Annotated in this window: 104 protein-coding genes (1 of these 104 cut by a window edge); 34 read left to right on the top strand and 70 right to left on the bottom strand. The window is 33.1% G+C overall.

Annotation, left to right across the window (positions count from 1 at the left end):
- The 5 genes from ABW637_RS16595 (at position 1) to ABW637_RS16575 (ending at position 4,612) form a co-directional block, all read left to right on the top strand.
- Positions 1-573 (top strand): hypothetical protein, encoded by a 573-nt coding sequence (locus ABW637_RS16595; RefSeq protein ID WP_367585843.1) that lies wholly within the window; start codon positions 1-3, stop codon positions 571-573.
- Positions 574-918: 345 nt separating this feature from the next.
- Positions 919-2,106 carry a hypothetical protein gene (locus tag ABW637_RS16590; RefSeq protein WP_367585842.1) on the top strand — a complete coding sequence of 396 codons (1,188 nt, stop codon included), beginning with the start codon at positions 919-921 and terminating at the stop codon, positions 2,104-2,106.
- Between the two features lie 82 nt (positions 2,107-2,188).
- Complete coding sequence (locus tag ABW637_RS16585) at positions 2,189-2,881, top strand: protein-L-isoaspartate(D-aspartate) O-methyltransferase (protein WP_367585841.1); 693 nt, start codon at positions 2,189-2,191, stop codon at positions 2,879-2,881.
- A gap of 86 nt (positions 2,882-2,967) precedes the next feature.
- The gene (locus ABW637_RS16580) at positions 2,968-3,546 is read left to right on the top strand and encodes a TetR/AcrR family transcriptional regulator (RefSeq protein WP_367585840.1); all 579 of its coding nucleotides are present in this window, start codon (positions 2,968-2,970) and stop codon (positions 3,544-3,546) included.
- 25 nt (positions 3,547-3,571) lie between these two features.
- A complete protein-coding gene (locus ABW637_RS16575) occupies positions 3,572-4,612 on the top strand; it encodes an alkane 1-monooxygenase (protein WP_367585839.1) in 1,041 nt (346 codons plus the stop codon).
- Between the two features lie 11 nt (positions 4,613-4,623).
- On the opposite strand, the gene ABW637_RS16570 is transcribed toward ABW637_RS16575, so the two are convergent.
- On the bottom strand, positions 4,624-5,910 hold the full coding sequence (locus ABW637_RS16570; protein WP_367585904.1) for an APC family permease: 1,287 nt from the start codon (positions 5,908-5,910) through the stop codon (positions 4,624-4,626).
- A gap of 351 nt (positions 5,911-6,261) precedes the next feature.
- Here ABW637_RS16570 and ABW637_RS16565 point away from each other — a divergent pair, with 351 nt between their 5' ends.
- Positions 6,262-9,801, top strand: a complete 3,540-nt coding sequence (locus ABW637_RS16565) for a coiled-coil domain-containing protein (RefSeq protein ID WP_367585838.1) — start codon at positions 6,262-6,264, stop codon at positions 9,799-9,801.
- A 143-nt stretch (positions 9,802-9,944) separates the two neighbouring features.
- Positions 9,945-10,877: a hypothetical protein gene (locus ABW637_RS16560; RefSeq protein WP_367585837.1), complete on the top strand. Its 933-nt coding sequence runs from the start codon at positions 9,945-9,947 to the stop codon at positions 10,875-10,877.
- Between the two features lie 168 nt (positions 10,878-11,045).
- Here ABW637_RS16560 and ABW637_RS16555 read toward each other — a convergent pair whose 3' ends face one another.
- The 10 genes from ABW637_RS16555 to ABW637_RS16510 form a co-directional block, all read right to left on the bottom strand.
- Positions 11,046-11,465 (bottom strand): hypothetical protein, encoded by a 420-nt coding sequence (locus tag ABW637_RS16555; RefSeq protein WP_367585836.1) that lies wholly within the window; start codon positions 11,463-11,465, stop codon positions 11,046-11,048.
- Between the two features lie 43 nt (positions 11,466-11,508).
- Positions 11,509-12,426 (bottom strand): DUF5777 family beta-barrel protein, encoded by a 918-nt coding sequence (locus ABW637_RS16550; protein WP_367585835.1) that lies wholly within the window; start codon positions 12,424-12,426, stop codon positions 11,509-11,511.
- 1 nt (position 12,427) lies between these two features.
- Positions 12,428-12,970 carry a YceI family protein gene (locus tag ABW637_RS16545; protein WP_367585834.1) on the bottom strand — a complete coding sequence of 181 codons (543 nt, stop codon included), beginning with the start codon at positions 12,968-12,970 and terminating at the stop codon, positions 12,428-12,430.
- Between the two features lie 88 nt (positions 12,971-13,058).
- Entirely contained in the window at positions 13,059-13,481 is a 423-nt protein-coding gene (locus ABW637_RS16540) for an OB-fold protein (protein WP_367585833.1), read from the bottom strand.
- 10 nt (positions 13,482-13,491) lie between these two features.
- Entirely contained in the window at positions 13,492-13,845 is a 354-nt protein-coding gene (locus ABW637_RS16535) for a c-type cytochrome (protein WP_367585832.1), read from the bottom strand.
- Between the two features lie 152 nt (positions 13,846-13,997).
- On the bottom strand, positions 13,998-14,849 hold the full coding sequence (locus ABW637_RS16530) for a hypothetical protein (RefSeq protein ID WP_367585831.1): 852 nt from the start codon (positions 14,847-14,849) through the stop codon (positions 13,998-14,000).
- Between the two features lie 616 nt (positions 14,850-15,465).
- Positions 15,466-16,188 carry a hypothetical protein gene (locus tag ABW637_RS16525; protein WP_367585830.1) on the bottom strand — a complete coding sequence of 241 codons (723 nt, stop codon included), beginning with the start codon at positions 16,186-16,188 and terminating at the stop codon, positions 15,466-15,468.
- Between the two features lie 30 nt (positions 16,189-16,218).
- A complete protein-coding gene (locus ABW637_RS16520) occupies positions 16,219-16,935 on the bottom strand; it encodes a hypothetical protein (RefSeq protein WP_367585829.1) in 717 nt (238 codons plus the stop codon).
- A gap of 23 nt (positions 16,936-16,958) precedes the next feature.
- Positions 16,959-17,651: a hypothetical protein gene (locus ABW637_RS16515; protein WP_367585828.1), complete on the bottom strand. Its 693-nt coding sequence runs from the start codon at positions 17,649-17,651 to the stop codon at positions 16,959-16,961.
- Between the two features lie 465 nt (positions 17,652-18,116).
- Entirely contained in the window at positions 18,117-19,220 is a 1,104-nt protein-coding gene (locus ABW637_RS16510) for a LytR/AlgR family response regulator transcription factor (RefSeq protein ID WP_367585827.1), read from the bottom strand.
- Between the two features lie 457 nt (positions 19,221-19,677).
- Between ABW637_RS16510 and ABW637_RS16505 the strand changes: the two genes are divergently transcribed.
- The 4 genes from ABW637_RS16505 to ABW637_RS16490 all read left to right on the top strand — a co-directional run bounded on the left by ABW637_RS16505 (position 19,678) and on the right by ABW637_RS16490 (position 22,138).
- On the top strand, positions 19,678-20,115 hold the full coding sequence (locus ABW637_RS16505) for an OB-fold protein (protein ID WP_367585826.1): 438 nt from the start codon (positions 19,678-19,680) through the stop codon (positions 20,113-20,115).
- Positions 20,108-20,656, top strand: a complete 549-nt coding sequence (locus ABW637_RS16500) for a YceI family protein (RefSeq protein WP_367585825.1) — start codon at positions 20,108-20,110, stop codon at positions 20,654-20,656. The genes ABW637_RS16505 and ABW637_RS16500 overlap by 8 nt, the downstream gene beginning before the upstream one ends.
- On the top strand, positions 20,646-21,554 hold the full coding sequence (locus ABW637_RS16495; RefSeq protein WP_367585824.1) for a DUF5777 family beta-barrel protein: 909 nt from the start codon (positions 20,646-20,648) through the stop codon (positions 21,552-21,554). The genes ABW637_RS16500 and ABW637_RS16495 overlap by 11 nt, the downstream gene beginning before the upstream one ends.
- A 92-nt stretch (positions 21,555-21,646) precedes the next feature.
- Positions 21,647-22,138 (top strand): GTP-binding protein, encoded by a 492-nt coding sequence (locus ABW637_RS16490; protein ID WP_367585823.1) that lies wholly within the window; start codon positions 21,647-21,649, stop codon positions 22,136-22,138.
- Between the two features lie 44 nt (positions 22,139-22,182).
- Here the strand turns inward: ABW637_RS16490 and ABW637_RS16485 are convergent, their stop codons facing one another.
- The 9 genes from ABW637_RS16485 to ABW637_RS16445 form a co-directional block, all read right to left on the bottom strand.
- A complete protein-coding gene (locus ABW637_RS16485; RefSeq protein ID WP_367585822.1) occupies positions 22,183-23,856 on the bottom strand; it encodes an ABC transporter transmembrane domain-containing protein in 1,674 nt (557 codons plus the stop codon).
- 114 nt (positions 23,857-23,970) lie between these two features.
- A complete protein-coding gene (locus ABW637_RS16480) occupies positions 23,971-25,308 on the bottom strand; it encodes a DCC1-like thiol-disulfide oxidoreductase family protein (RefSeq protein WP_367585821.1) in 1,338 nt (445 codons plus the stop codon).
- Positions 25,305-25,766: a hypothetical protein gene (locus ABW637_RS16475; protein ID WP_367585820.1), complete on the bottom strand. Its 462-nt coding sequence runs from the start codon at positions 25,764-25,766 to the stop codon at positions 25,305-25,307. The genes ABW637_RS16480 and ABW637_RS16475 overlap by 4 nt, the downstream gene beginning before the upstream one ends.
- 44 nt (positions 25,767-25,810) lie before the next feature.
- A complete protein-coding gene (locus ABW637_RS16470; protein WP_367585819.1) occupies positions 25,811-26,854 on the bottom strand; it encodes a hypothetical protein in 1,044 nt (347 codons plus the stop codon).
- A 71-nt stretch (positions 26,855-26,925) separates the two neighbouring features.
- Positions 26,926-27,765, bottom strand: coding sequence for a DUF2490 domain-containing protein (locus ABW637_RS16465; RefSeq protein ID WP_367585818.1), 840 nt, complete (start codon positions 27,763-27,765; stop codon positions 26,926-26,928).
- Positions 27,766-27,887: 122 nt separating this feature from the next.
- A complete protein-coding gene (locus ABW637_RS16460; RefSeq protein WP_367585817.1) occupies positions 27,888-30,731 on the bottom strand; it encodes a CHAT domain-containing protein in 2,844 nt (947 codons plus the stop codon).
- 179 nt (positions 30,732-30,910) lie between these two features.
- Entirely contained in the window at positions 30,911-32,584 is a 1,674-nt protein-coding gene (locus tag ABW637_RS16455) for a S8 family serine peptidase (RefSeq protein WP_367585816.1), read from the bottom strand.
- Between the two features lie 3 nt (positions 32,585-32,587).
- Positions 32,588-33,274 carry a tetratricopeptide repeat protein gene (locus tag ABW637_RS16450; protein ID WP_367585815.1) on the bottom strand — a complete coding sequence of 229 codons (687 nt, stop codon included), beginning with the start codon at positions 33,272-33,274 and terminating at the stop codon, positions 32,588-32,590.
- Entirely contained in the window at positions 33,271-33,837 is a 567-nt protein-coding gene (locus ABW637_RS16445) for an RNA polymerase sigma factor (RefSeq protein WP_367585814.1), read from the bottom strand. Before ABW637_RS16445 ends, ABW637_RS16450 begins: the two co-directional genes overlap by 4 nt.
- A gap of 419 nt (positions 33,838-34,256) precedes the next feature.
- On the opposite strand from ABW637_RS16445, the gene ABW637_RS16440 reads away from it, so the two are divergent.
- From ABW637_RS16440 to ABW637_RS16415, 6 genes are all read left to right on the top strand, one after another.
- On the top strand, positions 34,257-35,048 hold the full coding sequence (locus tag ABW637_RS16440; RefSeq protein WP_367585813.1) for a universal stress protein: 792 nt from the start codon (positions 34,257-34,259) through the stop codon (positions 35,046-35,048).
- Positions 35,049-35,290: 242 nt separating this feature from the next.
- Positions 35,291-37,690 carry a glycoside hydrolase family 31 protein gene (locus tag ABW637_RS16435; RefSeq protein WP_367585812.1) on the top strand — a complete coding sequence of 800 codons (2,400 nt, stop codon included), beginning with the start codon at positions 35,291-35,293 and terminating at the stop codon, positions 37,688-37,690.
- 110 nt (positions 37,691-37,800) lie between these two features.
- Positions 37,801-40,329: a DUF2339 domain-containing protein gene (locus ABW637_RS16430; RefSeq protein ID WP_367585811.1), complete on the top strand. Its 2,529-nt coding sequence runs from the start codon at positions 37,801-37,803 to the stop codon at positions 40,327-40,329.
- Positions 40,313-41,548, top strand: coding sequence for a hypothetical protein (locus ABW637_RS16425; protein ID WP_367585810.1), 1,236 nt, complete (start codon positions 40,313-40,315; stop codon positions 41,546-41,548). Before ABW637_RS16430 ends, ABW637_RS16425 begins: the two co-directional genes overlap by 17 nt.
- A 102-nt stretch (positions 41,549-41,650) precedes the next feature.
- Positions 41,651-42,991: a DEAD/DEAH box helicase gene (locus ABW637_RS16420; RefSeq protein ID WP_367585809.1), complete on the top strand. Its 1,341-nt coding sequence runs from the start codon at positions 41,651-41,653 to the stop codon at positions 42,989-42,991.
- Between the two features lie 5 nt (positions 42,992-42,996).
- Entirely contained in the window at positions 42,997-44,307 is a 1,311-nt protein-coding gene (locus ABW637_RS16415) for a DEAD/DEAH box helicase (protein ID WP_367585808.1), read from the top strand.
- Positions 44,308-44,321: 14 nt separating this feature from the next.
- Here the strand turns inward: ABW637_RS16415 and ABW637_RS16410 are convergent, their stop codons facing one another.
- The 4 genes from ABW637_RS16410 to ABW637_RS16395 all read right to left on the bottom strand — a co-directional run bounded on the left by ABW637_RS16410 (position 44,322) and on the right by ABW637_RS16395 (position 49,603).
- Positions 44,322-45,068, bottom strand: a complete 747-nt coding sequence (locus ABW637_RS16410; RefSeq protein ID WP_367585807.1) for an acyl-CoA desaturase — start codon at positions 45,066-45,068, stop codon at positions 44,322-44,324.
- A gap of 53 nt (positions 45,069-45,121) precedes the next feature.
- The gene (locus ABW637_RS16405; RefSeq protein ID WP_367585806.1) at positions 45,122-45,718 is read right to left on the bottom strand and encodes a Crp/Fnr family transcriptional regulator; all 597 of its coding nucleotides are present in this window, start codon (positions 45,716-45,718) and stop codon (positions 45,122-45,124) included.
- Positions 45,719-45,846: 128 nt separating this feature from the next.
- On the bottom strand, positions 45,847-47,229 hold the full coding sequence (locus ABW637_RS16400; protein WP_367585805.1) for a DUF5995 family protein: 1,383 nt from the start codon (positions 47,227-47,229) through the stop codon (positions 45,847-45,849).
- Positions 47,230-47,356: 127 nt separating this feature from the next.
- Positions 47,357-49,603, bottom strand: coding sequence for an APC family permease (locus tag ABW637_RS16395; protein WP_367585804.1), 2,247 nt, complete (start codon positions 49,601-49,603; stop codon positions 47,357-47,359).
- 394 nt (positions 49,604-49,997) lie between these two features.
- Here ABW637_RS16395 and ABW637_RS16390 point away from each other — a divergent pair, with 394 nt between their 5' ends.
- A complete protein-coding gene (locus tag ABW637_RS16390) occupies positions 49,998-51,173 on the top strand; it encodes a MalY/PatB family protein (protein WP_367585803.1) in 1,176 nt (391 codons plus the stop codon).
- Between the two features lie 134 nt (positions 51,174-51,307).
- On the opposite strand, the gene ABW637_RS16385 is transcribed toward ABW637_RS16390, so the two are convergent.
- The 11 genes from ABW637_RS16385 to ABW637_RS16335 all read right to left on the bottom strand — a co-directional run bounded on the left by ABW637_RS16385 (position 51,308) and on the right by ABW637_RS16335 (position 57,244).
- On the bottom strand, positions 51,308-51,733 hold the full coding sequence (locus ABW637_RS16385; RefSeq protein ID WP_367585802.1) for a hypothetical protein: 426 nt from the start codon (positions 51,731-51,733) through the stop codon (positions 51,308-51,310).
- A gap of 631 nt (positions 51,734-52,364) precedes the next feature.
- Complete coding sequence (locus tag ABW637_RS16380) at positions 52,365-52,535, bottom strand: type II toxin-antitoxin system ParD family antitoxin (RefSeq protein WP_367585801.1); 171 nt, start codon at positions 52,533-52,535, stop codon at positions 52,365-52,367.
- A gap of 249 nt (positions 52,536-52,784) precedes the next feature.
- Complete coding sequence (locus tag ABW637_RS16375) at positions 52,785-53,030, bottom strand: hypothetical protein (RefSeq protein WP_367585800.1); 246 nt, start codon at positions 53,028-53,030, stop codon at positions 52,785-52,787.
- A 118-nt stretch (positions 53,031-53,148) separates the two neighbouring features.
- Complete coding sequence (locus ABW637_RS16370; RefSeq protein ID WP_367585799.1) at positions 53,149-54,225, bottom strand: LPO_1073/Vpar_1526 family protein; 1,077 nt, start codon at positions 54,223-54,225, stop codon at positions 53,149-53,151.
- Positions 54,212-54,457 (bottom strand): hypothetical protein, encoded by a 246-nt coding sequence (locus ABW637_RS16365; protein WP_367585798.1) that lies wholly within the window; start codon positions 54,455-54,457, stop codon positions 54,212-54,214. The genes ABW637_RS16370 and ABW637_RS16365 overlap by 14 nt, the downstream gene beginning before the upstream one ends.
- A 4-nt stretch (positions 54,458-54,461) precedes the next feature.
- Positions 54,462-54,704 carry a hypothetical protein gene (locus tag ABW637_RS16360; protein WP_367585797.1) on the bottom strand — a complete coding sequence of 81 codons (243 nt, stop codon included), beginning with the start codon at positions 54,702-54,704 and terminating at the stop codon, positions 54,462-54,464.
- 11 nt (positions 54,705-54,715) lie between these two features.
- Positions 54,716-55,072: a hypothetical protein gene (locus ABW637_RS16355; protein WP_367585796.1), complete on the bottom strand. Its 357-nt coding sequence runs from the start codon at positions 55,070-55,072 to the stop codon at positions 54,716-54,718.
- Between the two features lie 37 nt (positions 55,073-55,109).
- Positions 55,110-55,772 (bottom strand): hypothetical protein, encoded by a 663-nt coding sequence (locus ABW637_RS16350; RefSeq protein WP_367585795.1) that lies wholly within the window; start codon positions 55,770-55,772, stop codon positions 55,110-55,112.
- Positions 55,773-55,786: 14 nt separating this feature from the next.
- A complete protein-coding gene (locus ABW637_RS16345; protein ID WP_367585794.1) occupies positions 55,787-55,966 on the bottom strand; it encodes a hypothetical protein in 180 nt (59 codons plus the stop codon).
- Positions 55,967-55,993: 27 nt separating this feature from the next.
- Entirely contained in the window at positions 55,994-56,356 is a 363-nt protein-coding gene (locus ABW637_RS16340) for a hypothetical protein (RefSeq protein WP_367585793.1), read from the bottom strand.
- 54 nt (positions 56,357-56,410) lie between these two features.
- On the bottom strand, positions 56,411-57,244 hold the full coding sequence (locus ABW637_RS16335; protein ID WP_367585792.1) for a hypothetical protein: 834 nt from the start codon (positions 57,242-57,244) through the stop codon (positions 56,411-56,413).
- Between the two features lie 277 nt (positions 57,245-57,521).
- On the opposite strand from ABW637_RS16335, the gene ABW637_RS16330 reads away from it, so the two are divergent.
- A complete protein-coding gene (locus ABW637_RS16330) occupies positions 57,522-60,218 on the top strand; it encodes a DUF4365 domain-containing protein (RefSeq protein ID WP_367585791.1) in 2,697 nt (898 codons plus the stop codon).
- A 188-nt stretch (positions 60,219-60,406) separates the two neighbouring features.
- Here the strand turns inward: ABW637_RS16330 and ABW637_RS16325 are convergent, their stop codons facing one another.
- From ABW637_RS16325 to ABW637_RS16290, 8 genes are all read right to left on the bottom strand, one after another.
- On the bottom strand, positions 60,407-60,745 hold the full coding sequence (locus ABW637_RS16325) for a DUF4160 domain-containing protein (RefSeq protein WP_367585790.1): 339 nt from the start codon (positions 60,743-60,745) through the stop codon (positions 60,407-60,409).
- A gap of 48 nt (positions 60,746-60,793) precedes the next feature.
- Positions 60,794-61,075 (bottom strand): hypothetical protein, encoded by a 282-nt coding sequence (locus ABW637_RS16320; RefSeq protein WP_367585789.1) that lies wholly within the window; start codon positions 61,073-61,075, stop codon positions 60,794-60,796.
- A 26-nt stretch (positions 61,076-61,101) separates the two neighbouring features.
- Positions 61,102-61,275, bottom strand: coding sequence for a hypothetical protein (locus ABW637_RS16315; RefSeq protein WP_367585788.1), 174 nt, complete (start codon positions 61,273-61,275; stop codon positions 61,102-61,104).
- A gap of 66 nt (positions 61,276-61,341) precedes the next feature.
- A complete protein-coding gene (locus ABW637_RS16310; RefSeq protein ID WP_367585787.1) occupies positions 61,342-61,665 on the bottom strand; it encodes a hypothetical protein in 324 nt (107 codons plus the stop codon).
- 22 nt (positions 61,666-61,687) lie between these two features.
- Positions 61,688-62,770, bottom strand: coding sequence for a DUF6161 domain-containing protein (locus ABW637_RS16305; protein WP_367585786.1), 1,083 nt, complete (start codon positions 62,768-62,770; stop codon positions 61,688-61,690).
- A 216-nt stretch (positions 62,771-62,986) separates the two neighbouring features.
- The gene (locus ABW637_RS16300) at positions 62,987-63,655 is read right to left on the bottom strand and encodes a recombinase family protein (RefSeq protein WP_367585785.1); all 669 of its coding nucleotides are present in this window, start codon (positions 63,653-63,655) and stop codon (positions 62,987-62,989) included.
- Between the two features lie 302 nt (positions 63,656-63,957).
- Positions 63,958-64,248, bottom strand: coding sequence for a type II toxin-antitoxin system RelE/ParE family toxin (locus tag ABW637_RS16295; protein ID WP_367585784.1), 291 nt, complete (start codon positions 64,246-64,248; stop codon positions 63,958-63,960).
- Positions 64,235-64,492 carry a type II toxin-antitoxin system ParD family antitoxin gene (locus tag ABW637_RS16290; protein WP_367585783.1) on the bottom strand — a complete coding sequence of 86 codons (258 nt, stop codon included), beginning with the start codon at positions 64,490-64,492 and terminating at the stop codon, positions 64,235-64,237. Before ABW637_RS16290 ends, ABW637_RS16295 begins: the two co-directional genes overlap by 14 nt.
- 197 nt (positions 64,493-64,689) lie before the next feature.
- Between ABW637_RS16290 and ABW637_RS16285 the strand changes: the two genes are divergently transcribed.
- The 3 genes from ABW637_RS16285 (at position 64,690) to ABW637_RS16275 (ending at position 67,550) form a co-directional block, all read left to right on the top strand.
- Positions 64,690-65,007, top strand: a complete 318-nt coding sequence (locus ABW637_RS16285; RefSeq protein WP_367585782.1) for an ArsR/SmtB family transcription factor — start codon at positions 64,690-64,692, stop codon at positions 65,005-65,007.
- 108 nt (positions 65,008-65,115) lie between these two features.
- Positions 65,116-66,000 carry a phosphatase PAP2 family protein gene (locus ABW637_RS16280; protein ID WP_367585781.1) on the top strand — a complete coding sequence of 295 codons (885 nt, stop codon included), beginning with the start codon at positions 65,116-65,118 and terminating at the stop codon, positions 65,998-66,000.
- Between the two features lie 11 nt (positions 66,001-66,011).
- A complete protein-coding gene (locus ABW637_RS16275; RefSeq protein WP_367585780.1) occupies positions 66,012-67,550 on the top strand; it encodes a CRTAC1 family protein in 1,539 nt (512 codons plus the stop codon).
- Positions 67,551-67,838: 288 nt separating this feature from the next.
- Here ABW637_RS16275 and ABW637_RS16270 read toward each other — a convergent pair whose 3' ends face one another.
- The 4 genes from ABW637_RS16270 to ABW637_RS16255 form a co-directional block, all read right to left on the bottom strand.
- Positions 67,839-70,472 carry a TonB-dependent receptor gene (locus ABW637_RS16270; protein WP_367585779.1) on the bottom strand — a complete coding sequence of 878 codons (2,634 nt, stop codon included), beginning with the start codon at positions 70,470-70,472 and terminating at the stop codon, positions 67,839-67,841.
- Positions 70,469-71,389: a FecR family protein gene (locus ABW637_RS16265; protein ID WP_367585778.1), complete on the bottom strand. Its 921-nt coding sequence runs from the start codon at positions 71,387-71,389 to the stop codon at positions 70,469-70,471. The genes ABW637_RS16270 and ABW637_RS16265 overlap by 4 nt, the downstream gene beginning before the upstream one ends.
- Positions 71,390-71,392: 3 nt before the next feature.
- Positions 71,393-71,911 carry an RNA polymerase sigma factor gene (locus ABW637_RS16260; protein ID WP_367585777.1) on the bottom strand — a complete coding sequence of 173 codons (519 nt, stop codon included), beginning with the start codon at positions 71,909-71,911 and terminating at the stop codon, positions 71,393-71,395.
- Positions 71,912-72,095: 184 nt separating this feature from the next.
- Positions 72,096-72,647, bottom strand: a complete 552-nt coding sequence (locus tag ABW637_RS16255) for a DUF3575 domain-containing protein (protein WP_367585776.1) — start codon at positions 72,645-72,647, stop codon at positions 72,096-72,098.
- A gap of 252 nt (positions 72,648-72,899) precedes the next feature.
- Between ABW637_RS16255 and ABW637_RS16250 the strand changes: the two genes are divergently transcribed.
- Both ABW637_RS16250 and ABW637_RS16245 read left to right on the top strand, forming a co-directional pair.
- On the top strand, positions 72,900-73,409 hold the full coding sequence (locus ABW637_RS16250) for a hypothetical protein (RefSeq protein ID WP_367585775.1): 510 nt from the start codon (positions 72,900-72,902) through the stop codon (positions 73,407-73,409).
- An 88-nt stretch (positions 73,410-73,497) separates the two neighbouring features.
- Positions 73,498-74,904, top strand: coding sequence for a S41 family peptidase (locus tag ABW637_RS16245; RefSeq protein WP_367585774.1), 1,407 nt, complete (start codon positions 73,498-73,500; stop codon positions 74,902-74,904).
- 414 nt (positions 74,905-75,318) lie between these two features.
- On the opposite strand, the gene ABW637_RS16240 is transcribed toward ABW637_RS16245, so the two are convergent.
- Complete coding sequence (locus tag ABW637_RS16240) at positions 75,319-76,020, bottom strand: glycoside hydrolase family 78 protein (protein WP_367585773.1); 702 nt, start codon at positions 76,018-76,020, stop codon at positions 75,319-75,321.
- Positions 76,020-80,249: an FG-GAP-like repeat-containing protein gene (locus ABW637_RS16235; RefSeq protein ID WP_367585772.1), complete on the bottom strand. Its 4,230-nt coding sequence runs from the start codon at positions 80,247-80,249 to the stop codon at positions 76,020-76,022. The genes ABW637_RS16240 and ABW637_RS16235 overlap by 1 nt, the downstream gene beginning before the upstream one ends.
- Before the next feature lie 627 nt (positions 80,250-80,876).
- Between ABW637_RS16235 and ABW637_RS16230 the strand changes: the two genes are divergently transcribed.
- Positions 80,877-82,112, top strand: coding sequence for a serine hydrolase domain-containing protein (locus ABW637_RS16230; protein ID WP_367585771.1), 1,236 nt, complete (start codon positions 80,877-80,879; stop codon positions 82,110-82,112).
- A gap of 136 nt (positions 82,113-82,248) precedes the next feature.
- On the opposite strand, the gene ABW637_RS16225 is transcribed toward ABW637_RS16230, so the two are convergent.
- A complete protein-coding gene (locus tag ABW637_RS16225) occupies positions 82,249-83,406 on the bottom strand; it encodes a DUF7486 family protein (protein WP_367585770.1) in 1,158 nt (385 codons plus the stop codon).
- Between the two features lie 292 nt (positions 83,407-83,698).
- Between ABW637_RS16225 and ABW637_RS16220 the strand changes: the two genes are divergently transcribed.
- The gene (locus ABW637_RS16220; RefSeq protein ID WP_367585769.1) at positions 83,699-84,319 is read left to right on the top strand and encodes a DUF4386 domain-containing protein; all 621 of its coding nucleotides are present in this window, start codon (positions 83,699-83,701) and stop codon (positions 84,317-84,319) included.
- A 17-nt stretch (positions 84,320-84,336) separates the two neighbouring features.
- Here the strand turns inward: ABW637_RS16220 and ABW637_RS16215 are convergent, their stop codons facing one another.
- From ABW637_RS16215 to ABW637_RS16200, 4 genes are all read right to left on the bottom strand, one after another.
- Positions 84,337-85,230 carry a TolB-like translocation protein gene (locus tag ABW637_RS16215; RefSeq protein WP_367585768.1) on the bottom strand — a complete coding sequence of 298 codons (894 nt, stop codon included), beginning with the start codon at positions 85,228-85,230 and terminating at the stop codon, positions 84,337-84,339.
- 23 nt (positions 85,231-85,253) lie between these two features.
- Positions 85,254-86,450 (bottom strand): serine hydrolase domain-containing protein, encoded by a 1,197-nt coding sequence (locus ABW637_RS16210; RefSeq protein WP_367585767.1) that lies wholly within the window; start codon positions 86,448-86,450, stop codon positions 85,254-85,256.
- A gap of 77 nt (positions 86,451-86,527) precedes the next feature.
- Positions 86,528-87,409 carry a beta-propeller domain-containing protein gene (locus tag ABW637_RS16205; protein WP_367585766.1) on the bottom strand — a complete coding sequence of 294 codons (882 nt, stop codon included), beginning with the start codon at positions 87,407-87,409 and terminating at the stop codon, positions 86,528-86,530.
- Positions 87,410-87,422: 13 nt separating this feature from the next.
- Entirely contained in the window at positions 87,423-88,415 is a 993-nt protein-coding gene (locus tag ABW637_RS16200) for a hypothetical protein (RefSeq protein WP_367585765.1), read from the bottom strand.
- Between the two features lie 268 nt (positions 88,416-88,683).
- Between ABW637_RS16200 and ABW637_RS16195 the strand changes: the two genes are divergently transcribed.
- Both ABW637_RS16195 and ABW637_RS16190 read left to right on the top strand, forming a co-directional pair.
- Positions 88,684-90,270 carry a histidine kinase gene (locus tag ABW637_RS16195; RefSeq protein WP_367585764.1) on the top strand — a complete coding sequence of 529 codons (1,587 nt, stop codon included), beginning with the start codon at positions 88,684-88,686 and terminating at the stop codon, positions 90,268-90,270.
- A 4-nt stretch (positions 90,271-90,274) separates the two neighbouring features.
- On the top strand, positions 90,275-90,973 hold the full coding sequence (locus ABW637_RS16190; protein ID WP_367585763.1) for a LytR/AlgR family response regulator transcription factor: 699 nt from the start codon (positions 90,275-90,277) through the stop codon (positions 90,971-90,973).
- 244 nt (positions 90,974-91,217) lie between these two features.
- On the opposite strand, the gene ABW637_RS16185 is transcribed toward ABW637_RS16190, so the two are convergent.
- The 8 genes from ABW637_RS16185 to ABW637_RS16150 form a co-directional block, all read right to left on the bottom strand.
- Positions 91,218-92,510 carry a M20 metallopeptidase family protein gene (locus ABW637_RS16185; protein ID WP_367585762.1) on the bottom strand — a complete coding sequence of 431 codons (1,293 nt, stop codon included), beginning with the start codon at positions 92,508-92,510 and terminating at the stop codon, positions 91,218-91,220.
- A 112-nt stretch (positions 92,511-92,622) separates the two neighbouring features.
- Positions 92,623-93,378 carry a LytR/AlgR family response regulator transcription factor gene (locus tag ABW637_RS16180; RefSeq protein ID WP_367585761.1) on the bottom strand — a complete coding sequence of 252 codons (756 nt, stop codon included), beginning with the start codon at positions 93,376-93,378 and terminating at the stop codon, positions 92,623-92,625.
- Entirely contained in the window at positions 93,375-94,448 is a 1,074-nt protein-coding gene (locus ABW637_RS16175) for a sensor histidine kinase (RefSeq protein ID WP_367585760.1), read from the bottom strand. The genes ABW637_RS16180 and ABW637_RS16175 overlap by 4 nt, the downstream gene beginning before the upstream one ends.
- A 3-nt stretch (positions 94,449-94,451) precedes the next feature.
- Entirely contained in the window at positions 94,452-95,252 is an 801-nt protein-coding gene (locus tag ABW637_RS16170) for a hypothetical protein (protein ID WP_367585759.1), read from the bottom strand.
- 2 nt (positions 95,253-95,254) lie between these two features.
- Complete coding sequence (locus tag ABW637_RS16165) at positions 95,255-95,671, bottom strand: ABA4-like family protein (RefSeq protein WP_367585758.1); 417 nt, start codon at positions 95,669-95,671, stop codon at positions 95,255-95,257.
- A gap of 338 nt (positions 95,672-96,009) precedes the next feature.
- The gene (locus ABW637_RS16160) at positions 96,010-96,831 is read right to left on the bottom strand and encodes a GNAT family N-acetyltransferase (RefSeq protein WP_367585757.1); all 822 of its coding nucleotides are present in this window, start codon (positions 96,829-96,831) and stop codon (positions 96,010-96,012) included.
- A 122-nt stretch (positions 96,832-96,953) separates the two neighbouring features.
- Entirely contained in the window at positions 96,954-97,808 is an 855-nt protein-coding gene (locus ABW637_RS16155) for a LamG-like jellyroll fold domain-containing protein (RefSeq protein ID WP_367585756.1), read from the bottom strand.
- Between the two features lie 70 nt (positions 97,809-97,878).
- Entirely contained in the window at positions 97,879-98,595 is a 717-nt protein-coding gene (locus ABW637_RS16150) for an aspartate/glutamate racemase family protein (protein WP_367585755.1), read from the bottom strand.
- Positions 98,596-98,742: 147 nt separating this feature from the next.
- Between ABW637_RS16150 and ABW637_RS16145 the strand changes: the two genes are divergently transcribed.
- Positions 98,743-99,633: a LysR family transcriptional regulator gene (locus ABW637_RS16145; RefSeq protein ID WP_367585754.1), complete on the top strand. Its 891-nt coding sequence runs from the start codon at positions 98,743-98,745 to the stop codon at positions 99,631-99,633.
- Positions 99,634-99,774: 141 nt separating this feature from the next.
- On the opposite strand, the gene ABW637_RS16140 is transcribed toward ABW637_RS16145, so the two are convergent.
- Both ABW637_RS16140 and ABW637_RS16135 read right to left on the bottom strand, forming a co-directional pair.
- On the bottom strand, positions 99,775-102,267 hold the full coding sequence (locus tag ABW637_RS16140) for an ABC transporter permease (RefSeq protein ID WP_367585903.1): 2,493 nt from the start codon (positions 102,265-102,267) through the stop codon (positions 99,775-99,777).
- 47 nt (positions 102,268-102,314) lie between these two features.
- Entirely contained in the window at positions 102,315-103,004 is a 690-nt protein-coding gene (locus ABW637_RS16135) for an ABC transporter ATP-binding protein (RefSeq protein WP_367585753.1), read from the bottom strand.
- Between the two features lie 51 nt (positions 103,005-103,055).
- On the opposite strand from ABW637_RS16135, the gene ABW637_RS16130 reads away from it, so the two are divergent.
- Both ABW637_RS16130 and ABW637_RS16125 read left to right on the top strand, forming a co-directional pair.
- Positions 103,056-103,775: an arylesterase gene (locus tag ABW637_RS16130; protein WP_367585752.1), complete on the top strand. Its 720-nt coding sequence runs from the start codon at positions 103,056-103,058 to the stop codon at positions 103,773-103,775.
- Between the two features lie 214 nt (positions 103,776-103,989).
- Positions 103,990-104,433 carry a hypothetical protein gene (locus ABW637_RS16125; protein WP_367585751.1) on the top strand — a complete coding sequence of 148 codons (444 nt, stop codon included), beginning with the start codon at positions 103,990-103,992 and terminating at the stop codon, positions 104,431-104,433.
- Between the two features lie 86 nt (positions 104,434-104,519).
- On the opposite strand, the gene ABW637_RS16120 is transcribed toward ABW637_RS16125, so the two are convergent.
- A complete protein-coding gene (locus ABW637_RS16120; protein ID WP_367585750.1) occupies positions 104,520-105,191 on the bottom strand; it encodes a LytR/AlgR family response regulator transcription factor in 672 nt (223 codons plus the stop codon).
- Positions 105,192-105,200: 9 nt separating this feature from the next.
- Positions 105,201-106,226 (bottom strand): sensor histidine kinase, encoded by a 1,026-nt coding sequence (locus ABW637_RS16115; RefSeq protein WP_367585749.1) that lies wholly within the window; start codon positions 106,224-106,226, stop codon positions 105,201-105,203.
- 139 nt (positions 106,227-106,365) lie between these two features.
- On the opposite strand from ABW637_RS16115, the gene ABW637_RS16110 reads away from it, so the two are divergent.
- Together ABW637_RS16110 and ABW637_RS16105 are read left to right on the top strand one after the other, a co-directional pair.
- Positions 106,366-106,980, top strand: coding sequence for a hypothetical protein (locus tag ABW637_RS16110; RefSeq protein WP_367585748.1), 615 nt, complete (start codon positions 106,366-106,368; stop codon positions 106,978-106,980).
- Positions 106,980-108,026 (top strand): alpha/beta fold hydrolase, encoded by a 1,047-nt coding sequence (locus ABW637_RS16105; protein WP_367585747.1) that lies wholly within the window; start codon positions 106,980-106,982, stop codon positions 108,024-108,026. The genes ABW637_RS16110 and ABW637_RS16105 overlap by 1 nt, the downstream gene beginning before the upstream one ends.
- Before the next feature lie 61 nt (positions 108,027-108,087).
- On the opposite strand, the gene ABW637_RS16100 is transcribed toward ABW637_RS16105, so the two are convergent.
- From ABW637_RS16100 to ABW637_RS16090, 3 genes are all read right to left on the bottom strand, one after another.
- On the bottom strand, positions 108,088-109,005 hold the full coding sequence (locus ABW637_RS16100) for a helix-turn-helix domain-containing protein (protein WP_367585746.1): 918 nt from the start codon (positions 109,003-109,005) through the stop codon (positions 108,088-108,090).
- A 161-nt stretch (positions 109,006-109,166) separates the two neighbouring features.
- Positions 109,167-110,273: a type 1 glutamine amidotransferase domain-containing protein gene (locus tag ABW637_RS16095; protein WP_367585745.1), complete on the bottom strand. Its 1,107-nt coding sequence runs from the start codon at positions 110,271-110,273 to the stop codon at positions 109,167-109,169.
- 358 nt (positions 110,274-110,631) lie between these two features.
- Positions 110,632-112,830 (bottom strand): T9SS type A sorting domain-containing protein, encoded by a 2,199-nt coding sequence (locus tag ABW637_RS16090; protein WP_367585744.1) that lies wholly within the window; start codon positions 112,828-112,830, stop codon positions 110,632-110,634.
- Between the two features lie 392 nt (positions 112,831-113,222).
- Between ABW637_RS16090 and ABW637_RS16085 the strand changes: the two genes are divergently transcribed.
- Positions 113,223-114,122, top strand: coding sequence for an EamA family transporter (locus ABW637_RS16085; protein ID WP_367585743.1), 900 nt, complete (start codon positions 113,223-113,225; stop codon positions 114,120-114,122).
- A 13-nt stretch (positions 114,123-114,135) separates the two neighbouring features.
- Here ABW637_RS16085 and ABW637_RS16080 read toward each other — a convergent pair whose 3' ends face one another.
- Positions 114,136-115,343 carry the 3' portion of a sensor histidine kinase gene (locus ABW637_RS16080; protein ID WP_367585742.1) on the bottom strand. The gene runs 826 nt beyond the window's last position, so the window shows 1,208 of its 2,034 coding nt (coding positions 827-2,034); the start codon falls outside the window, past its right edge; it ends in the stop codon at positions 114,136-114,138.

Raw genomic sequence — 115,343 nt, 5'->3', positions numbered from 1 at the left:
TTGGAACATCAGGAAAAAGAACAGAGTAAAGTGTATACGCGTTATAACTTTTTTAATAAAACGTATTGCGTGTTTAGAGGAGCATCTTTGCGTGAAATCTCAAGACGAAAACCAAATTATCGTAGTGAGTCGGGGAGTACCTACTACTATACCAAACACGGAGTATATCGATTATCCAACCACTGGGGGCGAGCTGCAAAATGCCAATGGCGGCTAGTATCTGATTTCCCTGCAGAGATAGATGATTTACGCCTGGGCTATGCAGATTGGGTAGATTTTAGAGAAAATCTTGATCCCGATATTGATGCTTATTACATTTCTGTAGATTTTGATGCTAAAAAAGTGAGCTACATGCATAAAGACAACCCCAATTATGATCAGGTGGCGGTTTTACGCTCTGCCGATGCAACTCGTAAGCTTATCAAACAAATCAAAAACCTTCTCGAAACCCATAAATGGGCAAAATACTATGACTACGACGATCTTGAAGAATTTCGTGAAGAAGTTGTAACCCGGTTAATCAATAGTAATATCTCTTTAAATGAATTGAGAAGAGAGTTGGTGGATTATTAATAAATCATAATTTAAGCTACGACTAATATTTCACGTCCCTTTAAATACCTTTTATTGGGTATTCTTTCATGGTTTTATTTCAAATATATTCGTAATAATAATATTTCTCAAAATTGTTTTGCGGCTGGTATTATATCCTACAAGCTTTGGTCGGTTTGTTTAGGTATAGGGAAAGACCCCATTAAAAAGGGAGATAAGCCTCTTGAACATACCCTATAGTTTGTGTAATATAGCTGATTATTTTTTTGCCTCTAATTTAATTGATGCTTATGAAGTTGAATATTGTATGTAACAAGTACAATATAGGTTGTGAATAGAATTTTAATCAATTAAAAAATAGAAATCATGAAAATTTCCCTGTATTCTCGTGAGATCAAGATGTTATTACATCTAATCTCGATCTCAATATTTTCAATCCCCATCACCACGCATGTTTTAAGAATAGCATTAGATAAAGAATTCTGTATTGGAGAGTTGGCATTTGATTCTTCAGATAGCATGAAAGTAATTGTTTTAATCTTATTGATGATTAGCGTTAATATTATTTCGATAATGACCAATAAATTTCATAAACTATCCCTATTGGTTACAGGAATCTTCTTTTTTACAGTTACTTTAATTCAATTATTGGTGTTAAATGCCAAAGTGCCTATGATAGTATTGGGTTATCCCTGGGAAGGTGATATATCAATTTTTGAAGCCTACATGACCGGAATTTTCTGTTTAATTTTATTCGTATATGCATATCTCATTGAGGATAAAAAAGTAGAACAGAATAAAGAAGATAAAGTAAATATAGACAACAAAAAGGTTGAAGATATTAATGAAAAGAAAGACTTGGTAAATATAATGCCCGTAAAACAATCTATAATTTCATTTAATGGGATTGTTAAAAATTTTCTAGATACAATAGAAAAACTAGACAGGAGGCTCGTGTTTTTATTAGGTATAATATGCAGCTTAATACTTGCAATACCAATATGCCTTATACTGTATGAAGTAGCAGAATCTTTACTAATAGAATCGAAATATTTAAAGCCTAAAGAAATAAAACTACTGGCTTGGATTGGTGTTGTAGGTATGCAAGGTAGTATAATTAGTATGCTTTTAAGTTTTCGTAGATTCGATGAAGCGCAAAAAGAAATTAGTAAACTACAACTTTTTTTAAATGCATTGTTTAGACCATTTATAGGTTTGTCATTTGCTCATTTATCATATTTTATGCTTGAGTCTGGGTTGTTACAAAATGGATTAGAAGATGAGCTAGGTCATAAACTTAATGAAGCTGAAGAAGTAATTTTATTTTCTTTTAATTATCATGTATGTATAGCCTTTATAGCTGGATTTACCGAGAGAATTGCTAGAGTAATTCAGCCACTATCCACCAATGAACATAGAAACGAAGAGGGTATTGAAAAAGGTAAATCAATAAATGAAATAGAACAAAAAACAGATGTAATAAGGGATACAATAAACAATGAGGGAGAACAACCTGAAAATAGTAATGAAACGGATGGTATTGCTCTATTGTAAACCTATTATTTGATTACTAAATCATTGTTATACTGGTTGTTTTTTAAGATCTTTACATTATTGATTTTCAATACATTAAATAATGTACATACTTGTGTCTATATTAAGTTTCTTACTTTCGATCGGTTTTGGATATAGCCAAGATGCATATACAAAACAAAGAAAAAATATGGTACGGGATCAATTACAAGTTAGAGATATAGTCGATCGTACCACTTTGAATGCAATGCTTGCTGTTCCCAGACATCTTTTTGTACCCGAAAACGTAAAAAAGCATGCGTATGAAGATAGACCCTTATCTATTGGGAGGGGACAAACCATTTCGCAACCCTATATTGTGGCCTTTATGACCCAAGAGTTGAAACTAAAATCAGACGATAAAGTATTAGAAATAGGAACTGGTTCTGGCTACCAGGCAGCAGTGTTGGCCGAAATCGTAAAAGAAGTATATACGATTGAGATTGTTGAATTCTTGGGCAATACCGCAAAAAAACAGCTTGACGCACTAGGGTATCAGAATATAGAGGTGCGAATAGGAGATGGGTATCATGGCTGGAAAGAAGAAGCTCCTTTTGATGCTATTATAGTGACTGCCGGGATTGATACTATTCCACAACCATTGCTAGATCAATTGGCAGAAGGAGGGAGGATGATTATCCCTGCTGGACCCCGTAATGCCATGCAATTACTACTGGTTACAAAAAAGAATGGGAAAATAAAAACTCAAGAACGACTACCAGTACGATTTGTACCCTTTGTAAGGGGAAAGAATTAATTAAAACGATCATCAAGTTACCTCCTTGATTTAGTGCTAATTATTTTATATATTTGACTAATAAACAAAAATAGTCAAAAAATACAATGACTCCAACAAAACAACGATTGCTTACCACAGCTAGTAAAACGTTTAGCAAATACGGATTCTATAAAACATCTATGGATGAGATTGCGAAGTCTGCCAGAAAAGCAAAAGGATCTTTGTATTATCACTTTAATAGTAAAGAATTACTGTTTCGGGAAGTTGTATTGTCTGAGCTTATTGTTCTAAAAAAAGAGCTAATACTAATTTTTGAAGATCATAATGCTGATAGTAGGGATATTATAAGAGCGTATATGATTAAGCGCATGGAGGTTATGAATATCTCAACAAATTATCAGGAAACGCTACGTCCAGAGTTCTACGAATTTTATGAGTTTTTGAATGATGTGATTTTAGAGATGGATCAATGGGAAAAAGAACAAATCACAAAAATTTTAAATAGGGGGGTAGTCAAAGATGAACTTGAGCTTCCCGGAGATATCGAAGTGTATGCCGAAATGTTACTCATATTCCTTAAAGGTCTGGAAACCCCATTATTTTTAAAAGGGCAATATGAAAGACTGATAGCCAACTTTGATAATCTTATCGGAATACTGACAAAAGGTATTTCGAAAATATAACTGTCTAACGATAAAAATTTAAAAAATGAAAAGATTAAAATACCTTTTGGTGTATACATTGCCGATCACGGTGTATATTTCATTTAATACCGATGGCGCCATGACTTTTATTCCTTTTATTATATTCTTTGGTTTTGTACCGCTATTAGAATTATTCTTAAAACCAGATGCTTCTAATTTTGATAAGGAAACCGCCACTGCAGAAAAAAACAACCCCATTTATGATTGGGTGATGTACCTATCACTACCGGTACAATTAGGTATGTTGGTCTATTTTCTTTTTGTAATACAAGATACACCTTTTGGTACTGTAGAGTTTTTTGGACGAGTATCTGCTATGGGGCTAATGTGCGGAGTATTAGGAATTAATGTAGGTCATGAGCTAGGACATAGACATAGTAGAAAAGAACAATTAATCGGAGAAATCCTTCTGCTAACATCATTAGATACTCATTTTCTGCCTTATCATAATGGCGGGCATCATCGCGATGTGGCTACTCCTAACGATGCGGCTACAGCCAAAAGGAATCAGATATTATTTACTTTTTGGATTACATCTCACTTTGGAAGCTATTTTAAAGCATGGAAATTAGAGAACCAACGACTAAGCCACCAAGGTAAATCCCCTTTCTCTTTGCAAAATCGCATGGTAGTATATTCTTTTGCCAATATTGCGCTTCTATCTCTAATTTTATATTTCTTCGGGACCTATGTATTACTTGCCTTTATAGGTGCTGCCATACTTGGGATTATGCTGCTAGAAACCGTTAATTACATAGAGCATTATGGTCTTATGCGAAAGAAAACCGAGACCGGTACTTACGAACGAGTAAAACATCATCATTCATGGAATTCTGATCATCCCATAGGGCGTTTGTTATTGTTTAATCTTTCGAGACATTCTGATCATCATTACAATGGAAGCAAGAAATATGCAGTATTAAAATCGGTGCCTCAAAGTCCACAAATGCCAACCGGTTACCCGGGAATGATGGTATTAGCATTGTTTCAACCGCTATGGTTTATATTAATGAACAGGAAATTGAAGAGATTGGAGAACATCTAAATAAAACGAAGTCATTTAGGCCTACGCTTCTTTCTTCTGAAACAAATATAATCCACGATATAAGTTACTATTCCGATAGCCAGAATTGATAATCCTATTAATGATTCTCTTTGCTGCTCTAGTATTAGATACGTTAATATCCAGATACTGATGGCTAAAAATACAATTTGAGGTATCGGATAGATTGGACTTTTAAATCCAGAATAATCTTTTTTTCTTCGTACAAAAAAGAGCCCTGCGACAGTTACAGCAACAAAAAACTGAAGCATAAAACCACTATAGGTCAGAATTTGATCAAATGAACCTGTAAACACCATAATTATAGCAATAACAGCTTGCAATAGTATAGCGATCAAAGGAATACCTTTTTTATTCGTCGTTCTTAAAAAATGCCATAGTTTATAATCATCTGCAATCACTTTTGTCACTCTTGGACCTACCCACACCATAGCACTAATACTCGAAATCAGCATTACGGCAATCAAAATACTTATAATTTGCCCTCCTATATCCCCGAAGACTTGCCCAGCTACAATCTGACCAATTTCTATTTTTCCCGAAAGCTGTTCTAACGTTGCTTGTCTTAAAAATACAATTTGCAACAAAACATAGAGTAGACTAACTAATAAGGATCCGCCAATCAAGGCGATAGGAAGATTTCGTTGTACATCTTTTATTTCTTCAACGATATATGCTGCGGCATTCCAACCAGAATAAGAGTAGGTGACAAATATTAAGGATACCGCAAATGATGGCAACAAGATCTCTTCTTTCCAACCAGAACTCCAATCAAATGCTGTTGCTGTAGAAGGCACTAAAAAGCCTACTGCTATAAAGAAAAGAATAATTAAAACTTTGAAATAGGTAGTGGCGTTTTGAAATAAGCTACTTCTGCGTAAATCGAACATATGTATAACCGAAACTACTACAATTAGTAGTATAGCGGTTATTTTTGCATGTATTCCAATATAACGTTCGGTATAGGATCCTGCCGCCATTGCTGCAAGAGCAATAGGAGCAGCAAAACCAACGGTTAATGACACCCATCCAGAGAGATAACCTAATAGAGGACTATAGGTGACCGTCAAAAAGTGATACTCGCCTCCAGAACGTCGTAGCTTTGTGCCTAATTCGGCATAGGTGAGGGCTCCACTAATAGCGATAACAGCACCTATTACCCAAAGGAGCAATATGCTCCAGGTATTTTTTATATCCACCAGTTGAAACCCAAGACTGGTAAAAACACCGGTACCAATCATATTGGCAATAACTATTGCCGCTGCCGTTTTCCAGGATATTTTGTGTTTTGCGTTGATTTGTAATAGAAATGATTGATTGATTTTTTGAAAGTATCAAAAAAACTATGGTTAAGATTTAATTTTATCTTAAATGTTTGATTTTAAGATAAATATAGGAAAATACTAAAAAAGGGGTATTCACTTCTATAAAAAAGGGGAATAAGTCCCTTTTCTTTTGTTTAACAACACAGTACTTTTAGTTTTTGATATCTCTAGAGGCTTTAATGGTATTTATATAAAATATGTGAAAGTCTTTATTTCTTCACTACTAACTATTCATTAGCTAGTGCTATAATTGATTTGTTTTAATACAAATTACTTTATACCTATCTGTAAATACATAAAAACATCATGGAGAGTAAACTAAATTTTTTCCAAAAAATGTTTGGGCATAACAAACCTTCCCAACCTTCAGACAAAAGTATCCCTGGCAAAGAGAACAATGGGATCGAAAATACACTAACATATAAATCAAATTATATAACCCTTCCTAAAAGAGTAGAGATGTTAAAAGGCTCATATGCCTTAACAGGTAAAGCTCTTAAGAAATATAAACGACTAAAAAAAGGTAAAGCAAACACTCTTGTCTTAGATGTGAAGTCTGCTCAAAAACAAGGTATTCAGCGAAGAATATCTCAACTTTCCACGTCACATTCAAAAACAGTTAAACAATTAAAGGAAGTTGAACAAATTAGACAGATCATAGAGGAAACAAAGGAAGAATTTACATTCCTAAAAAAAAATCAAAAAATAGGTCAAGATACTTCGAAACTAGCCAAAAGATTAGTGGAAAAAATCCAGGATAGAATTGGTTATCGAACTATTAAAGAAGTAGGAGAATCAAATTCTGAAAAGGATAAATATTCAAATCAGCTAATAGAATCAATAAAAGAAAATACCTTAAGGAGCAGTATCGATGATTACAAGTTAAAGAATGGCGATAATAAAAGTAAAGATGAAAACAAATTTAATGAGGAAGATGTAAAATCATTAATTAGCATAATAAAAACAATAAGAGAGGATTCTAAAATAAACAAGCCGGAATTTTCTAAATCAAAAGAAAAGGAGCCTGTAGGAAAAGAAGAAAACCTTAAAATACGAACGTTAAAACTTAATATAACCGATGCTTTGGCTGAAAAAATTGAGATTAACTCTGGAAAACTCATTACTAAAACATTTGGGAATATTCGTAAATCATTTCAAATTAATACAAAATACATTTCTAAAAATTCTCAAGTAAAATGTGAGAAAGAAGCCAAACCTGTAGAGAAAGCTATAAATGATAAAAAAAAATCGCCTTTTGATTCTGATGTAAAAGGATATGAACAACTTCAGAGGTTATTAAATTATAATAGTCCAATAGATAATCCTTCAGTTAAAGATTTCAAAAGTTTGCAAATTGCATGGGAATCTATTTGGAGTGAGGCATCAAGTCAAGACGGTCCGACTTTTTTTGATGAAATACCCAATATTCCTGAAGAGATCATGAATATGTTACCTATGATTTCAGATAACGAATGGGCAAAATATGTGATTTGGTCGCATCAAATAGGGAGCACATGGAAAGTAATGCTAAATAATGCCTATCTCTATCGTATATATGAAATTTTTATACTCTTACTATCTGATAAGGTATTAAATCAAATAACAAAACTGGAAGAAGAAGTAAGGCAAATTGAGATAAATTCTGGACGTAGTGGTTTGCTTCGTGAAGTTGAAAGAATATATGTTCTCGGTCATAGTGGAAATAATGATTGGACAACTCAAAAACGTAATGATTATACAATCAACAAAAATCAAATTCTTGAAAGAGCTAAAGAGTTAATACAAAGATCAGGGGAGGAAATAAATGATAATGAAACCATACACTACTTAGAAAGCAGAGGTTACTCTTTTCCTATCTATGCTCCCGGACACGTCAATTATGGGTTAATGACTACCTATCGCCAAACATGGACTCCGTTACAGTGGCAAGTAGGTGAATTAGTAAAAACGATACCATTAACAGCAGGTGAAACCAGAAAATACAAGAAAAAAGTAAGACAGCTAAAAAAGCAATCTCGAAAAGAAGTTGAATCAAATTCTAGTCTCTCAAGCTTGCACGATCAATTTCAACGTGATGCAAAAGAAGAGATCATAGACCGTGCTTTTAATATAACTAGTTTTGAAGCTAATGCAAATGTTGGTGATGGGACTAATAATGCAAACGCTGCATTTAGAAATTCAAGTGAGAATGAATCGAAAGATACAAAAAACAATATTCGCGGAGCTACTTTAAAAGCCACTGAAGAGTTTAAACAAGAACATAAAATAGAGATCAACGAAGAAGAGAGTTATGAAACTGATTTTACTGATGAGGGAACAATTAAAAATCCTAATGATGAAATCACGGTTACTTATCTTTTTTATGAATTAGAACGTGCTTATGAAATAAAAGAACATTTGCATAGTATAGAATCTGTAATCTTAATTCCTAATGTGGTTCCGGCAAAACAGCAAATCACTTGGGAATGGATCAAAAAAAATCATTGGATATTAAAAAGAGTTGTACTGGATATAGACTTTATTAAACCAATAGAATGGGCAATGCTGGGAGAAGACGAAATAAATCATACTCAAAATGAATTGGAGAAAAAGTTAGTTGCATTAATGAAGTTAGTTAGTAAAATTGAAAGTAAACTCGAAAATCTCGGTGATGATACCACTAAAGCTCAGGCAGCTGCAGATCTTGCTTCTGATACCATTACTTCTCTTCTAAAGTCACAACATGAAGAAACATTATTAGATTTGGGAATTGAGCTTCTTTATGGTGATAAAGAAGCTCAAGAAATTGAAGATCAGGAATACTTAAAAGAAACCGCACTAGATAAACTCAATAAAATACAGGAAAGAATTGTAAGAGAAGAAGGTAAATTAGGACAAGCCCGGAATACATTGGATCGAGCTACAGACAACTATAATAGGGCATATGCCGAAGCCAAAAGAAAAATTAATAAGGTTGAAAATTTTATCACACATATCCAGGATAATATACTCTATTACATGCAAAAAATATGGTCTTATGAGTATAGCGAACAACGGTTTATGCGCCTATTTCCTCAAGAAGTTCCTTTTATTGAATATCCCGAAGATGACAAAGATATTTATATAAGACAGGTAAGGCCAACTAGTTTATCTGATATAATTAAAGAGGGAAGCACTGTTGAAGTTATATTACCAGAACCGGGGCTGCCCGTAAACAAAAAATTACACGAAGTTGCTGATCTTGATAACTTACTTGGTTTTAAAGGGAATTATATGATCTTTCCGCTTAAAATACAATCTTACATGACGGCATATATGGCTCAAAGTTATTTAAGTGGCGTACTGAAATCTTTTGAGGATAAAGAACCTCAATCTTTACCTGATTTTAATAACCTCATTACCGAAGCTGTTGGTTTTGAATATGAATCACCCTCAAACCAAGCGTTTAATCTTCAGGATCCGGATAGATATAGTGAATCAGTAAGGGATTTGGAGTTCGAAACAAGTGAGGCTTATAAAAATAATAAAGAGAGTTCTAATGGAGATATTAAAAAAAGAGAGCAATTAGAGGATTATTTAAAAAGAATGCAATGTCATAATACATCAGAACCAGAAACCATTGTAGTACCTACCGGAAGCCTTTATATAGAAGCATTACCAGGAAAAAAATCCATTCTCGAACCGTTTAAAGAAAAACATAGAAAACTAGATGTAAAGGATAAGAAGTTAGATTTGAAATTGAAAAAACTTGAAACTGAAAGAAGAGAAAAACTTTTAGAAGAGCCTAATTTGATGGATCCTGATATTGATAAACGAATAGAAATTTTTTCAAATGGGGTGCCGGTGAATAATAACATCAATCCGTAAAATTATTCATTATCAAAAGCCTAAAAGAGCTACTAACAAAATAAGCATTCAAAAATATCATGGTTTCTTCAAGTAAAATAAATCGTAGTCTTCGCAATAAGGAATTATTAGACAAGCAAAAGTCGGTGAATCACAAAAAAGGATTGTCATATAAGGTTTCTGGTGTTGAAAGAGGTTTGATAGTTCCAAAAAAAACTCAGAAAATTTCAAATCAAGACGATGCAATATGGGATTATGGCCAAATGGAACATCATATTGATGATTTGGATGTGATTGAATATAAACTAAATAACAAAGTTGTTTTTGACTTCCGTAAAGTTGTTTCAATTATTTTCCACAAAAGTAATTATAGTACTGGTAATACAGGAGAAGCATTAATTGAGTATATGCAACAATTAAAATATATAAAAAAAAAGAAATACTTATATATAAAAAATCCAAAAGGTAAAGGAGGGAAACCACCATATAATGGCGTGGGTTGGGAAGGTGATGATATTATCAAGCCATTATTAAATTTAAAAAGAGAACCAATAGGTAAAATAGGTCCGAAAAGAGTAAAAAAAGATGGAGTATGGAGAGGAAATTGGAGGGGCATTGCAAAAGGATATACTAATTGTAGTACAGCAATTTTAGAAGCGATTTCTGTTTTTTTTGGAGATGGTTATGGAGTTATAAATGGAGTTCATATTCAAGATAAGAAGTTTGAACTTTTTATGTCTACCTTTCAAGATAGAAATTGGATAGATTTATTTAAAACAAAATACCCTGAATTAGGTATGGAAGTTGATCATTACTTTAACGCAAAGCGCGGGGATATTTTGAGTACTGGTAACCATAGATTAATTATTACAGGTAAACCATATTTACATCTGAAAACAATAAAGAACAATAACAACAAAAAGACAATTATTCGAAAAGTTGCAGTTCCCGTAATTCATGCTTCTCCTCCAACCAATAATAAAAAAGCAGCCGTAAAAGAAGAAGTAAAATACTATAGTCTTTATAAAGCTAAAAAATTTAAAATTGGGAGGTTTTATGATTTTAGTATAGCTAGAAAGACAGCCAAATTACCATAACTTTGAAATCAACTTTTTATATAACTGAACAAAAAATATTATTAATTTCTTAGGCACTTTCAAACTGATTTACACTAAAAAGCCTCAATCATTGTGATCAAGGCTTTTTTTGGATACGAATAAGTATTTCACCAACATCTTCGTACTAATTTCTTATTGCGTATCAGGTCAAGGGGCAAAAGATCTTTGCATAGATATATGCCCTCCCAAAGTATTTGAAGGTGCTAAAAGTTCCTGGTAGTTATTGTGTAAATAATCAAACTCGGTATTTACCGTTACACACAATTCATTTTCAGAATTAAAAAAACGACTCCTAAGGCTTAGTTTTTGTTTAGTATTTATACTGTCAATAAATTCTAGATGTACAGAAAAATGCTGTGTAAACATCAAATGTTGTTGATAGATTAATTCTTCCTTACATTTCTGAAGCCCCATTTTTAAAGTGTCTACCTTATGTTTTGAATATCCTTTCTGAAATAAGAAGGTGTTGAATATGGACAAAGTATATGAATGATACGCAAAATCCTGCATGATCATAAAGTCATCCACATCTTCTCCTTTTACTTTATAATTCTGTCTAAACATCATAATTTCATTTTTTTATTGATAAGCCCTATTTAACCTCTTCTAACTACTGATCAGAATCTTGCACTTCTTTAAGCTTCTTCTTTTTATGTTTTCCGAATTGAAAAGCTCTTGAAATATTAAACCCTAAGTGTACATCACCTTCAAAAAAATCATCGGTTGACTCGGTAATAAAACTTTTTTCGATCATGGTAATCGAATTAGATAAAATGATCTGAAATACATGCCCTCCGGTTTCGATATCAATACCAAAGGCCAGAGAATTTTTAGCATCAATAGACTCTAAAGGATTTACCGTATAATGATATTCCCCGTTTACCGAAATCCTTTTGGTTAATTTTACTCTTCCTCCAATTCCAACTGCAAAAATACCATGAGGGTCATCATTAATTTTTACAGAGTTTCTGTGTATATAACTTGGCGTGATTTGTAATGAAAATCCCGGACTAAACTTTTTCGCGATTAATAATTGCGAAGTATAAAAGAGACGATCACTTTCACTTGGTTCATTACCCGGTTCGAAATCATCTACACTTCTATAAACAATACTTCCAAAGAGAGAAACGGCAAAAGGGAATGAATTTGGACCCGAACGCTGCTTTAAGAGTTTGTATTTAATGAAGCCATCATAGGCTTTCTCAAAGCTACTTCTACCAACACCAAGCATAAGATTGTCTGTTAGACCATACTCAAAAGCAAAACGAATATTTGATTGATCTAATCCATACAATTCATCAGGACCTAGATTTACTCTTCCGAAACGGTGAGATATCACAAATTCGAGGATGCCTTTTTTTCTATTTTCTATTGAATGCCCATTTAGTATTCTGGTACCTTTAAAGGTAGAAGTCACATAGTTTTTGGTTTGGGGTGTTTCCTTATCCAGGATATCAAAAAGATCATCCTGGGCTAGTATTTCTGTGTAAATACCAAATAAAGCGATTATTATTAAAAGATTTTTCATGTTACTTTTTATAAGGTTTGTGATCAAATGCAAAGCTTACTTCTATGACCTCTGCAATATTATTAATGACAACCGACGGAATTTTAATATCAAAATCGGCCACCTTTACAGGAAAACTTCCTTTTAACGATATATGCTCATCGGTTTTGATAAGTTTTGCCTGTATTTCTATGGTTTTGGCAACCCCATGAATAGTTAGGTTACCTTGTATAGTAACCACTTTTTCATCAGAACCAAGCGCATCAAAATTCAAGATTTTTCCTTTAAAAGTTGCTTTAGGATATTTATCTGATTCTACATAGTTTTCATTAAAATGCTCTTGCATTAATGATTTTTCGAACATGAATGACTTCATCAATATTGAGATAGCAAGAGCTCCTGTAGAGGTATCAATAATACTTAATACCTGATTATTGTCTGCTTTAATGTCTTCGACCGGAGAGGTTGAAAAAAAGGAAGTGTACCCTTGTTTTGTTAAGAATCTTTCTTGCCCGTTTGATGCAACAGCAAACAATAGACAGCAAAATACTATAAGTGGTTTCATTTTTATAAGTTTTCTTTATTGATAATTTGTTTTGTTTTTAAAAGGTCAAATGGTAACATTCATAGACACTCATTCTTTATAGAGGTAATTAATTAAGAATGACACATTTTACCAGAATTACATCCATTAGATAACCGGTGCAAATCCCTTTTATGATAACCGTTTGGCCGGTTTTTAAAGCCCCCATCTTTTTATTTTCTTTGATGTCTAAATGGCACATTACACTTCCAAATGAATCATCACTATTTAATGTGATAATTCCTTTTTCATTTGTTAAACTCTGTTCTGAAATGACCCCCGTTACTTGAATTATTTTTTCTAGATACTTAGCGTTAGCCTCGGTTTCATTATTCTGAAAATCATTCAACACTTTTGTAGCCTCTATAGAAAGGTTAGGTGCTTTTTCTGAAACATTGATGTGTGGTTTGTTAAACATTGTTACCGCTATAAAGACAACCGCCAGAACTACAATGAGTACAGAGTTGATGAGTATGATTCTTTTTCTAATCATAGAATTATTTTTAATTATTTAATGCTCCATTATCTATCCAACATCTAATTAGTTCGATTTCTTCATTGGTTAAAGATCCTCCCAATGGCATTCTTCTAGATACCACTTGTGTTCTTACTCTAGCAGCATTAGCATTTATTCCTTCAAAAGTTCTTAAATCTGGAGCTTGATTGCCTCCATGACATCGAATGCAATTAGTGTCTACAATGGGTTTAACATTAGCTGTAAATGAAATGTCGGTACTACATTCTTCGTTCCCGATTGGTAATGGAATTTCTTCTTCAACATTATTGTCACACGAAAAAAATGCAAGACTTATGACTATAAGTATGTATATGTGTTTAATTTTTGAGATTGTTTTCATGAGTATTTGATTAAGGTATAAGAGGAAGGAGCAAGCACGCCTTCCCCTTATGATCAACTAACTACTTAAATATGAAATTATATTAAACTGATTATTTAAATAAAATCTTCAATTTGCTTAATAACAGTATTTTGTAATTGCAAATATTAATTTTATAGAGCCGCTTCGGTATCGGTATTTGCAATTGGCCAAACACCCGGTGCAGGAAAATTGATTCCAAAATTATCTCCTCGTTCTACATCTTGTCCGAAGTAATACAATGGCCATCCTCTAAATGTTAATTGACTTCTACCAAAAACATCGATTGTACCAAAATCACTTGCATCAAGAATACTAGGAAGCTTATCAATATCGATATGAAATACTGGCCATACCGCATCATTTGAAAAATCTGCTGCCGTAAAGTTGTTCGTATCCTTAGTATCATTCTGGAAGGTATACAGTGTTCTTCCTGTATTTCCATTCACGATATAAAATGTAAGTTCATCACCCGGCGTATAATCACTTTTAAAGTTTACTGGGTTTCCTTCGGCATCTTTACCTACCAGTTGAGCTTCGGCATACATTAAAGAATAGTCTGGTTTTGCGATATACCAGTTATTACCAACTTTATCGCCATTAGTATCACCGGCAGCATTATCATTAGCAAAATAATATAAGGGCCATCCTTTGTATGTATTTTGTTTTTCACCATCATCTCTGGTAATCACACCAAAGTCTGATGCTAATAAACCTGTATCAAGTGTTAAATCGGCTGTATAAAATATAGGCCATGCAGCCTTACATCCACCTGCACATGCAGATTCTCCTTTGGTATCCCTGGAGAAGAAATAAAGAGACATTCCGTTAGCATCGGTAAGAATGCTTCCAAATGTTGCGTCTGTTGCTAATTGTACGGCATTGGCTACATCTACAGGAGGAGTAGGTTGTGGATCACTATCATCACTACTACAACTATAAAGTGAAGCAACTAAGGCGCATACTAAGAAAATTGACTTTTTCATTTTTTTGAGTTTTTAAGATTTATGAAGCAAATTACCGTCAATAGTGCCCTTAGAATCAAATTAATATGTGTGAGAGGGAAAAAATGGCGTTAAAAAGGAAAAAAAAGAGTTGAAAAAAATGGCGTTATATCCATTTATAACACTCAAGGATACTATTTTGTATTGGACAATGATCTTATCCTGAAAGTTTCTCCAAAGTAGCCGATGTTTTCGACAGCGTAGTTGATGATTTCGACAATGCAGCTGATGCTTTCGACAAGGTAGCTAAAGATTTCTCCAATGCAGCTGATGCTTTCGACAGCGTAGCTGAGGATTTCGACAGCGTAGCTGAGGATTTCTACAATGCAGCTGAGGATTTCTCCAATGTAGCTGATGTTTTCGACAGCGTAGCTGAAGATTTCTCCAATGCAGCTGATGATTTCCACAATGCAGCTGATGCTTTCGACAAGGTAGCTGATGTTTTCGACAAAAAGATTGATGTTTTAATAAGCGTTGGGTAAGATAGGAGAGAGCCAATTCTATTCTAACAAACTAAAAACAAAAAAATCCTGCTGGCCTCATTCGTAACCAACAGGATTTTGGGTATTGGGAAGATAAAAACCCCTTTTTATATTATTTAAAGTATCCCAACCCCAGGAATATTTTCTAATACAATAACATCTACTTCTCCAGCTATTGATAAATCATTATCACTATCGTTATTAACCCCATCGACATCAAAGGAGAATGAGAAAGTGAGATTATTTGTATCATCATTAAAATTGAAATTGGTAATGCTAAAATTAGATACAGGTGGTTCTATGCCTTGATTATCAAAAGTTCCATTTAATTGCAGTACCACCAGATCTTCAAAAATCATATTATATTCGTGGAGCTCAAATTCAAATTCGAATTCCTGAGCGTCGGTTCCCGGATTAATTACATTAAGTGTAATTCCGGCCGTAAATTCTTGAGAATCGTCATCCGGAGTATTTAGAAATCGTAATAGATTAAAGGTCATATCACCTGTTTCATTTATGGTAAATGAATTGAAATTGATAAGCGAATTCGCATCAATAGCAGTAAACGCTAAAGTTTTAGTGTCTGTAAATGCTTCGTTATTATCTTTTCTGGTTCCATTAAGAGTAAGATTGATACTTCCAAATTGAGTAAGTTCTTCAAAACCAACACCATCTTGCCCGTTAGCACCATCTGTTCCATCAATACCATCAATTCCATTAGCTCCATCTAAACCATTAGGTCCGGCTGCACCATCTTCACCTTCACAATTGACAAGAGATACCCCAAGAAAGCCAATCAAAAAGATTTTATATATCGTTTTAATATGTATATGTTTCATTTTTACGTTTATTTTATAGTTTTTAATGTATTATAATTCTTCTGCTGCTCCTTGTATTTCTCTTAATACAATCACATCTACTTCTCCGGACACGGATAGCTCGTTACCGGTAGTATTTCTATCGGCAGGTACATCTAGTGTAAAAGAAAATGTAAGTACATTCGTTTCGCTATTAAAATTGAAATCTGTAATATTAAGATTCTCTATATCTGCATCACTGCCTATAAATGTTGTTATATCAAGTATGGTTAGATCTTCTGAAATAACAGGGTATTGAAATATGGTAAAACGGAATTCGCTAAACTCTGGGGTGTCTGATTCGGGATTGGTGACTTGTAAACTAAACGTTGTACCAACGCTTTGGAATTCTTCGCCACCGGGAACACTTAGAAATCTTCCAAAGTCAAACTGTAGAGAAGACTCCTCAACAATAACTGAATTTGATTGTGGTAAAATTTCTGGAGATAAAGGTGTGAATCGAAATACATTGCTATCGGTAAAAGCAACATCATCTGGTCTTGTGCCTTCTAAGGTAAGCGTTATACTTCCAAATTGTGTAAGCTCTTCAAAACCTAATCCATCAGTTCCGTCTGTTCCGTTAACTCCATCAGTTCCATTAATGCCATTACTAGCATCTTGTCCTGCTGGTCCTATGTCACCATCTTCGACTTCGCAATTGGCAAATAACACCCCGAAGCAGCAAATAAAAATTGTTTTATATATGTTGATATGATTAAATCGTTTCATTATTTTTTGTTTTTTGTTATTGTTTAAAGTTCTATGTCATCTATATCTTCTACAACTATGACATCTACTTCTCCAGAAATTGTTAAATCATTACCCGTATCATTATTTGCTGCATCGACATTAAAAGAAAATGAAAATGTAACCGCATTGGTGTCATTATTAAAATTGAAATTGGTTATACTAAAATTTGTAACCCCAATTTGATCGTTATTAAAATCATCCCTAAAACCAAAGTAGGTGAGATCATCAAAAATCATTATGTAATCATCTACGAATACATCGAATTTAATGGTTTCATCAGCTTCTCCCGGGTTAGTAAGAACAAGGAAAATCTCTATTTCTGAACCTTGAAAATCGCCATCAGGTGCACTTAAAGTTCGTTCTATACTAAACTCTAAACTGTTTTCTTCAATTGCTACATTGTTAAAACTGTCAATATCTTCTACAGCGGTAAATTTAAATTCATCGGTCTTGGTAAAAGGAATATTATCGGGTCGTGTTCCCTCTAGCGTGAGCGTGATACTTCCAAATTTGGTGAGTTCATCAAAACCAACACCATTTTGACCATTGGTTCCATTTTGGCCATTGGTACCATCAACACCATCTACTCCGACAATACCATCTGCACCAGCAGGGCCGATATCACCGTCCTCACAATTGGTGGATAAAAGCCCCAATACACCAATTACAATTGTTCGTAAAAAAAAGTTTTTCATTGTTTTCATTTTAAAAATTAATTATTGTCTGAATGATGGCGCAAATAACCATAGATAAAGGCTAGCGAATGAAATTAAAATTCGTGAAAGGGAAAAAATGATCTTAAAAAGGAAAAAAAGGGATTGAAAATATCTTCATATTATCTAGAATAACGTGAGTACGACCTAACGATGTAAATGATCAAAAGCCGTCAATTCGAATGATTTTTTGAAACAAAGTGGAAAAAAACAGTATCGAGAATAGGTTTTTTATTAGAAAACCACTGTTCTCGATAGCTCTGCTGAGCCAGTCGAAGTACACTTCTCCTAAAGTCGAAGCACTCGAACGGACGTGATTTTAACATAGAAAACTCACGTTAGAATAAAAAATATGAGTAGCATAAAGACTCTTAGTAGCGTAGAGCACTTCTCGATCAAGAAAAAGAGATAAAAGCATCTAAAGGAAAATAGACTTTGTGCAGATAATTAAATATTAAGCCATTGCCTAAACTCGGCAGCTTTATTTTTACTTATCAGTATTTCGACATCGGCATCCTGAACCAAAATTTTAAGCTGGCTATTGCCATACTTTATTATTTTTTCTATACCTGTAATACTAATGATGAATTGTCGATTGGCTCTAAAAAACAGTGATGTATCCAAACTTGCATAAATATCGTCGAGACTATTGCTACTTGTTGTTCTTTTTCCATCAAAACAAACGACATAGGTGATTGTGTTTTCAGTATATATATATGCTATTTCATTAATTGAAATCGGGATTAATTCATTTCGCAGATAGGTGAGAATTCGTTTTTTACCAAAATCAGATTCAGATTCTGATTGTTCATCATTCGTTTCGTTTACTACTTTCTGTTGATAGGCAACAAGATCTGTATTCAGTTTTGAGAGATTCACTAATTCGCTCTCTAAACTTATATTTTTTTGCTCTAATTGCTTTTCATAGTAGCTTCCTATAATACGCACAGCAAAAAAGGAGGATAGAATAATTAATCCGCCCATTAAAGCAAATATGGTATAAAAACTAGTTTTAAGCTTTCTTGTTTGAGCCGATATTTTATCCAAATTTGCATGTGCAGCTACAATTAAATCAGAATCGTTTACAGGTGCGATGTATACAATCTCAGACTCGACACCAATGGTATCATTTTCTTTTTCTTTTTTGCGGTTCATTAGTAAATCGTATAGTTTATCAGAACTATTCTCTTCGCTTAACGATTCTAAAAGCAATTGATTAGAGTTTACTTTTTGTCCAACTTTTGTAATATCGGGGTGACAAACTTCTTTTCCAGACCAGTTAAACACACAAATAAAGGAAGCACCACTATGGGTGTTCTCGATTGTATTTTGAATATTACTTATTACCGTCTTTTTTTCAATACCACCTACTAATTGATTGCTTATTAGTTTGGCTATTTCATTGGCTTCACGCTTACTCGATTCTAATTGTACCTCAATCAGTTGATTTGCGCTTACTTTAATAAAATACTTTACACCAAGTGAAGCTATAATCAAAAAAATAACTGATATAGAAATGAAAGTCAAAAAGTATAGTTTATCTTTTCTCATGGAGCGGTTATAATGAATCTGTTATTTTCTAAACGTATTAAGTTTAGCATAATTTCGATAACGAAAACGAAAATAGCATATTTTTTTACTATTTCATTTAATCAAGAAATAATTGCAAATCATTTCAGTCGATTTTTTTCCTTTTTAAAGCTGCTTTTTCACGCTAGCAGACATTTATTCTAGTAAAATAGTATAATCATTGTTTATTTGTTCAAATAATAATTCAAAAAACATGAAACAATGAAACGATGTAAAAACAGTCTGCTTTTATACTTATTTTCAATTACTGTGGTTATAATAATGCTTCAAATTACGTTTTTAATAACAACCAATTAGTTAACCTATTTTAAAAATCACGCATTTACTATGTATACAGGTATTGTTTAAATTAAATTTTATAAATTCAAAAACTGTAGTTTTACAACTAACTAATAGAATGTTTTTTTCCAAAGCACATATGAATAGAAATAATAAAATCGTAACCTTCCTTTTTTGCCTACTATTAGTAGCAGGTCTTTACTTTTATTATGGTTTTTATAATCGTACATATGTTGATATTAACCATGCTGCTACCGAAATAAAAATTAGTTCTGGAGAGCTTACATCAACATATATACTTAATGAAGAAAGTGCAAATTCTATATATAGAGGTAAAGTTATTGAAGTGGAGGGTATTGTAAAAGAGATCTCTTTTTTAAATAATCGAAATACTGTATTATTGCATGGCGATGACAAATATTCTAGTGTGCTATGTGATATGCAATCCGATCAAATAGAAGAAGTCAAAAAACTGAAACGAGGTCAAAAAATAAAAATAAAGGGGATCTGTAAAGGGTTTCTTAAAGATGCGATATTATTAAACTGTATGCTGATTAACACACAAATCAATGAATAAAATTATTGTTCTGATATTTCTATTGACGAATTTTGCTGACTTTGGTGCAAAATCAGATCAAATTATAACTCGCCAAGGGCAAGCTTCTTTCTTTTCCTATACTTCTGTAGAGAATATAGAGGCAAAGAATAATCAGGTATTGAGTATAATAGACTTGTCAAAAAATAAAATTGCAGTGAGTATGCTTATGAATGCTTTTGTTTTTAAAAAAGCATTAATGCATGAGCATTTTAATGAAAGTTATATTGAGTCTGATCTATACCCAAAAGCTACTTTTGAAGGTGAGATTATTGATTTTGATCCATTAGCCACAGGAACACAGATTAAAATTATTAAAGGAGATCTTACTATCCATGGTATTACAAAAGAGGTAGACATAAAAACAACTATCGAAAACAACAATGGTAAATACCTACTGACTGGTGATTTTGAAGCAACGGTTAAAGATTTTGACATTAAAATTCCACCGATCTTAGCACCCAACATTGCTAAAACTATATCAATAACCTTTAGATTTGAATATCAGCCATATGAAAAATAAAACACATCTTTTGGTCTGCTTTTTTATAGTGATAGGATTTGGTATGCCTATCAATGCACAGGATTTATTAGATACACTAGACAAAGAATACCCCAATACGCCTCAATATGAATTTGCGACTTTTAAGGCTAGTCGAATTTCGATAGGGCACTCTATCGAAACTAGAAAAAAAGGAATACTAGAGATTCAGGCATTCAGTCGATTTTGGAACATTCCAAATTACAGAGGCCAAAGTTTTATAGCCGATAAACTTAGCACCAGGCTAGCATTAGAATACGGTATCTCTGACCGATTAACAATAGGAGCAGGAGGAACTACTTTAGATGGGGTTTTTGATGGGTTTATGAAATATAAACTCGTACGCCAAAGAAGTGATGGCAAAGGTTCTCCTTTAAGCATCACTCTTTTTCAGAATGGATCGTACCGAAGTAAACGCAATCGTCCTTTTCCCGATGTAAACAGATTTGATGAGTTTAGCGATAAATTAGCCTTTACCAGTCAATTGCTTATTGCTCGTAAATTTACACCACAATTTTCTATGCAAATTTCGCCCACATTTATACACAGAAGTTCGTCTGTTTTTGGCGAAGATCCAAATAATCAATTTGCAATAGGAGTAGGAGGGCGTTATAAGTTGGATGGACACGTATCTATCGTATCTGATTATTTTTATGTGATTAATCCTTTAGAATCAATAAATTCATACGATGCATTTTCATTGGGAGTTAATTGGGAACTAAGCGATGTGATGCTACAGTTTCAGTTAACCAATACCCGAGCTATGGTCGAGGATGCTTTCATCACGCAAACACCAAATAACTTCAACTTTAAAGATGGTAATTTTGTCTTTGGATTTAATGCCATTTTTGTTTTGCATCTTAGTCAAAAGAAGCCTTAAACTAATTTTGATTGAGTAGTTTTTATTTAAAACTGATAATAATCATTGATTACTATTGAAAATGAGATTAATATTGATACATAACCACACTTATGAAAATCTCAAAGGATATAGTTTTAAGACCTCGGTTTTTTCAAGATTTGAATATCCCTTCTGAAAAAGCACTTGATGCTTTCGAGAAAAAAAGTAAAACGTGTCTGGATTTTAAAGTAAGCCGTATAGATCACCATGTGTTTATACGTATTCCTAAAAAAGAGCAGCATTTCTGGTCACCACAATTACATCTCGAAATTTACGATACCGAAAAAACAACAATGCTCAAAGGTCTTTTTGGACCTAGTCCTACCGTTTGGACACTTTTTATGTTTTTACATTTTATAGTAGCTGGATTATTTACTACTGCCGGAATTTGGTTATATGTAAATATAAGTTTAGACAAACCCATTATATTTCCGATAGTATCCATGATTTCTCTTTTTATCGTATGGTTCGTCCTTTATTTTGCAGGTCGTTTAGGAAGAGAGGCTGGTAAAAAAGAAATGCATGCATTATATCAATTTATGGAAAACACATTGAATGTGTAATGTATTTCATATTTTCAATTACTTCATTTATAAACCTTGTTTTTTTATAAATAGTGTACTCTGTCAATATCAAACCCAGGCACTTTATGGTCATCTAATAAAATCAGAGTCTTTTGATCTGTGATATTTTTTAACAATTGTAGTAGTAATTTCTGAGTCTTTATATTAAGTTCTTTTAAAGGTTCTTCGAGAATCAAAATAGGTTTTTTGGTCAGTAAAGCCCTGCAATACATCAATATTTTTTGTTGCCCAGAAGTTAGATTACATGCCATATCACCAATTTTACTGTCTAATTGTAATTGATTTTGCACATCTTCATGCTGTTGTAAATGTTCTAATAGTAGCTCGGCTCTTTCTCTATTTTTGGTTTTTCGATTATATACAATAGCTTCATAGACATTTCTTCCATATAACGGAAAGTCCTTTGATACAACGGCAATACTTTTTCTGATTGTTTTTTCAGACAATTCATGACATGGATAGTTACCAAAGGCAATATACCCATTAGTGGGTGACATTAATTTGAGTAATAAGCGTATAAAAGTCGATTTTCCGGATCCCGATGTTCCTTGAAATAATGTTGTACTCTGTGGTGATATTGATAATCCAATATGTTTAAATACTGGTTTTGTAGTATTGGGGTACTTGAAACATACATCTTTAAATACTATTTCTTCTTGGTTCAATAGTAACTGTTCAAAAGGCAATTGATTTTCTTTAGGTAAACAAAAAATATCGATCAATTTACTAAAAGAGATATCTCCTAATTTCCAGACAATGCTCACACGCAAACTACGCCGAAGTACTGGAAGTATAGAGATAATTAATAAAATTAAAACGAGTAAAGAAGAACCTTGCAAACTTGTATTTATACTTTGTGCTGATGAGAATACATAAAACATAATAATTCCCAACATACTATACGTAATAGCAGGAATTATAGCTTGTAGCAAAGCTACGATTTTGGAATAACGTTTTCCGATATCATAAAGATCATCTGATCGTTTTTGGTATCTCTTTTCTTCAGGTTGATATTTATTAAATGCTTTTAAGGCCATAATCCCACGTAAACGCGTATTTACAAAGCTTAACATACCAGAACGTTTGTTTCTTCTTTCGAGAGAAATCTTGTACAATGCTTTATTGATACCCCAAAGTATAACTGATGAGACCAGAATACACCCCCCAATAATAATACCCAAATATGTATCAAAATATCCAATAGCTATAACTACAATACAAAGTAAAACCACATCTTGAGAAAAGCGGATCAATCCATTTTTCATATAGTTTTGTATGCTCTTTAGGTCTCCACTATACCGTAAAAGATATTTTCCGATACCTTTGTTGTCATAGATGCCAATAGCAATTTGTAACTGATTGGCAAAAAGTTGCTCTCGTAGCGTTTTACTAAAGCGTTCACCTACTAATCCAATCCCAAAACGATTTAGATATTCGAAAAGTAATCGTAATGTTACCAATGAAAAGAAAAAAACAAGAAATGAGTTAAAATCTGGAGCATCCATAAAGGGAATGAATTTAAATGCAGCCAATCGATGTGAAGAAAACCCAAAACTAAGTTCATAAAACTTACCGATACTAATCGGGATCAGAATAGTGAGTACATTGTAAAAAAGACCAGTAAGAAAGGTTAATACTACCAGAGTTACATTGCTAATAGCAAAAGTACTTATGATATTCCATTTAGTATATGACATGATATTTATTTAAAAAAAATGAGAATATGTATGAGGAAGGCCAAACCCCAAAAAAACATTCTAAAACCATTCTTGGGTATCGTTTGACCTACCTACTTACATAACAAATAGTATTTATGTGTCTAAAAATCTATATCGCTGATCGGGTTGTAGTAACACACATTGATTCTTCTTTCCAAACCACTTATAACGGTTTGCTGCAATAATAGTATAGATGTGATCCCTAAAGAATCTTGGAATAATAAGCAAACCTTTTGCCAAAGACCATGGATACTTTAGATCACTACAGATACGTAATATTGCATCACTCTTTTGATATACTACGCCATTTTCTATGAGCACAATAGATGAAAGATCCTGAAGCACATAATGTTTGTTTCCTAAGGCTATTCTTGCACTTTCTGATTGTAGAGATGCAAATAGATATAATGGATTTCGCTCTCTTTTGAGAATAAATTGAATCCAACCATTACATAAATTACAAACGCCATCAAACAGGATTATTGGTTTTGGGGTAATTTTGGACGTATCCTTTTTAAAAGAAGTTATGGCAGTCTCTTTAGTCGACGAAGTCCAAAGTTTTTCAAAATCAAAGAATGATAGAAAAATTAACCCGGTCATTTGATAGCGAAAACTTATACCCATGATAAAGAAGATTCCCCAGTGCATCATCCAGGTAAGTGTTGCCCAGATCATTCCCCACCTTCTTTTTACAAGAGCTAGTGGTGCTCCCAGCTCAAGGACAAAGGTTAAAATACCCATTCCAAGAAATAACCAGGTATGCTCAAATAAAAAGTCGAATAGGGGAGCGGCTTCAGAACCTAACATTTCTTTGCGTATGGCATCTACGGCTACTTGTGATCGCATAGCACTACCAGTAGCCCATTCCCAGGCAAGATCTCCTGAAAGTTTAGCAATGCCAGCTAATACATAGGATCCAACGGTAACCGCACAGATAAGTTGTATGGGCCATCCATACTGCCAATGTGCATTTGGTAATTTATAGCTCGTTTTTGGTTTTTTTGTTGCATCCCACGACCAAGCATCTGCCGAAGCCACTAATCCAAGTATGATAATGTGTATTATAAGTGCGTTTCGATTATGGTAAATCATGGACCATGAATTTCGATACGTAAAAAATAATAGTGCCACAACCGCAAATGCAGGTCCCGTATATTTAAATTTCCATCCTATAAGATAACCGATATTTAAGAGAATAACTCCTACACTTATCCACCAAAACAATTCTGAAGAGAGCGGTTGACTCATCCAACTTAATATTCCTATAGGTTCGAAGGCTTCAGTGTTTTTAGCCATTTTCTGCAGCATGCCAAAACGCGATAGTATATACCATAAACTAAATAAACCGGTAGCAATTCGTAACAATGCTAGTTGTTGCGGAGTCACTTTAATAAACCAGTGATCACGTATCTTTTCAAAGTATGTATTCATTGTTTTTCAATTTTATAGCAAGCCAATTTTCTTTCATGTACAGGAAGTGTATCTTGTTTAGAAAAGTATTTTTCTAAATGATAATACCCTTTAACTAATTCAATTCTTTCTAGTTTAGAATAAGGGTATCCTTTTTTTATGGCAACTCGTTCTGCAACCTCTTGTGTGATTACATCAGCCCTACCTGATCGCGCTGCCTTTCTGATTTGCCTTCGTACTTGATTAAAGCCTCCTGTACCTGCTATTTTGTATGATATCTTATAGCGATTTTGAGCTGAGTCATATCCAACAAAGTAGTATAGTCCATACGTTGCTTTTCGCTTTTTGGAAAACATAGGGTAATAGGATAATGGGAAACTATCTTTAGGTTTACTTGCCCAATTTTCTACTACAGGAGACAAAACCAATAGCATAATCAATACACTAATTAAGGTTGCTTGTTTTTGTGAATATATCATAATGATAAGTTTTTGTGTATTACCATTTTAGAAGAGTTATTTCTTTACACTGCAACATCAACATCTTGCGATAACAAATCAATCAAAATATCTGATTGTAGTAGTTTACTTAGTGTAAGAACTGGCGTTGAAATTAAGTTTTCAACTTCTGAAACTAAAAGAGGACTGCCAGTAAACAAACCTGCCAAAGCAAATAAACGATCACCAAAAATAGGGGACAATAACTGTACACCGCTATTTACCGCCAAACTATCACAACAAGATAAAATAACATGATCTATGGTTTCTGTAAATAAAGAGTCATATAAGAGTGCAAGTGTCTCTTTTTGATATAACCCATCGGCAACCTCGATAACCACATAATCTGGTTCTGTTTTCGCAACATCAGATAATAGTGCTTCGTATAGATCCATAATAGTTTCGGTACAACATAAGTAAGTAGAAGGGAACCCAAATTCTGAAAAATCACTTACAAAATCAGCTCCGCAATCGTATGCAAGCATCCTGTCTTTATTAAAAACAGTGCCGGTAAGCTTTATATACGCTACTTTGTATCCAGATGTTTTTAATCCTCTGCATAAATAAGCAGCAGTCGTTGTTTTACCACTATCCATACTAGAACCGATAGATAAAATCGTTTTAAAATTTCTTATTTTACTAGCATTGAATTTTACAGGTTTTCTGTTGTTATAGATGGTGTTAATCACTTTACCTTGGTTATTAGTAGCATATCCCACTAATCTTAGTTTAGTTGGACCTTTTAATTCTAACTTATAATACATAGATACTACAGTACCAGCTACACCACCTTTACCCAGTAAATCATATTCAGGTTGATACCCTTTTGACACATACCCTTCGAATTGATTACTAGCATAGCGATTACCAAATGCCAGCATGATTTTGTCTCCTTCAAAAATATAGCAGTTTCGGCCCTCGAAGTCTTGGATCGCATTTAAAGAACCAATGCTTACTACTTCAAAAATTGCTACATCTCCTGCAGCCGGTTGATGTGTTTTAATTATTTTTTGATCAACCTGATACTTTATTACGTTCTTACAGATGTTGGATCTCTTGATAGTTTTCATAAATAAATATTTAAATTGGTTTAAAATTAATTTCTGATCATTTTTATGATCTTAATATTGATTATGTTATTTTATATTGATGTCATTTTAGTGCTACGACGACGTTTTGAAACTTTACTTCCTATAGAGGTAAGCTTAGAAAATTTCTCTCTTAAATCAAGTTGATACGAGAATCGAAACATCACTACAGAAAAATTGCTAAACGCCCTTTTAACTCTACCATTTCTGGGATCCACTACATTGATTCTTCTATATTTATCACCAATGTTAAACTCTGTTTGTCTCATGTAACTTAGGCTAGCATTTGCTCTTTTAAAAGGTTTAAAACGGACTCCTAAAGTAATTCTGTGTGCATGGAGTCCGTTGGGAGATTGTTTCACGACTTTGTCGCCTAGTTCATCTCGATATTGAAATGGTTTCCCCGAAAGGTAATAATGCAATTCATTCGTGATGAACGGGGTTGTTTTAAGGGGTAAACCCCAGTTGCCACGATGAATACGTAGCCCATAACGCAAACGGTATTCGAATTTGCTTCTTTCGGGAAAATGCCATTCTGCTCTAAAGCTATTTGCAAGACGTAGTTTACCCAATCTAAAATCTTTTCTATAACGGCCCGTTATTCTATTTCTAGCCTCTTGATCAGGATCAAAAGGATCTGATGACCTTATATAACCAAGGCCGACTCGTGTTCTCTTATTTATTCTATAGGAAATATTCGCACTATTTTGTAGTGACGATAATTCAAATGGTTCTTGACGAAACAATAATAATTGACCAACTGTTAATCTCCATTCTTTGGTAAGCTTGGCCTGTGCACTATGTCCTGTCCATAATTTTAGATCTTCTTGTGCAATTGTGGTTTGAAGAAAGAAGAATAAGAATACTACGATTGTTGTTTTTAATTTAGTCACTGCAATAATATCTTAATAGTTAAACTTTTCTATGTATAGCTATAAGAGGGAAAAAGATAAAGTGTGACCAACTTTATCCTAAAAGATGTAAAAATTTTAAATACAGGATTTTAGCAAGTGTTTTAAATGTAAGAGTTTGACTTCTTAGGCCAGATTTTTGGAGTATAAAGTATAAAAAACACAAGCAATAAGACGCTACCAATTAGAATCCAAATCACTGGATTTGTAGGATCTTGTGCGGTACCAACTTCACCTAGAAGTATAAAATTTGCCCAGTAGTAAGGGTGTCTTTTGTTGGGTTCTATTTTTGAAAGATAATCTAATTTGGATTGGTGTAATGCAAGATCTATTGGTTTGTTCTCATGAACATATTCTAAAAATGAGGTGGTAATTGCCATAGAACTGGCTTCAGAAGCATTCCATAAGCTAGATAGAATATTATGAGCCCCACCTAAAAGAAAAGATTTACTCATACCCTGTACACCTTCGCCACTGTAGATTTTTCCGCTGGCAGAATGACAAGCACTTAGGAGTACTAAATCTGCGTGTAATCGATTTCCGTATAAATCTTGGGCAGAAAGTATAAAATCTTCTTGATGATCATCAAAAATAATGCAAGATCTTCCCGGATCATCGACATCAACCAAGCCGTGCAATGAAAGATGAATAATATCGGCATTAGGACTATGCCTTAAAAAGTTTTTTAAAGAAGCCTCTTTATCTATAAATGTTTTTCCGTCAAAAATAGCGGCGCCTCTCTTTATTTCTTCATGAGATAATGCAAGCTGCATAAGACTTTCGTTGCCAAAAAATTGCTTGCTCTCTTTTAATTTTTTATTTAATTGATTACTATATTTAGAACCAAAACCAATATAGTTTTGTAGCATAACGTCGTGATGTTCGCGAAATAACAAAGCTATAGAGTAGGAGTAGGAGATTGCATAATCCTCTACCACATATTTTTTAGTAGGATTATCACCATCGATTAAGGCTTCGAATGATAATTTATGCAATTGACCATCGGGTATGATACATAGTCGTTTTATATCTTGATCGATCTCTCTAAGACCCTTTTTTAAACACTTTTCATATATTATTTCAGAAATCTTTTGCGAAATCTTAGTAGTAGGATCATGACACTGGCTAATAAAATTTTCCAAAGCTGTTTTAATTTCTTGATTATAAGGTATACTAACAGGAAAAAAACTATTTCGGGTTAACCAAAAGGCATAAATCTTATTTTCTGAGACGAAATATTCGATCACGGCCATATCCTTTGGCAAGTCTTTTTGTATCTCTTTCAATTTAGGTGGACGAATAAACGCATATTTTTCTTTAAAATATGCTGGCTCTTTTTGTTCAATTTCTTTGAGATAGCTATCCAGAGCGTATTGCGCTTTGGTGTATGTTTGAAGAAGAGAATCTTGATCTTTGATAGCCGCTTCTGTTAGTAACGCTTGCTGAGCATGCATTTCTTCGCGTAAGGCTTTTTCTTTGTGTGCAACTTCTGGTGATACATTTGATTGAAAAGCATTGGCTTGGTTTAATTCATATTGTAATACAATAGCTTTTGTTTTTGAAGAAAAATAATACGCTTCTTCAAGGTAAAAACGGTCTCCGGTAATTCGATGAAGTGTTAAAGCATCCTCAACAGCTTTTCCGTAGTGCTCAAACTTTAGATTCAAAAAATCTAATTTAGATTGTTCAAATTGAAATGAAACCAAGCTACGATTGATTACAGAATCGATTTTATGCTTTGCAATAAGACCTTTTTTAAGAAATGCTATGTCACCCGAGGCTTCATACTTGGTCTTAAATATTTTTACTTTTAGTGCTATCAATCGAATTAAATGAGAATCATCCAGTGCTTTTGATTTCTTAATGATTGGTAATTGGTTTGCATCAAAACGACCAGCAGGAAGTATTATATTAAAAGCCTCGGTAAGATAAACACTGGCTTTGTCATGATCTCCTTTAGTAATTAATATATCACTAAGGTTTTCGTAGGCATGTACCAATGATTGTTCACTCTCTCCTTTTTGAACCATTATTCTTCTTAAACTAAGTGATTTTAAAAGGTTTTCTTCGGCAAGACTATATTTTTTTTCTTCTAATTGTATCATCGCGATTAACTCTAGTCCAATCGCATGATAATAAGGTTCTTTATCATTATCTAATAATGCAATGGCTTTTTGAGCCATTTGTTCTGCTTCTTTATATTCTTTTAATTCAAGGTGTGTAGTACCAGCATTTAGATATACCCATGCCAGGTTAAGTTTCGGGATTAAATCAGGGAACTTTTCATGTATACTAAGTGCATTCAAAAGTGATTCTTTTGCTTTTCCATATTGCTTAAAATTATTATTCATCACAATAAGATCATTTAATATTTCAAATTGTCTTACCTCGGTCTGCTGCTGTTGTTTGTATAAATTTATGGCATTTTTAAAGTATAATTCTGCCCGAAAAGCATCATTTATATTTTGATAAAACCTAGCTATACCCTGGTATTTCTTTGCTAATTTGGAGTTAGGATAGTGAGGATCGTTCTCGAAGATATAAAGTGCCTTATCAATATAAAGTTTGGCAGATTCCATATTGTTGAGATACTGGTAAGAAATACCAATATTATATATGGTATTCGCTTTTTCTGAAGGAGGAACCTGCGGGCAATCTCCCCAAAGATGTAATACTTTTTCTTTATAATAAGTAATAGCTTCTGATTCTCGATTAAGTAGGTAATAGGATACCCCAATTTTATGTAAAATTTTTCCTTTATGATAACAATCTAGTTCTTGATATGCACGCTGTTTTATTTGTTCTTCAACTAACTCAAGATTATCCTCGTACAATCCTTGTTTAATATTCTGATTTATCGTTTCATATAGTTTTTGGAAATAATCATCATTGAGAGGTGTAGCCCGCGATACAGAAACCAGGAAAAAAAAACATATAGTAGTAACCATACAAGGTTTCAAAATCATATAATCAGGAATTAAATAGGCACTGCTAATTGCAATACTAAATTTTGAACTACTAATATAGTGAAACGTTAATTTTTTACGGTTATCCGTAAATTATTAATATTTAAAAAAGGGATATACTAAATATGTATATCCCTTTTAAGTAAAAAATATTGGAGATTTTACCTTTTTACAACAATTTGGGTACGTGTATTATTTTTGGTATCTACTTTTACAAAATATGTCCCAGGAGCTAGTTGTTGAGTTTGTGTAACGTTGATTATGTTTCCTGATCGCTCTGGGATATACTGCTTTTGCAATACTAATATCCCTGTTTGGTTAAAAATTGAAACGGTAACCTCTTTTTCTATATTCTCATCGATCTCTAGTTGTAATGTTTCATTAAAAGGATTGGGGTAAAACATAAATTTAGGCTCTGGAGTGATAGCTCCGATAGATTTATTAATTCTTGTAGTACAACCATTACTAAGTTGATTAAATGCTGCTGAGAAATTAATAATTCCATTAGCCACTACTTTTTCAAAAAAATCTGATGATACTGTAGAGGTATTGATGAAGCTACATTTAATATTTTGATAATCAAATGTGGTTTGATGTGTAGCCAGTATTGTTGCTAAAGCCGTTACATTTGCCGAAGCGAATGAAGTTCCTGATTGATAAACAACATTTCCATTTAACCCTGGACCAGGAATATTTTCGCCTAGTAATGCTACATCAACAGAATATTGCCCATAACTGCTAAAATTACTTAATTTATTGTCCTTACAACTTATAGAAGCTACAGAAAGAATATTAGCATTGGGATAAGAGGCAGGAAATGATATAATAGCATCGGTATCATTGTTTTCGTTTGTATTACCAGCAGCAGCGATTACCATGGCGCCCATTTGCTCTGCATAATCTACTGCTAATTTTAGAGGTCTACCGGTTGGATTTACATTTCTATTCTGGTAGCTAAAGCTGAAATTTAAAATATTAGCTCCTTCATTTACAGCATCTAAGATTGCTGGAATAAGATTAGAGATAAATCCTCGCCCAAGATCATCATGAGTTTTTCGTATATCAAATGATACTGCAGAAGTAGATCCCTGGGCGCTTAACAAATGATGTATAAGACCAGCAATATGCGTACCATGGCCATTAAGATCCTCGGGGATTTCATCATCATCGATATAGTCATACCCAGTATATTGGGGAATTGAGAATGCGTATCCCGGTGAATTTCCTGAAACTTGAGTAATACCAGTATCAAAAATTGAAATTTTTATTGGGTTCGTCCCAGTAGCATATTGGGGAACTATAGTATCAAAACATAATCCTTGGATATCCATAGGTTGTGTGGGTACAATATGTCCTATATTAAACTCAACTCCATCTACATCTGTTTTTCCTTGAGCTCCTTGTACTTGTCCATCTATATTAGTTACTGTTTGTCCCTGTGCAGAGATGTACGGAAAACTTACGGTGTTCCACAATCTAAGATTTATTTCGGGTCGGTGCCAAATTTCTTCAGAATTTAATTCATCCAATAAAATATCTACTTCGGCTTGAGTAATTGTGGGGTCTAGTGTTACAAAATATAATGAAGGATGTTTGATGATATCCTCATCTTCATCATCTTCATCATCTTCTTCATCATCGTCATCGTCTCTATATTGATTGTACGGTTCTCCTATAGTATTTGAAGTGCTCTTATTTTGTTGACCAAAAATTGGCAATTGAAATAGTAAGCATAAAATAAAAATTAAAAAAAACTTCAAATTTTTCATAATGTTAATGGGTATAATAGTATTAATAATTAGAGTAAGGTGTAACGAAATCTGTGTGTTATTCATAGTTTACTTTTCATTTATCATCTCTATTAAATCTTGAGCTTGTTGATGGTTCCAATCAGAGTTGTTAATCTGTTTTAATAGCGCCTCTCCTTTGATATTTTGTTTGTTTAGTAAATAGGCCAAGGACTGATACCAGTTTATTTCTTGTCTAAATTGACCATCATTATCATTAATCATCTCGAATAGTTGTACAGCTTCGGTGTAATTATTATTTAATAAAAGTGCTAATCCATAATAATATTTATCTTCCTTAGTTGGTATTTTTATATTTTGGAAATATCGGATGGATTGTGAATATTCTTTGGTGTTGAAAGCCTGTATTGCTAATATTCTATTCTCATCTTCATCTGCCAATCCTTTAGAAGCGCCAGGGTGAAGTACTTCTTGATCATCCAGATACTGTTGTGCTAACATATAAGGATCTGTTTCTGTAGTATTAAATAATTGTACGGTTACTATAAGTGCAATACAAGCTGCCGCTGCCAAAAATATCTTTATATACTTAGAAGTTTGTTTCTTGTTTTTTAAGTTAGCACTGCTTCTTGTAATACCATGATCATTATAAAGCATTTCTTGCCACTTTGTTCTTAGATCTTCATCGTGTTTTCTTTTTAGAACCTCTTCAAAAATTTGATCTTCTTCTTCTTTTGAGATGTTTGGGTCTAAAAGCCTTTTTAATTTATCCTTCATGACTTTAGTATTGTTTTTAGACCAAATTGGTCTTTAAGTTTTTTGATACAACGTTCTTTTTGTTTTCTTATGGTTGCGGGACTTTTTTGAGCTTCTTCGGCAATTTCAGATAATTTCATTTTTCCATAAAAATGCCATGTTAGTAATTGTTTGCACGAATCTCCTAATATCTGCCATGCCTTATTAAGTCGACCTAATTCTTCAATAGATTCTGTGGGTTCAATATCTACCTCTTGAACAAGGAATATTGTACTATCTCTATTCGTATTATTTTTTTTTAGGTTTCTAAATAACATTTGAGAAGCTATCTTGGTAAATAGAAAACGTAAGTTCCCGTACTGTAACTTTCCGTCGACAAATCGTGTTCTAAATTCGATCAAAGCGTCCATAGTTGCATCGTAGGCATCTTCATGGCTGGATTTATATTCTCGACATAGATAATTCATAGTTTCTTCAAATTGTTTAAGAAATACCTGTTCAAAAAAAAAGGTATCATTCCTTTTTAGATCGGCTATTAGCTTTTTGAATGATGCTTGAGTTAATCCAAAATTTTTATGTTCCATTCTTAGTTTGGTGTTTAGCTACAAAGGATATAGAATTATTAAAACTAAAATGACTAAGAAAAAAACCATTCAATTACTGATTCATTTACCCCTATAAGGGGATAAAAATAAAAATGTGACATATTTAAATTAAAAAATGTTACGCTTTTTTATTTCACTGTTTTTGTTACACTTAGTCTTATTCTTTTTCGATTTATAAATGAACAGCTTAAAAAGAAATAACCCTACCGCATAAGGAATAATATCTGTCATTTTTAGAAGAGATTAACACTTGACTGAAATCATAATGTATTTGTTATAATTTTATTAATCAAAAGTTAAACTACTGATTATTAATAGTAAATGTATTATATTTATGTAGTAAGCCTACCATGTAGGATACATTTTTTTTGTTTCAAACCTAATATAATTTAACTGCTATGAATACGAAAAATTATGATTCTAAATATCGAATGTTGGTATTAATAGATTTGTCTAAGGCATCAGAAAATGTTTTAAAAAATGCTGTACAATTGTCTAAAGTACTCAAAGGTAGTCTGGAAGTTTTTTATGTAAAGGCTCCAGCTGATGTAGTGAGTTATGAAAATCAGTATTCTGCGATACGAGCTATACAAGAAGATACTCGTAGAGCGCAAGCAAGGTTGAAAAAGATGATAAGAAAAATTGAAAAAGAGGAAAATGTTCTAATTACCTTTCAGATAGCCTATGGAAATATTAAAAATGCTATCAAAGAAAAAATCGTAAAAGTACAGCCAGATTTAGTTTTATTAGGAAAGCGAAAATCCAAACTTATTAATTTTCTAAATCATGGAATTACAAATTTTATACTTAAAAAATGTTCTGCAAATATCCTTATAGCTGGCCAAGATGATAAATTTCACTCCTATAGAGATATTATGCTAGGCGTATATGGTTCGATTTTACAAGATGAAGGAATAGAGGTTATCAATGATCTTAATCAGAAAAATACTAGTCCAATACGTTTTTTTAGTGTAAAAAATCAGGATAATAAACGACAAGCTGGATTAAAACAAACTAAAGAAGGAGTTTCTTATGTCTTTTCTGAAGGTACTAATGCTTTAGATGGCTTGGCTTCTTATATTTCAAGAACCAATATGCAATTGTTCTGTATTCCTAGAAAATATGGAATTAAAGCTTCTGTTCGGCAAATGGTGGATAAACTTGATATTCCCGTTTTATTTGTGGGGTGATTCTGTGATCTTTGATACCTTTTTGCAGATGTATTAAATAATTTTTACATTATTTTTCGATGTAAGTAATACCAATTTCACCCATTTCAATCTTATAAACAAATCCTACTACAGCTGTGAGTAGGAGTGCTATTAATATTTCTAATTCATAACTAAATAATCAAAAATGTATTCGTACTAATTGATTAACCTTATCAGAATGTATATCTTCACTGCTTACATTTTTTAAAGAAATTTCTGCAATGGGTCGTTCTGCAAGCATAAGTATTATTTTGGGTATTCTATTCATCTTCACTTCTTGTGAAAATAAGTCTTTCAACAAAATAGATAAAAGTATATTCATTAGTAATGAAGCAGGTATTAAACTTAGATTAACTCCTTATGGTGATAAAATGATCCGTGCTCAGTATGCCATACCCATGGATGATTTTTTCGACGATGACCATTACGAAATGGTAACTTCTCATAATTGGAGCGGTGAACTGATACTTGAAGAAGGTAAGGATACTTATGAGGTTTCCATGGCAGGAGAGCCATCATTAACACTATATATTAACAAAAAGACATTAGCACTTGATTATCAATTCGATGGTAAGTCGATATTAAAAGAGAATTCTAGTTTTACAGCTACCGAGAAAGATCTCAAAATATCATTTGTTAATGATTCATCAGAGCATTTTACTGGCCTGGGTCATAGCTATTTTGGTAGAGCAGAAAGTATAGATCTAAAAGGCAAATCACACGCTAGAAACTACGGAAGCCATGAGCAGGAGCAAGCTCCATTGATTGTGCCTTTCTATTTATCTAGTAAAGGGTATGGAATTTTTCTAAATAGTACTTTTGAAAATTATTTCAATTTTGGAGAAGATAAAAAACACGAATTTGGTATCAATACCTATGGTTTTAAGGGGCAAATGGATTATTTCTTCATTCTTGGTCCATCTATAAAAGAAGTGCTACAGCAATATGTATCATTAACCGGAAAACCACGATTACCCCAGAAATCTATTTTCGGCCTTCAACTTTCAGACAAAGGACATGACCATAATTCGTCTACACCTTCAGACGAACAATGGTGGAAAAACACCATCAAAAAGCATAAAACTGCAGGGTTTCCGTTGGATCATGTCGTTAATGATAACCGATGGAGAGCAGGTGGTGGTAAAAGATGCGAATCATACATCGAATGGGATAAAGGAAGATATCCCAACCCTCAATCGTATAAAAAATGGTTAGATGATCAGGGCTTAACCATGACCATTGATTTCAATCGATGCATCGGGCAGTATAGCGAAGGTTGGAAACCTTCATTTAACATACCCGTTACCGATAGTATAAATTTCAAAGAAAGTGCACCAGACCTTACTAATGCTGATTTTAGAAAATGGTTTTGGGATGTTTTCTACCAAAAATCATTGGATCCAAAATTAAAATACCCGGGTGATGGCCTCTGGATAGATGAGTTTGATGAAATGGGACACGCCCCCAAGGATATGGTTCTTGCCAACGGAAGAAGTTCTGCAGAGATGAGAAACTATTGGTTTTTTCTAATCGCCAAGGCATTAGTGCAAGAAGGTTGGGATAGACAAATAGGGGAGGATAAACGACCATACGTTTGGGTTAGAGGTATGACAGCCGGAGCACAACGATATGCTACCTTATGGAGTGGAGATATATTGCCCAATCATACCGATATGAAACTACAGATTCGAGGAATGCAATTGGCAGGCTTATCAGGGTTTCCTTTTTGGGGTCATGATGCAGGAGGGTTTTATGACTGGGATAAAAAAACCGGACCAGACGAACAGCTTTATCAACAATGGGCTATGGCCATGGGAGCATTTTCACCTATTTGGAAACCACATGGCATGGGATCATCAAGATGGCCACTTGATCGATCTGATCAATCACAACAAGTAGCTAAGAAATATAGTGACTTACGATATTCCTTAATGCCATATACCTATACATATGCTTATCAAGCGCATGAAACGGGTATTCCTTTAGTGCGAGCAATGATTCTAGATTACGGAACTAATGAAAAAGCCTGGACCTATGATCTTCAATACTTATGGGGAGAACATATGCTTATAGCACCTAGTAGCACTAAAGATAATATAGTTGATCTATGGCTACCAGAAGGAGGGTGGTATGACTTCTGGAGCGAACAATTTTATGCAAAAGAAACAAAACTATCCTACAATACTCTTCATAATGAATACCCAATCTATATTAAAGCCGGTGCCATTATACCTATGACTCCGCCAGCTATTAGCATGACCGATATAAAGGAGAATGAGTTGACCATACATGTTTATACAGGTGCCGATGGGGAATTCACACTGTATGAAGATGATGGTACAAGTGAAAAATACCGAACAAAGAATGAAAACCGTAAGACAATGTTTACCTACGATAATACACTTAAAAAATTCGCGATACAACCATCTAAGGGAGGGTTTGAAGGAGCTAATTCTTCTAGAATATATACACTAGTCATTCATGGTTTAGCTAATACCGAAAGTGTTAAAATAAATGGTTCAATATCCAATAACATCAACTTTCAAAAAATAAAAAACATCGTGTCTATTAATTTAGGTGAATTTTCTGTTAATGAAAAGATAGAGGTAGTGTTATTTTAAAAAAAAGTATTCATGTGATACGGAAGCTATAGTTGGATGAAATTTGCATTTTACCTACACTAAATAAATAGGTATATATTTGTAAGGAATAACTAACTAATCAAATACATATGGAATATTTCTTACTTATTGTGATTATTATCATGTTGCTTCATCATAAAATAACATTTAAGTCAAAAATTTCCAAGTTATATCAAGACATAAAAATACTTCAAGAAAAGCTCAACAGTATACAGAAATCAAATGCTGAAGCTATAGGTATTGAAAAAGAGGAAAAAAAGGATACAAGTATACCCAAAAAACCCTTACCAAAGCCTTTTTCTCCTTTAACTGAAGAAAAATCTACGCAGTTAAAAACACCCGCAGAAAGTATTCCTAAATCACCATCTACGGCTGAAACGCCATCCCCTGTAAAAAAGGAAAAAGAATTAATCTCTTCGGATAAAACAGCGGCACCAACACTCAAAAAACAAGTTGCACCACCTAAGCCTCCAAAGCCAGGTTTATGGAAGCGTTTCAAAGAAAAAAACCCGGATTTAGAGAAGTTTATAGGGGAGAATTTAATCAATAAATTAGGTATACTAATATTAGTATTGGGAATCAGCTACTTTGTACGATATGCCATTAATAAAGATTGGATAAATGAGCCGGCACGTGTAGGGATCGGAGTATTAGTAGGCAGTTTAATTATTGGCATTGCTCATAGATTGCGGAAAAAATATGCCGCCTTTAGTTCTGTATTAGTTTCAGGCGGGATTGCGGTATTTTATTTTACGATTGCCATAGCATTTCATGAATATGGATTATTTAATCAAACGGTAGCATTTATAATCATGGTATTGATTACCGCTTTTAGCTGCTTAATATCGTTATCCTACGATCGTATCGAGTTAGCTATTTTATCTCTAATAGGTGGTTTTGCAGTACCTTTTATGATAAGCACAGGTAGCGGAAATTATGTAGTATTATTTAGTTATATCGCTATTCTTAATATCGGAATCTTAGGATTAGCTTACTTTAAGAGATGGACGCTGGTTAACATCCTGGCATTTGCTTTTACTACAATTTTATTTGTAGGATGGTTAATAAGAGAAATGGGTATTGAAGAACCTCATTACTTGGGGGCATTAATTTTCGCATTTGTATTCTATATCATTTTTATGAGCATCAACATCATAAATAATATGCGTACCAAAGGAACCTTTTCTACAGCTCAATTAACCGTAGTGTCTATTAACACCTTTGTGTTTTATACTGTTGGGATGGTCGTGCTATCAAGGTATCACTCAGAATTTTCGGGGCTTTTTACCGCAATGTTAGCGCTATTTAATATTGCATTTGCATGGTTTTTATATAAGAAATTTGGCTTGGATAAAAAGGCGGTATATCTATTGATCGGATTAGCCCTGAGTTTTATTACACTAGCCATACCAATACAGTTTAAAGGGAACTACATTACATTATTTTGGGCTGCAGAAGCAGTGCTGCTCATGTGGCTTGGTCAAAAATCAAGTATTAAAAGCTATCGATATGCTTCGATACTTGTTCATATTTTAATGTTGTTTAGTTTATCGATTGATTGGCTTAAATTGTATGTGTTATCAGATGAGATCTTATCCGTCATATTTAATCCAATTTTTATAACAGGTGTTGTAGCTATTGTTTCATTGGTTTTAGTTGGATATGTATTAAAAAATGAAGAGAAAAAAACTAGCAAGTTCATACTAGCCTTTAATCCTGTGATCTACAGAAAAGCAGTTATAATTATAGCTATAGTGATAAGTTATTTTGTAGGTATTTTTGAAGTAGGATATCAATCACACATGTATTTAGATTCAAAAACCTATGCTGCAAATACATTACCTGTAGTATATCATTTATTGTTTACTGCACTATTGTGCTTCTTTTTATATAGAAAGAAAAAGAATTCGAATGATATACTTATAAATGTAATCGCCTTTTTTAATGTGGTAACTTTTGCTTTCATCTTCTCTAAACTTCCTTTTTTAGAACAAAAGGAAAACATGATTCTAGAGCAAGGTGGTCAATTGGCATTTTACTTCCATTATGTTTCTTTAGGGTTGATTGCTTATTTCTTTTATCTCATATATAAAACATACAAAAGGAAATCAACATTTTCAAAATCTAATCGTTCATTTATGATTTGGGGAGTAGCATTTTTAGTCGTTTTTATTTTGAGTACAGAAGTGATACTACATGGGTTACAAATAATGAACCTGGAGGTAACAACAGAGCAAATTAATGAGTATACTTCTAATTTTGAAGAATCTGATGTAGCGTATATGAGAGATACTTTGGTAAATACTAATATTAGTGAAGCTAAGTATAAGATCATCAAAACAGGGTTGCCGGTTGCATGGGGAATACTTGCTTTTATTTTCTTAGTGGTAGGGATCAAAAGACAGGTGAAACAATTACGTATAATCGCTCTTACCTTATTAGGAATTACTATTCTAAAATTATTCATTTATGATATTAGTAATGTATCTGAAACAGGAAAAATTATAGCCTTCATTTTATTGGGAGTACTTATTTTAGTTATTTCATTTGTATATCAAAAAATAAAAAGATTAGTAATTGAAGAAGATAAAACCGCAAAAGATGAACAAATCAATTAGATTTTTATTCCTATTACTAACTTCATCAATGATTGCTCAACAGCAGCAAATTGAAGGTGAGTTATCTCCAGTGAGTAATGATGGATTGCATAAAATTAAAGTTTTGCATGATGTACGTTCATTTTCAAAACGTGATTTAAGCGATTTCAGAATTTGGGATAGTAAAGGGAATCAAGTACCGTATTTTATATACCCGGGAAATCAGGAGACTCAAATATCTAATTTTTCAGAATTCGAAATTGTTTCCAAAACCAATATACCAGATACTAGTACTACTTATATTTTTAAAAATCCTAATGATAAAATTAAGAAAGCGGTACTCTCGATAGCCAATTATGAAGGTAGTAAGTCGTATAGCTTGCAAGGAAGTAATGATCAAAAACAGTGGTTCGGATTGGTGAACAGTCAGAATCTGTATGCCATAAAAAGCGCTACAACAACTAGTGTGTATAAGGTGATTAATTTTCCGTTATGTTCATATAAGTATCTAAAAATCATTTTTGAGGATCTAAATTCGTTACCAGTTAACGTATTAAAAATCGGGACCGCAACAACAAAAATTGTAAAACCATCCTTAGAAGAAATTTCGGTAGTGACCACCAATAGTTCTGAGTCGAAAAAGAAGAAGAGAACCAGGATTCATGTTGTTTTTAAGAACCCTGAAATTATTAATCAGGTAAAATTTAATATTAGCGAACCAAAGTTGTACAACCGCAAGGCAAGGATGTATACTCTAAAAACAAGAGAGGTAAAGCATAAAAAAGAAACATACAAACATCAAATTTCAACCTTTACCATTAGTTCTGATAACAATATTAGTTTTCCGGTTGCTTCATTTTTTGAAAAAGAAGTATTTATCGACATAGAAAATCAAGACAATCCTAAACTAACCTTTTCGTCCATTCAATTTTTTCAGACTCCACTTTATCTAGTTGCAGATCTAAAACAGAATGAGAACTATACAATTTCTTCGGGCGATAAAAACTTAAAAAAACCAAGCTACGATATCTCATATTTTAGCAATGGTATTTCAGAAAGTTTACCAGAAGCCCGTATTATTTCTGTAAAGCATAACCAAGATAAAGACTCTGTAGTAAAGACAACAATGCCCTTTTGGCAACAATCATGGTTTATGTGGGTATGTATAGGTATTGCGACTTTAATGATAGGATATTTTGCATTAAGCTTACTTAAAGATTTAAAACAAGAAAGTAGATAGTAATACGTCTATAAAACCTTGACTATTAAAATATATTTGACTTGAAGGCTAATTGGTGCCATTTCCAATAAAAGTGTGGTTATCTTTGCCAAAAAATATTTTATGTCAAAACAATTTTCTGGTTTAGGAATTAATGAACAATTGCAGCAAAGTTTATCTGCTTTAGATATTTCTGTTCCTACAGATATTCAGGAAAAAGTAATCCCTGTTATATTAAGTAAAAAAGAAGATGTAGTAGCTTTAGCAAAAACAGGAACAGGTAAAACTGCAGCTTTCGGTTTACCTTTATTACAATTAATTGATGTAGAAAATACCGATATTCAAGCCGTAATATTAACCCCAACCAGAGAATTAGGGCAACAGATTTATGCTAATTTAGTTTCTTTTTCGGGTAATACTCCTAAAATCTCTATAGCTTCCATTTGTGGCGGTACCCCGATAAAACCCCAAATAGAACGTTTAAAAAGTGATACACATATTATTGTGGCAACTCCAGGCCGTTTAGTAGATTTGATAAAACGAGAGGCTATCAATATTAAGAAGATCTCGTATTTCATTTTAGATGAAGCAGATGAAATGGTGAGCGCTTTAAAAGAAGGACTGGATAGTATCGTAAAAGAACTCCCGAAATCTAGAAGAACTCTACTATTTACTGCAACCATGCCAGGAACTATAAAACAATTAGTTCAAAATTATATGTCTAAGCATGTAGTGCATATCGAAGCAGACATGACAACGGTTGGTCACCAAGGTATAGATCATCAATATGTGGTGGTAGAGCCTATAGAAAAACTAGACGTACTACTTCATTTTTTAAATTCAAAAAAGGGCGAGAGAGGTATTATTTTTTGTAAAACCAAAGCTGCGGTCAACAAACTGGCAAAAAACTTAGCTATCAATAAGTTTTCTTCTGGTGCAATACATGGTAGTTATACACAAGGTATTCGTGATCGTACAATGGGGCAATTTAGAGATGGATCTATTGATATTTTGGTCGCTACAGATTTAGCCGCCCGTGGTATTGATGTAAAAGAAATTTCATACGTTGTAAATTACCATTTACCGGATACGTATGATGCGTATGTGCATAGAAGTGGACGTACAGCCAGAGCAGGAGCAAAGGGGCTTTCTTTAACCATAATACAGCAGGAAGAAGTAGAAGATATAGCAGATTTTGAAGATGAATTAGGTATTGTTTTCAGCACATTTAAAAAAGCGGATGCCAAAAGTATTGAAGAAAACAAAGGATTATTATGGGCTAGAAAAATATTTAAAACGAAGCCAAATCATGACATATCTGAAGATTTTAAAACAGAAATAAAAACAATATTTCATCATTTAACCAAAGACGAATTAATAGAAAAAGTATTGGCAAATTACCTGGTACAAACAAGTACGATAAATACAAAATCAGAGACCCCTAAGAAGAAAAAGAATAAGTAGTTTGTATGGCAAATAGCATTAAATCACAACAGGAGATTTTATCAAAATTAAATATTAAAGCGTTAAATTCTATGCAGGAAGAGGCGCTTTTAGCGATATCATCGGTAGCAAACACTGTTTTATTGTCTCCAACAGGAACAGGAAAAACTGTAGCTTTTTTATTGCCAACAATCAATGATCTAATTGCAGATTGCGATAATATACAACTACTTATTTTAGTACCATCTCGTGAGTTAGCCATCCAAATTGAGCAAGTAATTCGTCAAATGGCTTCTGGATTTAAAGTAAATGCTGTTTATGGAGGAAGACCTTTCTCTAAAGACAAAACAGATCTTATGCACCCACCAGCAATACTGATTGGGACCCCAGGTCGTGTGGCAGATCATTTAAGACGAGAAACCTTTTTGGTCGAAAACATAAAGACCTTGGTTTTAGATGAATTTGACAAATCGTTAGAAATTGGTTTTGAAAATGAAATGAGCGAGATATTAGCAAGTCTTACACACATAGAAAAACGTATTCTAACCTCTGCAACTCAAGACATAGAGATCCCAGATTTTGTAGGTTTAGAAAATGAATTGGTTATAGATTATCTAGAGACGCAAGCCTCAAATTTAGAGATTAAAAAAGTGTTATCTCCAGATAAGAACAAGCAGCAAACTTTAGTAGATTTACTGCATCATATAGGTAATAAACCCGGAATTATATTCTGTAATTTTAAGGATACCATTCAATTTGTAAGTGATTTCTTAAATGAAAATAATATTGCTCATGGTTGCTTTTATGGCGGAATGGAGCAAAAAGACAGAGAACGTGCCCTTATTAAGTTTAGAAACGGAACACATCAAATTATCATTGCCACAGATTTGGCGGCGCGTGGTTTAGATATTCCAGAATTAGACTATATTATTCACTATCAATTGCCGCTAAAAGCTGAAGAATTTACTCATAGAAATGGTAGAACTGCAAGAATGAATGCACAGGGAACTGCATATGTTTTACAATGGACCGATGAATATTTACCAGAGTTTATAGAAACATCACAAATTGTAAAGCTAGATGGTAAATCAACTACGATAGCGCCCCAATGGGCTACTTTATTTATCTCTGGCGGAAGAAAAGATAAAATTTCAAAAGGAGATATTGCTGGATTATTTTTTAAGCAAGGAGATTTAGAAAAAAGCGAATTAGGTATTATAGAGCTAAAAAAAGATTGTGCTTTTGTAGCGGTACCAAAAGCAAAAGTGTCGGCTATCATCGAAAAAACAAACAATACCCGATTAAAAAAGAAAAAAGTACGGGTTACGGTTATATAATTTTATGTGTAAAACTATTTTAAAGATAGTGCACTAGGTTTGAGTTGGATTATACCTATTTTGTTAAGAACACGTATAATTATATAGGTAATATCTATTTCGTACCAATATATCCCGCCAAAATTTGCTCGATTACTATGTTTGTGGTGATTGTTATGGTAACCTTCACCCATCATCAAAAAATCAAATCGAAATAGATTTTTAGAAGTATCAGAAGTTTTAAAATTCACATACCCATAGATATGCCCAAACCAGTTAATGATTACTCCATGTATAGGTGCCATAAGAAATAATACTGGTAATAACAGCCATTGCCACCAGGATGTAGTTAAAAAAACAAAGAGAAGGGTATAAACTATTATCCAAGCGATTCTAGAACCACGTGATCCTGCAAAGCAATCAAAACTTTTCCATTGCGGGATATTTTTCGTGAATTTATGATCAATAGCAATACGTTTATTATTGATGTCCTGATAGATATTTTTAGTTTTCCACATCATAGAAAATAAGTTACTATCATACTTGGGCGAATGTGGATCCTTTTCTGTATCTGTATAGGCATGATGCATGCGATGCATAATGCCGTAGCCGTACGCACTTAGATAACTTGGCCCTTGACAAATCCACGTTAAAATAAAAGTAATTTTTTCTACTGTTTTCGACATGGTAAATACCTGGTGTGCCGCATATCTATGAAGGAAAAAGGATTGAAAAAATAATCCCGAATACCACAAGATACATACTAAAATAAGTATTGCCATAACTTTTTTTTGCGAAGTTACTCATGGCAAATCTTTGTTACAATGAACCTGTGTTAACTAATACGTTTACGAATGCGACTTAATCCTTGTGGTGTAACGCCTATGTAAGAGCTAATATATTTTAATGGGATTTCTTTTATTACTTCTGGCCGGTCTTTAAAAATATTAAGATATCGTTCCTCGGCAGTATTGCGTAGTAAGGTTTGTTCTCTTTTTGATTTCATTAAAAACAGTCTTTCGGCCGTTAATCGTCCTATTAAGTTGCCGATTTTAGTTGTTTTATAGACTTCTTGCAAATCATCATAGGTAATACTTAAAACAATAGTATCGGTAAGTGTTTGTAATTCGTATAATGAAGGTTTACGGGTTAGAAATGAATCATAAGCACTTATAAATTGCTCTTTAAAACAGAAGCCAAATGTAATTTCTTTAGCAGGGTCATTTTTAGGAATATACAAACGCACTACACCGGATATAATAAAAGAAATATAGTTTTCTACATCTCCAAGCTTTAAAAAGGTTGTTTTCTTATCAATATCACGTCTTATGAGTCTTGAGGAAAAGAAGTCCCAATCTTCATCCTTGATTTCAGAGAGCTGATGAAGGTGATTACGGACTATTTCTAAAGTTGCTTTTGGGTTTACACTCATGATGCTGCAAGATAATCAACTCATCAAAATGTATAACTATGATTTTTTGAATTCTCATTGTTTCATTGTTATATGAAAATAAGACGGCTTTTTTATACTACAGACAGCATGTATAATACCATGAATTATTACTGCTTATTCAAAATCTCCACTGCCTTTGCCCAATCATTTTCTAAAACAGAATGTACTTGTCTTTGGTCTTGTCGAACAGTATAATCACCGGTAAATTTAGTCCCTAACAAATCAATATGATACAATGCCTTAAATCCACCATCGTAAATCACGGCAGGGTAGACGTCATGCTCTTTGAACAAAAATGAAAAAGGTCCAAAACGAACATGGGCATCTACGGTCACTGCTTTACCATTAGGAGATAAATGATAATCTTCCTTTGAGATAAAAAGGGTAAACCAGCCTTTATGAATTCGGAAATCATTTTTGGCAATACCCGCTTTTCCTTCATGAGGTAAAGGAGTAATAATGGATTTGATAGAAGCATTTCCTATAATTTTTTGAAATACTCCCATCATAGTAATCAGCATCTTATTTTTCAAACTAATCGAAGCACCAAACATTTTGGACCAGCTCTTTATTTTAAAATTGAAATCTCCTGTCCATGTCCCTCTTGCGGTTTGAAAGTAATATATCTGGTTGGGGGCTTTCTTCAAGGCTTCTGGACTTAGAGTACTATCTTCGCCAAGCTCTATTAGTTCTTGCAATTCGTTTCCTGCATTTAAAGTCTCAATAATCTGAATGACATTTTTTACTTCTACTGCGTGAATAACGTTAAGAACTGATGCTGTAAAAAAACCAGGATCAATAATTTTCTCACCCAACTCGGCGATAGTTATATTCTTATGATCAATAACAATTTGTTGATCTGTTATAGTAAGTGGTGCTAATTCGGTGGCAAGTTTCCATGCAGATTCTCTGGCGATTTTCATACTGAAATTAATAATCGCTTCTTCTTCTTTTTCTGCAATATCTTCTATTAAATGCATTAGTGGAGAAAGTTCACTTAATTCATCTATAACCGAAGGAATAATTGATGTTAGAATATCATTTACTTTTTGAAAATCATCATGTAAATCATCAATGTCTTCTCCAGGACAGATTTCGGCCGCAGCAACGCCTAAATCAATGTTAATATGTGGGTTCATCGCTAGTAATAAGTGCTGTACAACTGTTAGTTCTGTACTAGCTGTTGCGTTAAAAGCAACCGACCAGGCTTCGGGCATGGCGGGATCATTATTTTGAAATTGTTCTACGGCTTCGAAATACCGCCCTGCAAATTGGATATCTAGTTTTTCGAGCCGATCATCATTGTCAAAATACCCTGTTCCTAATTTATTTTTAATGGTTTGGGTTACTCGTAAGTATAGACTGGCAAAATAACCAACACGACTAGCGTGTTTATTTGACCATTTAATGATAGATTCTAGTTTATCGATTACAAGGTCTATCGAAGCTGGGTGCATAACAAGAGGTTTATGGTCAAAATTATTTTCCATAAAGATTTATTTAGGTTTCATTTGTATTACCTCCTCTAAAACTACAGTATTTACAATCGATTTAAAAGGGTTAACTCCCCCTAATTACACAAGGTTTTTCACCCCTATAGATGATAGAAGCTGAAGCTTAGTCTTTTGATGTTGCAGTACCGAAAATGGTAGGGATCTCACTTTCATTTCCGTTGTTTTGTACCAAGACCGCTCTATTTAACTTCGATAAAATCTTGTCAATAAATATAACCCGTTCTTCAATTTGGTCATTTCCTCGTGCTAAGCCCAAGAATACAAGATCAACATACAAGCTCTTGGCAATTAATATATCTAATGCGTTCTCTTGTGGTTTGGCTAAAATTACAATAACATTAGCTTCAATTCGCGCCTCTTTGATTGAAAATCGAATATGGTTTTCTAAAATTTGTTTCTCTTCTTCGGAATGAGTCACAGAGAAAATACGAATCGTAGACTTTTTCCATTTACTATTGAGTTGTATCAAGTAGGCGAGTAGAACCATTAAATCACCGTTGCTCTCTCGTCCACGCCACCATATGTCAATCCTTTTCTTGATTTTTTTCGGGAAAGGTTTGTTGATATGAGCGATTAAGATGTTTTTTCCGGATCTGGCCATATCATTAATAATCTCTAATTCTTTGATTTTTCCATCATAGGTAGAAGACCATCCAAAAACTGCAGTGTTCGTTTTGATTCCCGCCACACCATGTCCTGCAACCACTTGATTCATACCGTATTTAAGGTCGGTAACTACATGTACTTCTGTAAGTGCTTGTAGACCAACCAAAGCAAGGTCTTTTTGCATTTCATGGGCAATTTCATTTTTCAACAAAAGTTCATTTTTATCTTCAAGCGTTATTAATTTAGAAATTGTTAGAAGTCCGCTATTTTGTCCTAACATTTCTGTAAACCTCACCAATTCGATATGTTCATTTATATCACGAACGAATAATATGATAATGGGCCTCCAATTTCGGGAATGTACTTTCTTTGCATTTAATCTAAGTAGTGCATATCGTCCAAGGTGCATCCAAATTCCTGTTGAGGCATCACCCCATTGTTGTTCGAGTTTTTTGCTCATGAGATATAGAAAAATGAGTAGCTCCAGTCCCAGGGCAAAAACAAATGCAAGTGGGTTAATTAGCCACATCACTATCATAGCGGCGATAGCACCCAATATAGAAACATACCATGGTACATCAATGGTAGGTCGGTAGGAAGGTTCTTTGATCAGTTGTTCGATGGCGGCACTCATATTAACCGCAACGTATAAGGTAAGGAACAGCACCGAAACATATTGAGCAATCGTATTTAGCCCTCCTAAAAAAACAGCACTTACTGCAATGACACCGCTAATCCAAGTGGCTATGGTAGGCTGTCCAGATCTAGAAAGGCTGGCCAGAAATTTAGGAACCAAACCATCCATAGATAAGGCTTGCAGAATCCTTGGCCCGCCTAGTATACTTCCAAAAGCCGAAGATAAAACCGCTCCCCAAACCGCTGGATATATGATCCATGGTCCAAAAACGGCTAAACGTGTCCATATGGTAACACCAGCTTCGGGATCGGTCATTTGCTCTATGGTCAATGCTCCTGTTATCGCCAATAAAAGCGGAATAACAAGATATATAACGGCACCAGAAACAACGGCACCTAGAGTTCCTTTTGGAATTGATTTCTGTGGATCCTTTAGGTCTCCGCTCATGCCAATACCCGCCGTAAATCCAGTAACCGCTGGAAAAAAAACCGCAAATACATACCAAAATCCCTGAGGGGCTGTTTGATATGTTGCTTCTGTGATTGGGGACTTCAGGTCTTTGGTAAGTATACCAATCATCAAGGCCAGAATTGATACACCCACGATGATCATGATAGGAATTTGAGAATGCAATACAAGCTTAGCACTCTTTCCTGAAAGTAATGTGACCATTACAATAAAACCAATAGTCATCAATTGCAGAGTATAGGGTGGAAGTGCCGCATTGGTTATGGGCCATAATGCCAGAATTGCTTCAGAAAGGCCATAACAATAAAAAGTAACGCTTAGTGTTCGGCATAAATATAGAGGTATTCCAATTGCTCCTCCTGGTTCTAACCCTAAGCTACGTGAGATCATGAAATATTCTCCACCAACACCCACTTTAATATTGGTCGCAATAGCAGATGCACTCAACCCTGTAATAAAAGTGATTGAACTAGCCATTATAACAACGATAATGGTTTTAATTAGACCCAAATTACCTAATACCCAACCAAAACGCAGGTACATAATCAGTCCCAATATTGTAAGAATACTGGGCATGTAAACCCCAAGAAAAGTACCAAACTTATGGGCAGACTGAGATGATCTCGATTTTCCAGTCATTAGATCTTAGATATGTTAAATATTACCAGTCGAAAGTTACAGCTGTATTAAAGATAGAAGAAAAATAGCAGAATTGCAGCTTTAAAAGCGCTAAAATGATAGCAAGAGTGTAGAGTTATAATAGAATGTTCTTAGCGTATTAAAAAGATAGGAGGGTAGCATAGTGTATACGGAATAAGCTAAAATTTGTATCATTTTTTAAAATACCTGCCTTACAAAGTAAATTAAATTGTTCAGAAAGATGCAAAACAATAATTTAACTATAGCAATCATATAGGTGGTATTTTAGTAGTATATTTATCTCATTTGTTACCTGAAAGCACTGTTAATAATAGCATCCTTTTGGCATTATTATAGTCTTTGTGTTCAATACAATTATAGAGATAAATTTTTTATGAATTCATTTAGTACCCTTCATGATAATTACGAACATCACTTTGCCAAGAGTAATCCCAATATGCTAAAATCTATGTTTGGTTCGACAGATTTGATGCCTTTATGGATTGCAGATATGGATTTTAAAGTAGCAGAACCTATTACTGCTGAGTTAAAACGATTAGTCGACAGGGGTGTTTATGCATATGAATTTAATACCGATGAAGTGTTTAAAGCCATTTCGGATTGGAATCTTAAAAGACATCAATTAAAATTGAATAGCACATCTTTTTTGCAAGTGTCTAGTGTACTCACGGGGATAGCGTTATTGATTAGAGAATTATCTAATGAAGGGGATGGTGTTGTAGTTCAAACCCCGGTCTATCATCAATTTTATAAAGTTATTACGACAGCCAATAGAAAAATAGTACGAAATCCTCTAAAAATTGTTGATGGAAATTATGTAATGGATTTTGATGATTTAGAAGTGAAGCTTAAATCGGAGAATGTAAGGATTATTTTACTTTGCAATCCACATAATCCAATTGGTCGTGTATGGAATAGACAAGAATTACAAAAACTAATCGAATTAGCGAATGCCAATAATGTTACTATAATTAGTGATGAAATTCATTCGGATATCATTTATTCTAAAGCTGTATTTAACAGTATTACGTCATTTAATCAGAAGCAGCATATAGCTGTTTTAGGGTCTCCGGCTAAGACATTTGGAATGCAGAGCATCTCTAACGGTTATCTTTATATTGCAAATGAAGATATGTTTAACCGTATAAAAGCTATGGTAGCATCAATGTATCTCGATCATGGTAATGCATTTTCCGCTTTTGCAACCATTGCGGCCTATACTAAAGGTGAAGCATGGGTAGATGATTTGATAGTATATATTGAACATACCATTGATTGGATTCAAGGTTTTTTACAAAAGGAAATTCCACAAGTCAAATTATCCCGCCCAGAAGGAACCTATCAAGTATGGTTAGATTTTAGCAAATTGAATATATCAGAAGACGCTTTACAGAAGTTAATTTTTAAAAAGGCAAAACTAGCCTTAGCACCAGGAACCTGGTTTGATAAGGATCACTCACAATTTATGCGTATGAATATAGCATCACCAATATCAAAAATTCAGGAGGCCTTTTGTCAATTAAAAATCGCTATTGATGAAGGTGCATGACATCTCAAAAATCCTTTAAAAAAATCATGAAATCGACATGTCGAACACTTTAAACATAAAACAAACTGATTTCCAAATATTTACCTTGAGCTAAAGAGATGGGAGAGGGGTATAATTTGATTTCTTCTGGTCTATTACTTCAATTGCAGCTCCTTTAATTTTAAGAAGGTAGTAATTGCTTCTTTTTGCTGCTCGGTAATGGGGCTCTTATTTTGAGTGCGTTGGGCAATTCCATGCAGGTTCTCTATGGATAATGACGTATGCCAATTAACTCCCATATCCAGATCGAAAAATTGTATTGCAGCCGCTTTGTGCGATTCTAAGGAACTTTGATGACAACTACCACAATGGGTAATCAGAACCCCTCGGGTAATTTCGGAACACTCCTCAAATGAACTTTTATCAGATGTTAATTGCTCCGTTTTTACTTCAATCGGAACCACGATGTCTTCTGTTTTAGAGGTATTAGTATCATATACACAAGTATGTGCTGAGAACACAACAAGTGCAAAAATAAGTGGTAATATTTTAGTGTACGCAAACATCTCTATAGCATACATTAAAGTACAATATTCTTTCTTAAACTAATCTTAATTAACAACTATTTAGGGTTGTAACTATGTAGTAATAACCAACTCTAAGACATTATAAATAATGTGCTGATAGTAATGTAAGGTTGACCATATTAATTATAGTTAAGAATATCACGTTTTTGAGTTCTTGATACCACCAGAATCAACTAGATTATTTCTACGACATGATGACATGGCTATAGTACTATAATAAGGTTCGAATATATCATTCGATTAGATTTGAGATTATAGACTCTAATATAAATCGAGTATTTCAAAAATTTATGGATAAAGTATTGAATATTGAATTTATAAGGAGGTTCTAAATACATGATGAATGTATCAATCATTTTAAAAGTAGGGAGGTTCCAAAATATTCTATTTTACATAATATAAATTATAGTACAAATGTATCTTGTAGCAAATTGGCGCATATGTGTAACTGACAATTTAAAATGTGGATTATAATAATTTAAAATGTAGAACTTTTCTCTGGTTCTAAAAACACTTTTCTAGCTTTCATAGTATCTACGAGAATCTATTCTGTGAAAAATTTTGTGAAAAAAGCGTGAAAATGCGCTGTATTCTTAGTTGAATGAAAATTATTTCTGTGAAAAATTTAACGTTGATTTTGGTTTAAATCCTCGAGAAGATCTTTTACTAGCTTTTCTCTATAAATTCTATGAAGCCGTAACGCATCTCTAACGACTTCACTTTTGTTTTTATATTCTCCAGAAGCAACTAGTTCCTCAATATACGTTTCTTGTTTTTTTGTAAACTTGACATTCATAAAATAAATATACAATTATAAGCCTTGCAAGTGTTACTATAAATCGAATATTCTGTACAATGGGTTTAGAAATTTTCAAATATGCGATTCTCAGGAAGTGAAAAATTAATAAAATTAAATAGTCATTGAATCCGATAATCCACTTTCTAACCTTCTATCAATTCTTTATCTGTGATATCTATCGTTCTATTCAACTAACTCCTTAGTTAAAACAAGTAATGTATTTGTGATAGATTTATTGAACTTTAGTTAATCGTTGGTAAAATAGAAATTTATATTTCGCACTCTTTCAAGTTGTTCATTGATATGTTCATCAGAACAACCCTTTCCACTCAAAAAAGTTGTATGCATTGTTATAAATTGTTGCATTCCCACTTTATCGTTATTAGCCCTTACGATTGATTCCGCAGCATATTCCATTTCAATTGTATGACCTGCAAATATTAGGTTTGAATTACCATATGACAACCTTATTAGTCTTTCTAATTCCTTCATATCTTTTTGTTGAATTTTAATCCTTTTATTGAACTTTTTATACTATTCCGCACGGAAAATAGTTCCGCGCTATCTGGTTATTATTTTAATAAACATATCGAATTTGTTTCTTGAACCTCTAATTATTAATTATTTCCGGAGGTAATTCTTTAGAAGATCCAGATTTTATATTAAAATTTATATTACCTAGAAGAATTCCTAAATGAGTTAAAATAAAAGGATTTTTTATCTTTTGATCAAATAGTATAATTTTATCAAATTCGCTATCTCTATTAAGCAACATTTGTCTTCCTTCATCTAAATTCATAATATCATAGTTAAAAAATTTTAAAAGAGTGCTCCGTTGAGTTTGATTAAGGTCATTATCTTCAAGCATTTTGTCAAATTCCAGGTTTGAAATAGCTTTAAATTGATAAAAACCAGAGGTATTTAAACATGAAGTAAACCAATTGTCGAAATTTTTATTACTGTCTGAAACAAAATCTAAAGTTCCACCTAAATTACCTGTAATATCTTCTACAGACATCCCTTTTCTAAATAATCCGGGATATTGTCTTATTAATTTTTCAAGAAAACTACCATCCCTTACTGTAGCGTTGGCACATCCAAGAAACTTAAAATGATTATAATGAACAAAAAAATCATTATTGTTTTTGATAAAAGGATAAACTTCTTCTTTTATAAGTTGAAGTAAATCAGAGTGATCTTTAACTTCTCTAAAATTTGTATTTTTTATAAGATAAACTAAAGTTAATACATCCATTTGCTCTCCACTCAATTTAGGTACTTTGTCTATAGCTTCTTCTAAAAGAATCTGATGATAACTCCTAAATGGAAGTATTATTCTATGTGTAATTAATTCAACCAATATATTTCGAATCTCTTTCTCTCCAGAAATAGCATATGCTTTTTGCATCTTAAATATAACATCTTGAATTGCCGGTTGATTTAAATTATTAAACGAATCTGGGCTCTTTTCAATTAAATTGGCCAGAAACTGATCGGTTATTTCTTTAGCACGGAGTTGTGCAATAGCAGCCGCTTCATCTTTAAGTTGTAAAAAATTACTTCTAAAAAGATCTTCAAAAATTTCTTTAGCATCTGAGTATGAAATCCCATTGATGGTTAAATTATTTGCTTGATAATTAGTAGACTTTTCACCTCCTTCTTGTTTGAGATTTTTATCGTTCATCATTACCTGAATTAATATTTATATCCCGAGCAGACTGATAATTTTTTGATTTATCACCACCTTTTTGATATAATTCAATATTTCGACCAGCGTTAGAATTAGAGTAAATCAAAGTTATAAGACTCCCTATTAAACCCAACGAAGTTACTAATGGCTCCCAGGTCCTTTCCGATATAAGCCAAATTAAAGCAGCAATTAAACTTATTATGTTTAAAATGATTAGAGTTTTTTTCATCGTTTTATTGAATTTTGGTTTTTAGAATACTGGCTCCATCTGACCAAAGACCAACTAATTTGAATTGTTGATTTACAGAAGATCCTTTAGCAAGCTCCAACTTGTCAGAAGAACCTGTATAAGAGTGAATGAAATCCTCAAAATCTTTTTCCCTTTCAGGAACAATTGTTACTTTATATTCAATCCTATTTTCCGTAATTGTTTCTCCTATAACATCTTTTCTTTTTTGTGCTTCTTCAAGCGTCATAATTTTTCGTTTTATTGATCTTTGATTATGATTGTATTAAACTTTACATCAAACAATCTTATATTGTTATTATTTGATTGATATTCTATAAAATAATCATCTAGATCGATTAGTATCTCCTTAAATTGTAGTGGGTGCTTTTTAATTATTTGTTTTAATTCTGCTTGAATTAAACCTATATTTAATTTAACGAACTCATCTATTATATTCGTTTGTGTAACTCTTTTATCAAGCCTACACATAACATATAAATAATTGCTAATATCTTCGCTGTCCAAATCATCAATACTAACATCTCTCATAAATGAAATTTCACAAGCGTTTATTTTAAAGTTATCATTAGAATATTCGAAACTTTCTATATTCATAATATTAATCGTTTATTTGAACTTTTAAATTTATCAATTATTTGAATTCTTGATTGTATAAATATCCAGATCTTTTTAGTCTATTTACGAATACACTTACATCAGCATACCTACCTTTAATTACAAAAACATAAACTTTAGGAGATTGCCATTTGGCACCAAATTGGTCTTTAAACTGTAATATATAATCCACTATTGGAGGTTTGTTTATATTTCCAGTATTTAAAATATCACTTATAAAAACATTATTATTTGTTTCCCAATTTCCTCCAGAAAGAGTTTGTCCATTACAAGCGGCAAAAAAGTAGTAATTGTCTGCCTTTTTATATTCATAGTAATTTACATCATAGTGAGAATATTCATCTATTATATCAGCATTTATTTTTTTAAGCCTTATTTCAGCTTCCTTATATTCTTTAATAGCTTTTTTAATTTCATTAATGCTATCTACTTCCTTCACTCTTTGATATACATCAATTCTATTTTCATTTAAGTATTTAATTAACCGATGAAATTTTATTTGATTATTTTCTTCATAAAATAAACTATCGTTTTTACCAAAAATATAATAAGCTTCTTCTTCATTATATTTATCAAGGATTTCTATCACTTGATTCTTTAATTTTAAATCTTGTTCGTGATTGGAACAAGAAATAACTGTAATCAAGGAAACAAATAAAATTATCGTTTTGATATTCATCGTTTATTTAGACTTTATAACTTTATTCTTGTTTTTTTCACCTCTCTTGATTTAATCATGTCAAGATCAAACTTTTCAAAGTTTTCTTTACACCAATCAATAGCGTTTTTTCTCGCATTTACTCCTTTAAATTCTCTAATATCCTCTTTGAAGTTTTTTTCTTTATTAAGAAAATTAACATAAAATATTTCCATCTTTTAATTAGACTTTTAGTTATCTTTTTAGCACTTACCACCACAAGGAAACCAATTGCAACCATGTGCGTTACAATATGCGATAAAACACTTACATTTTCCTTTGTCCCATTCACAAAAACATCTTGATGGACATCCACACTTGTCAGAATCTTTATCTATAATTATTTTTGTGTTTGGATAGACCCTAATTCCATTAGAGGAATTTAGAGTATATAATTTTTCCATAAGTTCAGACATTTCTTTTTTATTATCAGGGTATTTGGAATCCCAAATAACAAACAAATTTTCCGAAGAATCATTTATCAAAGATTTTATGTTTTTAAAGTCAGAATTCTTACTAAGCTGTTCTATTTCATTATTTTTATTTAATTTGATTATTGCCCACATGATATGATTGTTTTAAAATTATCTATAAATTGAACTTCAGATTGTTATAAAAAGTTAAAACCTTACGTGGTAATGTCTTCTTGAACCTGTACCCTCTAAAATGTAATTAGTTGTATATTTTCTTAAAATTTTCAGGAATTCAGCTTCATGGCTCATTGTTGATTTCGTAGCTGCGATATCAACTTGCCTACCATTTCTATGTTCAAAGTGAGAGGGTGAATAGCCTCCTTTGATATCGAAAACACCTCCCCATTTTAAACTCATATCATTGAAATAAAGTTTATGACCGGTTTGATTAAAATATTCGTTTGCAATAGACTGCAATGTACTGATTGTTTTAGGAGTACCCCAATGGTTACTTGGGTGCTTAACATTTGAACCAATTAACACATAACTATGTGAACTATTTAATCTTACCAATTCAGTTTCAATTATATTTCCGAAACCACCTCCAGTAGCCGGAACACCATTAAGATATCCTGTTATCTGTTCAGTGAAGAATCCCGTTGAACCGCCAAACCGAATTATTTTAGACTCACCAGATAATAAGCGTACTTCTGTGGGAAGCCCATTTCTAAAGTCGCTCCTATGTCCCGAAGCGTGTCCACCAGGTGTTGAGTCAAATGTATAGTTAAATATACATATATCAAATCCTGTTTGCCTGATTCTAAAAGATTGTCCAGGTTTGTAATCATTCGACTTTAAGGTTGCGAATGTTTTACTCGCACTAAATTTTTCATCTGATTTTGGCATAGATTGAATACTTTCATTGTTAGAAGTAAGTTCCGAAACAATTTCAGATTTCATCATGTAATCATTCAATGGGTCCTGACCCATATAATCAGCAGTTGCACCTAATAGTTCATATCTTGAAATTTCATTTTTCATCTTGTTGTTATTTGGTTTTTAATGTTCTTATTGTTCTGATTTTAAATTTGTTATAGAATCATCAGTAGGATTGCACAGAAAAAACAATAGATTTATTAAACAAACAACCCCACATTCGAATAATTCGGATGTGGGGTAATTAATAAATTTACGTTACATCTAATTTACAAAAAAAGACAAAAGTCTAAATGTTAAATATTTATGATGATTTATTAAGGCCAAACTCTATATTGACTAAAAATTCCCATCAAAAGTCCTTTTTAGATATATTTGTTTTATGACTAGGACTAATAGAGAGATACAAAAAGACGCTGATGATTTACTAAATGGACAATTAAGGGATTTATTTAAAAATAACAATTATCGACTAGGAGAAAACCGATCTACCGAAGGCGAAGAAGAAGGTATAGACTTTTTTTTTGAGGTATTTAACAGAACAAGCGGATCACATGAGTTCTTATTTTTAAACCAAAATAAAGGAACTGACAAAGAAATAAAGCCAATCTCTAAAAAAAATCATCCTGCCGAAGGCAAAATTTCTTTTCAACTAGATTTAAAACATGTTAAATACTTTTATTCCGAACTTGCAGAACCCTTAATATTCACATATTGTGACATCAACAAAAAGGTCATTTATTGGTATGCGATTCAACTAGATGACTCTATACCCGAAAGGATCAAAGAACAAGAAAAAAAGAATACTGACTCTTTGCAAATATATATTGATCCACAAAATGAGTTAAATCAGTTAAACTTCAACAGACTTGTTAATGAAATTTATGAGGCAAAATCAAACCAGATAAGAAAGAAATATAGCTCGATAATTGAGCTTCAAAATGCAGATTATGCGTTTATCAAGGAAAAGACTCAAAAAAAGAAGATAATTGATAAATTGATCTACACAATAGAGTTATTTGAGAATTTTGAAGCAATCCCAAGACATATACTAGAAGAGCTTTATCCCTTTAAAAAAGACGAAGACTCAAGAACATTTTTGAATGAGTACACTCTAAGAACGGACAATGAAGAGCTTCTATTTTTATTTGAAAACTTAACTCTCAATCTAGACCAATACGAAATAGGAAATGACATACTACATGTTGGTGATTTGCAAAAAAAATTGGAGAAAATTTTTGATTTTTTTGAAGCTAATTTAATAGTTCATATTGGTTGGTCGGGAGCAACACTAAGAGAAAGAAACATTATTAGTTTGCAAAATCTCTTCAGACAAAAAATGTGTAATTGTGAAAGATGCACTATAAATAAATTAAACTTTAAAAAAACAAATGAACTACTTAACCTACCCCATCCAGAATATACAACTAATGAAAAACTAAGGAAAGCATATGCTGCTTACCTATCAGGTGATTTTAACAAATCAACTCACATTTTTTATGAGGTTTATAAAGAAACTGTCAATAAAAAGCCTGTCAATCATATAACAGCAAAATACAACCTTATCCAGTTAAAGAAAATAGACACTCAGCAATTCTTCAGCAACCAAAACACCTCTGAAATACTTGCCAAAATTGACTATTCTATGGATGAGCTCTTTATACAGCAAAAAGCCAAACACTTTTTAGATATATTCAGATACATCAAAAACTACCATTTCTCGGACAGCACTTTTAAAATTATTGATGATAATCTATTTGAAATAAATAGACTTCTATATAATGACAGTTATGGTGGGTGGAATACTCGTAATTATCGCCCTACACTTCAAGCTACTATTCTCAGAATAATTTCCTTTTTTGAAAGCAACCTACTTATATACGATTATTATAGTGAATTCAGAGTTTTAATTACCAAAGCAATAGAGTGCATGTTTGTCTTACACTCAATAAAAAACCCAAACACTCCTAAATATAAGTCTTTCGATTTTTACACACTAAAAACATGGCTTTTTTATGTTGATTATAAAGACGCAAATTTTTTACTAAAAAAATATGATATTGACAGTATTGTAGCCACAGATTTAAATTCTACTATAAGTACATTCAATGAATACTTGGATAATTTATATGATTCGATAGAAATTCTGGAATCTAATGAAATATTATCTCAAGTACTTAAGATTGAAAGAATATTAAATAATATTACTCTAATTTTGTCCAGATTAAAACTTAACAAAAAATATCTTAACCAAACAATAGCCAAACTATTACATTTTGCAGAAAACGTAAAAAGAGAAAGATTTTGTCCGTTGGGAGCTTTGACATCTTTACTATCCCACCAAAAAGAAGTGGATAATAATAATGTATTGAGAATAATAAGACTTGTTGCCAAACGTAACTATAAAAGTTCTAATTTCTCATACCTAATAAAATACTTTGTCGAGAGAAGCACTGAAAAGCAGATAGAAAAAGTTGTTTTTGAATTATTGGAAGTAAAAGAATTTAGTAAGGAACTAGTCAAAAAACAAAATAGCCGAGAGAACTATTTTAGGGATTTATGGTATGCATTTACTTTTTTAAACACTGAACTTAAATCACAGCTTAAAAAGATCATTACTGAATCACTTGATGAAGAATTTGATGCCGATTTATTCCGATCTTCAACACTATTTGAAATTATACCATTTAACAAATCCTTGTTTAATAGATTCCTAGAGAGTATTCCTGATGAATCTCATTTGAGCAATGAGCCATTTTATCGAGATAGAAATATGAGACTCAGTCAAGCTATCAATATAGCTTTCAAGTTTAATATTCCTTTCGATGAAAAACTTAGAAAATATTCCAGTTATAGCACTAAAAATTATAAAGATTATTACGATTGGATCATGAACATTGAAGGGTTCGACTATTCAAAATTTGATCCAACTTGGCTTTTTGTCTCCAAAACAAAATATTCCATAAGAGCATATAAAAACTCTGACAAACTATTAAAAGAAATAAGGAAATTACTAAATCATAATTATATCGAAGGAGTAGCTAAAATGTATCTTAATGAACTAACAAACAATGAGTAAGTCAAAAAAAATATTGGAGATCCCGACCAGCATTTAATATCCAAGATTTATCTTAAACAGTTCTCATACTTAAAAGGCAACCAATCTTTCATTTGTAATTTTATCTACCGAGTTTTGCATATCTAATTTTTAATATAAATAGTCTCTTTTTATAAAATGTTATCGGTTTATTGAACTTTATTATTTATCTAATCTATTTGAAGATTATCTCCTTTTGATTTATTCCAAGTGCTCTTCAAAAGCACTTTTACTTTTTCATCATCATAAAAAGCCTCTATTCTTTTACGGTCTTTAGATTGAATCGTGCCTTTAATCAATTCACAGTTGTCTAGTCTAAAAACGGCATTAATTGAACCATCTTTAGATTTGACGTGAAAATGTGGTGGATTATGATCATTAGAATATATTTCAATTTTCATATTTCTAACCTGCCCCACCTGCTCTTTTATAAAATAGACTCCCCATTCAGGATTATACAACGTTCTATTTATGAATTTGCTAAGCTCTTGTTCGAGTAATTCGATCATCTTTTTATTGAACTTTTACTAATTAATATAGGCTTTGGAGTAACTAAATTAGAAGCTAAACATTTCGGCATTTTTATTTTTGCACCGAGCTTCTAATTCTTCCAAACTATTTATTGCTACGTTATATAATCGTTGATAACCATCTTTCTCATATGATACTTCTTCCAATTCTAATTGCGTTTCTTCCAATTCAGATTGTAACTTCTCCAATATCTCTTCATTTTGGGATTTTAGCAATCCCAATTCCTTATTTAAATCGCGATTTTTATAAAAAGTAATACCACTCATTATCGAGGATAACACAAGAAATAATACAGCTAATTGTTTCATTATTTACAAGATTGGTTTATTGAACTTTAATGATCTTGAAAAAACACCTCTGCCATTTCTCCTTTTGTCAAATTTGAGATATCAGCATGGCCTAGAGGATTATGTTCTTCCCAAAATACTTCATCACCAATTTCAAAATTATCATCAGACAGCATTTCAAAAATTGAATAGCTATCATCGTCGGTCAGAACTTTCACCATTCCCTTTTGCCAATTTATATTTTTCACAATTCCTTTCATCTTTCGTTTAAACTTTTAGTTTTCATCTTAATTTCTACGATTACCTTTAAAGATCAGGAAAAAAGAATCTGTATAGTTTATTTTTCTATGGTCTAATCTATTTTTTAAATCATTTTCAATCTTCTCTATGTTTTTATTTACTCCTACCAAAATATCCATTAACTCTATCGATTCAGATAAATCATTCACCAGTATTGTATAAGAAAAATCTATTTCAACATCAACTTTTGAAACTTCTATATCGAAATAAGTTGAAAGGCTATATCCATCACTCCTCTTTTCACCAATTAGTTTATGCTCTCGGCTATGAAAAAAATTCAAAACAGAATTAATTTTTTCTTTTGTTGTCATCTTTATAATGTTTGTTATTTTATTATTTCCCAATTACTTTCTCTAATACTCCTCCAGGCATTGCAGGTGTAGAATCATCTCTTAGTAATCCCGAATCCGCCCTACTAAATAAAGCTTGCATAATAAGATTTCTCTCTGTTGGATCTACTCCCTTTTCCTTTACAAGGGCTAGATACACATAAGTTAATTGTTCTCTCTCTTGAGCATCTCTGTACAAGTGATATGAACTAAACATGAGCTTAGAAAAAGTTTTTATACCATATGCTAAAAACGAAACAAAAGTTATGAATACTATCGACCATCTAACTGCACTACCGGTTTTCTCAAATAAATCTTTTAGTGTACCGTCAGAAATTAAATATAATACACCTCCCAATGCTAAAACAGCAAGTATTATTACAACAATTAACCAACCGAGCCACTTATTTCCTTCAGCTTTAAGCGTCGTAGCTCTATTTTTCCAATAAATTGCTGGTGCTTCAAGTTTTAGTTTTTCTTTATATAATTCTTCCAGTTTTTTAAATGAATTATCAGCTTGGGTTAATAAGTTGGAAAATTTACCTTGAGAATCCTGCTTCCAATTTTCGTATTGTTGATTTTTACGTTTTATTAAGCGGGATATGGACTCCTCTTTTGACTGATACTTCCCTTCGATTTTAGCAATGTGTTCATCAACCTGAGAATCCGTAATCTGTAATTTTTTGAGGTATTCAGATCTAATCCTACTTAAGGTAGTTTTTTCATTGCTTCTTCTTCGAACTAAATTGTTATCTTGAGTAAAAAATTCATAGGCACGATACCATCCAATAAAATAGTTTTTATCCGAATTATTGGATCTAAAAACCTGATTAGTAAAGAAATCGTAGGCACCTTCGGAGGAACCAGCATATTCACTATCTAGTTTTAATAGAAAGTCAGTAGTTGAAGATTCCTTATTGAAATATTGATCTTTTCCAGTACCAGATGCTTCCAATTGTTTAGAAAGATTATTCCAGTCTTGCCCTCTGTTTGAGTTATTTAACTCCAAATTCCTATTTACAAAATTTTCTATTTTATTTACACAAGACTCAAAATGTTTCTTGCTAGGTATTAATATATCGGGCAATGAGCTTGTTTTACTATAAAAATCTAGTTGTTTTTTAAAAAAATCATAAATCAAATCTAAACCCTTGAGTTTAATTTCCAATTGTGCATACGGGTATGTAATATCTATATTTAGCGTTTTATACCAACTTTTATGTTCAGATTGTCTTATAAGTTTTCTTATCTCCGTTACATTCATATTGATCTCTCTAAAAAGTTTATTAGCTTTTTAATTTTGTTACTTTTTTAAGTGATTTTCACAATAAGCTTCATCAACAGATTGTTCCTTATCCCAAAACAACTTTTTACAAACCGAACAATTTCTTCTACCTTGATAAGCCAAATACTTATACAAAGTAGGTTTCGATTTGATATCCAACAACTTCATTATTTCGGCAATAGAAAGCTGTTTGTTTTTATCTCGATAATAAGACTCAGCCAAAATCGCCTTCTTTTGTGCTTCTTTACCTAACCCTCTTTTTCTTCCAATCTTAGCCCCTCTTCTCCTAGCACTCTCCTGCCCTGCTAATGTTCTTTCTATAATTATATCTCTTTCTAATTGTGCTACAGCACTAAACAAAGTAAATATGAATTTACCATGTGCCGATGTTGTATCGATAAATGGTTCACGAATGCTTTTAAAAGCAACTTCTTTGTCTTTAAACTCGTCTACGAGCTTAAGCATATGTGAAACGCTTCGGGCGATACGATCCATCTTCCAAACAACTACGGTGTCACCTTCTCTCAATTTACTAATTAGCAAATCCAATGATTTACGATTAGATTTAGCCCCAGAAGAAATATCTTTATAAATATTCTTTTCGGGTACTCCTTCTTTTAACAATGCGTCTACTTGTAAATTGAAATTTTGAGATGACGTACTAATACGTGCATATCCAAATAACATAGAGGGGTATATTTTACTATATAAATATATACTTAAAAATTATACCAATAAAATATACTTATTCAGAATTATTAACAACTAAAGAAGAAGAGTATACAAAAATGGTAGAAATAATAAACTTCACTTTTACCTTAGTAAAAGTGACCCTTCGGCAACACTTCGACAAGCTCAGTGTGACAGCTCAGGGTAATACATAACGCAAGTACATTATGATACAGATTGTATTCATAATAAGACGTTATGTAAAATTGCTTTAAACTTTAAAAATTATTGTTTTATTGTTTTCGAAAGTGCGTTATAGACTATAAATTTTTTTCATAATCCATACTTTGATTCAATACACGAACAATTAAAATATTAATATCTGTAGGCAAATAAAAAATAGTGTGGGATTGATAAGAAAATCGTTTTAAAGATAACATAAATTCGGATGCATCACGTCCAAGGCTGGTATTATCTGCTAATACTTGAAAAAGTGTGTGCATTCCCAATAAATATGTCTTGGCTTGTTTTAATCCAAATGTTTCGATACCATATTCATACATTTTAGTAAGATCAGTTTCGGCTTTTCCAGATACTCTATAAACGCCCATCAGTTCGCATACGTTCTTCGACTTCTTTCATAATATCAGGAACAGATTTAGTGCTAATACCACTATCCATACCTTCTGTTATAGCAGCTTTAAGTGCAGAATATTTTGCCTTTTTCGATTGGTCTCGCCGTACTAAATCACGAAGATATTCACTATCATTTGTAAACTCTCCTGCTTTAATCTGTGACTTTATCCATTTATCCTGTTTCTCTGTAAATGTGATCGTTTTTCTAACTGTAGCCATCATTATGTGTTTAAATAATCATACTATTGGTGCAATATACGATATTCATCAAACATTCCAAAATCAAGAAATTTTTAAATAAGCGATTCCCAGAGATCCAATTATTATAGTTTAACATAGAACAAATCATCATCAATTTCGTTAACCGACAGAGTTGATATAATATATCTTATATTTGTCATAAATCGTTTTTTTAAATGAGAATTAGAACAGATAAATCAAATGATTATATCACACAAAAGGATTATCAAATTGCAACAATAGCAAATGCATTGGCGCATCCCTTACGTGTCGCTTTGGTGAGATATCTAAGCACCAAAAACGATGGTAAAGGTATCGATAATGTGACTTGCAATAAGGATTTGGTTAAAATGTTCACCTATTCTCAATCCACAATTTCTCAGCATGTTAAAATTCTAAAGGAAAGCGGTCTGTTTATTACTGAAAATAAAGATAAATTCGTCTTCTACACCCTGAACAAAGAATTGCTAAAAGAGTTCAATACCTTATTGTAAAATTATTTTAACATTACTTTACTAGTTTCATAATCAAAAATATGTACTTTTAAATCGTTTATAAGCGATATACGTTTTAACCAATATAAATATTCAAAATCAAAAGTTATGATCAAAAAAAAGTACCTGTTGCTAATAGCTATTAGTATTGTTTATCATTATAGTGTAGGCCAAACCCTTCATCCTCTTGAGTCTGCCAAAAACCACTACGCATCTCTACAGAAATTAGACCATAAACCCAACGCAACAAGGGCTGATCTTGATAAGATCGTTTTTCCTGCATCTAATTATAGTAGCGGAACATTGATTTACACCATGATTACCCCGCATTATTTAACAAACGAACAAGTCAATCGGTTAAAACACAGTATTCATTTTCCTGCCAATAGTTCAGACCAAACAAAAGCAGAACTAGAATATCTATTAGCATGGCAGGCAAAACGTACAAAAGAAGAGTCAGATCGGGCATCCCAGGTACTTGCGCCTATAGGATATTGGCCACATGCAGATATCTTACAAACACATAATCGATATGAGCAGAATTTGGAGTACTTGTTGTACGAAGGTAAAGCGGTTATGGGGGATCATGTTACCTATCAAAATTACCCTGCTACCACCAAATTACTAAGAGGTATAACCAAAGACATGCGTTTAATGGAGTTTACGGTTAAATATCATTTGTTAAGGGCCCGACCCTATCATCTCGAACCTAAATTGGAACCTCTTGCCAGAATATCTTCTCCTTCTTTTGCCAGCGGTCATACCCTTTGGGCCTATATCCAAGCGTTTGCCTGGAGTGAGTTATTACCCAATAAAAGAAAAGAATTTTTGGAGGTAGCATACGAAGTTGGAGAATCAAGAGAAATTATGGGGATTCATTATCCCAGTGACGAAGAAGCCGCTAGAGTACTAGCGCACAAAATGTTACTAGCGATGACCAAAAACCCAAAATTTATAAAAGATCTGGAAGATGCTAAAAAAGAGTGGAAATAAATCATAAAAATATGAAGTTAAAAACCAAAGTTTTCGTCACGCTTATTCCATTCCTGTCTATACTAGCTTGTAACCAAAGCCCTAACAGGGATGCCATCAAAAAAGAAAGTATACAAAAAGGTATATTCGAACCTATAGTTACTGGAAGAATAGCTACAGATGGCAATTTATCACGCGGAGTTGCCTGGGGAGATTACGATCAAGATGGAGATCCGGATCTGTATGTTGCCAATTCTAATGGCCAATGGAATTTTTTATACAGAAATAATGGAGACGGTACATTTAAAAAAATGACAAGTGATGCTTCCGGAGGAGACATGTATTCAGAAGTAGTGAAACACGGGGGAAATTCGCAAGGTGTAAATTGGGTAGATTATGATAACGACGGAGACCTGGATTTATATGTTGTGAGCAGAGGTCAAGAAGGGAACTTTCTCTTTGAAAATATCGAAAATTTGGGCTTCAAAAGAATTTCTGATCATCCTTTAACTTCTGATGATATTGCGGCCTCTATGGCATGTTGGGTGGATATCGAAAATGATGGAGATTTGGATGTATTTATAGTAGCCTCTGGAAGTGGATCCAATCTGGTATTTAAAAACCAAGGCAATGGAGTATTTGAAAAGATGAATGACAGCCCACTAACGAGCGGTAATGGCAGTGGCCGTGCATGTGGATGTGGAGATCTAAATAATGATGGACTCCCTGATTTTTATGTAGCTAATGCCCGAAAACCAAATCTTTATTTTAAAAACTTAGGGAACTGGAAATTTGAAAAAATTAATAGCGGACATGTTGTAGAAGATATTGGGTATTCTTACGGAGTATCTATGGCGGATTATGATGAAGACGGGGATTTAGATCTATTTCTGGCAAATTTTGACAAACAGAACTTTTTATACAATAATGATGGCCAGGGTAATTTAACGGTTGTAAAACAAAGTATTTTGACCCGGCAACAAGGTGGAGCTTCTAAGGGGCATACCTGGGGAGATTATGATAATGATACTGATATTGATCTTTTTATAGCAAATGGCACCTATAGACCAGATATGCATAATTTTCTGTATCTAAATCAAGGGAATGGTACATTTATTCAGAATGTAACAGATCAAATTACGAAACATGCCGACACCTCGGCCGGTACTGCGCATGCGGATTTTGATCGGGATGGAGACCTGGATATTTTTGTTGCCAACTGGGGAAGTAATGATCAAATCAATAGGTTTTATAAAAATAGTACAACAAACAAAAATTGGATTACCATAAGACTTCGAGGCGTGCAATCTAATAGCAATGGTATTGGTACTCAAGCTATCCTTAATTTCATTGTTGATAATAAAGAAAAACGTATTCACAGATGGATGTACCCTGTAACTGGATATGGAAGTCAGAATGATTATGAACTCCATTTTGGTCTGGGTAATTCGACCAAAATCAAGAGCATTATTTTAAAATGGCCATCAGGTATTGTTGACACACTTAAAAACATAGCTGTAAATACCCATTATTTAGCTGAAGAAAAAGGGAAACTATCTGAAATTAAATAGCTTTTAAAGGTAGTAACCCGTCGACAACACTTCGACACTTCGACACTTCGATAAACTCAGTGTAAACAAGCTCAGTGTAAGCAAGCTCAGTGTGACCGTTCAAGACAGGTGTAACACAAGTATAGTATTCAATACTTGATATTGAATGAGCTTTATGAGTTTATATTAAAATTTCAAATCTAACCAAATGATATATGAGAGCAATAGTATAATACTATAGCGATCTTATCTTGTCGTAGAATGTTTCCTTTATACCCTAGAAAGGTGTAGTACGTAAAAAACAAACTCTTAAAAACTAAAACGGATAACTACATCTGGTGTGAGCCGCAATGACCTTCTTTCAAAAGTACCTATAGTATCTTCACTAATTTCAATAAACCCTTGTCCAATTGTATTTTTTCGATTATAAATGTTACGTAACGAGAAGCCTAACATCCCTCCCCATGGGTTTTTAGTTTTAATAGTAAATCGATATAGCACTGAAGCATCTAATCTATGATACGCTTTAAATCTATTTACATTAATCCCCTTGGGTTCAATTATATTACCAAAAAAACCATCTTCGTCGGATATAAGCTTAGTAAAGGGACTACCTGTAGCATAATTCCATCCTAGAGCAAACTCAAGATCATTAACTTTTAATGTTTGCGAGATATTAAATACATGTTGTTGATTAAAATTACTAGGAAAAGACCTTTGTTGTAATGTGGGAAAAGTAATTGCGGTTTTACTGTATGAATATCCGATCCAAAATCGATAATTACGAATTCTTTTTTTTAATAGAAAATCAAAACCAATACGTTCTTCTTTTCCTATATCTATACCTGTATCCGTCTGAGAAGGTACAATCTGTAAAATAATAGTATTAATCGAATTGATATCGGTAAGCCTTTTATAATATCCTTCCAGATCAAAATTCCAACCTCTATACGTGTACAACGATCCAAAAGTAAATTGTTTGCTTTTTATCACAGGAATGAAAAATGGATTTCCCTCGTATAAAATATCCCCAGAAAGTAACCATAGATTATCGACTACAGGAAGACTACCTATTGATGGACTAAGGCTTGTAAAATCACTAAAATTATTAAGTTGTTGATTCTTGATTTCTGCAGAAGCCGTTACTCTAAAATTTTTGAAAACTTCTAGCGATGAAAACAGACGAGGCTCTATAAAAACCTGATCTGTATTGCTTAAATAAGATCCTCTAAGACCAAAATTAGCATAAGTTTTTTCTCCTTTATGCGTATACTCTGAATATAACGTATGATTATTACCATTACCATTTGTAATACTCATAAAAGAATCCTCAAAATCTCCCGTTAATGCTTGTGTATAATTATATCTTGTTTCATTATATGCATATTGATATCCCAATACTAACGACTGTTTTCTGGTAATAGGAATTTCCAAAGCATATTCAATTCCTATATCCTTAACCTTGTTATTTTGGTTGAAATCAAGGCTTTGATTTACATTTAGGGCCTTTCTGGCAATACTATACTTAGTGTCATAAGAGGAAAAATATGAACTTACTTCTTGTACACTATTATTCGAGTATTTTTTTTTCCAATTCAGACTAGCACCTGCGTTTCTAATTTTGTACACATCTTTTGTACTAAAAGAACCGGGGTCATCTACATCCTGCGGCAGCGTAACATTATCTAATTTGTTTTCTGCAAATATGGTACTAAACTTTATAGTATTATTTGAATTAGGATTCCAAACTGCCTTAAAATTAGCATCTGAAAAAGAGAAATTATCTTCTCTAAATGCTCTGTCAATAGTATTTCCTGATGTATCATCAGCAATGTCGGCTCTAGTATTCTGAAATACTTTTCGAACAAGATTATTGTATCCAATATTTGAATATAGGTCTGTAGTAGATCTGCGGAAAGCTCCCATTATACCCACTTTTTCAGACAAAGGAGCTTTTACAAACAGATCTGCATGGGTAAAATTAACCCCTCCTCCTATTTTAAGTTGATCGGTTAAGTCATCATCAGATTCTATAATAATTGCTCCAGAAATTCGATCTCCATACTGTACACTGGTTCCCCCTCGATACACCTTTACGTTTTTAACAATGTTAGGATTGTACGTTGATATCTGATCAAAAAAGTGACCATTATTATACATTTTTATTCCATCCCACAACACTAAGTTTTGATCTGGTGTCCCTCCTCGAATATATAATCCAGCTGGATCTTCAGTAGGACTACTTACCCCTGGTATTAATTGTAAACTTTGTAAAACATCTGGCTCTACAAGCCCCGGAAGAATTCTAAGTTTTTTTGTTGATACATTAATGGATGCATCTTTATTTTTTTGGATACCGGTAGTTAGGTATTCCTTAACTACTACCTGGCTTAAATTTAGAACTTCTGGTGTTAATCGAATTGTATCACAACTCGAATCTAAAAAAGTAGCTGCTTTAATTGTCTTTGTATCATATCCCAAATAAGATATAGAAATTGAATCCCTTGGAGATAAATGTACTTTAAAATACCCTTGTTCATCGGTAAGTCCAATTACATACTTATTTCTAATAATATTTGCTTGAGCCAACTCAAAAGTACTTACAGAATCAATCACAAAACCACATATAGTTATAGTGCTATCATTTTCTACCAAAATATAGCTACGATCATCAATCTGCCGAAGTATAAATTGAGTTTGTTCTTTTAGTATTGCTACTAATGAATCAATAGTAATAGCATCTTGATCAATTACAAGTTTTATATTCTTGATTGCTTCTACATCATAAGAAAAGTCAAATTGATATTGATTTTCAAACGTTTTCAAAACCTCTTGCAAGGCTACCTTTTCGGCACTATCGGTATGATGATTTGTTTGTTGTGCATAGCAAGACACCCCAAATAAACAACACACTATCAATCTAATTATCTGAAAACGAATCATTTATTTTTTAGGGCTATAATTCTATCTCCTTCAAATGTATAACTAATATTCATGGGGTCAAAGCTTGTACTAAGAGCGACTTTTAGATTTGTATGCTTAAAAAAGCCTGTAAATACTCTGTTGACATCTATATCTCCTGTATGAATTTTGATGTTGTATTGTCGTTCTAATTCTTTTATGACTCGCTCAAGAGGTACTTCAAAAAAGCTACTTTTACCATCTAACCAATCGGGTTTTGGATAGGAAACATTAACTATATCCAACCTTTCGTTTTGATTAGATTTTGTTCCTTTTCCGGGAGTAAGAATCACTTCATTAGCCTCATTCTTTACACGTACTTTACCTTCAAAACATTGTACTTCTAATGTTCGATCTCTAGAATATACATCAAATACTGTCCCTAAAACAGTGATCTCACCATTTTTGGTAGTAACCGTGAATGAAGATCCTTTATGAATATCAAAAAATGCCTCTCCTTTTAAATATAACTCCCGACGCTCTAAAAAAGAATTTTTATCGTATTCTAAAGAAGAATCTGCATTAAGGGTCACCACAGAATGATCAGGCAGCGTTATGACTTGTGTTTGTGCCATTTTAGTACGTATAGTAACCTCCTGAAAAAACATTGTTCTCAATCCGATTAAAACCAAAATCACTGCCGCAGCACTATATACCCATGTACGAATTTTAAAAACTTTTGATGTTTTGGCTTTTTTATATGAAGCATTATAGATTTTTTGTTCTTTCAAACCTTTTTCTACATCAAAAACAGGTCTATCTAGTCGCTCTACTCCTCTCAATATATCTTTATATGCATAATAATCTTCTGTGTTCTCAAAGTCCTCACGGTCTTCATTAGAGAGCTCTCCAGATAACCATTTTCCTAAAAAATCATCTTCATTAAAATCTTTTTTCATAGGTTATATATTAGTTGACTTTATTTTTTTTCTTAAAATAACTAGTGCCAAGTGCATTCGTTTTTCTACTGCTTTTACAGAGATTCCTAACATTTCTGCAATCTCTTTGTATGTTTTATTTTCTATTCTATTTAAAAGAAAAACTTCCCGTTGTCCGTCCTTTAAATCAGAAATAGCCCTATTTAGACGATGCATAAATTCTTTTTCTTCCATCTGAAATTCTGGAGATTCATTTGTATACGTTTTTTGCGCTTTTTCCTGATATTTCAGTACTGTTTTTTGATGAACAATAGCATTGATCGAAGCATTATTAGCGATTTTATAAAGAAAACTTTTGGCTGCTCCAAAAAGTATCTTGGAACAGTTAACCCATAATTTCGCAAAACTATCTTGCACAATATCTTGGGCTTTTTCCATATCTCCATATTTGTAATAAAGGTAGTAACATATTTTTTCTGCGTGCTCGCGGTATAGTTTGTCATATACTTTCTCTTCACAAACGCTAATTACTTTCTCTGGCATTTTAAAAAAATTTTAATCAGTTTATTTTTAAAAAAATTCTACATCTATTACTAATACGAATATCAGAATCTGAAATTAATTATTAAGCTAAAAATGGGAAACTTAATTTAATATTGTATTCCTAAAACAAATAATCCCAGAAATACCCTACCAAAAGTTTTCTTTATAAAATAGACATCAAATATTACCATGAATATCCTACAGTAAAGTCTAAAACCGTATTAAATTCGGTAATATTTCTATACTCTAAACCTATTGCTGCTTCGATAGTTATTCCTTTTAATCCTTTTTTTAATATCCATTGATATCCCATTTTTCCAGAAACACCTGCCTCGAAACGAAAAATATCTTTATTAGATCTATCAATAACCTTAATATTATTATACTCTGTCAACAATCCCCCGCCTGTAAACCAGCCTTCTGGTGCTTTTTTTCGTTTTGAAAGATAAAATCGTAATTCAGTTTGAAAAAGCGCATTATAATTTCTCTCATATTTATTATTAATAAAATGTTGTGTATCAAATCCCTGAATTAATATAAAGTTTAGTGACATTTTCGGTTTTATTACACGCTCATATCCGATACCAATCTCTCCATTAAGTGCATTTAGTGGAAATACTTTAATAATATGCTTAGGCATAAATGTAATTTTCTCCTTCTCATTTACGACTTCCTGCGCATTTATTGATACTATAGTTAATAATACTATGAGCATACTGCATCCAATTTTTTTCATGATTCTGTTTTTACATTCTTCTATTTAAAATTTTACATCCCTAAAACATATGAACCCCTATATACCCTACTATTAATTTTTACTCGATAATCGAGATTTAAATGCTCCGAGGCTTGACTCGAAATCAAAATTATTTTTAACCGATGCCACGTGGGCTTGCCCCGAGGTTGCTTACTGTTATAAAAAATTAATAGTAGGGTGTTTGCTTTGCTATTTGTTTTAGGGTTGTAAAATTTTAAAACAATGTTTAGAATGATTAGAATAATTTTTGTTTCCCTTTTACTAATGAGTTCTTATTTCGGGTTTTCTCAAAATGAAAAAGCGGTATCTGTAGAAAAATCAACATTTGGTATCCAAGTTGGGTTAATAGGTATATGGGTTCATAATGAATTAAAATTATCAGATCAAGTGGCTTTACGAAGCGAAATTGGTCTAGGAGGTGTTAATACGGAAAATATTGTACCCATAGTAGCATTAGAACCACGTTGGTACTATAATCTAAATGGGCGTACCGATAAGCATAAAAGAATAGATGGTAATAGTGGTAATTACGTCTCGCTAAGAACTAGTTATCATTTCCGTTCGGTTTTAGAAGCTGAAGAAAATGATGTAAATCAAATATTTATTGCTCCCACATGGGGAATAAGAAGAAATCTTGGAAATCATTTTAATTATGAAGTTGGAGTTGGCGCAGGACTTGGATATCGAAGAAAAATAGTCTTTTCACCTTATGTTAACCTAAGAATAGGATATCGTTTTTAACTATATATAAAAATGGATTGTTTTTTAAAGTAGATAAAAAAGGCACTCCTAAACCTTCAATTATACTAATAATTTTAAAAATAAAACTATGATAAATATACATTTATGTACTTACGTAAAATCAATAAAGCGCCTTGTTGAATTGTTGTTGTTATTAGTGATTCTTACGGCCTGTGAGTCTGATAATGATACCACTGTCCCTCCAGAAAACTCAATTAATGGATTTTGGTCAATACCAGAAAAAGGATGGATGTTTCAATTTACAGATGATAAGAATATATTTTACAATACAAATGCTGCTGGCTGTTCCATTCAAGATGATGATTTTGTTCTTCAGGATTTCTATGAATTTGATTTTGATGTTATCAATGAAAATGAACTGATAGCATCTTCAGCATTATCAGATTCTGAAATAGTATTTGTTCGATTACCAAATCAAAATCCAGATTGCCTCCCCGATCAAATTTCTGACACTAAAGATCCCGTAATAAACTTTGATCATTTCTGGAATATTTTTAATGATTACTATGCTTTTTTTGAAACAAGAAATATAGACTGGACTCAGTATGAGCGTTTAAGAGATCAAGTTACGGCAGATAATTTTTATGATATCATAGAAGAACTTGCCTATTTGTTGGATGATGGGCATGTAAGCATATACGACGAACAGAACGGTATTGAAATTAATTCAGGAGATCCAACCTTATTAGAAAAGTTGAATGCTAATCTAAGTATGGATCTAGCTATAGAAAATGAAAGCGATTTTTTTGATCTTGGTAATGAAAAATTAAGAACGATATTTAATAATTATTTAGGAGGAAATGTTGAATCGGATGAAAGGCAGAATATCTTATGGGGGTTAATTAATGATGATACCGGGTACATTAATATTATCACAATGGAAGGATATGGCACTGATCTTAATAATGAGTTATCATCATTAAATGTGTTATTAGATACCGTTATGGATGATATTGAAGCCTCTGGAGTTTCTAAACTGATTATCGATATACGTTTTAATGATGGAGGAGTTGATACCGTTGCTTTAAATATTGCATCTCGGTTTATAGATCAAGAACGAATTTCATATTTTAAAAAAGCCAGATTGGGTGATAGTTTTACCGAAAATAAATCCTTTTCTGTAGGACCTCGCGGAAATTTTCAATTCACTGGCGATATCGTATTACTTACAAGTCCATTTACCATAAGTGCAGCAGAACTTTTTACACTATGTCTTAAAGATGTACCGTATGTTACTGTTGTAGGAGAGAATACGGCAGGTGCTTTTTCTACTATTCTTACGCATATATTACCTAATGGTGCAGAAGTAGGATTGTCAAACGAAATATATAGTGACGCACAAGGCAACGTTTTTGAAGTTGTTGGAATTGGGCCTGATCATCAAGAAAATCATATTCCCTTTTTATCAACTCAAGATTTTCAAGAAGAAAAGGATAGCGGAATAGATCGTGCTTTGGAAATATTACAGAATTAGGCGGTTTCTAAATCAAGTAAATAAGGCTGTCAAAAAAAGATAGCCTTGTTTACTTTACAAGCACTACCATATTATAAATAATATACAATTCTATACCCCACACATTACTCATTTAGGTAGTTTATAAATCGCGTACCTGCCTGCCGTTGCCGTATGGCAGGCAGGTTTGATAAAATATACGTGCAAAAAGTTTTTACGCGATTTTTCGCAAGGTTTATATTGTTTTAAGAGCTCAAGATTACTATCACAATTCTCGTGACGTTGCCACATACGCATTTTTAGCGTTTATGATTTGTATCTCTGCAAACATTATCCAGCCACATCATCTCGCAGCTTTACAAAATTGATTCACAGGATCAATTTCGTAAACTCGTCTATGCACATGTTCTTTGCAGAACACTTATATATCAAGATTTAGTTTGTAGAAAACCCCCATATTTGCCCAATAGATTCTCCTCCTTTATCATCTTTAACTATAACTTTCCAATAATAGGATTTATCTAAAGTAGTATTTACATTTAGTGTTTGTTCTATTTGGTTTTCAGAAACTAATATCGTTGGCGGGTTTTTTTCATCAAAATAAACATCATAAGTAAGAGGGTCTCCATCGGTATCACTTCCTTTCCATTCTAATGTAATTGTTCCTTCTGTTTCTGTGGCGTTGAGTATCGGTCCTACCAATTCAGGGGAAAATGGTACATGATTTGAAAGGCCTATACCTTCGGTGTATAAATTAAATATAGAAGAAAATCCACCAGATTCATTCTTACTATCAGTTGCTTGTACACGCCAATAATAAGCTATTCCCTTTTCTAAGGTAAAAGTATGTTTTGTTAAGGTACTACTGGTTGTAAAGTCAATTGTTGAAAATTGATTATCCTTAGATACTTCTATATTGTATGTAATAGCATCTCCATCTGGGTCTGATGATGTGTTCCAACTAAATTCTAAAGTATTGTCGATACATAATAAATTATTAGTTGGATATACTAAGGTAGGTATTGTTGGTTTTTTATTTTCAGAAACAGGTAGTTCTGGTGGTGTGTCATCTCCTCCTGATGTACATGCAAATAACAGAGCACTAATAAAAACAAGTTTTAAATATATTTTCATCATTATTTTTTCAAAATTTTTAATAATACTGGTTCTTCAATTAAAACTTTAGCAAAATAAATACCTTTTGGTTGGTTTTTAAGATTTAAATTAACTTTTCCATTTTTCACCAGATAGCTATGTGTTGATATTAATTGAGATTGTATTGTATACAATTCTATTATTACTTCTTTTTGAGTAATCGGTAAATTTACTTCAACATCTCCATTAGTAGGATTAGGGTAGGCTAATATTTCACTGGTTAAATTAACTTTTTGAGATAATTTTCCTTCACAAACCCTACTTGTTGCTATTTCTATTATGTCACCATGTGAAGCATTTACTGAAAATGAAGATAATTCTGTTTGCCACACAACATGGCCATTAACAAAAACACTATAAGGTGCTGTTCCTTTTTCAATATTAATGAATACTTCTCCTGATTTATTAGAAGATGAATTTCCAGAAATGGTGGTACCTTCTGCTAAAGCGATCGTGTAACACTGCTCATAAAATTCTGATGCTACGGTTATACATAGTTCATGATTCCCTGAAGTTAAGTTATCGATAATTAAATCTGTTGTGAAATTATAGTTTGTTCCATTTAAACTAGCAGTATAATTATGGGTTTCATTGGCAGAGATAATAATTTTTGCATTGTTTTTATTTGGGCATGTTTCACCAATAGTTTGAATGTTTAAATTATTTTCAGGAAATAGTATGCATCCTTTTATGTCTACAGCTGCATTTAATGGTGTATTCGGACATTGATCTATGTTGTTATTGATACCATCATTATCATCGTCTAATTGGCTTTGCGAGCAACCAACGGAATCTACTGTTTCTCCAAGAGGTGTATTCGGACATTGATCTATGTTATTATTTATACTATCATTATCATCGTCTTCATACTCTAAAATTACCATTGTATTAACAGTATTTGTGATAATTGGGGGATTAAAATCGAAGAAAATATTTGCTTTGTTAAGTATAATATCACCTATGTTTATATTATTTTTTGGTTTTACTTTATACGCTATGAATCCATGAGAATTTGGTTCATCATTAGTACTATCAGGTAAGTTGATAGTATTAAATATGAACTTTACTTTGCTACCATTTTTAATCTCTACGCGTCCTGAATGGCTTAAACTTTCTAATTGAAATGTAGTCCAATCTAAATTTGAATCTAGAATATTTTCTACTTTAACATTAATAGCATCTGCCGTTCCTGTATTTTGAAAACGGATAATATAATGCAAATAATCATCTGCATCTTCTAGCAAGATTTGGCTTCCTTCTAAAACAACAATGTCATTAGGATCATAAGAACCGATAACTACTTGCTTAAGTATTGACTCATTATTTTCTAAAAAATCATCTTCGCCAGTAATTGTTCCATTTGCACTAGTTACAAGTAAATCGTCAATAGTAACAGTTGGCGGAGGTTCAACCAAAAAATTTGCCTGAATAGAATTAGATTCAAAAGGAAGTAATGTCCCTATATCGAAGGTAAGCGCCCCTGCAAGAATAGCACTAGGAGCTTCTGAGGCTTCAATGAAATTAAGTGCACTTTCGTTAAAATTAAGATTAATCTCTCCTTCTAGCACAGTAGTACCCACATTTTTGTAGGTCAGTAAATACCTTGTTGCAAATCCTGGCCTTACTTCCAATAAGGGAAATAGTTGAACTTCCAGATCATTCACCACCTGTTGTGCTTCAATACAAAAATCACCAGATTCAGTAGTTCCAATTCCATTAAATGTAAATTCATGCTCCGCTGGACTAGCTCCGTAATAAGTAGGTAATGCACCAGAAACGGTCGTTGTATATGTTCCCTCTCCAACACTTAGACTATAAAGGCCATTGGGAAGTGTAAATGTGCTGTAAGAATCAACTCCATTACTTGCTGTGATCATTAGGTTATTGATCAATGGATCATTGCCATCACAACCTGTGGCGTTCAAGTCATTTTTTACTTCCCCAATGATTTGATTTCCTTGCTCCCCTTCATTAAGAAGTACAACGAGGCGATCGGGTGTATAAGTATCTAGAATTACCTTATATTCGTATTGATCTGCATGAGCTATATCAATTTTAAAATCGCCATTAAAATCTCCAAGTGCTGTAACGGGATTAACTTCTGGCCTGTCGGATATAAATATTGGGATTTCGGCACTAAAATCTTCATTTCCAGTTAAATTTTCATACCAAAAGACACCTTTTTTATCCCATGATTTCCATACTACATCTTGATCAAAATCACCATCTAAATCTGCAATCTCTACGAATTGAATAAATTCTGAAGGATTTCCTACTACAATTGGTGAAGAAAAATTTCCAGCCCCATCTGTATTTTCATGCCATTTGATATCTCTTCCAAAGGTAATTACATCGAGGTCATTATCTTGATCAAGATCCGCCAAACATAATCCTCTAAATGCTGCACTGTTTGGAAGTATAACTGCGGGAGCAAAACTTCCTTTTCCATCTACGTTTTTAAACCATTTTACCAGGCCTGTAAAACCCTCAAATACTACTAAATCAAGATCACCATCACCATCTATATCACCCAATTTGACCGAACTTGGACGATCAACATTTGTACCTACTTCAATAGGTAATGAAAAGGTGCCAGACCCATTTTCATTTCTTAACCAAGAAACAGTTTCATTGTCTTTACCTTGAACTAGAACAAAATCTTGATAACCATCCTTATCTATATCTCCTACGGCTATATCTCCAATGGTAGATTGTATATTAATTTCTATAGTCGAATTTATTACTTGAGCGTTTTTAAATATTCCTGATCCATTAATATTTTCGTACCAAACAAGATTTGCATTCGGTGAATCTCTAATTGATACTATATCAAGATCTCCATCATTGTCTATGTCAATAGGTCTAGAATCCTTCAGAAGATCAGCACCAGAGAAGGCTTCTTGTCTATCAAAATTACCATTACCATCTAAGTTTTTATAAATAGAACTATAATACCCACTTCCTTTAACCAATAAATCAAGGTCACCATCATTGTCAACATCCATAGATTCAATAGCGCTTTTAAAAGGGTAATCTGAAATAATTTTTCTAGTGTCAAAAGCTCCTTGACCATCCGAATTTGAGTACCTAAAAATGGTACCTATCCTTTCTGAGAAAATTGAAGCAATAACATCTATAGTTCCATTTCCATCAAAGTCTCCCGTAGCTAATCTATTATCTGTAATATTACTACATCTAATACAAAATTTAGAATCAATCATATTAGGTGTTGAGAAAGTACCCATTCCGTCATTGTTTTCTGACCAAAACAAACCGTCCCCATCATAATAAAGCAAATCTTGATCACCATCAGCATCAAAATCTGTCGATATCAAACTCCTAACATTCAAATCTTCAATACTAATACTGGTTCGAGACAACTCTCCTATTCCATCAAACTCATACCAAATAAGATTATTAAAACCGCCCGCAATAAAATCTGCATTAGCATCCCCGTCAATATCTACTTTTTTTAAAATAGTTGGACCCAAATTCAAATTTGCATGAAATGGCAGGGCTGCGGAAAATGTCATATTGCCTAAATTTTCATACCAAGAAATTTGATCAAGTAAAGTGTCAAATAAAACAATGTCAATTTTAAAATCACCATTAACATCTTCTAGCAAGAAGACTGATGAACCAAAAGAATTAAAAGGTGGGATTATTACCTCCTGATTAGCAAAGGTTCCTAAACCATCCAAATTTTCGTACCAGACAACACCTTCGGATAAATGAAGTAAAATATCATTATCATCATCTCCATCAATATCGTTTATTTCCATAAGAAAAGCGGATATGTTGAAATTTTCATCTATTATATTAAAATCACTAAAACTTCCGTCTCCTTGGTTAGTAAGCCATCCAATAGTACCATTCCGCACACCAACTATATCTATATCATCATCACCATCTAAATCTCCTATTTTCATATTTAAAATAAAAGAAGAATCACTATTATAAATCATCTTGGCAGAAGAAAAATCACCGGCTCCATCTCTATTTTCATACCATACAATAGTAAAGCTTGAGTATACAAGAATATCAAAATCACCATCTTGATCCAGGTCTAGATTTTCATGATCGAATAATCTGGGATTAAAGATGACATCATCTTTTCCTGTTATTTCAATTTCTTCAAAAGACAATTGTGCCATTAAACCCAACGGAATAAAGGATATTAGCAAAAATAATAATACTCTAAAATTAGTCATAATTATTTGTTAATTTCATTGCGGTCGCAAAACTACAAAATATTAGTATTAAATCATATTAGCAGATATATCCCTTTTCCCATCATTGAAATAGATATGCGACCTACGATCACATATCTACTCTGTTATCATAGATCATTACTATTCCCTAGATTCGTACATCACCATCAAAATCCGTTACATGAATTGCTCTAGCGCTTGATTTTATATGTTATTGATGCTAGAATCATCAAACATAACAACATTAAGAACCTTTAATTAATCATCCTGCAATCATTACCATCCATCCCACACACATTACTTATTGTTTGCTATTATATGTTGGAAATCGTGAACCTCCTAAGGTCGGTTTCCGCTACTCTCCTATCCCTTCGACAACACTTCGACAGGCTCAGTGTGACAGCTCGGGGTAATAGATAACGCAAGTACATTATGATACAGATTGTATTCATAATAAGACGTTATGTAAAATTGCTTTGAACTCTATCTATATTGTATTTATTGTAAACTCTTTATTATGAATTACCCTGTTATTTGATAACAATTAAGATTTTGATGCGCACAAGTGTAACAAAACAAACAAAACCCTATCCTATAGATTATAGATCAATCAAAAAATCGTTAAACATGTTTAATCAACAAAAAACAAAATTTAGGCATCTTATGGGTGCTACTTTATTAGCACTATTAATTTCTGTATCTTCCTATGCAGCTTGGCCAATTATGGCTATAGATACCGTCATAGAAGAAAGCCGTAAACCAACCGATTCATTATCCAATAAACGGTTGGACAGTTTGGAAATGAATCAGTCAAAAAGCTTTCAGATTCATAACAATAGTGTTATTCGCTCTTTTAATGATCATCTTATTTCTAAATCTGAAATGGATGCCTTTATAAAACAACAAATAGACTCACTTAATATGCCAGGGCTATCTATAGCATTTATTAATGACGATAATATAGTATATCACAATGCATTAGGAGTTAAAAACAATGAGACTCAAGAAAAAGTAGACCATGCTACAATGTTTGATGCGGCTTCTATGTCTAAAACTGTATTTAGCTTTTTTGTAATGAAAATGGTAGATGATGGTCTTCTGGACTTGGACACACCATTATATACCTATATGAAATATCCAGATATAGCCTATGATAAGCGCTATGAATTAATTACAGCTAGAATGGTGTTATCACATACTAGTGGATTCCCTAATTGGAGATTTCTTGATCAAAATGGAAATTATAACCCAGATGGTAAGCTTACCATACAGTTTGAACCAGGAACTAAATTTCAATATTCCGGGGAAGGTTATGAATACCTTGCTAATGTCATTGCGCATCTAAAAGGTGTTGAAAAGAATGGACTACAAAATTTAATTAATGCCGCCATTTTTGAACCTCTGGCAATTAAAAACACGAGTTTTGTTTGGAACGATTATATAGAAAACCATCGTGCAGATGGCCATTTAAAAGGTAAACCAAACAAAGGATATAGCAGCAGTGCCAAAGACCCTAATTTTAAGGCATCCGCTAGCTTACAAACAGAAGCTAAAGCATTTTCAAACTTTTTATTGGCACTTATGAATAATAAAATCTTATCAGAAAAGAGTCATCAAGAGCTATTAAAAATACAGTCAAGCTCCTTAGCGACTAAGAGATCAAAAGCCCGTAAATATGGATTAGGTATTGCTATAGAAGAATCTGATTATGGCACTAATTATTTCCATGGAGGTGATAATTTGAGTAATACTGCACTGTATATGTTCAATAAAGAAAAGAAAGTTGGTTATGTATTTTTTACCAATTCAGAAAACAAAAACAGGTTTAATAAAAACTTACTTAACTTTCTTTTAGCTAAGTAGTTAAATATTATACGTGTACTTAAAAAGCTTCAGGATATATATTTTGGAGCTTTTTAATTTATATGTCATTCACACAAGGCTAAAGCAAAATGACATATGCTTGCATTTTACATAATTACAGATACGACAGAGCAGACTATTGATTAATAGCTTTTAAATGAGCATATACTGGTTGTCCTTGTACTTTCATCTCTACTTCTCTGTCAAAAATCTTAATACCTTTTACTTGATTAAGTTTTCCGTCTGGAGCAAAAGCTTTAACACCATAGAATTCCCCATTTTCATTTATAGCTTTAACATTAACAATATTACCAGAACGACTAATACCTTTTATATCTAGTTTTACATTATCTTCAGTTAATGCTTTAATTTCGTATACTGTGCCCTTTTTTCCAATAGCCTTGACAGGTGCATATTCGTCTGAACTTTGCATTATTTTAACAGGTAGTTCGTACTCCTCTACAAATGCCTTAATATTCATAAAACTATGCTGTTTAGAATCTTGTGTTGCTTTTACATCAAATGTATTGCCTTCAGGATCAAAAGCTTTCACATCTAGATTTTTACCATCGGTAGTTACCGCCTTAATATTCCAGATAATTCTTTCGAAATCGGTTTTATACTTTCTTTTCTTATTAATTTCCGATTTTTTAAACATTTTAAACTCAGCTTCATTAGCAGCTGGGTGCATTGCTTTAACATGAGCATGGACCGCTACACCTTTTAATGTCATCTCTCTTTCTCCTCTATTAACCTTTATGCCTTTAATATCATTCTGTTTTCCGTCTGGAGAAATAGCTTGTAATCCAATATATTTACCCTCTTTAGTAATGGCTTTCATGATGACAATATTTCCAAATCTTCTAATGCCTTTTATATCCAGTTTTTCACCTTCTTCTGTTATTGCTTTAATGTCATACGTATTTCCTTCATTACTTATAGCAGCAACAGGTGCAAATTGCTCATCATTCAATAACAACTTAACTGGTAATCCCTCACTATCTGCAATAGCTTTAACATCTAAGAAGCTATCTTGATCGGAGTTTTGAACTGCCTTAATGTCGAAGGATTTTCCTTCTTCATCAAAGGCTTTAACATCTAAGCTTTTTCCATCTGGAAGAATGGCTTTAACATTCCAATAGATATCGTCAACTTTTACAATTTCCTCTGTTTCAGTTTTACTGGTTTTATCTTTTGAAGGGCTATTATTACAGGCCATTAATAAGAATAAAAACCCAAGAATAAATAAATTATAACTGATAGATCTAACGAATGAATGGTTTGAGTTTTTCATAATTAAAACTTAACTTTCAAATTATCTAAAAGTAAAAAATGATGATACCTTTTTTCATGATATTAGTCATAAAACAATAGATGTATATTGATTCTACACACATTAGGCTTTCCTCCTATCCCTTCGACAACACTTCGACAAGCTCAGTGTGGCAGCTCAGGGTAGTACATAATGCAAGTACGCCCTAATATAAATTCTGATTTATATCATTGACCTTGATAATCTTAAGGAGTAATTTTACAGTATACCAATATTTAATCATGTGCAAAATGATCAACCAGCAGCAATTAATATGAAAAATTTTCTCTCTAATATTTCGTCCAGAAAAGCTGCAATGGTCGTAGGGGTTGCATTTATCACTTCGGTTTTTATCGTAACCTTAGTTGATGATTTTCTTTTAGCAAATTTTGTTGTGCCTGGAGATACTGCAACGCTAGCCAGAGATATTGAGGCTAATAAGAAACTGTTTGGTTTTGCAGTTATTGGTTATCTACTGGTACTTGCTTTAGATTCCATTATTGGTCTCGCGCTTTATGTAGTTCTTAAGCCAGTTAATAAAAACCTTGCGTTGGTTACCGGAGCTCTAAGACTGCTATATGCTTGTACATTGATAATTGGGTTATTTGCTCTGGTTTTTCAAATTATCGATGTTTATGGCTATGAGTCTATAAAGCTTTTTGGATATATATTTTTTGCGTTGCACATTCTTGTACTTGGTTATTCGGTTTTCAAGTCAAAATATATACCTAAAAGCCTTGGTATAGTATTAATGTTTGCATCGTTCACATACGTTGTTTTTTTTGTAAACATAAATCTGCCCAAAACGATCCAGGTAAGTATTATGTTGACAATGGCTCTTGCAGAACTCTTACTTAGTATATGGCTCCTAGCAAAAAGAAAGAAACTACCTTGAAAAATAGATTTTATGGATTACTGTTTGGGTCTGAGTGTTTCAATAACCTGAGCATCTACCCAGAATATATCTACATTTTCGTAGTTGTCTGGGGTCATATTCCTATTGAAAAAAAGGTATTTACCATCTGGTGTTACACAGGCAATCGCTTCCCAACCATCAGTATTTACTTTGTCACCCAAATTAATAGCCTTACCCCATGAACCATCTTGCTGTTTAAAGCTTATATAGATATCAGAATCGCCGTATCCGCTATCTCTTTCACCATCCCATATCAAATAGGATTCATCTGGTGCGATGAAAGGGTGAGCATTCATTCTGCCAGTGTTAATGGCTGCACCAAATGGCTTGGGTTCTTCGCGTTTCCCGTCTATTAATCGCGAATAACGAATAATGCCATCTCCGTCTGGCATGCCTATCTCATCAAAAACATAGGTTCCTTTTGACGACACCGTAAGGCGCATGATCTGTATCTCTTCGAAAGAAGAGCCAAGTTTTTTTAACGCTGACCAACCACCGGACTCGGTACGTTCCTTATATCTTCTACCCAAATGCATGGTCTTACCATCGGGAGCGATAAAGGGAGTTCCTACCCTGGGCGATACAACGGATTCCTGCCATTGGTTATTTTGATATTGAAAAACAACAAGTTCTTGGTCTTTAGTTTCTTTACCCTCTCTAATAAAGTAGAACTCCTTCATATCTGGTGTAAAGACACCACTAACTTCCCAATCTTCTGTCGTGACTATACCAGGGGCAAAAGGTTCAGGAATTAAACCTGGTGGTTTTTGGCCTAAATAGAGGTTTTCTCTAGTTGCTTGTTTTTTATCTTTTGAATGTTCTTTTTTAGTAGTGCAGGCATTTAAAAATAGTGTCCCTGCAAGCATTAAAATAAAATACGTTTTTCTCATTGTTTAGATTTTCATACTATTTGCTATTTCTTGATAAAAGCTGGTAAGATTTCCTCTGCGGTTATTTGCAAGGTACTATTATCGTTATCATGAGCGGTAATCACAACCATCAAGTCCAACTCCTCGATTAGAATGATATACTGACCGTTACCCCCCTGAGCAGATGTGCAGAAATAGCTTTTGTTACCAACTTTCAAATCTCCACTCCACCAGAAATAGCCGTACCCTTGATTAGATACATCTTTGCCGCCGCCGTAGACGTCGTCATCCCCGGTATAGAGGATTCTGCTGGTTGCTTTGGCGATAAACGCCTCGGGAACCAGCTGTACTCCATTCCATTTTCCTTTGTTCATGGCCAAAGTTCCCCACTTAATCATATCGCGTGAGGTGAACCTTGTACGCCATCCAGATTCTGGTAATCCACTTACGGCTGTTCGCCAACCATAATTCTTGATGTCCATTTTGTCAAGAAGTTCATTTTTAATAAAATCTTTGGCTGTACCTGGAACAACGGCATTGATGACTTGCATCACCAAACCTGGGCCATAACCATATTTAAAGCTTTGAGATACTGTAGTTATAGGCATGCTATTCTCAAGTAAAACTTGAATCCGCCCTTGCCCTTTTAACATAGCAGGATTTTTTTTGAATTCTTCTTCCTGTTCTTTACTAATGCGGATACCTGTACGCATGGTCAGCGCATGATTCAGCGTGATCTTTTCTACACCGGCAACAAATTTTGTTGGATCGAGGTCTTTAAGAAAACTGATCAATGGTTTGTCTAAATCAGCCATGGATAGATATCCCATCTGGATAGCACGACCGAGTGCTAAGCTAGTATAGGTTTTAGTCGCCGACGCTTGGTAATGTGGCAGATTGATACGACCACGTAAATAATAGGATTCAAAAAGGAGTTTACCTTTGTAGGCAATAAGAAAGCTATCATACTTGCCATATGTATTGTTTGCGATCTCCTTTGCTAGTTTAAGAATCATCGCTTTATTACCACCATCGATGCCTAATTCACCGACAAGGATACCGTCTTTTCTATCTTGTGGCGCTACATCGATAAAGGCTTCTTTGAGATCAGGAATGTCCCTGTATGAAAGCTTTGCTTCGGCAACTGTAGCCTCTGGCGCCAGAGTATCACTTTGTTGAGCAAAACCATTATGTGTGAGTATTAGAAGCATTAAAAGCACAAGTCCTATTTTGTTTTTCATTATTTATAAGTGTTTAATAGTGATAGAAAGATTATTGGTATTAAAATTTGCTAGTTCTTACTTTCTGTTTTATTTAGCTATTTTAACCATGCAGCCTGTCCCCCATTGGACATAATTTTTTTTACTTCAGCGCCATCCTTATTCATACTATAAATCGTACGTATTCCATCCGTTTTTGAAGCAAAGATTAGTTGAGAACCATCAGGTGACCAGGATGGCATAGAATCACGAACATCATTATATGTCAATCGCTTTTGATTAGAACCATTTATATCCATGACATAAATTTCAAAGTTTCCATCTCTATCAGACATAAAGGCAATTTGCTTACCATCAGCAGAAACATCTGGATGCCATTCTTTAGCACCATTACGTGTTAGCTGAATGATATTTTTTCCATCAATATCTGCTATACTTATAGCACTACTCTTATCTTCGAATTCCCAAGAAAAGACAATTTTACCGTCTGGAGTAAAATAAGGGTTACTCCCTTTTAGTGACTTTATTTGAGTCTGTTCACTACCATCTGAATTCATGATCCAAATTTCGGGATGCCAAACCCCTTCAGCATCCTTATACTCTCTTGCAAAAACAATTTTTGTTCCATCTGGAGACCAATCAGGAGCATTATCCCATTTATTTTTGGCATGAGTTAATCGTTTTCTATTCGTGCCATCACTATTCATTGTATGAATAGACCAAGTCTTTTTGTCATCATATTTTGCATAAAAAGCAATACGTTTTCCATCAGGAGACCAAGCAACATATCCACCATTCTGATTTGTACTTTTAATAGTTGATTTACCCTCTACATCAGTTGAATAAATTTCTATAATGCCTGATGGTAATGATGTATAACCAATTGCATAGGAAGTTGCTTTAGGCGTTTCATCACATGACAAAAAAGTTATTAATAACACTGTACTTAAAAGAGTTTTTAAAGGCATATTTTTTTTCATATAGTTTCGATTGTTAGTTACTTTTTATATGCTCCAGAAGTTCTTTTTTCAACTGGATAAAATCCACCCAATACGTATACGATGTCCAATACGTACTTCCATCTTCTCTAACTTTTTCTTCTCCTCTAGAGAAAAAAAGATACTTCCCATCGGCTGAAACAGTGGGAGCATTCTCATTTATCTTCGTATTTATTTTGGGTCCCAAATCATAGGACTCTGTCCAGATCCCCTTGTTATTGAAGCTGATGAATATATCGCTATTATTAGGTTCTGAAGCCTTTTGAGAATCGTATAGGATATAGCTTTCGTCGGGGGCTATAAATGGGTGGGCAATCCACTTGCCATTAGCGTTGATTACATCATCCATTCTTTCGATATCAGCATAATGACCGTTCTGATTGACGGCATAGTAAATGCCCTCATCATCAGCACCAGGTCCCTTCCCAGAAGTGAAATATAGGTTGCCATTCTCTGAGGGTGTCGCACACATGATATATATATCTAGAAACGGTTTTCTCATAATAATGGGCTCACCCCAACCACCGCTTTCATCTTTTTCAACATACCATTGATGTAATCCTCTTGGTGTAGTTGATGTTGTAATAGTATTCTTAAGCTGTCTTGTGCTTCCGAAATAGAGGCGGTCCCCTTTCGGACTAAAACGGGAATGAAAATCCAGATGCTCTTTGTTTGTTGAAAAAGATGCTGGTTTCGGTGCTGACCATTTTCCATCTATCAATTTCATAGTATAGAGATTATGGCTCTCACCTGGTTTTCTACGATTAAAAAACAGTTCGTCCATATCTGAACTAAAAGTAATCGAGCTTGAGACGTGGTCATCTATTGAAATAATACCTGAAGCAAAAATTAAAGGCGTATCCGTGGGGATTTGATTGCTGAGTAAAGTAAGGTTTGACTTTTTATTATCCTGACAAGAAGCACTAAAGCCAAGTAGAAAAGTTAAAATGAATAAGGTTCTAACTTGTTTCAAATTATTAGTTTTCATTTTTTCTTCCTTTTGTATATTTAAAATATCTCATTACTAGTTTTTCATCTTACAAAGGATGTCTTTTTATCGCATTTATCTCATCTAAATTTTACCAACTGCTCTATACCATAATGAACTACTCTAAGAGGATGATTATAATGATTATCTTGCATCAGTAAAATCGCTAAAAATGAACTTGAGATTTTTCTCCAATCTCCTTTTAATATGCTTACTATTACTTGTGACCTCCTGCTCTCAAAACCCTATTTTTAAGGAACATGAAACCGTGTTCAAGATTGGAGATCAACAAGAATGGGCCGCCAAAGATCTGAATGATCAGTACTGGAAAAAAGAAAAACCAGTTGTATTGGGTGGTCAGATGTACTGGTTCAGGACTCCAATTAATATTTTGAAAGCTCCTGAGTCATTACATCCCTATGGAATCCAGCTGGATGTTTATGGAGAATATGAGGTTTTTTGGGATGGGGTGTTGATTGGGAAAAATGGGAATCCAGGTCAGGAAGCGGTACTACCACCTGAAGGTAAAATGTGGGCTACCTTTAGTATTCCGACTCATCTAACAGAAGAGGGCGAACATCTATTGGCCATACGCTCAAGTCTTTATTATTTCCCGGATCATTCCGGAATATGGGAGTTAAAGATGGGTTATTACGACGATCTATTAAACGATCGACTCATCGAATCTTCCTATATGCATCTCTTTGCAGGTGCCTTTCTTATCGCTTCTTTCTATTTTCTATTTCTCTTTCTAAGTGACAAAAAGGAGTATGCAACACTAATTTTCAGTATTTGCTGTTTTCTCTTTTTTGCTTTGATATTGGCAGAATTCATGAAAACCTATATACCCATCCATTACAGTATGCATGTGGTACGCTTACGGGTCATAAGTATTTTGATGCTTGGGATTTCTTTTTTGATTCCGTTCTATTTTTCTATGCAGTTTCCTTTCCCCAAAAGAAAACTACTGCTTACCATTTATTCCGTTGTTTTATTGTTCTTTTTCCTGTCAAGATATGTCTATGAATTGACTGCCAATAATATGGTTTTAAGCATGTGGTTGTTTTCATTTGGGATTGTGGGGTTTGGGGTTTATAAAAAGATGAAAGGTGCACTTCTCGTACTATGCACTCTCCTACTATCCATAGCTATAGGTTTTGCCACTCCCTTTAACATTAGTTTATTTGTAGGTTTCAGTCTTATTCTTCTTGGGATGTTTTATTTACTTTCTCTCAGAATCAAAGAACAACGGCTGGCTTATGAAACTTCTCTAGTTCAATCCACACGCTTACGACTAGAATTACTAAAAAAGAATATTCAACCTCATTTTCTAATGAACACCTTGACCTCATTAATAGATTGGGTAGAAGAAACCCCTAAGAAAGGTGTTTTGTTTATAGAAGCTTTAGCCAAAGAATTTGATCTTTTTAATCAGATAGAAAATCAAACATTGATTCCTATTGCTCAAGAGATAGCACTTTGTCGTACTCATCTGGAGATTATGGAATACCGAAAAGAAATCAACTATTTTTGGGAAGAAGAAGGTATAGATCCTAAGGAAAAAATACCACCTGCAGTATTTCATACCCTATTGGAAAATGGAATTACGCATAGCCTGCCTCTAGAAGATAACAGTATTACCTTTAAGCTTATTTTTGAATCGAATAGTCATTACAAGTGTTATACATTTTTGACGTTTGCTGCTAATGTGAGGCAATCGACGAGTAATAAAAAAGAAGGCACAGGGCTAAAATACATAAAAGCTCGACTAACAGAGAGTTACCATGAAAAATGGGATTTCACCTCTGTACCAACAAATAAGGGTTGGAAAAATACCCTAAAAATATATTCTTAAGGAGATGAACATTTTAATTGTTGAAGATGAATCAAGAATAGCCAAAAGAGTTGAACGAATGACTCGTGATTTTTTTGGAGACACTTTACAATCGCTGGGGCATAGTAATACACTCCATGAAGCATTGAGGTTTATTGAAAATAATTCATTAGATCTTGTTCTTCTAGATTTGAATCTTAATGGTGACAATGGTTTTGACCTGTTGACTACAGCGGTTTCTAAATCGTTTCATACGATAGTTATTTCTGCTTACAGAGATCAAGCAATTACTGCTTTTGAATATGGGGTTTTAGATTTTGTTCCTAAACCCTTTAATAGGGAACGCTTAGAACAAGCTTTACATCGGACTATTGCTAATGAAAAGATAGAAACGAATGAGGTTAAATTTTTAGCCATTAAAAAAAGGCATAGGATACAACTAATACCTATTGAAGATGTACTTTATATCAAAGGAGCTGGTGCCTATACCGAACTCTTTCTGGCTGATGGAAAAAAGGAACTACATGATAAATCACTCGAAAAGCTAGAACAGTTGTTATCATCTTCTTTTGAACGTATCCACAAATCATACTTAGTAAAGATGTCTGAGGTAACGAAAATTAGTGTAGCATCCGGAAGTAAATATATGGCCGAGCTTAAAAATGGAGAACGTATCCCTATCGGAAGAACCAAGTACAAAGATCTAAAGGCCAAGTGGTTTTAATATATATATTACATAATTGCAGATATAACGGCACCATATTGTAACCAACAAGCGTTTTTATGTATGGTGTTTTGAATAAAACGAAGATTTTCTTGCCATTGCGTTGTGGTTAAAGGCTCTTGAGACCATATTAAGAAAATAGAAATAAGTTCAGGTAAAATAGTATTTTTTTCATAATACCATTTTTAACCTGAACTTATTTCGAGAGTTTTGATTATATATTGATGAATTAAAAGTGATTCTTTTATTTACTGTTTGTTCGTTCAAAAATTAATGTAGCAAAAGATTGTACTCCATATTTTATTGTTGTTTCATCTACAGCAAAGTTGGGTGAATGTGGCATAGAAATTATACCTTTTTCAATATTAGATCCCCCCAGGAAAAAGAATACCCCTGGTACTTTTTGCTGATAGAATATAAAATCTTCGCCAAAGTAAGGAACTTGGCCGTACAGTGGTTTAAACATTTCTTTGTTATAAAAACTAGAAATTGTTTGTGATGCAATTTTTGTGAGTTCAGCATCATTTATAGGGGTTCCTGCATAATCCTTTGAATATCCAATGGAGATAAAAGAATCTTTAAATTTAGAGGTAAGGATTTGTTTTTTTATTTCAAGAGGTATGTTATTCACTCTTTTTATATCAGTTTCAAGAAAACTAGCATTATAAAAAGTAACAGCCTTATCTGTATCTGTATTAAGTCTCGCCCCTTGTAAAATAAAGTAATCTTTAAAAATTGTTTCTTGATTTGTCAGTCCTATTTTAGGATCAGAAATTTTACTTATGAGATCCCAGGGTGAGCCTTTTTGTTCAATATTACGAACAAAACCTTTTAATATACTATTCATAAAGTTTTCTAACTCTTTATTATCAGTATTAGGTTTAAATTCAACCTTAAGTGTTTTTGTGTGTGCAAATAACTCATTAGCCTTAACATTGATCACTCCAGATGTTTCTGGACCAATATGTAAGCCATAAATTTCATCTGGCTTGATCATATCAAAAAGACCGTCTGCAATCATATCTTTTGCTCCTGTGAACGTTTCTTCTGCCGGTTGAAAAATAAAATAAACAGTACCTTCAAGATTTTCTTTTTGTTGAGAAAGAACGTTAGCTATTCCTAAGCCTATTGTTGTATGCACATCATGACCACAGATATGCCGTATGCCTTCATTTTTAGATGTAAAACTAACCACATCCGGTTCATCAGTTTTTATAGCATCCATATCTGCTCGCCAAGCTATTTTCCTGCCTTTTTTACCTCCTTTTAAAATACCTACTACACCATTTCCTCCAATATTTGTTTTTACCTCTAAACCCAAACCCCTTAAATATTCAGCAACTATTTTAGAAGTTCTTTCTTCTTGAGTAGAAATTTCTGGATGCATATGTAAATCTCTCCTAACTTTAACTAGATTTTCATAGATGACATCCGTTTTATTTACGATGTCTTTGTAGGTGTCTGTAGTTTTAGTTGATTGTGCACAAAATGTTCCTGTAGTAAGTAATAATACTATTGTTATAAATTTTAATTTCATGATATAATAGTTGTTGTTATTAATTATATCACAAATATGGTTTTAATCGATCCTCAATAGTAGTACTTTGTGCTGAAACGTAGGTATTGTTATTTGAAACGTCACAAGCTTTTTATTTGTTCATCCAATCTTTAAAATCGCTTGTCTTTTGTCTGCTTACAATAAACTCCTGATCTCTTGGGTTGGAAACAGATAATTTTACGCGATGATTAAAATAAGGTTCTATTTTCTGAACTGAAATTTTAGAAATAATCTGGCCTCTATTAATTCTGTAAAATTTAGTATCATCTAAAGAATCAAACAATTGATCCATAGTCTCATCTATGATGTAGCGCTTGTTATGGGTAATACCAAAAGTGATACTATCCTGCGAATACATATATAAAAGCTCTGAGATCCTTATTTGTACAAAGCCACTCCCCTCTTTTACTAATATTCCTGAGCGTTTTTGTGGGGTTTGCATACTACTCAAAAGTTCTTTTAAAATATTCGGTTCTATAGCATTTGATAGACTTTTAGATTTTGAAAATTTGTTTAATGCAGCGTCTAAGTCATTTTGTTTAATGGGCTTTAGTAAATAGTCGATACTATTTACTTTAAATGCTTGAATGGCGTATTGGTCAAAAGCCGTAGTAAAAATAATGGGCGAAGTTACCTCTATTTTCTGAAAAATCTCAAAACTTAAGCCGTCTGCCAGTTGAATATCCATGAACACCAAATCTGGTATCTTATTTTTTCTAAACCATGAAACCGTATCTTCAACGGAATCGATAACAGTTAGTACTTCAAATTCAAAAACACTTTTGTCTAATAAGTTTTGTAACTGACTTGCAGCACGAGGTTCATCTTCAACGATTAGTATTTTCATGACTTTTCTTTTGATGATTTTAATAATGGAAGAGAAACTGTAAAATGCTCTCCATCATTATTGACAATAGGCGTTTTACTCGATATAAGTTGGTACCGTTTTTCAATATTTTTTAATCCAATTTTTGTGGATAGTGTTTGGGTTGATTTCGTTTGAATTTTGTTACTCACTACCAAAGCATCTGCTTTAATGGTTACTGTAATAAGCAAAGGTTTAGCTTTAGAAACAATATTATGTTTTATAGCATTTTCTAATAAAAGCTGTAAACTCATAGGTATGATCATAGATGCTAATTTATCTTCAGGAATATTCCAATTCAGCTTTAAGTTATCTCCAAATCTTTCTGATTGGATATGAATATAAGCTTTAGCAAATTTCAACTCTTCTTCTAAGGAAATTAAATTTGAATTACCAGACTCGATAATAAAACGGTAAACATCAGATAGGTTATCAACAAATCCTTTTGCATCTTCTTTAGAATCTTGATCAATAATATCTCGTAAGGTATTTAGACTATTAAACAAAAAATGGGGTTGTGCTTGATTCCTTAACGTATCTAATTGCGCCTGAATCATTACTTGTTTAGCTTGTTCTTCTTCTCTTATTGATTTTTTAAGTCTCACATAATAATAAACAGCTTCATATATTGCCATATTCATAATAGTGATTAATATGATAGGCACAAGCACCTTTAATTGGGTGATATGCGAAGAATTAAAACCTAGGAGATTAAAAAATTCTGATAGTAAACTACCTCCAACAAAATCAACAATTACTATGGTACAAATAATCGCAAGGAGAAGGACGATGATCCGTTTTATATCATCTTGAAAATTGGGATACTTTTTTCGTAAAAAAATCAAAATAAACCGTATAATAAACCAATCACAGATTGTGAAAAATAATGAGACAATCCAGCCTATAAAAATTAACAATAAAGAATTTCTTTCTAATGGGTTATTAAATAAATAGTTGGTTATAATACTTATGATAAGAATACCAATTACAGTAAACCAAATATCATTAAACCCTAAGTATTGAATCCGTTTTTTTTTGTTAAGTATCCTCATGAATTATAAACTTATTAATGGTATCCCTTGTTTGGCTTGATAGAATATAAACCCAATCCATGAAGCATATATTAACCCAAAAACAGTAACAGCAATAATCTGATTTTTACTTGTCGTTTTCCATTTATTAGATAGCCATAGTGCGAATAACGGAATTATTTGTATGCCATGCAATCCAAAAAAATGTGCCACTCTCAAATCCCCTCCAATAGTACTCCAATTAACTAATGGTAATCCAGCACCTCCATCTACTACTCCAATATTATGAGACATTTGGCTTATCATTTGTCCACCTACCCAACTTCCTACGACGATTATAATCCACCCTAATACTATGGCCAACTGAATTGATTGGGGTGCTTTTAATTTTAATCTAATGGTATCGAATATAAATACGATCATAATTAAAACATTGATTGCAATTAAAATGCCCATGGCTGCAAATAATAAACCATCAAATAAATTCGATTGATTGTAGTGAGATTGCACACCACGCGCTCCTTGATACACAATAATACCTATTTCTATTAGTAATGTCCAGGAAACAATGGCATTAAGAATATTTTTCTTTTTTTTAGAATAAGGATATAAGGTCATAAGATATCCTACAGTTAAAATATAAATAGCTCCAGAAATTGAAAATTTTAATGGTTTAATCCATACATTAACCCCTACTAGAGTTCTATCATCAATAAAAAGACCAACGATACATACAATAGCTAAAATTAAATGGGTTATTACAATTCCATAAAGTATTGGACTTTCCTTTTTTACTGTACTAAATACTTGCTTTAAATTGGTCATGATTACTTCTGTTTAATTGTTTTAATAATCATGAAAACTAGAAAGCCTAGAGGCCCGAACATAAATGTGGCAAATAAACAAGGAGCCATTATGAATTGATGAATTTTAAGTTTCTTGTTTTGATCTAACATCCACATACCCACTATAAGGTCAAAAGCAAGGTAATGTATCCAACCAGCCAAAACAGCATTTTCTTCTGTAAACAATTTCATAACTGATGTAAGGCTTCCAAAATCCATCATTCCTCCTATTTGGATAGCTTTAAGAATATAGATCGCATACATCAAGGATAATACTAACGGAATTACTTTATAATCAATTAAGAATTTAGTCACTTTCCATTTAGGTAATAAGATCATTAAAATCCACATAGGAATTGTAATCATACCTGCTATTGAAAAAATTTCTGTTGGAGTCATATTTTAGCTATTTAAAAAGTTATAGGGTTAATCTATAGCCAAATATGTTATTCATAAGAAGAATACGAAATCATATTCTTTTGAATCGTCGTAATATGTTTCTGAATTGTTATACTTTTTGTTAGATATATTCCTATTCTATACTTGGACCTGAAAATCAAGAAAATCGAGTACCATTTTATCAACTTTAGATTTTCAAGAAGAAAAAGATGGTGGAATAGAACGTGCTTTAGAATTACTAAATAATTAGACCGTTTCTAAGTCAAGTAAACAAGGCTATTTTCTGTAAGACAGCCTTGTTTACTTCTTAGTCAGTTACCATTGGATACGAGGTAGCTTCACAATAGCATCTTCATCTCATATTGATCCACAGTATTTTTTAAACCGATTTCTTCTAAAACATCAATCTTTTCTTTTAAAACTTCATCTACATTATTGATTTTTATTGTTTTTGATACACTTCGTATAGCAGTAAATAATCGTATCCAATTATTTGTGCTTTCTCTTAATACGTTAAATTGAGATATGTAGCCATTCTCTGGATTCATAATAAAATAAGAGTCAGAATTACCTTGTACAGAAATAATATAGTAGTCATACGTCCCTTTTGTAACTGTAGTATAGTAATTATCCCAGGAATACGTGTTTTGTTGTAAAGTTTTCCAGTCAAAATAGCTACTCTCGACTGTTTTCAATTCAAAATCTTGTACTTTGTTTTTAAGAAGAAAATCTCCATGATAGCACTTAAAGCTTTTAGTTATAGTAAAACCAATGCCTTCATAAATTTTTATAGCTTTTTTATTATCTTTTATGACTTCCAATCGACATTCTGATACTCTGTGTTTTTGTAATTCAGGAAGCGCAAATTGATAGATTGATCTTACGATATATTGTCCTCTATATTCAGGAAGTACTCCTGTACCAGTATTAAAGGCTATTAATTTCCCATTACGTTCATCAATGGCATTAATGATAAAACCTACCAATGTATTGCCATCAAACATTCCGTAAGATAAATCTAACCTTACGCCTGCCGTTTTCCAACGTTTCTTATAGTAGTCATGCTCAATTGGCATTTTCACAAAATAATTCTCAAATGCTTTTAGAAAACATTCCATAATAATGGAAAAATCAATTTGCTCTAAATTTTTAACTTGCATATGTATCCTTATCTAAAATTTGTCGTTTCTACATTAGGGTTTTTCGGCTTGTGTATACTGAAAATAATTATGTTAAAGCAAATTACGACTTATAAACTTTTTAGTTTTGTTCTTTAAGGTAATCATTTGAATAAAGTTTTTAGGCCATTTTTTAGTTCGAAAACAGATTTCACTTCTTTAGGATCTAGTGGCTTATCAAAAACGGCAAGTTCATCCATCATGCCAATATAGCCTAAACCTAGCATAATTTTTCCTTTTTCTGCTTCCCATGTAAAGGGATCATTTACATCTTTTATAACACCCTTCAATTGACCATCCAGGTATAACTTGAATATAGGTTTTGTTGTATTTACTTTTGAAAAAGTAATGACAATGTGCGTCCATTTTTGGCTTTTAAAAGGAGGCTGCTTTACCGTAACAGTACGTTTTTCCCACTTAGCCTCATCGTTTTCGTTTTCTGGGTTCCAAACCTCTAAATCTCCCATAGCTCCTAATCGAAATTTTCTAGGATCATGATCTGTGAAATCTACCCATAAGGCCGCATCGTTGTATCTAACATCTGTAATGCATATTGGGTCACAATAGCCCGGTGCTAAGTCTTTGTTGGGGTCTAATTGCAACCAAAATGATACAGTACCACTCCATGATGTACTACTATACCCCACATTGTTGTAAGCGTTATAAAAAATAGCCGAAGTGTTTGCCTTTTTAAAATGAAGCGCGTCACCCACAAGGCCTTTATTTTTAGCTAAAACAACGTCAGGATTGTGTAAACCAGGTTTGGCATTCGCTGTTTTTTTATAGTTTTCGGCTGTATACATCATTGCATCGCCAACTGATACATCTGCAGATACTTTTCCGTCGAAAGAACTATAAAAAAGTATATGATCCTTTAATTGTTTGTTTTGCGAAAAAGAAATACTTGTAATAAGAAAAAAGAATACGCTGGATATAGAAAAAATCATAGTTAATTTCATAATTTTTTGATTTAAGATTAATATTTATAGCATCTACCCTATTATAATTATTAAAATTGTCTAGGTCATTTTAACAAAAAACTGAATCATAAGAATCCTTCAAACTCCATTCAATAGCTTTGTGAGCATGAATTTTCCCTGTATCAAAAGTTGGTATTTTTAGGTCACTTTTTTTGACTAGCATAGGTAACTCTGTACACGCAAATATTACTCCCTTTACTCCTTCTTTCTGAGATTTTTTAATGATTTTTAGTATTTGTTGCTTTGAGGTTTTGGTAAATACTCCTTTTAGTAATTCTTTATAGATAATATCATGAACTCTAGTCCTATCTTCTTCGTACGGAATTGTAACTTTTAATCCATATGATTCTTCTAGAATTTTGGTATAAAAGTCCATCTCCATAGTATATTTTGTTCCTAATAAAAGTACTTTTTTAAGCCCTTGTATTTGTATAGCTTCACCAGTAGTATCTGCAATATGTAAAAATGGAATAGAAACAGCGTGGGTAATGTTATCACTTACAATATGAATTAAATTAGTACATAATACGATCATATCTGCACCTGCTTTCTCAAGCTGTCTTGCACTATTTGCAACAATGCTCCCTATTGTTTTCCAATCTTTTGCAAACGTTAGTTTTTCTATTTCTGAAAAATCAACGGATACCATAATAATCTTTGCCGAATGTGAATCTCCTAACATTTGGTTCACTTTTTTGTTCATTCGCTCATAGTATAGCTTAGAAGACTCCCAACCCATTCCGCCTATTAATCCTATTGTTTTCATAATATTATTCTTGCTGTTTTGACTTTTGTTTTGGCCAAAATTAGCCTAGTAAGTAGTATGATGCTAGAAAGTTAATTGAATGCTCTAATAGCGATAGTTGAAAATTTTTCAACTACAACAATATATAATGTATCGTATCTTTGAATTATGGAATTGAAATACTTTAGGCTTATTAAAACCATTGCAGAAGAAGGCAGTATTGCTAATTCTACCGAACGACTTTTTTTAACACAATCAGCTTTAAGTCATCAATTACGTGAGTTAGAAGAACGGTTAGGTTTTAAAGTCTTTCACAGAACAAGAAATAAATGGGAATTAACTCAAGAAGGTTCAGAACTATATAAATTGGGTAATAAACTTTTTAGTACGATAGATGAAAGTTTTAGTAACATTCAGCATATAAAAGAAGGCTCAAAAGGTGCTATTAAGTTAAGTGCAGAATGCCAATCGTTTTTTCATACCATTCCTGGGTTTATACAAAAAATGGGGATGCTATATCCAGAAATTGATATAGATATAAGTCTTGGAGCAACGCATCAAACCATATCACAGGTATTATCTAATGATATAGATATTGCCATTGTAACATCTAAACCTGCTTCTGAAGAATTAGAAAGTATAAAAGTGTTTGAAGATGAGATTTTTGCTGTTGTACATAAAGAAAATCATCTCAATGGTTTAGACTATTTGGAAGCAAGTGATTTTTCAGACATACACTTGTTGATAAACTCTTTTCCGTTAGAAGGTGTAGCTGTCTATGAGCAGTTTCTAAAACCAAATGGAATACATCCAATTAAGATTTCTGCAATTCCGTTTACAGAAATTACATTATCAATGATACATGCTAATATGGGAATTATGTGCGCTCCAAAATGGCAATTGACTCCTTTTAAATTGTCAAAAGAGTTGATGTTTAAACGTATTGGAAAAAATGGTTTAAAACGAAACCATTACTTAGTTGTAAAAATGAGACATCGTAATAAAAAATATATCCACGATTTCATCTCTAGTTTTGAGGAAGAATTTTTAGAAGCATAATCCATTCCAATATGCAGTCTCAAATCTAACCGAATGATATATGCGAGCAATATTATAATACCATAACCATATATTATCTCTTAGCATTAATCTTTTGAGCTCTAGGAAGGTTTTGAGGCTGAAAACTATATTATCCATCTACTATCCCACTTTCCTCAATATCTCCAAAGGCGGGCTTTGCAGTACACTTTTAATATTGCTTAATCCAATGACCAATACTAAAATCACAATACCAGGCAAAAAAAGTAAAAATGGAATACCTGAAGGCACAAAGGGTTCTTCGAACAGCAGTGTGGCCAACAATTGACTACTAATTAAGGATAATAAGATTCCGGTAAAGCTACCCAGTATTCCTAAAAACAAATATTCAAGTGCTGTGATGCGAAGAATCTGCTTGCTCTTAGCACCTAATGTTCGTAATAATACGCTCTCTTTAATACGTTGGTATTTACTGGTACGAACCGAACCTATTAATACAATAAGGCCAGTGAGAATACTAAAGAAGGCCATAAAATTAATGACCCAAGAGATTTTTTCTAAGATGTCTTCAATGACTGTATATATCTGCCTAAGGTCAAAGACTGTAATATTTGGGAATTTGCTTACCAGTTCTCTTTGCAAGATCGCTGAAGTTTCATTATCAGGCACATAGGTCGTTAGCACATGAAATTGTGGTGCTTGTTCTAATACACCTTTCGGAAAAACGATCATAAAATTTAACTGTAACCTTGCCCAGTCTATTTTTCTAATACTTCCTACGGTGGTTTCCATCAATACCCCTTGTACGTTAAAGACAATTGGATCTCCAACTCCTAGGTTGGCATCTTCAGCAAGACTTTCTGAGATGGAGATATGAACAGCTTCACCCGGTTTAACCTCCTTTAACCAACTTCCTTCTACAACAGTTTCTGAAGCGATAAGCGAATCACGAAAGGTAGTTCTAAATTCATGATTCAAAACCCATTCCGTAATTGTTGAGCTCGTGTCTTTTCGAATTTCGTTGGTCAATTTTCCTTTGATGCTTTGCATACGCATGGTAACGATCGATAAGTTATCGATGACTTCCAAACCTGTAGGTTTAATGCTGGCAACTACCTCTTCTCGCTGATCGGGCTGTACATCTACTAAGATAATATTGGCATTGTCAGGACTATTGTCTAGCGCAGTTTTTGCTAACAGTATGTCTTTTGTAAAATATAAGGTGCTGATCAAAAATGTACCCAGACCTATAGCTAAAATGAGTACCATGGTTTGATTATTGGGTCGAAAGAGATTTAATAGACTTGTTCGTGCGGTAAATCCCCAAGCTGTTGGAAAATAGCTCTTGATCGCCTTGATAAACAAAGCAGAGATACTGGCTAGGATAGCGAAAGTGACAAAAATACCTAGAACAAACGTCAAAGCAAATACTAAGTCTTTAAAGATCCAAACAGAGAATAAAAGGATAAAAAGCAAGATCGCTCCAAAAGTGAATCCTCGTACCCTTCTTGATCTTACCGGTTGCTCTTCAGACACCCGCAAAACTTCTAAGGGCGAAACATACCAGGTACCAAGCAAGGGCAACAACGCAAACAATACCGACATCAAAACACCTAACAATAGCCCCATAACAATGGGTTGTAGACTGATCGAAACTTGAACATCAAATGGTAAAAATTCTTCTAAAAGAAATGGAAGCGCCTGTTGGAGTCCTATCCCTAATACTGTACCAACTACCCCTCCAATAAGGCCCATTGCCGCAATTTGTATGAGGTAGATCAAAAAGGTCTGTTTCCTGCTCGCACCCAAACATTTTAAAACGGTAACATCGGTTAATTTCTCCTTGATATAGACATGAACCGAGCTAGCAATACCGATGCAACCCAGTAGTAAGGCTATAAATGCTGCCAAATTTAGGAATTTACCCATATTTCCATAACTACGTCCTATTTGTCTACTGGTACTGGTATGGGTATCGAGATCTGCATTTTCAGCATCTAAGATGGGATCTAAAGTCTCATCTAATTGGTCAAGATCCATATCTGGAGCTACAAAAAAGTATTGATATTCTTTTCTACTACCTAATTGCAGCAGTTCGGTCTGTTCGATAAATCGAAAAGGGATAAGTACGGTTGGAGCCACAGTTGTTGAGATCCCCGAACGACCAGGCATTGCATTAATAGCACCTGTAATGGGTAAGGTAATTACTCCTAACTTAATCGAATCACCTGGTTTGATATCATATTGTAGCATTAGAGTAGCATCTACTAATGCTCCTCCTTTTTGTTGATATTCAGCAGCTGCAGTAATGGGTTCGGTTTCCAAAGTTCCATAAAACGGGAAGGGACCTTCCATACCGCGTACTTGTACCAATTTGGCAGCCCCATTTTTTGGAAATGCGGCCATAGAAGGAAAATTGATTTCGTAAGCATCTACTCCCAAGGAGTCGATGATTGCCTGCACTTTTTCATTGGGGAGCTGCCTGCTATCAATAATAAAATCGGCACCGATTAAAACTTTGGATTGACGCTCGATATTCTGTTTTATATTTTCGCCGAATAATTGTATCGAAACCACAGCAGCAATACCAAGAATGATAGACGCCATGAATAGCAATAACCTTGAAATACTGGCCCTACCATCACGCCATGCCATCTTTAGTAGCCAGGAGACACCAGCTTTTGAATATGAATGCTTCTTCATCACTGTATTGGGGTTCTCTCGTTGGTCATAATTTTTCCACCCTTTAATCGAAGGATTTGTTGCGTTCTGTTTGCCAGATCTAGATCGTGAGAGATGATCACTAAAGTAGTTCCGGCTTCCGTATTCAATTCAAAAAGGAGCTGTATTACCTTTTCACCGGTCTCCTCATCTAAATTTCCGGTAGGCTCATCGGCAAATAATATAGAAGGTGAATTCGAAAAAGCTCTGGCCAGTGCCACACGTTGCTGCTCTCCACCAGACAATTGCGAGGGATAGTGATGAAACCGATCCGCTAGTCCAACCTTTTTCAGTAATTCCATCCCCTGTTTAGCAGCATTTTTAACTCCTTGTAACTCTAAGGGTACAATCACGTTCTCTAGTGCAGTCAATGTGGGTAACAATTGAAAATCCTGAAATATAAATCCCACCTCTTTATTTCTTAATTGCGCACGTTCATCTTCATCTAGTTCTTGCAGATTCTGACCACATAACTCAACAGTGCCTGAGTCTTGGTGGTCTAATCCAGCACAAAGTCCAAGTAAAGTGGTTTTACCACTCCCAGAAGGACCCACAATAGAAAATGTAGCTCCTTTTTCAACCTCAAACGAGATATCGTGTAAGACCTTAAGTTTTTTTGAACCACTGCTATAAGTTTTTTCCAGTTCATGAATCTTTAATATCTTTGGCATGTTGACTTTCAATTAATTCTACAGGAAATGCTAAACAGGAAAAATAAGCAAATGATTTCGAATTTAGATACTCGTTATAAGTCGATTTCCTTAAAGTTTTGTTATTTTTTATTTTTCGGTTTGCTGCTTTCTTGTGGAGAAAACACAACTAAAAAAGGAATAAATACACAAAAAGAATCTGTTGAAAATAGCAACACTGCAACTACAGACACCACCACTAAGACCATTCTTTGTTTTGGGGATAGTTTGACTGCTGGCTACGGACTAGATGACATCAATGATGCATATCCCGCTATACTTCAGTCTCGACTAGATTCTTTAGGCTTACAGTACACGGTTATCAATTCGGGACTAAGCGGAGAAACTACAGCAGGAGGAAAAAGCCGGATATCCTGGGTACTCAATCAGAAAGTTGATGTCTTTATATTAGAGTTAGGCGCCAATGATGGGTTACGTGGGGTTCCTTTAACCGAAACGCGAGAGAATCTTCAGGCTATTATCGATGCGGTACGAAAGAAAAACCCTGAAACCACGATCATATTGGCTGGTATGCAGTTACCTCCAAATATGGGACCCGAATACATTTCTGAGTTCAGAGCGATTTTTCCTGATCTGGCCCAGAAGAATAAGCTAGAACTAATCCCATTTCTCTTAAAAGATGTCGGCGGTATTGCAGAACTCAATCAGGCAGATGGCATCCACCCTACTGCCAAGGGACAAAAGATCCTTGCCAACAATGTATGGGCCGTTTTGGAAAAGGTTATAAAATAATAACCTGATCAAATCTTATCAATTGCTCGTTTTACCAGAGTGTTGTCTGTTGAAAGTTGTACAAAACTTTGTTTACATATCTTATTAATCCTATTTATTAAAAAAAACAGTATTGGTAGATACAATTGCTGGATTTGTCTAATTTAATTGGGGTTAAACGCTGTTTTGGGTAATTTTCGTTGGTATAAAATTAAACTTAAGAAAAGACATACAAATGAAAACGTTACTCATTATAATTATTATGACAACTTTGTTATTTAGCTTTAATAGTACTGCTCAAACAAAGTCAACTCCTTCTAAGACTGAAGAAAAAGAAAACAAAACAGATGCTTTTATTCAAGCAGTTGAATCTCAGTTAGACTCTTCTGTTATAGGAGTTTGGGATATGACGATGGATACACGTAGAGGGAAACGAAATGGCACGATTACCATTTTTGATGATAACGGTACTCTAAAAGGAAAAAATGATAGCGATGAGTTTGTAATCAATAACAGTAATGGTGAACTAAGCTGGAAAAGCGGCATCAAAACCCCTATGGGGAAAATGAAGGCAACGTATACAGCTTCTATCGATGGAAAAAGTATGTCTGGTTCTATGGAAATAACTTCAGGAATGGCAGCTGGGCGTAAAAAACCATTTACCGCTGTTAAAAAATAGAAGAGATTATATAATGTTTGTTGGAGCTAGTATATTTAATACTTTGGGATTTGTGATTGCTCTGCTTACAAGAACATTAAAATGATTTAAAAACTATTCAAAACCAATTTTTTTAAACGTACACTTATGGGGACTTTGTAGTTTCCAATACTAATTTGATTGTCTACAATTTTATCTACTTTATATTTAGATACTACATATGATTTATGTGTTTGAATAAAATGATCGGGTAATTGATCTTTAAAACTTTTTAAAGACATATGTGTAGTTATAGACTCTGTTGGGGTTACCACTTTTATATAGTTTTGCATGGCTTCTACAAATAAAATATCATTTATATTGATTTTTTTAAGCTGTTTTTCACTTTTTAAAAACAGTACTTCATTTTCCTTTTTATGGTCATAATAGTTGCTGACTTTATTTATTGCCTGCAAAAAACGCTCAAATGAAATTGGCTTTACCAAATAGTCTATTACGTTATACATAAAACTTTCTAAGGCATGCTCTTCGTATGCCGTGGTCATAATGATAGAAGGAGAGTTTTTTAAGTCTTTCAACCAATCCATACCTGATACTATGGGCATATTAATATCCAGAAAGATTAAATCGATTTGATTACTTTCTATATAATGATTTGCTTGCAATACATTTTTGCATAAGCCAATGACATTTAAAGATGAAATCTCTTTACAGTAGTCGGCTATGCCCTCTCTGGCAATAGGCTCATCATCGATAATTAAACAATTAAGCTGTTTCATTTTTTAGTGTTACAAACTAATAGACAGATTCACAATATGATTGGTCATTTCTTTATTAATTTTTAGTTGATGTGTATCTGGATATAATAGTGCTAATCGTTTTTGCACATTAGTTAATCCAATTCCACCTGCTGCTTTTTCATTAATTAACTGATCATAACTATTGGTAACATTAAGGGTAAGCTTCCCTCCTGTTTCTTCAATTGTTATTTCAATCGAATTCGCACTATTATCTTCATGATTACTACAATGTTTAAAAGCATTCTCTATAAAAGGAATCAACAACAAAGGTGCTATTTTCATTGTAGGATTCTCTGATTTGATATCGTAATCTAATTGAATATCTGAGCCTCTTCGAGTCTCTTCAATTTTGATATACTTTAATACGTAATCTAATTCTTTTTCTAATAAAATATGAGTGCTGCTTTCATATAACTGATACCGTAGTAGGCCAGAAAATTGAAGTAAAGTTTCTTTGGCCAGCGTATCATTTTTTCCAATTAAATGGTAGACACTATTGATACCATTAAATAAAAAATGAGGATTTAATTGTGCCTTTAGATATTTAAGTTCTGTTTTGTAGGTTTCTTCTAAAAGCTTTTGGTTTATTTTTTTAGTTTTTTTGTGTTCAAATTTAAGTATATAGTAAAAGCCAGCGATGCTATATATGATGTGAAATATAGAATTTGCATTAAAACTTCCTACTAATGGTTCATTTTTTATATCGTAAATACCATGAAGTATATAATCACAATAGGTTTCAATAAGAGAAATTGCAATGATTACAGCAATAGAAAGCACATAAAATTTCACCTTTCTATTACGGATATACATTTTTGGGAATAACCAAAAAACTTGTGTGTAAAATAAAACGGCATTAAAAAAAAGCCCATACGCATAGGCATGTGCCAAACTACCAGAAGCATATGTAAAACCATTCCAATTGAAATTTGATCCCATAGCAACAAACCAATAGTTTAATAACCAAAACAATATGTGTCCTGCAACAATTGGTAGTTTTGTTGGTCTATTCATTTTAAGTGTTTTAAACAAAGGAAAGCATAATTTATTTGTAGTAATAATATTTTCAACGGTCATCACCAATTATTCAACGTTTATCAAATTATTATTTTTTAAAACTTCTTTTACTGTTGTTTTGTTTCAAAATTTAAAAATGAGAACGTATATTCTGGTCACCTTATATTTATTTGTTACGTCTATTCATGCTCAGGATCAGACGGAGAGTGGCGCTTCTTTTTTAGACAAAACAGAATTTAAAATAGGCTATTCTGGTAATATAGTTTGGAATAATGGGTTAAGTTTTGGTGCAGAATACCTATGGAAAGAAAAGGTTAAAATTAAAGAAAAAAAACGCCGTCAAAAAACGATCACACACCAGTTTTTATTTGATGGAAATCTTGGTGTTACTACTAATTTTGCCACCAAAACAGATACCGGAATCTTCACCAATTATGGTCTTATGTGGAGAAGAACCAATACCAAGGGAAAACAATTTAGTATTGCATTAAATCCATTAGGATATTATCGTTCTTTTTTACCCGAAACGTACGAAGTAAATGGAGATGATGTAAGTAAGGTGTTTCTCCCAGGAAGAGGTTATTATGCGCCTTCACTTTCTATTGGTTTTGGTAAACAACGAAAAGATAAAAAACTAACAGGTAGGTACTTCAATATAAACTTAATGCTTAGAACTCCATATAATGCGGGTACTTCTCCTTCTATTTCTTTACAATACGGGTATCGGTTTAATTTTAAAAAGAAAAAGTGATGCAAAATCTAATATTCAATACATTGAGAACGGCAATTATACTACTAACTGTTTTAAATATATTTTCTTGTTCAAATGATGATGATTTGGGCAATCTAGACGACACGATTTTTGTACGTCATAAGAATGCCGATATGCCTGCCTATATTCATGGAAATGGTGCTGAAAAAGTATTTCTGATTATATTACACGGAGGCCCGGGAGATACAGGATTAAGTTATCGTTTGGCCCCTTTTAAAAATAAAATAGAAAAAGAATATGCTGTTGTTTATTTTGATCAGCGAGGTTCTGGAATGTCCCAGGGGAGTTATTCTGAAAATGGAATAAGCGTAGACATTATGGCTGAAGATATTTTGGCATTAGTAAAAGTAATGAGACGCAAATATGGAAACGACTCTCGCTTTTTCTTACTGGGTCATAGTTGGGGAGGTACATTAGGTACAGCTACAGTATTAAAAGATCAACATGAATTTTTAGGATGGATTTCGGTTGATGGTATTCATAATCCTAAAGGAATGTATCAAGAATATATAGCAAACTTTGAGCGAGTGGCTACTGAGCAAATTGGAGTAGGAAATAACATTAGTTTTTGGGAAAGTACTATTAACTTAGTAAATAATGTGACTCCTGAATATAGCCAAAATCATTTTTTTGAGATGAATAATAAAGCATTTCAGGCAGAAAGAAGACTTGTTGGCGATAATGTAATTAATAGACAAGAAAATGATAGCGATATATTTTTTAATTATAACTTGCTTACTACTTTTTGGAATAGAAGAAATATCATATCTATATTAACAAACCAAGGTCTTTGGGAACAAGTATCCTATACAAACCAACTTTCAGAAATTGAAATACCATCATTAATACTCTCGGGCAAATATGATATGGTAGTACCCGCAACATTTGCACAAGAGGCTTATGACAACTTAGGTTCTAACATAAAAGAACTAGTGATTTTTGAGCGTTCGGGACATGCACCTATGCTTAGTGAATCAGATCAATTTGCAGAAGAACTCATTAAGTTTATGGATCAAAATAAGTAGAGTGATCATATTTACCTTTCAAGACACATCACACTTCTATAGTACAAATTTTAAAACCTTTTTATATACTATTATTTTTCCTGTAAGAAGAAGGTGTTGTCCCTTCAAATTTTTTAAAAGCACTATTAAACGATGATAAGCTACTGAAACCTGCATCAAAAGCAATAGATGATATTGTATAGTTTTTACTATCTTCATCTGAAAGCATTTTTTTTGCCTTTTCAATTCTATACTGATTTATGAAATCATTAAAATTTTGATTAGCATATTGGTTTATGATTTCTGATGTTCTTTGTGAGCTCAATCCTATTAACTTTCCTAAACTTGAAAGCGATATATTCGATTCAAGATATAATTTGTTATTCACGATTAGTATAGATAATTGGTTGAATAATTGAATATCATCATTCTTTTTAAAAGCATCGCCATTAATATCTGTTATTTTAAGCTGAAATGCCTTTATGCTTAAAAAATATACTATTATAGAGTACATTATTGGTCCAACGATATATGGTACCGAATCCTCTATAATATTTAAGAAAAAAGAAATCCAAATTATAATAAAACCAAAGATTAGTAGCTTTAACCAAGTGAGTATAGATTTTTGAGTTTTGGTCTGTTGTAGGATTGGATGATTCTTGTTCGTGTTTACATATATTCTACTGGTCTTAAAAATATAAAAAGCGAAATGTAAATAGATAAAAATAAGAGCACTTCCAAAAACAATAACGACCTCTTTATTACTAGTCTCAAACCAATTTTTGTTAACAAAGAAGCTAGCTAAAAACACTAAAAAGAAGGGTATTAGCTCTATAAAATAATAGGATGGTAATTTAAAATTAACTTGCGTCATTCCTTTGACATACCATCTTAATAAAGGGCCTATTAATAACAGAAAGGCCAAACCAGCAAAAATAAATATGGGTTCTAAATTGTGACCAAAATTGAGCATGACAGATTTACCAATCCTAAACGCCATGAAGACGAGAATTAAAGCCAATAAATAATTGGTTATTGATTTTTTCTTTTTAAAAAAGCATAAGTACGTCGCAAATGCAATTCCATGTAAAAGCCCTGCACTACTAATAATTACCAGAAATATATCTAAAAAATTCAACAATCTATTTTCCTCAAATTTAGTTATTTTTTAAGTTTTTTAGATTCACATTTTTTGGCAAAAGAAACTAATCCTATTAAATCTGAAAAGCTACCCATTTTACCTTTCATAACCCCTATTATAGCATGTTGTGCTATTAATACTCTATTTACGGGCTTCTTTTCGTCTATTAACATGTCTTCGAGCATTTGTTTTGCTTTTTGTTTTCCAGAGGTTTTATATGTTGTTAGAATATGTACTGCATTTTCTTCATCAGTCTTTTCTCTATATTTTGGAGTATGCCCTAATTGCATAATCATACTTTCGGCTACATGCCAAGTAGACCAAGGGTTTTGCCCTGTTATTAGGTTTTTATCATGGCTTACTTTTTCTAAATACATGGCGCCTTCATTAAAATTAGCACCTTGTGCAATCATCTTATCTTGTAATAGAAATGGAAATATTGATTGGGCGTCAGAAATTAAGAGCAATTCTTCTTTATTTGTAAATCCGCTTACTTTTTTGTTTTCTAAAAGCGGACGACCATCATCTAAAGTAACATTAACCAAGGCCGATGGTCCATGACAAACTGCTCCAACTACTTTATTAGATTGATAGTAATTTTTTACAATAGATTGAATTGTTTTATTATCCGGAAAATCGAACATAGCGCCTTTTCCTCCAGCAAAAAATATAGCTTGGTAATCTTCTGCTACAATTTCTTCTACCGGAATTGTATGACTTGTTTTGTACTGTGCGATCGAATCGTTTAAAAAAGCATAATCAAAAGCACCCATATCTTCATCATCAATAACTACGGGAGGCTTCCCTCCTTTTGGACTTGCAATATCTACTTCAAAACCATTAGCCTTAAACACATAATACGCACGTGCTAATTCTGTTAATTCGTAGCCAGTGACTTTACCACTAATTCCCATCGTATCTGTACTTGTTACAACGGCTAGTATTTTACCTCTTAATGGTATTGGGTTTTCTGATAAATATGGAAGTTCATTAGTTAAAGTAGATGCTATTTCACTGTCTCTAGGAGGTATTAAAGTTCTAAACCAAAGCCCAAAGGATACTACTATAACAACTAAACTGAATATAAAAATGAATATCCCTTTAAGTATTCGATATTTTTTAAACATAGTATATTATTTATAATTTTCGGTGAAATAAGACCAAAATGCTTATAAATACTGTCGGAATGATAATTTCGTCAGAGTAAAAGATGATTCTGAAACTGAGAAATCTAATTTAATGAATCATTTGAAACATTAAAACCTTATATACCGTAACCCTATTATCGTGTCGTAGAACAGGTTTTGTGAGCTCTAGAGGGCTTTTATACCTTAAAATATAGTATTCGACCACCTAATTTAGCAGTTCTTCTAATTCCTCTATGAAGTAATCATTACACCTCGTGTTTTTAACCAATGAAAATACTATAAAATAAAAGATGCTTCAATTATAAAACTGAAGCATCTTTTGGTGCATAATTAATTGTTATTGAATAATTATTTTTTGCACAACATTTTCTTCACCTTCGGATTGGATTTTCACAATATAAATCCCAGAACTAAGCCCTAAGCTGTTGGCAGAGAAATTATTTACACCAGGATCTAATCTAGTTTCATATTTTTTCTGTCCTAATGTAGTATATATAGTAACTAGTATCTCTGTGGTGTTTTTCGAGCTTACATCAAGAGAGAATTGATCACTTGTTGGGTTAGGTAACATTTTAATAGCACCTATACCTTCATTTTCGTCACCAAAAATTGGAATCGAACCCGTAAAATCAGCCGATCTTTCTGCGACTAGCGATCCTCCACAAGATCCTTCATAAATCTTTACATTAGAGAATGTAGAATTATTTCCTGAACCACTATCATTATCATTTATAAATACTAACCTATCCATTACTCCTGTGTAGAAATTACCAACAGGAATTACATAGGTAGTCGTACCAGAAGAATAGTTGTCAAAGTTAGTTACCCCATAATTTTGAGTACCATGTACTTTAAAATAACGTGATGATGTTAGTGTATTATTATTTTCAAACCCTACCGCATGAATCTCTCCTTGAGATGAACTACTAAAATCAAACTCGATAACCGTATTAGCCGTTACCGTATAGTCAAGACCAATATATTTCCATGTATTATTGGATAGCGCTAAAGCATCTCCGCCACTCTCTATTGTGAAATTCCCGGCACTATCTTGATTAGAAAAAGAAGTAATTGCAAAATCATTAAAATTAATACTATCACATGTTGGGCCTGGATCTACAGAACCGTTCTGGATTGCTACAGCATCGATAGCAATATCACTTTGCCATCCACTATTACCAGAACCAGTAACTACATTAAATCGTAGTTGAACACTCGCTTCTCCTGCATATGCAACCAGATCTATATTCGCTGCGTTCCAGGTATTACCCTGATTACCATTTCTACTAAATACACTAACCCAATCTCCTTCGTTATTAGTTCTTGCCTCAACCGTTAAACTATTAATAGCACTACCAAACATATGATACTGGAAGTTAAGTCTCGGCGAGTCTATTCCTGTAAAATCTAAACATGGAGAATTAAGTATTGCTCTTTTATTAGGGTAACCAGTACCATTACCAGAAGCCTCTACATAAAGGTAAAAACTACCATCAGCTCCATTAGATGGTCCTGTATTATTAGAAGGCGTACCTCCAGAATCTCTGGTCCAGTTTAGATCATCAGTACTTGATTGCGACCATTGTCCTAAATTACTTTCGAAACTTTCGTTGTAAGGGAAAGAAGACACATCTCCTGAGCAAGTTTCTCCTGTAGGAGGTGGTGTAGTTGGATCTATTTCTCCATCGATATCAAATCGGGAAAAGAACTTCCATATTTCTTGAGAAGTGTTTACATTTCCACCATTCCAGCTATGTCCTTTTCCTTGAACTCTAATAAATTCTGCTGTCGTACCATTATCGCCATTATCCCAAATAGACCGTGTAGATCCGCCTCCTAGTTGAATAACGTCTGGTGTAGGGTCTCCGTTATTAACACCTGACCAATATTCCATCACTTCTTGAATTGAATTATTAGACCCATTACCATTAATAGAAATAGTACCATCATTAGTACCTGTTATTTGTAATACAGCAGTTGGGTGTTGTGGTTGACATTGGTTGTTATTTATCCATATTCTTGTCATACTTCCAGCTACAGAAGCCACAGCTGCAATTCTTGGACTTAATTCGCAGGCAAGCCTGTAGCTAAAAAAGCCACCGTTTGAAAATCCTGTCGCGTAAATACGTTTTTCATTAATATTAAAATCCTCTTGAATTTTATTAATTAATGCATCCGAAAATCCTAAATCATCTTCATTACCACCAAAACCATTATTTATTGCCCACCCCGAGAAAAAACCACCTAGTCCTTGAGGCGTGACAAATATAAATTGATTGTCCTCGGCTAGTTGTCTAAAGTCACTTTGGTTATATTGTATATCAATAGTGTTTGTAAAACCATGGAAATTTAAAATCAGCGGAGCCGGTTTACTAGCATCGTAACTTGCAGGAACATATAGACGATACTGTCTTGTTTTTCCATCATTTTGTAATGTTGCATTAATAACTTGCTGTGCATGCATTGCGACAGTAGTTATACATGTAATGGCCAAAAGCCACAAAGATTTTTGTGTAAACGTTAGTTGAGTTTTCATTTTAAAGTATTAAGAGTTTGTGTTAAATAGTTTATCTAAAATACTATTCATGCATAATAGATATGTTAGTATTTTAACAAAAAAAGTATTAATACCTAATTTATCGTATAAATTTAACTGATTTACTGAATAAGTGTTAATTTTAAACACAATTTATTATGATATTTACATAAAAGAACTTTTGCAATGACTTTAAAAGTTATATAATCATAATTCCATTCCATACACATTAGTTATATGATATTTTGGAAATCATGCGCCTTATAAGAACGGTTTCCCAACTGCTCTCCTATACTTTCGATAAGCTTAGCATATACGTCGGTTGCTTGGATGTCAATAAATAGTTACTAGTATTCTAATCACAAAATGACTTAAAAAACTATATTCGCGCCATGTGGATGTATTTGGGCCTATTGGCAGCACTTTTTTTAGGGTTACACAATTTATGTAAAAAGCATGCAGTACAAGGAAATGAAGTTTTTCCGGTACTTTTGGGTACTGTTTCTAGTGGATTTTTATTTGTCGCTACATTTTATCTGTTCTCTATTTTTTATCCTGACTATGCATTAGAAAATGGCTATAATTTTCAGGATATTTCTGGGCAAACACATGGCTTTATTTTTATAAAGTCTGCTATTATGGCTAGTTCTTGGGTTTTGGCCTATCAAGCTTTAAAGCATTTACCTATTACTATTGTAACTCCAATACGTTCTGCTGGACCATTTTTCACCTTTATTGGTGCCATTATGATTTATAAAGAAAGCCCTAATTTATATCAATGGATGGGGTTTTTCTTGATTATTTTTTCGGTGATTTTATACTCTAGGATTGGAAAAAAAGAAGGGCTTAATTTTAAACGTAATAAATGGATATTTGCCATTATTGGCGCTACATTTTTAGGAGCTAGTAGTGGTTTGTATGATAAGTTTTTAATTCAGAATTTAAGTTTAAATCCACAAACCTTACAATTTTGGTTTTGTATATATACCATTCTAATTTTACTGGTTATTTTAACCATTACATGGTTTCCGTATGCCGAAAAACGAAAAGTATTTAAATTCCGATGGTCTATTATTGCTGTTGGTGTTTTATTACAAGCTGCAGATTATTTTTATTTTAAAGCCTTGCAAGATCCTGATGCGCTAATCATGCTACTATCTGCTATAAAACGAAGTCAAATACTAATTGCTGTTGTAGTTGGTGGTCTTATCTTTAAAGAGAAAAATAAGCGAAAGAAATTAGTACCATTATTCGGTATTATGATGGGGGTATTTTTGATTTTATATTCATAAACTAGCAAGAATATCAACCTTCTACTTTTTCCAGGTGATCTTTAGATTCAAAAGATATAATAAATTTGGTTCCGATACCTAATTGGCTTTCACAATGAATTTCACCATTCATGGCTTCGATATATTTTTTTACGATCGATAATCCTAATCCAATAGACGCTTCACCTTCAGTAGGCTGTGCACTGAGTCTTTGAAACCTGCCAAATAGTTTCTTTTGATCCTGTTCGCTAATACCAGGTCCTTGATCTTCGACCATAACATAGGTTTTTCTGTCATGAGATTTTACATGCAATACTACTTTACTTCCTCTTTCAGAAAATTTGATGGCATTAGAAACTAAATTTTCTAACACTTGGATCATATAATTTTTATCTACCTCTATAAAATGATTCCCCGATTCAGATGTAGTAATCATTTCAATCTCTTTATCCTCAGCGGTAAGACGAAAACACCGTACTACATAGTTAACCAATTCTACCAAATCAATAACCTGATTCTTTAATTTAATCCGATTTGTCTCTAAAGCGTGTATATTTAAAATACGGCCAATCATCTGTGAGAGGCGATCTACCGAGTTGTCAATTTCAGTTAAGTAAGATTTCTGATCTTTTGTCAAATGTAAAGAGGTAACATCAATTAATTGTATTAATAATCTTACATGGCTCAAAGGAGTTCTAAGATCATGGGCAACTACATTGACCAGCATATCCTTTTCCTTATTCAGGTTGACTAGCTCTTCGTTTCGAATAGCGACTTCTGCAGTTCGTTCCGTTACCTTCTTTTCTAGTATTACATTTTGCTCCTGAACCAATCTTTCATTTTCTTTGGCCGCTAGCAGCGCTTCTAATTGTGCATCCTCTTTTTGCTTTTTGTACATATTAATTCTATCACCCAGCGCAAATGAAAGCAGTAAGACTTCTAGGGCAGAACCAATCTGCATCGCGTTTAAATACGTCATTACAAAAGTGATATTCAATGATTCAAGGATAGCAAAGAAAATACCTATAATAAGAGCACCCCAAGCCAATAAGTAATATTTAGCAGGGCGATATCCTTTTAATTTAAATCGAATACCTAAGATAAGAAAGAATATTGCCATAATGAGAAGACCACCCTGGGCTAACATCAGACCTTCTATTTTAAATCCCACTAAGACAAGTGCACATACTAAAATTCCTATAACAAGAAATACCATAGATGGTTTATGCATCCTAGAACCTA

It is taken from the genome of Aquimarina penaris (assembly GCF_040786285.1).
Taxonomy (GTDB): Bacteria; Bacteroidota; Bacteroidia; order Flavobacteriales; family Flavobacteriaceae; genus Aquimarina.
This window is presented reverse-complemented; position numbering and strand designations above follow the sequence as displayed.

What these genes read in the sequence shown, in the direction of transcription:
- ABW637_RS16590 (WP_367585842.1), top strand. Translation starts at nt 919, where the DNA reads ATGAAAATTTCCCTGTATTCTCGTGAGATCAAGATGTTATTACATCTA.
- ABW637_RS16585 (WP_367585841.1), top strand. Translation starts at nt 2,189, where the DNA reads ATGTACATACTTGTGTCTATATTAAGTTTCTTACTTTCGATCGGTTTT.
- ABW637_RS16580 (WP_367585840.1), top strand. Translation starts at nt 2,968, where the DNA reads ATGACTCCAACAAAACAACGATTGCTTACCACAGCTAGTAAAACGTTT.
- ABW637_RS16575 (WP_367585839.1), top strand. Translation starts at nt 3,572, where the DNA reads ATGAAAAGATTAAAATACCTTTTGGTGTATACATTGCCGATCACGGTG.
- ABW637_RS16565 (WP_367585838.1), top strand. Translation starts at nt 6,262, where the DNA reads ATGGAGAGTAAACTAAATTTTTTCCAAAAAATGTTTGGGCATAACAAA.
- ABW637_RS16555 (WP_367585836.1), bottom strand. Translation starts at nt 11,465, where the DNA reads ATGATGTTTAGACAGAATTATAAAGTAAAAGGAGAAGATGTGGATGAC.
- ABW637_RS16550 (WP_367585835.1), bottom strand. Translation starts at nt 12,426, where the DNA reads ATGAAAAATCTTTTAATAATAATCGCTTTATTTGGTATTTACACAGAA.
- ABW637_RS16545 (WP_367585834.1), bottom strand. Translation starts at nt 12,970, where the DNA reads ATGAAACCACTTATAGTATTTTGCTGTCTATTGTTTGCTGTTGCATCA.
- ABW637_RS16540 (WP_367585833.1), bottom strand. Translation starts at nt 13,481, where the DNA reads ATGATTAGAAAAAGAATCATACTCATCAACTCTGTACTCATTGTAGTT.
- ABW637_RS16535 (WP_367585832.1), bottom strand. Translation starts at nt 13,845, where the DNA reads ATGAAAACAATCTCAAAAATTAAACACATATACATACTTATAGTCATA.
- ABW637_RS16530 (WP_367585831.1), bottom strand. Translation starts at nt 14,849, where the DNA reads ATGAAAAAGTCAATTTTCTTAGTATGCGCCTTAGTTGCTTCACTTTAT.
- ABW637_RS16525 (WP_367585830.1), bottom strand. Translation starts at nt 16,188, where the DNA reads ATGAAACATATACATATTAAAACGATATATAAAATCTTTTTGATTGGC.
- ABW637_RS16520 (WP_367585829.1), bottom strand. Translation starts at nt 16,935, where the DNA reads ATGAAACGATTTAATCATATCAACATATATAAAACAATTTTTATTTGC.
- ABW637_RS16515 (WP_367585828.1), bottom strand. Translation starts at nt 17,651, where the DNA reads ATGAAAAACTTTTTTTTACGAACAATTGTAATTGGTGTATTGGGGCTT.
- ABW637_RS16510 (WP_367585827.1), bottom strand. Translation starts at nt 19,220, where the DNA reads ATGAGAAAAGATAAACTATACTTTTTGACTTTCATTTCTATATCAGTT.
- ABW637_RS16505 (WP_367585826.1), top strand. Translation starts at nt 19,678, where the DNA reads ATGAATAGAAATAATAAAATCGTAACCTTCCTTTTTTGCCTACTATTA.
- ABW637_RS16500 (WP_367585825.1), top strand. Translation starts at nt 20,108, where the DNA reads ATGAATAAAATTATTGTTCTGATATTTCTATTGACGAATTTTGCTGAC.
- ABW637_RS16495 (WP_367585824.1), top strand. Translation starts at nt 20,646, where the DNA reads ATGAAAAATAAAACACATCTTTTGGTCTGCTTTTTTATAGTGATAGGA.
- ABW637_RS16490 (WP_367585823.1), top strand. Translation starts at nt 21,647, where the DNA reads ATGAAAATCTCAAAGGATATAGTTTTAAGACCTCGGTTTTTTCAAGAT.
- ABW637_RS16485 (WP_367585822.1), bottom strand. Translation starts at nt 23,856, where the DNA reads ATGTCATATACTAAATGGAATATCATAAGTACTTTTGCTATTAGCAAT.
- ABW637_RS16480 (WP_367585821.1), bottom strand. Translation starts at nt 25,308, where the DNA reads ATGAATACATACTTTGAAAAGATACGTGATCACTGGTTTATTAAAGTG.
- ABW637_RS16475 (WP_367585820.1), bottom strand. Translation starts at nt 25,766, where the DNA reads ATGATATATTCACAAAAACAAGCAACCTTAATTAGTGTATTGATTATG.
- ABW637_RS16470 (WP_367585819.1), bottom strand. Translation starts at nt 26,854, where the DNA reads ATGAAAACTATCAAGAGATCCAACATCTGTAAGAACGTAATAAAGTAT.
- ABW637_RS16460 (WP_367585817.1), bottom strand. Translation starts at nt 30,731, where the DNA reads ATGGTTACTACTATATGTTTTTTTTTCCTGGTTTCTGTATCGCGGGCT.
- ABW637_RS16455 (WP_367585816.1), bottom strand. Translation starts at nt 32,584, where the DNA reads ATGAATAACACACAGATTTCGTTACACCTTACTCTAATTATTAATACT.
- ABW637_RS16450 (WP_367585815.1), bottom strand. Translation starts at nt 33,274, where the DNA reads ATGAAGGATAAATTAAAAAGGCTTTTAGACCCAAACATCTCAAAAGAA.
- ABW637_RS16445 (WP_367585814.1), bottom strand. Translation starts at nt 33,837, where the DNA reads ATGGAACATAAAAATTTTGGATTAACTCAAGCATCATTCAAAAAGCTA.
- ABW637_RS16440 (WP_367585813.1), top strand. Translation starts at nt 34,257, where the DNA reads ATGAATACGAAAAATTATGATTCTAAATATCGAATGTTGGTATTAATA.
- ABW637_RS16435 (WP_367585812.1), top strand. Translation starts at nt 35,291, where the DNA reads ATGGGTCGTTCTGCAAGCATAAGTATTATTTTGGGTATTCTATTCATC.
- ABW637_RS16430 (WP_367585811.1), top strand. Translation starts at nt 37,801, where the DNA reads ATGGAATATTTCTTACTTATTGTGATTATTATCATGTTGCTTCATCAT.
- ABW637_RS16425 (WP_367585810.1), top strand. Translation starts at nt 40,313, where the DNA reads ATGAACAAATCAATTAGATTTTTATTCCTATTACTAACTTCATCAATG.
- ABW637_RS16420 (WP_367585809.1), top strand. Translation starts at nt 41,651, where the DNA reads ATGTCAAAACAATTTTCTGGTTTAGGAATTAATGAACAATTGCAGCAA.
- ABW637_RS16415 (WP_367585808.1), top strand. Translation starts at nt 42,997, where the DNA reads ATGGCAAATAGCATTAAATCACAACAGGAGATTTTATCAAAATTAAAT.
- ABW637_RS16410 (WP_367585807.1), bottom strand. Translation starts at nt 45,068, where the DNA reads ATGGCAATACTTATTTTAGTATGTATCTTGTGGTATTCGGGATTATTT.
- ABW637_RS16405 (WP_367585806.1), bottom strand. Translation starts at nt 45,718, where the DNA reads ATGAGTGTAAACCCAAAAGCAACTTTAGAAATAGTCCGTAATCACCTT.
- ABW637_RS16400 (WP_367585805.1), bottom strand. Translation starts at nt 47,229, where the DNA reads ATGGAAAATAATTTTGACCATAAACCTCTTGTTATGCACCCAGCTTCG.
- ABW637_RS16395 (WP_367585804.1), bottom strand. Translation starts at nt 49,603, where the DNA reads ATGACTGGAAAATCGAGATCATCTCAGTCTGCCCATAAGTTTGGTACT.
- ABW637_RS16390 (WP_367585803.1), top strand. Translation starts at nt 49,998, where the DNA reads ATGAATTCATTTAGTACCCTTCATGATAATTACGAACATCACTTTGCC.
- ABW637_RS16385 (WP_367585802.1), bottom strand. Translation starts at nt 51,733, where the DNA reads ATGTATGCTATAGAGATGTTTGCGTACACTAAAATATTACCACTTATT.
- ABW637_RS16380 (WP_367585801.1), bottom strand. Translation starts at nt 52,535, where the DNA reads ATGAATGTCAAGTTTACAAAAAAACAAGAAACGTATATTGAGGAACTA.
- ABW637_RS16375 (WP_367585800.1), bottom strand. Translation starts at nt 53,030, where the DNA reads ATGAAGGAATTAGAAAGACTAATAAGGTTGTCATATGGTAATTCAAAC.
- ABW637_RS16370 (WP_367585799.1), bottom strand. Translation starts at nt 54,225, where the DNA reads ATGATGAACGATAAAAATCTCAAACAAGAAGGAGGTGAAAAGTCTACT.
- ABW637_RS16365 (WP_367585798.1), bottom strand. Translation starts at nt 54,457, where the DNA reads ATGAAAAAAACTCTAATCATTTTAAACATAATAAGTTTAATTGCTGCT.
- ABW637_RS16360 (WP_367585797.1), bottom strand. Translation starts at nt 54,704, where the DNA reads ATGACGCTTGAAGAAGCACAAAAAAGAAAAGATGTTATAGGAGAAACA.
- ABW637_RS16355 (WP_367585796.1), bottom strand. Translation starts at nt 55,072, where the DNA reads ATGAATATAGAAAGTTTCGAATATTCTAATGATAACTTTAAAATAAAC.
- ABW637_RS16350 (WP_367585795.1), bottom strand. Translation starts at nt 55,772, where the DNA reads ATGAATATCAAAACGATAATTTTATTTGTTTCCTTGATTACAGTTATT.
- ABW637_RS16345 (WP_367585794.1), bottom strand. Translation starts at nt 55,966, where the DNA reads ATGGAAATATTTTATGTTAATTTTCTTAATAAAGAAAAAAACTTCAAA.
- ABW637_RS16340 (WP_367585793.1), bottom strand. Translation starts at nt 56,356, where the DNA reads ATGTGGGCAATAATCAAATTAAATAAAAATAATGAAATAGAACAGCTT.
- ABW637_RS16335 (WP_367585792.1), bottom strand. Translation starts at nt 57,244, where the DNA reads ATGAAAAATGAAATTTCAAGATATGAACTATTAGGTGCAACTGCTGAT.
- ABW637_RS16330 (WP_367585791.1), top strand. Translation starts at nt 57,522, where the DNA reads ATGACTAGGACTAATAGAGAGATACAAAAAGACGCTGATGATTTACTA.
- ABW637_RS16325 (WP_367585790.1), bottom strand. Translation starts at nt 60,745, where the DNA reads ATGATCGAATTACTCGAACAAGAGCTTAGCAAATTCATAAATAGAACG.
- ABW637_RS16320 (WP_367585789.1), bottom strand. Translation starts at nt 61,075, where the DNA reads ATGAAACAATTAGCTGTATTATTTCTTGTGTTATCCTCGATAATGAGT.
- ABW637_RS16315 (WP_367585788.1), bottom strand. Translation starts at nt 61,275, where the DNA reads ATGGTGAAAGTTCTGACCGACGATGATAGCTATTCAATTTTTGAAATG.
- ABW637_RS16310 (WP_367585787.1), bottom strand. Translation starts at nt 61,665, where the DNA reads ATGACAACAAAAGAAAAAATTAATTCTGTTTTGAATTTTTTTCATAGC.
- ABW637_RS16300 (WP_367585785.1), bottom strand. Translation starts at nt 63,655, where the DNA reads ATGTTATTTGGATATGCACGTATTAGTACGTCATCTCAAAATTTCAAT.
- ABW637_RS16295 (WP_367585784.1), bottom strand. Translation starts at nt 64,248, where the DNA reads ATGGGCGTTTATAGAGTATCTGGAAAAGCCGAAACTGATCTTACTAAA.
- ABW637_RS16290 (WP_367585783.1), bottom strand. Translation starts at nt 64,492, where the DNA reads ATGGCTACAGTTAGAAAAACGATCACATTTACAGAGAAACAGGATAAA.
- ABW637_RS16285 (WP_367585782.1), top strand. Translation starts at nt 64,690, where the DNA reads ATGAGAATTAGAACAGATAAATCAAATGATTATATCACACAAAAGGAT.
- ABW637_RS16280 (WP_367585781.1), top strand. Translation starts at nt 65,116, where the DNA reads ATGATCAAAAAAAAGTACCTGTTGCTAATAGCTATTAGTATTGTTTAT.
- ABW637_RS16275 (WP_367585780.1), top strand. Translation starts at nt 66,012, where the DNA reads ATGAAGTTAAAAACCAAAGTTTTCGTCACGCTTATTCCATTCCTGTCT.
- ABW637_RS16270 (WP_367585779.1), bottom strand. Translation starts at nt 70,472, where the DNA reads ATGATTCGTTTTCAGATAATTAGATTGATAGTGTGTTGTTTATTTGGG.
- ABW637_RS16265 (WP_367585778.1), bottom strand. Translation starts at nt 71,389, where the DNA reads ATGAAAAAAGATTTTAATGAAGATGATTTTTTAGGAAAATGGTTATCT.
- ABW637_RS16260 (WP_367585777.1), bottom strand. Translation starts at nt 71,911, where the DNA reads ATGCCAGAGAAAGTAATTAGCGTTTGTGAAGAGAAAGTATATGACAAA.
- ABW637_RS16255 (WP_367585776.1), bottom strand. Translation starts at nt 72,647, where the DNA reads ATGAAAAAAATTGGATGCAGTATGCTCATAGTATTATTAACTATAGTA.
- ABW637_RS16250 (WP_367585775.1), top strand. Translation starts at nt 72,900, where the DNA reads ATGATTAGAATAATTTTTGTTTCCCTTTTACTAATGAGTTCTTATTTC.
- ABW637_RS16245 (WP_367585774.1), top strand. Translation starts at nt 73,498, where the DNA reads ATGATAAATATACATTTATGTACTTACGTAAAATCAATAAAGCGCCTT.
- ABW637_RS16240 (WP_367585773.1), bottom strand. Translation starts at nt 76,020, where the DNA reads ATGATGAAAATATATTTAAAACTTGTTTTTATTAGTGCTCTGTTATTT.
- ABW637_RS16235 (WP_367585772.1), bottom strand. Translation starts at nt 80,249, where the DNA reads ATGACTAATTTTAGAGTATTATTATTTTTGCTAATATCCTTTATTCCG.
- ABW637_RS16230 (WP_367585771.1), top strand. Translation starts at nt 80,877, where the DNA reads ATGTTTAATCAACAAAAAACAAAATTTAGGCATCTTATGGGTGCTACT.
- ABW637_RS16225 (WP_367585770.1), bottom strand. Translation starts at nt 83,406, where the DNA reads ATGAAAAACTCAAACCATTCATTCGTTAGATCTATCAGTTATAATTTA.
- ABW637_RS16220 (WP_367585769.1), top strand. Translation starts at nt 83,699, where the DNA reads ATGAAAAATTTTCTCTCTAATATTTCGTCCAGAAAAGCTGCAATGGTC.
- ABW637_RS16215 (WP_367585768.1), bottom strand. Translation starts at nt 85,230, where the DNA reads ATGAGAAAAACGTATTTTATTTTAATGCTTGCAGGGACACTATTTTTA.
- ABW637_RS16210 (WP_367585767.1), bottom strand. Translation starts at nt 86,450, where the DNA reads ATGAAAAACAAAATAGGACTTGTGCTTTTAATGCTTCTAATACTCACA.
- ABW637_RS16205 (WP_367585766.1), bottom strand. Translation starts at nt 87,409, where the DNA reads ATGAAAAAAAATATGCCTTTAAAAACTCTTTTAAGTACAGTGTTATTA.
- ABW637_RS16200 (WP_367585765.1), bottom strand. Translation starts at nt 88,415, where the DNA reads ATGAAAACTAATAATTTGAAACAAGTTAGAACCTTATTCATTTTAACT.
- ABW637_RS16190 (WP_367585763.1), top strand. Translation starts at nt 90,275, where the DNA reads ATGAACATTTTAATTGTTGAAGATGAATCAAGAATAGCCAAAAGAGTT.
- ABW637_RS16185 (WP_367585762.1), bottom strand. Translation starts at nt 92,510, where the DNA reads ATGAAATTAAAATTTATAACAATAGTATTATTACTTACTACAGGAACA.
- ABW637_RS16180 (WP_367585761.1), bottom strand. Translation starts at nt 93,378, where the DNA reads ATGAAAATACTAATCGTTGAAGATGAACCTCGTGCTGCAAGTCAGTTA.
- ABW637_RS16175 (WP_367585760.1), bottom strand. Translation starts at nt 94,448, where the DNA reads ATGAGGATACTTAACAAAAAAAAACGGATTCAATACTTAGGGTTTAAT.
- ABW637_RS16170 (WP_367585759.1), bottom strand. Translation starts at nt 95,252, where the DNA reads ATGACCAATTTAAAGCAAGTATTTAGTACAGTAAAAAAGGAAAGTCCA.
- ABW637_RS16165 (WP_367585758.1), bottom strand. Translation starts at nt 95,671, where the DNA reads ATGACTCCAACAGAAATTTTTTCAATAGCAGGTATGATTACAATTCCT.
- ABW637_RS16160 (WP_367585757.1), bottom strand. Translation starts at nt 96,831, where the DNA reads ATGCAAGTTAAAAATTTAGAGCAAATTGATTTTTCCATTATTATGGAA.
- ABW637_RS16155 (WP_367585756.1), bottom strand. Translation starts at nt 97,808, where the DNA reads ATGAAATTAACTATGATTTTTTCTATATCCAGCGTATTCTTTTTTCTT.
- ABW637_RS16150 (WP_367585755.1), bottom strand. Translation starts at nt 98,595, where the DNA reads ATGAAAACAATAGGATTAATAGGCGGAATGGGTTGGGAGTCTTCTAAG.
- ABW637_RS16145 (WP_367585754.1), top strand. Translation starts at nt 98,743, where the DNA reads ATGGAATTGAAATACTTTAGGCTTATTAAAACCATTGCAGAAGAAGGC.
- ABW637_RS16140 (WP_367585903.1), bottom strand. Translation starts at nt 102,267, where the DNA reads ATGGCATGGCGTGATGGTAGGGCCAGTATTTCAAGGTTATTGCTATTC.
- ABW637_RS16135 (WP_367585753.1), bottom strand. Translation starts at nt 103,004, where the DNA reads ATGCCAAAGATATTAAAGATTCATGAACTGGAAAAAACTTATAGCAGT.
- ABW637_RS16130 (WP_367585752.1), top strand. Translation starts at nt 103,056, where the DNA reads ATGATTTCGAATTTAGATACTCGTTATAAGTCGATTTCCTTAAAGTTT.
- ABW637_RS16125 (WP_367585751.1), top strand. Translation starts at nt 103,990, where the DNA reads ATGAAAACGTTACTCATTATAATTATTATGACAACTTTGTTATTTAGC.
- ABW637_RS16120 (WP_367585750.1), bottom strand. Translation starts at nt 105,191, where the DNA reads ATGAAACAGCTTAATTGTTTAATTATCGATGATGAGCCTATTGCCAGA.
- ABW637_RS16115 (WP_367585749.1), bottom strand. Translation starts at nt 106,226, where the DNA reads ATGAATAGACCAACAAAACTACCAATTGTTGCAGGACACATATTGTTT.
- ABW637_RS16110 (WP_367585748.1), top strand. Translation starts at nt 106,366, where the DNA reads ATGAGAACGTATATTCTGGTCACCTTATATTTATTTGTTACGTCTATT.
- ABW637_RS16105 (WP_367585747.1), top strand. Translation starts at nt 106,980, where the DNA reads ATGCAAAATCTAATATTCAATACATTGAGAACGGCAATTATACTACTA.
- ABW637_RS16100 (WP_367585746.1), bottom strand. Translation starts at nt 109,005, where the DNA reads ATGGCGTTTAGGATTGGTAAATCTGTCATGCTCAATTTTGGTCACAAT.
- ABW637_RS16095 (WP_367585745.1), bottom strand. Translation starts at nt 110,273, where the DNA reads ATGTTTAAAAAATATCGAATACTTAAAGGGATATTCATTTTTATATTC.
- ABW637_RS16090 (WP_367585744.1), bottom strand. Translation starts at nt 112,830, where the DNA reads ATGAAAACTCAACTAACGTTTACACAAAAATCTTTGTGGCTTTTGGCC.
- ABW637_RS16085 (WP_367585743.1), top strand. Translation starts at nt 113,223, where the DNA reads ATGTGGATGTATTTGGGCCTATTGGCAGCACTTTTTTTAGGGTTACAC.